The sequence below is a fragment of the Spirosoma utsteinense genome (assembly GCF_014282275.1).
GTDB lineage: Bacteria > Bacteroidota > Bacteroidia > Cytophagales > Spirosomataceae > Spirosoma > Spirosoma utsteinense.
Genome location: NZ_VFIA01000027.1, coordinates 1 through 91974 on the forward strand (window position 1 = coordinate 1; position 91974 = coordinate 91974).

At 51.1% G+C, this 91974-nt stretch carries 83 protein-coding genes; 38 read left to right on the forward strand and 45 right to left on the reverse strand.

Translation table 11 applies throughout. The features are described 5' to 3' along the window. Positions 1 to 417 precede the first annotated feature (417 nt). The 5 genes from FH603_RS19165 to FH603_RS19185 all read right to left on the reverse strand — a co-directional run bounded on the left by FH603_RS19165 (position 418) and on the right by FH603_RS19185 (position 7182). The gene (locus FH603_RS19165; protein ID WP_186739313.1) at positions 418 to 2784 is read right to left on the reverse strand and encodes a TonB-dependent receptor; all 2367 of its coding nucleotides are present in this window, start codon (positions 2782 to 2784) and stop codon (positions 418 to 420) included. 199 nt (positions 2785 to 2983) lie between these two features. After that, positions 2984 to 4879 carry an STN domain-containing protein gene (locus FH603_RS19170; RefSeq protein WP_186739314.1) on the reverse strand — a complete coding sequence of 632 codons (1896 nt, stop codon included), beginning with the start codon at positions 4877 to 4879 and terminating at the stop codon, positions 2984 to 2986. 77 nt (positions 4880 to 4956) lie between these two features. Continuing rightward, on the reverse strand, positions 4957 to 6000 hold the full coding sequence (locus FH603_RS19175; RefSeq protein WP_186739315.1) for a FecR family protein: 1044 nt from the start codon (positions 5998 to 6000) through the stop codon (positions 4957 to 4959). After that, positions 5997 to 6578: an RNA polymerase sigma-70 factor gene (locus tag FH603_RS19180; protein ID WP_186739316.1), complete on the reverse strand. Its 582-nt coding sequence runs from the start codon at positions 6576 to 6578 to the stop codon at positions 5997 to 5999. Before FH603_RS19180 ends, FH603_RS19175 begins: the two co-directional genes overlap by 4 nt. 190 nt (positions 6579 to 6768) lie before the next feature. Beyond that, positions 6769 to 7182 carry a helix-turn-helix domain-containing protein gene (locus tag FH603_RS19185; protein WP_186739317.1) on the reverse strand — a complete coding sequence of 138 codons (414 nt, stop codon included), beginning with the start codon at positions 7180 to 7182 and terminating at the stop codon, positions 6769 to 6771. A gap of 261 nt (positions 7183 to 7443) precedes the next feature. Here FH603_RS19185 and FH603_RS19190 point away from each other — a divergent pair, with 261 nt between their 5' ends. The 8 genes from FH603_RS19190 to argB all read left to right on the forward strand — a co-directional run bounded on the left by FH603_RS19190 (position 7444) and on the right by argB (position 15148). Beyond that, positions 7444 to 8136 (forward strand): ClpP family protease, encoded by a 693-nt coding sequence (locus FH603_RS19190; RefSeq protein ID WP_235985254.1) that lies wholly within the window; start codon positions 7444 to 7446, stop codon positions 8134 to 8136. 314 nt (positions 8137 to 8450) lie between these two features. After that, a complete protein-coding gene (clpX, locus tag FH603_RS19195; RefSeq protein WP_186739318.1) occupies positions 8451 to 9683 on the forward strand; it encodes an ATP-dependent Clp protease ATP-binding subunit ClpX in 1233 nt (410 codons plus the stop codon). 217 nt (positions 9684 to 9900) lie between these two features. Then, positions 9901 to 10482 (forward strand): hypothetical protein, encoded by a 582-nt coding sequence (locus FH603_RS19200; protein WP_186739319.1) that lies wholly within the window; start codon positions 9901 to 9903, stop codon positions 10480 to 10482. Positions 10483 to 10670: 188 nt separating this feature from the next. Further along, a complete protein-coding gene (locus tag FH603_RS19205) occupies positions 10671 to 11306 on the forward strand; it encodes a hypothetical protein (RefSeq protein ID WP_186739320.1) in 636 nt (211 codons plus the stop codon). Positions 11307 to 11322: 16 nt separating this feature from the next. Continuing rightward, positions 11323 to 12051 carry an alpha/beta fold hydrolase gene (locus tag FH603_RS19210; RefSeq protein ID WP_186739321.1) on the forward strand — a complete coding sequence of 243 codons (729 nt, stop codon included), beginning with the start codon at positions 11323 to 11325 and terminating at the stop codon, positions 12049 to 12051. 162 nt (positions 12052 to 12213) lie between these two features. Further along, a complete protein-coding gene (locus FH603_RS19215; RefSeq protein WP_186739322.1) occupies positions 12214 to 13347 on the forward strand; it encodes an aspartate aminotransferase family protein in 1134 nt (377 codons plus the stop codon). 22 nt (positions 13348 to 13369) lie between these two features. Further along, positions 13370 to 14344: an N-acetylornithine carbamoyltransferase gene (locus FH603_RS19220; RefSeq protein ID WP_186739323.1), complete on the forward strand. Its 975-nt coding sequence runs from the start codon at positions 13370 to 13372 to the stop codon at positions 14342 to 14344. 21 nt (positions 14345 to 14365) lie between these two features. Continuing rightward, on the forward strand, positions 14366 to 15148 hold the full coding sequence (gene argB, locus FH603_RS19225; RefSeq protein WP_186739324.1) for an acetylglutamate kinase: 783 nt from the start codon (positions 14366 to 14368) through the stop codon (positions 15146 to 15148). A gap of 34 nt (positions 15149 to 15182) precedes the next feature. Here the strand turns inward: argB and FH603_RS19230 are convergent, their stop codons facing one another. Together FH603_RS19230 and FH603_RS19235 are read right to left on the reverse strand one after the other, a co-directional pair. Next, positions 15183 to 15719: a C40 family peptidase gene (locus tag FH603_RS19230; RefSeq protein ID WP_186739325.1), complete on the reverse strand. Its 537-nt coding sequence runs from the start codon at positions 15717 to 15719 to the stop codon at positions 15183 to 15185. 477 nt (positions 15720 to 16196) lie between these two features. Next, positions 16197 to 16631, reverse strand: coding sequence for a cytochrome B (locus FH603_RS19235; RefSeq protein ID WP_186739326.1), 435 nt, complete (start codon positions 16629 to 16631; stop codon positions 16197 to 16199). 91 nt (positions 16632 to 16722) lie between these two features. Here FH603_RS19235 and FH603_RS19240 point away from each other — a divergent pair, with 91 nt between their 5' ends. The 3 genes from FH603_RS19240 to FH603_RS19250 all read left to right on the forward strand — a co-directional run bounded on the left by FH603_RS19240 (position 16723) and on the right by FH603_RS19250 (position 21375). Next, on the forward strand, positions 16723 to 17025 hold the full coding sequence (locus FH603_RS19240) for a DUF4286 family protein (RefSeq protein WP_186739327.1): 303 nt from the start codon (positions 16723 to 16725) through the stop codon (positions 17023 to 17025). Positions 17026 to 17326: 301 nt separating this feature from the next. Further along, on the forward strand, positions 17327 to 19693 hold the full coding sequence (locus FH603_RS19245; protein ID WP_186739328.1) for a glycosyltransferase family 4 protein: 2367 nt from the start codon (positions 17327 to 17329) through the stop codon (positions 19691 to 19693). A gap of 188 nt (positions 19694 to 19881) precedes the next feature. Beyond that, positions 19882 to 21375: a glycoside hydrolase family 130 protein gene (locus FH603_RS19250; protein ID WP_186739329.1), complete on the forward strand. Its 1494-nt coding sequence runs from the start codon at positions 19882 to 19884 to the stop codon at positions 21373 to 21375. Positions 21376 to 21603: 228 nt separating this feature from the next. On the opposite strand, the gene FH603_RS19255 is transcribed toward FH603_RS19250, so the two are convergent. The 4 genes from FH603_RS19255 to FH603_RS19270 all read right to left on the reverse strand — a co-directional run bounded on the left by FH603_RS19255 (position 21604) and on the right by FH603_RS19270 (position 27347). Then, positions 21604 to 21747 carry a hypothetical protein gene (locus FH603_RS19255; RefSeq protein WP_186739330.1) on the reverse strand — a complete coding sequence of 48 codons (144 nt, stop codon included), beginning with the start codon at positions 21745 to 21747 and terminating at the stop codon, positions 21604 to 21606. 231 nt (positions 21748 to 21978) lie between these two features. Continuing rightward, positions 21979 to 22497: a DUF1735 domain-containing protein gene (locus tag FH603_RS19260; RefSeq protein WP_186739331.1), complete on the reverse strand. Its 519-nt coding sequence runs from the start codon at positions 22495 to 22497 to the stop codon at positions 21979 to 21981. 24 nt (positions 22498 to 22521) lie between these two features. Continuing rightward, complete coding sequence (locus FH603_RS19265) at positions 22522 to 24027, reverse strand: SusD/RagB family nutrient-binding outer membrane lipoprotein (RefSeq protein WP_186739332.1); 1506 nt, start codon at positions 24025 to 24027, stop codon at positions 22522 to 22524. 20 nt (positions 24028 to 24047) lie between these two features. Next, positions 24048 to 27347, reverse strand: coding sequence for a SusC/RagA family TonB-linked outer membrane protein (locus FH603_RS19270; RefSeq protein ID WP_186739333.1), 3300 nt, complete (start codon positions 27345 to 27347; stop codon positions 24048 to 24050). Positions 27348 to 28434: 1087 nt separating this feature from the next. On the opposite strand from FH603_RS19270, the gene FH603_RS19275 reads away from it, so the two are divergent. After that, positions 28435 to 28968, forward strand: a complete 534-nt coding sequence (locus FH603_RS19275; RefSeq protein ID WP_186739334.1) for a hypothetical protein — start codon at positions 28435 to 28437, stop codon at positions 28966 to 28968. 27 nt (positions 28969 to 28995) lie between these two features. Continuing rightward, positions 28996 to 29418, forward strand: a complete 423-nt coding sequence (locus tag FH603_RS19280) for a hypothetical protein (protein ID WP_186739335.1) — start codon at positions 28996 to 28998, stop codon at positions 29416 to 29418. Positions 29419 to 29538: 120 nt separating this feature from the next. Here the strand turns inward: FH603_RS19280 and meaB are convergent, their stop codons facing one another. The 4 genes from meaB to FH603_RS19300 all read right to left on the reverse strand — a co-directional run bounded on the left by meaB (position 29539) and on the right by FH603_RS19300 (position 32900). Further along, the gene (gene meaB, locus FH603_RS19285; RefSeq protein ID WP_186739336.1) at positions 29539 to 30555 is read right to left on the reverse strand and encodes a methylmalonyl Co-A mutase-associated GTPase MeaB; all 1017 of its coding nucleotides are present in this window, start codon (positions 30553 to 30555) and stop codon (positions 29539 to 29541) included. Positions 30556 to 30595: 40 nt separating this feature from the next. Next, the gene (locus FH603_RS19290; RefSeq protein WP_262891235.1) at positions 30596 to 31273 is read right to left on the reverse strand and encodes a 2-C-methyl-D-erythritol 4-phosphate cytidylyltransferase; all 678 of its coding nucleotides are present in this window, start codon (positions 31271 to 31273) and stop codon (positions 30596 to 30598) included. 103 nt (positions 31274 to 31376) lie between these two features. After that, positions 31377 to 32420: a tRNA preQ1(34) S-adenosylmethionine ribosyltransferase-isomerase QueA gene (gene queA / locus FH603_RS19295; RefSeq protein ID WP_186739337.1), complete on the reverse strand. Its 1044-nt coding sequence runs from the start codon at positions 32418 to 32420 to the stop codon at positions 31377 to 31379. Between the two features lie 117 nt (positions 32421 to 32537). Then, positions 32538 to 32900 carry a hypothetical protein gene (locus FH603_RS19300; RefSeq protein ID WP_186739338.1) on the reverse strand — a complete coding sequence of 121 codons (363 nt, stop codon included), beginning with the start codon at positions 32898 to 32900 and terminating at the stop codon, positions 32538 to 32540. 199 nt (positions 32901 to 33099) lie between these two features. Here FH603_RS19300 and FH603_RS19305 point away from each other — a divergent pair, with 199 nt between their 5' ends. Beyond that, positions 33100 to 34083: an SMP-30/gluconolactonase/LRE family protein gene (locus FH603_RS19305; protein ID WP_186739339.1), complete on the forward strand. Its 984-nt coding sequence runs from the start codon at positions 33100 to 33102 to the stop codon at positions 34081 to 34083. Between the two features lie 86 nt (positions 34084 to 34169). Here FH603_RS19305 and FH603_RS19310 read toward each other — a convergent pair whose 3' ends face one another. Further along, on the reverse strand, positions 34170 to 34811 hold the full coding sequence (locus tag FH603_RS19310; RefSeq protein ID WP_186739340.1) for a 3-keto-disaccharide hydrolase: 642 nt from the start codon (positions 34809 to 34811) through the stop codon (positions 34170 to 34172). A gap of 138 nt (positions 34812 to 34949) precedes the next feature. Between FH603_RS19310 and FH603_RS19315 the strand changes: the two genes are divergently transcribed. Further along, positions 34950 to 36242: a DUF2851 family protein gene (locus FH603_RS19315; protein ID WP_186739341.1), complete on the forward strand. Its 1293-nt coding sequence runs from the start codon at positions 34950 to 34952 to the stop codon at positions 36240 to 36242. Positions 36243 to 36394: 152 nt separating this feature from the next. Here the strand turns inward: FH603_RS19315 and FH603_RS19320 are convergent, their stop codons facing one another. From FH603_RS19320 to FH603_RS19350, 7 genes are all read right to left on the reverse strand, one after another. Continuing rightward, positions 36395 to 37720, reverse strand: coding sequence for a Gfo/Idh/MocA family protein (locus FH603_RS19320; protein WP_186739342.1), 1326 nt, complete (start codon positions 37718 to 37720; stop codon positions 36395 to 36397). Between the two features lie 70 nt (positions 37721 to 37790). Continuing rightward, a complete protein-coding gene (locus FH603_RS19325; RefSeq protein WP_186739343.1) occupies positions 37791 to 38537 on the reverse strand; it encodes a 3-keto-disaccharide hydrolase in 747 nt (248 codons plus the stop codon). Between the two features lie 45 nt (positions 38538 to 38582). Beyond that, positions 38583 to 39509 (reverse strand): sugar phosphate isomerase/epimerase family protein, encoded by a 927-nt coding sequence (locus FH603_RS19330; RefSeq protein WP_186739344.1) that lies wholly within the window; start codon positions 39507 to 39509, stop codon positions 38583 to 38585. A 195-nt stretch (positions 39510 to 39704) separates the two neighbouring features. Then, positions 39705 to 41402, reverse strand: coding sequence for a RagB/SusD family nutrient uptake outer membrane protein (locus tag FH603_RS19335; protein ID WP_186739345.1), 1698 nt, complete (start codon positions 41400 to 41402; stop codon positions 39705 to 39707). A 94-nt stretch (positions 41403 to 41496) separates the two neighbouring features. Beyond that, on the reverse strand, positions 41497 to 44634 hold the full coding sequence (locus FH603_RS19340) for a SusC/RagA family TonB-linked outer membrane protein (RefSeq protein ID WP_186739390.1): 3138 nt from the start codon (positions 44632 to 44634) through the stop codon (positions 41497 to 41499). A gap of 91 nt (positions 44635 to 44725) precedes the next feature. Further along, on the reverse strand, positions 44726 to 45514 hold the full coding sequence (locus FH603_RS19345; RefSeq protein WP_186739346.1) for a FecR family protein: 789 nt from the start codon (positions 45512 to 45514) through the stop codon (positions 44726 to 44728). Positions 45515 to 45644: 130 nt separating this feature from the next. Next, positions 45645 to 46316, reverse strand: a complete 672-nt coding sequence (locus FH603_RS19350) for an acetoacetate decarboxylase family protein (protein ID WP_186739347.1) — start codon at positions 46314 to 46316, stop codon at positions 45645 to 45647. Between the two features lie 288 nt (positions 46317 to 46604). Here FH603_RS19350 and FH603_RS19355 point away from each other — a divergent pair, with 288 nt between their 5' ends. The 4 genes from FH603_RS19355 (at position 46605) to FH603_RS19370 (ending at position 51164) form a co-directional block, all read left to right on the forward strand. After that, positions 46605 to 47420 (forward strand): hypothetical protein, encoded by an 816-nt coding sequence (locus FH603_RS19355; protein WP_235985253.1) that lies wholly within the window; start codon positions 46605 to 46607, stop codon positions 47418 to 47420. Positions 47421 to 47620: 200 nt separating this feature from the next. After that, complete coding sequence (locus FH603_RS19360; protein WP_235985252.1) at positions 47621 to 49312, forward strand: AMP-binding protein; 1692 nt, start codon at positions 47621 to 47623, stop codon at positions 49310 to 49312. Between the two features lie 98 nt (positions 49313 to 49410). Beyond that, the gene (locus tag FH603_RS19365) at positions 49411 to 49653 is read left to right on the forward strand and encodes a TraR/DksA family transcriptional regulator (protein ID WP_186739348.1); all 243 of its coding nucleotides are present in this window, start codon (positions 49411 to 49413) and stop codon (positions 49651 to 49653) included. A 170-nt stretch (positions 49654 to 49823) separates the two neighbouring features. Then, positions 49824 to 51164, forward strand: a complete 1341-nt coding sequence (locus tag FH603_RS19370; RefSeq protein ID WP_186739349.1) for an NAD(P)/FAD-dependent oxidoreductase — start codon at positions 49824 to 49826, stop codon at positions 51162 to 51164. Between the two features lie 36 nt (positions 51165 to 51200). On the opposite strand, the gene FH603_RS19375 is transcribed toward FH603_RS19370, so the two are convergent. Both FH603_RS19375 and FH603_RS19380 read right to left on the reverse strand, forming a co-directional pair. Further along, positions 51201 to 51737 carry a 2'-5' RNA ligase family protein gene (locus FH603_RS19375; RefSeq protein WP_186739350.1) on the reverse strand — a complete coding sequence of 179 codons (537 nt, stop codon included), beginning with the start codon at positions 51735 to 51737 and terminating at the stop codon, positions 51201 to 51203. Positions 51738 to 51755: 18 nt separating this feature from the next. Continuing rightward, complete coding sequence (locus FH603_RS19380) at positions 51756 to 52184, reverse strand: OsmC family protein (RefSeq protein ID WP_186739351.1); 429 nt, start codon at positions 52182 to 52184, stop codon at positions 51756 to 51758. 211 nt (positions 52185 to 52395) lie between these two features. On the opposite strand from FH603_RS19380, the gene FH603_RS19385 reads away from it, so the two are divergent. From FH603_RS19385 to metK, 4 genes are all read left to right on the forward strand, one after another. After that, positions 52396 to 53181, forward strand: coding sequence for a hypothetical protein (locus tag FH603_RS19385; protein WP_186739352.1), 786 nt, complete (start codon positions 52396 to 52398; stop codon positions 53179 to 53181). A gap of 143 nt (positions 53182 to 53324) precedes the next feature. Then, on the forward strand, positions 53325 to 54218 hold the full coding sequence (lipA, locus tag FH603_RS19390; RefSeq protein WP_186739353.1) for a lipoyl synthase: 894 nt from the start codon (positions 53325 to 53327) through the stop codon (positions 54216 to 54218). A gap of 85 nt (positions 54219 to 54303) precedes the next feature. Continuing rightward, positions 54304 to 55458: a lycopene cyclase family protein gene (locus FH603_RS19395; protein WP_186739354.1), complete on the forward strand. Its 1155-nt coding sequence runs from the start codon at positions 54304 to 54306 to the stop codon at positions 55456 to 55458. Positions 55459 to 55569: 111 nt separating this feature from the next. Continuing rightward, a complete protein-coding gene (gene metK, locus FH603_RS19400; protein ID WP_186739355.1) occupies positions 55570 to 56847 on the forward strand; it encodes a methionine adenosyltransferase in 1278 nt (425 codons plus the stop codon). 98 nt (positions 56848 to 56945) lie between these two features. Here the strand turns inward: metK and hpf are convergent, their stop codons facing one another. The 4 genes from hpf to FH603_RS19420 form a co-directional block, all read right to left on the reverse strand. Next, positions 56946 to 57320, reverse strand: a complete 375-nt coding sequence (gene hpf / locus FH603_RS19405; protein WP_186739356.1) for a ribosome hibernation-promoting factor, HPF/YfiA family — start codon at positions 57318 to 57320, stop codon at positions 56946 to 56948. Between the two features lie 210 nt (positions 57321 to 57530). Next, the gene (locus tag FH603_RS19410) at positions 57531 to 58901 is read right to left on the reverse strand and encodes a cytochrome P450 (protein WP_186739357.1); all 1371 of its coding nucleotides are present in this window, start codon (positions 58899 to 58901) and stop codon (positions 57531 to 57533) included. Between the two features lie 76 nt (positions 58902 to 58977). Continuing rightward, the gene (locus FH603_RS19415) at positions 58978 to 59844 is read right to left on the reverse strand and encodes an SDR family oxidoreductase (protein ID WP_186739358.1); all 867 of its coding nucleotides are present in this window, start codon (positions 59842 to 59844) and stop codon (positions 58978 to 58980) included. A gap of 90 nt (positions 59845 to 59934) precedes the next feature. Next, complete coding sequence (locus FH603_RS19420; protein WP_186739359.1) at positions 59935 to 60789, reverse strand: SDR family oxidoreductase; 855 nt, start codon at positions 60787 to 60789, stop codon at positions 59935 to 59937. 134 nt (positions 60790 to 60923) lie between these two features. Here FH603_RS19420 and FH603_RS19425 point away from each other — a divergent pair, with 134 nt between their 5' ends. The 3 genes from FH603_RS19425 to FH603_RS19435 are packed head-to-tail and all read left to right on the forward strand — an operon-like array spanning position 60924 to position 63494. Then, complete coding sequence (locus tag FH603_RS19425) at positions 60924 to 62657, forward strand: GMC oxidoreductase (protein WP_186739360.1); 1734 nt, start codon at positions 60924 to 60926, stop codon at positions 62655 to 62657. A 14-nt stretch (positions 62658 to 62671) separates the two neighbouring features. Beyond that, the gene (locus tag FH603_RS19430; protein ID WP_186739361.1) at positions 62672 to 63016 is read left to right on the forward strand and encodes a hypothetical protein; all 345 of its coding nucleotides are present in this window, start codon (positions 62672 to 62674) and stop codon (positions 63014 to 63016) included. Positions 63017 to 63035: 19 nt separating this feature from the next. Further along, on the forward strand, positions 63036 to 63494 hold the full coding sequence (locus tag FH603_RS19435) for a GreA/GreB family elongation factor (protein ID WP_186739362.1): 459 nt from the start codon (positions 63036 to 63038) through the stop codon (positions 63492 to 63494). Positions 63495 to 63702: 208 nt separating this feature from the next. On the opposite strand, the gene rplI is transcribed toward FH603_RS19435, so the two are convergent. From rplI to FH603_RS19455, 4 genes are all read right to left on the reverse strand, one after another. Next, positions 63703 to 64146 (reverse strand): 50S ribosomal protein L9, encoded by a 444-nt coding sequence (rplI, locus tag FH603_RS19440; RefSeq protein ID WP_186739363.1) that lies wholly within the window; start codon positions 64144 to 64146, stop codon positions 63703 to 63705. 97 nt (positions 64147 to 64243) lie between these two features. Beyond that, on the reverse strand, positions 64244 to 64495 hold the full coding sequence (gene rpsR, locus FH603_RS19445; RefSeq protein ID WP_018620831.1) for a 30S ribosomal protein S18: 252 nt from the start codon (positions 64493 to 64495) through the stop codon (positions 64244 to 64246). A 2-nt stretch (positions 64496 to 64497) separates the two neighbouring features. Then, positions 64498 to 64872, reverse strand: a complete 375-nt coding sequence (rpsF, locus tag FH603_RS19450; RefSeq protein ID WP_186739364.1) for a 30S ribosomal protein S6 — start codon at positions 64870 to 64872, stop codon at positions 64498 to 64500. A gap of 231 nt (positions 64873 to 65103) precedes the next feature. Next, positions 65104 to 66045 carry a hypothetical protein gene (locus tag FH603_RS19455; protein ID WP_186739393.1) on the reverse strand — a complete coding sequence of 314 codons (942 nt, stop codon included), beginning with the start codon at positions 66043 to 66045 and terminating at the stop codon, positions 65104 to 65106. Between the two features lie 191 nt (positions 66046 to 66236). Between FH603_RS19455 and FH603_RS19460 the strand changes: the two genes are divergently transcribed. The 3 genes from FH603_RS19460 (at position 66237) to FH603_RS19470 (ending at position 69081) form a co-directional block, all read left to right on the forward strand. Beyond that, positions 66237 to 66893, forward strand: coding sequence for a YggS family pyridoxal phosphate-dependent enzyme (locus FH603_RS19460; protein ID WP_186739365.1), 657 nt, complete (start codon positions 66237 to 66239; stop codon positions 66891 to 66893). 69 nt (positions 66894 to 66962) lie between these two features. Continuing rightward, positions 66963 to 67340: a DUF423 domain-containing protein gene (locus tag FH603_RS19465; RefSeq protein ID WP_186739366.1), complete on the forward strand. Its 378-nt coding sequence runs from the start codon at positions 66963 to 66965 to the stop codon at positions 67338 to 67340. Between the two features lie 139 nt (positions 67341 to 67479). Then, positions 67480 to 69081, forward strand: coding sequence for a peptide chain release factor 3 (locus FH603_RS19470; RefSeq protein WP_186739367.1), 1602 nt, complete (start codon positions 67480 to 67482; stop codon positions 69079 to 69081). A gap of 92 nt (positions 69082 to 69173) precedes the next feature. On the opposite strand, the gene FH603_RS19475 is transcribed toward FH603_RS19470, so the two are convergent. Then, a complete protein-coding gene (locus tag FH603_RS19475; RefSeq protein ID WP_186739368.1) occupies positions 69174 to 70820 on the reverse strand; it encodes a SulP family inorganic anion transporter in 1647 nt (548 codons plus the stop codon). Positions 70821 to 71054: 234 nt separating this feature from the next. Between FH603_RS19475 and FH603_RS19480 the strand changes: the two genes are divergently transcribed. The 5 genes from FH603_RS19480 (at position 71055) to FH603_RS19500 (ending at position 76853) form a co-directional block, all read left to right on the forward strand. Beyond that, the gene (locus FH603_RS19480) at positions 71055 to 73553 is read left to right on the forward strand and encodes a YbcC family protein (RefSeq protein ID WP_186739369.1); all 2499 of its coding nucleotides are present in this window, start codon (positions 71055 to 71057) and stop codon (positions 73551 to 73553) included. 12 nt (positions 73554 to 73565) lie between these two features. Beyond that, complete coding sequence (locus FH603_RS19485) at positions 73566 to 75434, forward strand: proton-conducting transporter transmembrane domain-containing protein (protein ID WP_186739370.1); 1869 nt, start codon at positions 73566 to 73568, stop codon at positions 75432 to 75434. A 131-nt stretch (positions 75435 to 75565) separates the two neighbouring features. After that, positions 75566 to 76018 carry a hypothetical protein gene (locus FH603_RS19490; protein ID WP_186739371.1) on the forward strand — a complete coding sequence of 151 codons (453 nt, stop codon included), beginning with the start codon at positions 75566 to 75568 and terminating at the stop codon, positions 76016 to 76018. A 209-nt stretch (positions 76019 to 76227) separates the two neighbouring features. Next, positions 76228 to 76500: a hypothetical protein gene (locus FH603_RS19495; RefSeq protein ID WP_186739372.1), complete on the forward strand. Its 273-nt coding sequence runs from the start codon at positions 76228 to 76230 to the stop codon at positions 76498 to 76500. A 119-nt stretch (positions 76501 to 76619) separates the two neighbouring features. After that, positions 76620 to 76853 (forward strand): hypothetical protein, encoded by a 234-nt coding sequence (locus tag FH603_RS19500; protein WP_186739373.1) that lies wholly within the window; start codon positions 76620 to 76622, stop codon positions 76851 to 76853. Between the two features lie 124 nt (positions 76854 to 76977). Here FH603_RS19500 and FH603_RS19505 read toward each other — a convergent pair whose 3' ends face one another. Continuing rightward, positions 76978 to 78009: an NADP-dependent oxidoreductase gene (locus FH603_RS19505; protein ID WP_222439560.1), complete on the reverse strand. Its 1032-nt coding sequence runs from the start codon at positions 78007 to 78009 to the stop codon at positions 76978 to 76980. Positions 78010 to 78215: 206 nt separating this feature from the next. On the opposite strand from FH603_RS19505, the gene FH603_RS19510 reads away from it, so the two are divergent. Genes FH603_RS19510 through FH603_RS19525 form a run of 4 tightly spaced genes read left to right on the forward strand, consistent with a single transcriptional unit; the run spans position 78216 to position 80978 of the window. After that, complete coding sequence (locus tag FH603_RS19510; RefSeq protein WP_186739374.1) at positions 78216 to 79088, forward strand: ABC transporter ATP-binding protein; 873 nt, start codon at positions 78216 to 78218, stop codon at positions 79086 to 79088. Then, the gene (locus FH603_RS19515; protein ID WP_186739375.1) at positions 79085 to 79915 is read left to right on the forward strand and encodes a hypothetical protein; all 831 of its coding nucleotides are present in this window, start codon (positions 79085 to 79087) and stop codon (positions 79913 to 79915) included. Before FH603_RS19510 ends, FH603_RS19515 begins: the two co-directional genes overlap by 4 nt. Before the next feature lie 2 nt (positions 79916 to 79917). Then, complete coding sequence (locus FH603_RS19520) at positions 79918 to 80295, forward strand: GntR family transcriptional regulator (protein WP_186739376.1); 378 nt, start codon at positions 79918 to 79920, stop codon at positions 80293 to 80295. Continuing rightward, complete coding sequence (locus FH603_RS19525; RefSeq protein WP_186739377.1) at positions 80292 to 80978, forward strand: hypothetical protein; 687 nt, start codon at positions 80292 to 80294, stop codon at positions 80976 to 80978. The genes FH603_RS19520 and FH603_RS19525 overlap by 4 nt, the downstream gene beginning before the upstream one ends. A 35-nt stretch (positions 80979 to 81013) precedes the next feature. On the opposite strand, the gene FH603_RS19530 is transcribed toward FH603_RS19525, so the two are convergent. From FH603_RS19530 to FH603_RS19575, 10 genes are all read right to left on the reverse strand, one after another. Further along, complete coding sequence (locus FH603_RS19530) at positions 81014 to 82435, reverse strand: sensor histidine kinase (protein WP_186739378.1); 1422 nt, start codon at positions 82433 to 82435, stop codon at positions 81014 to 81016. Beyond that, positions 82432 to 83109 (reverse strand): response regulator, encoded by a 678-nt coding sequence (locus tag FH603_RS19535; protein WP_186739379.1) that lies wholly within the window; start codon positions 83107 to 83109, stop codon positions 82432 to 82434. Before FH603_RS19535 ends, FH603_RS19530 begins: the two co-directional genes overlap by 4 nt. Before the next feature lie 426 nt (positions 83110 to 83535). After that, positions 83536 to 84111, reverse strand: coding sequence for a DUF3109 family protein (locus FH603_RS19540; protein WP_186739380.1), 576 nt, complete (start codon positions 84109 to 84111; stop codon positions 83536 to 83538). Positions 84112 to 84274: 163 nt separating this feature from the next. Next, positions 84275 to 86656 (reverse strand): LysM peptidoglycan-binding domain-containing protein, encoded by a 2382-nt coding sequence (locus FH603_RS19545; RefSeq protein WP_186739381.1) that lies wholly within the window; start codon positions 86654 to 86656, stop codon positions 84275 to 84277. A 10-nt stretch (positions 86657 to 86666) separates the two neighbouring features. Next, on the reverse strand, positions 86667 to 87308 hold the full coding sequence (locus FH603_RS19550; protein ID WP_186739382.1) for an O-methyltransferase: 642 nt from the start codon (positions 87306 to 87308) through the stop codon (positions 86667 to 86669). A 137-nt stretch (positions 87309 to 87445) separates the two neighbouring features. Beyond that, the gene (locus tag FH603_RS19555) at positions 87446 to 87808 is read right to left on the reverse strand and encodes a DUF2237 family protein (RefSeq protein ID WP_186739383.1); all 363 of its coding nucleotides are present in this window, start codon (positions 87806 to 87808) and stop codon (positions 87446 to 87448) included. A 76-nt stretch (positions 87809 to 87884) separates the two neighbouring features. Next, positions 87885 to 88337, reverse strand: a complete 453-nt coding sequence (gene dtd, locus FH603_RS19560) for a D-aminoacyl-tRNA deacylase (protein ID WP_186739384.1) — start codon at positions 88335 to 88337, stop codon at positions 87885 to 87887. 153 nt (positions 88338 to 88490) lie between these two features. After that, positions 88491 to 89843, reverse strand: coding sequence for a magnesium transporter (mgtE, locus tag FH603_RS19565; RefSeq protein WP_186739385.1), 1353 nt, complete (start codon positions 89841 to 89843; stop codon positions 88491 to 88493). A 49-nt stretch (positions 89844 to 89892) separates the two neighbouring features. Next, complete coding sequence (gene rsmA, locus FH603_RS19570; protein ID WP_186739386.1) at positions 89893 to 90687, reverse strand: 16S rRNA (adenine(1518)-N(6)/adenine(1519)-N(6))-dimethyltransferase RsmA; 795 nt, start codon at positions 90685 to 90687, stop codon at positions 89893 to 89895. Positions 90688 to 91092: 405 nt separating this feature from the next. After that, entirely contained in the window at positions 91093 to 91242 is a 150-nt protein-coding gene (locus FH603_RS19575) for a hypothetical protein (protein ID WP_186739387.1), read from the reverse strand. Between the last annotated feature and the right edge of the window lie 732 nt (positions 91243 to 91974).

Below are 91974 nucleotides of genomic sequence, written 5' to 3' on the forward strand. Positions count from 1 at the left end.
TACGAACCCACAAGGTCACATTGTACGAATCAGCGATAGGAATCTGCGCGGGTTTATGGAACTTCTATTTAGTTAACTAGCTCATAGTCACCATCACAACAAGTCTATTGATTAGAAGGTAGTTTTAAGTAGGACTATTTTCTTGGTCGTACGCAATTAGTAGGCCAGTTTTATCTATAGGTCAACATGTATTGTGTTATAATATGATCTCACCCCAGTTTAATCCTATAACAGGCTTACCGTTAACCGTTAAGGTTTCAATATCGTCCAAAATTTAGATTTTACAAGGGCATATTCAGTGTGTCTGGCAGGAGATTTTAGCCTTGCTTTATATAAACTGCAAAAAAAGACCAACGGACACGCCCGTTGTAAACTGGACCTGTCCGTTGGTATATTAAAAAAAGAAATCCGTTCTGTCTAGAAGGCTACGCGGTAACTCAACACAGGCAGCAGGCCCGTCTGATAACTGGTCCGGGTGGTGCCGGTCTGTAGGTCGAAATAGCGGCCGAAGACGTTCTGACGGTTGGTTACATTTTGAACATCGAGCGAGACAGTGCGGGTCGATCGGGGGCGGTTTCCTTTCCAGCTGAACCGAACATCGGTGCGGAAATAATCGGGTAGCTGACCGGTGTAGGCCAGGTTATCGTACTGAACCGTTTCACCTCGCTCCTGCGAAGCTGCCAGATCGATGGGTGTGTCGCGGTAGCCGCCATAATAGGTCAGTTTAACGTTCAGGCCAATGGTGCTGTTCCTGAACAGGCCATGATCCCCTGTTATGATCTCCTTGCCAGCCAGGAAGCTGGTTGCATGGCGTCCGTCGAAACGGCTGCTCCGCCAGACCTGATCCGATCCACGGTATTCCGACCGGTACAGCGACGACGACAGCAGGAAATACACGTTGTTGTGCAGAAACTGCTCCAGGGTTAGTTCCAGCCCATAATTACGCCCGGTGCCGCTGTTCACCAACCGTTTTGTGGTCAACCCATCGAGGTAATTAATGAGCGCAAACGAATCGGCCGTGTCGGCACTAACGGGAATGTTGAACAGCGACTGGTAATAGGTTTCCGCTTTCAGCCGTAGGTTGTCGGCCAGCCGTCGGTCGTAAGCCAGCACGATATGGTGGGCACGGGTGAAACCGAGATTCCGGTTCGACGACTGCATCGCATCGCCAGCCGGTCGACGGGCAAACAGTACTGCCGGGTTCTGCGTCTGGCTGTGGAGGCCATACCCCAGGCTTAGCGACTGCCCCGACTGGAACGTCCAGCGTACCGACCCTCGGGGTTCAAGGGCCTGCGTGCCGTTCAGGAACAGGCGCAGATAGTGCAGGCCAGCGTTGAGCGTTAGTTGCTCCGAGACCCGGTAATTCCATTGGCCAAAGGCTTGCAGCGTCTGGGTACCCTGACCAGGAACCCGCAGGGTCGTGAGCACCTGCCGCTGTTGGGCATCCCATTCGTTGCGCGACAACTCATAACCGATCCCGGCACCGATCAGGCCCGTCCGAAACGTGTGCCGAACGGTTGGTTTATACGTCATCGTGCTGGATAGGGTAATTCTGCGGATCGTGTATTGCTCCCGGTAGCGTAATTCGGGCGCGTAATCTTCCGTGAGGTAATCGCTCTGGTAGTTGTTCTGGTAGCCTGATCCGGATACGATCGTTTTAAGAAATGCCCGTCGTCCGATATTGACTGAATGCGTCAGGCCGATGGCTCCGGTATTCGCCAGAAACCGTTCGTTATAGCGGTCGAACGTATTGACCCAGACTGTTGAGTCGCGTACGGCATCGGTATGTTGGCTACTCAATCCGCCGAACCCGAACAGGGTAAACGTCCCCGTTTTGGCCGTTGGCAAATAGATATTGAACGAAAAGTCCTGAAAGGTTGTGACGCCTGTCCCAATGTTAAGGCCAATCCGGCTCAGTATACCCAGTGTCGAGTAGCGATAGTTGAACAGATACGAGCCTTTGTACCCCTTGCTGAATGGTCCTTCACTCGACACATCGATGCCAAGTACGCCCGCCTGTATGGTATGTTCTGCCTTTTGATTGTTGCCCCGGCGCAGGCGAAGGTCGAACACGCCCGACAGTGCGTTTCCGTATTCGGCCGGGAAAGCACCGGTCATGAAGTCAGAATTGGCCAGGAGCTGGGCACTCAGGATCGAGATGCCGCCGGAGGCCGTACCAACGTTAGCGAAGTGGTTGGGATTGGGTATTTCGACGCCCTCCATGCGCCAGAGGAGACCATTGGGGGTGTTTCCCCGAATGACGATGGTGTTGTTACCGTCACTGGCACCGACAACACCGGCATAAGCCGTGGCCATACGGGCAGGATCGTTGACGGCTGCCGCAAAGCGCTGTGTCTCTTCGACCGAAAACGTTCGTGCCGATACGGTTGACATTTCATTCAGGGGTTTGTCCTTTTCAACGGTTGGCTTGACGGTTACTTCAGCCAGCTGCCCCACAGTTTCTTCAAGCGCAATGGTCAGGACCAGTTCCTTGCCCGCATCGACCACGATGTTGGACAGCAGTGCGTCTTTGTAACCCACAAACGAGATCCTGAGCGTTTGCCGCCCCACCCGAACGCCCGATAGTCGGAACGATCCGTCGGTTTCGGTCATGGTTCCCTGAGCTGGGCTGGTGTTTATGAGCAGGACCGTTGCGCCGGGGATGGGTGTTTGCAGACTTTGGTCGACCACCGTCCCACGAACCGTTTGGGTAAGCGGTTGAGACAGCGCCGTGGTGGCTACAAAAAGAACTGGGAGCAGGGCTGAACAGGAGGAGATTCGCATAGCGTTTGTGAATTGTTTGCGCTATGACCGCTTCGACTCCCATGGCCCCTATGCAGCTTTTGATTTTATTTGCCTGTATTTGAGAATTATAGCGTCAATGTGCGATAAGCCTTAAGGATTCGCCCAATGCCTGAATCCCCGTAGGGATTGTCCCTACGGGGTCAGCTTATTTTAGGGTTAACATCATACTGAACTGCTATTACAACCTCACCCGCAGCCCCGCCTGCCAGCCGAGCCAGCCCGACCATTCGTCGAGGTCATTATCTGGTCCATTCGGTGTTGTGATGAGGGCGGGAAGCGTCACCCTGGCCAGTGGGTTACTGACTGGGTTGTCCGAGTAATAGCCGTTTAGAGCAGGTCCGAACGATAAGCCGAAATGAGAGCCGAACTGCTTTGTAACCAGGGGCGTAAGGCGCAGTAGCAGATTCAGGTTCCGGACACCTTCACCGGTGCGGTTGAGCTGATGGGCACTACCTTCCAGCGCCAATGACCAGCCCCGGCGTTCGGCGGTGGCGGTACCGAGGCCGTAGCCGTAACTCCAGATGTTTGTATTTGGGTTGATACCTGCCGTAAACAGATTATAAAACGAGCGGACACCGGTGCGGAACGTGGCGTTCAGCGTTGTTACTTCATTGGCCGATCCTTCCAGACTTCTATATCCGTTTTTATGGACATAACTCAGGAAGCCAACAGGCGCGCGTTCCGACGATCGGGCAATGTTGATAAACCCAACTTGCCGCCCACGGACTACATCCTGAGCTATGTTTATAAACCCGCTCACCTGCCAGCCTGAAAGCTGTCCGCGCATGATATTCGTAAACCCGGCCAGTTGAAGGCCCCGTACGTCTCCTCCGTTGACATTGGCAAAGCCTGCCGCCTGGATGCCCTGCATCGTTTTCAGATTGGCGTTGAGAAACCCTGCCATCTGAAGGCCTTTCACTTCACCCGCAACCGTATTCAGAAAGCCGGCCATTTGCAGGCCGTGGGTGTTTCCGGCCACCGTGTTCAGGAAACCAGCCAGCTGCACGGGGCCAACATTCCCCCGGTTCATATTAAAAAAGCCGGCCATCTGAAGGCCATTGGTGTTGCCACCAACCAAATTACCGAAGCCTGCCGCCTGGAGTCCCTGAACGTCCTGGCGAACCAGATTTAAAAACCCACCCAGTTCCATCTTTCGAACGCCCAGCGAATAGCCCATCAGGGCGTTTATCGAGTAATCGTTGATGATTCGCCCACCCAACATGCCGTTGGTACCGATGCCCGGTACCAACGAAAACTGCCAGGTCCGGTACAGGGTGTCGCGGTCAAGGTTGATGTCGGTAATCAGTTGTTTGGTCGATAGTGCCCAGCGGCCAATGGTTTGGCGGCTTCGGTCCAGAAACGACGCGGGCATGGCAACGACGCTGGAATCGGCGGAGGCAAACACGACCTGACGGTCGGTTAAGACCGATAGCGTCGTTGAGTCAACGGGGAGGGGGCGGGTGTCCAGTGGGTTAACGGTGGCCGGATAGGCGGAGGGGCGGCTGTTCGCTGCCGTCAGGTAAATATTCTGAGGCTGCGACTGGCGCGACTGGATCGAAAGCGACTGACTCAGGTAGTCCTGCCGCCGGACTTCAAGCCGGATCAGAGAAAGGCCTGCGGGTAGTTTGAGCCGGTAATAGCCGTACTCATTCGAGGTGGCCGACCGTAGCGACGTTCGTTCGAATATACTTACGGCCCTGATTCGGTCGCTTGTCTGCCCATCAATGACATAGCCATCCAGGATGAAATCTTTGGGTTGTTCGGGGTCGTCGGCGCGGAGCAGGATGACGTGGTTGCCCCGCGAACGGAGCCGGACGCTGCCGCCGAATAACTGCCCCAGCACCTCCCGGACCGGTCGGTTTACAGCCCGCAGGGTAACAGGTCGGGCCTGGTTCAGAATCGCCGGGTTATAGGAAAAGCTGAATTTCCCCACCTGGCTGATGGTGGCCAATGCCTGGCTGAGCGATTCGTTACGCAGGGTAAGTGAGATGAGCCGTTCGAGGGGAGGAACCGACTGTGCCTGTAATGTGTCCGACAGAAAGAATAACAGAATGAGTAATCGAATGGAGGTCATAGCGAATAAACGAGTTTGTCCAATGACCACTAAGTTGCATCTTACCCCTACGCCGGACATAAACAGGCCCTTCCCGATCATACTCCGCAGCCTGCGCCTGTCAGCACATAGGCATCCCCTTCGCGTTTAATAGTCAGCGACAGCGTTTCGCTCACAACGGCCAACACAACGTCGATAGATTCAGCGCCAAAATCGGCGGTCAGGCGGCACCGCCCGACCGCAGGATTATCAAGCCGGATAGTCGTGCCATATACCTCGCGCAGGGTTTGAACGACCTCTGCCAGGGATGTATTGGTGAATGATAACCGCCCGGTCTGGTAGGCCAGCCGGTTTGCATCGAGCGGTACCGTCCGGCGGATGGTGTCAACTGGGTCAAGATACGTAGCCTGTTGATTGGGCATCAAAACCACCGCCTGTCGAGGGGTCGATAGCTGCACACGCCCCGTTCGTACCGCTACCTGTATGCTATCGCCCAGCGCCCTCACGTTGAATGACGTTCCCAGTACGCGCACCACCGCCCTGCCCGCCCGCACCCGAAACGGATGCCGCGCGTCGTGCGCAACCTCAAAAAAAGCTTCACCCGTTAGGGCGATATCGCGACTGCTGTCGGCGAAGGTAGCCGGGTAAGTCAGGCGGCTATTGCGGTTAAGCAGCACCTCCGATCCGTCGGGTAGCGTTAGCCGGCGGGTTGTCGTCGTAGTGGCTGCCGATAGGAGCGGGGTCTGTTGCAACGATTCGGTGGAGCGCGTCAGCCGCCAAACCGATACCCCCGCCAGTAGGGCCAGCGTAAGCATGGCCGCCATCCGGCTGTAAACGACCCAACGGCTGCGTTTGGGACCAGCAGAGTCCAGCGGTCGAATAACTGGGTTGGCTGGGGATTCGGCTGCGCCGTTCATTTTCGAACGAACCCGTTGCCAGGCCGCGTCGGTATTGATGCTGGCTGGACGGCCCAATGCTTCTGCCGTTGTCCAGATGCGGGAGAACCGGTCGAACTCGCGTTGATTGGCAGGGTTGGTAAGCCAGCGACGAACCCGGTCGGTCTCTGTTAGCGAGGCTTCACCCGCCAGGAATTTGCCCAGCAGTGCGTCGTCGATTGGAAGTTGCGATTCGGTTGCCATCATGCCCCGACCCCCCAGGCCAGTAAAAGTAAAAGTGGTAAATAATCGCTCAGTTCGGTTCGAAGAATACGAAGTGCCTTGCCAATCTGGTTTTCAACCGTCTTGGCAGCTATACCCAGGCGGTCTGCAATTTCTTTGTACGATAGTTCATCGAATCGGCTCAGCTCGAACACGCGCCGACATTGTTCGGGCAGTTGACCAATGGCCTTGTGCAGGCGGCTATTCAGCTCATCGGCCAGCAGGGATTGAGTCGGACTACCGGCGTCGGCGTAGAGTTCGGTAGCGGCCTGTTCGCGGTGGCCTGCCTGAACGGATTGCTGGTTGAGCCGGTTCAGGCAGCGGTTGTGCGCGGCACGATATAAATAAGCCTTCAGCGAAGTGGTTATAAGCAGTGAGTCGCGCCGTTCCCAGATCGTCAGGAAAACGCTTTGAACAATTTCCTCTGCTTCGTCGGCATCCCCCATAATAGGTGTTGCATAGCGGCATAGCGGAGCATAGTACTGACGAAATACGGATTCGAACACCGCTTCGTTGCCGATGCGGATAGCGCCGATCAGGGATTCGTCCGGATTCGTCTGCACAAAAGGAGCCGTTGTCGTCAGTGGATGTGGGTGTTTTCGGTGACTTTTAACTAAGACCACCGAAACGCAGTGTACCCCTATGCAAAGATGAAAAAAAATAGTCACCCTCACCCACAGACCGTATCGTCATCGATTAACCGGCCGGACAGTAGCCCGGTGCTGCCGATTCGGTCACTACACCTGGCGCTGGTTAAAAACCGATACGCTCCCGGCTTTGGGTCATACCAATAGAGCGGGCTAGTTCCAGCGCGATACGGTCGTCGTACCGGCGTTTGTAGAACTCGGCTTCGAGCCGGAGTTTTTCCAGCTCGACCTGCTGCTTCTCCACCGTTAACCGGAGCGTTTCCAGTTCGTGATTCAGCTGATCAACAGGTTGGCTATCGATAACCTGGGCGGGGATGGCCTCATCGGTTAGCAGCGTGACGGGCGAGACGTCGAGAACCGTAGCGATTTGCGATAGACGGGAGAGCGTAAGGTCGGTTTTGCCACGTTCGATGTCGCCATAAGCCGTTGTCGACAAGCTGAGTAAATCGGCCATATTCTCCTGCGACAGGCCGCGCTGGAGCCGTTGCAGACGGATCCGTTCGGGAAGGGAATGTTTCATATCAAGTGATACCGATAAATTCTAAACACAGACTGACAGGGTTTTTCGGTTGGATAACGCAATTTTGCATCGTTCGGTGCGAGTTTTTGATCGGTGCCCGGCGCTACAATCGGCAGTTATAGTCTTACCGAACGTACAAAATTTTCTGTACAGACTACCTTTCCTTTGTGTTCTCACTGAAATTTCGGTGTTTGTGGCCTGAAAAAAACCGAAACTTACACCGCCTAATCATCGTTTTAAAACCAAAGCGTAAACCAAGATATGAATCTCCAGAACGAATTCCGCAAGTTTGCCGTGCAACATATGGGTCTTAACGGCCTTACCGTCGATGGCTACGTTACCCACACGATCAACAACCAGCATACCGTTGAAAATATGACCCGTTCGGTCATTGAAGAACGTCCAATGAATTTCCGTGAAGTCGACGTGTTTTCGCGTCTGATGGCTGACCGGATCATTTTCATGGGCTTACCTGTCGACGATAACATTGCCAATATCATCGTCGCTCAACTCCTGTTTCTGGAGTCGGCCGATCCCAAGAAAGATATTCTGATGTACCTGAACAGCCCCGGCGGATCCGTATATGCGGGTTTGGGTATTTATGACACCATGCAATACGTACGGCCCGATGTAGCTACTGTCTGCACAAGCCTGGCCGCATCGATGGGTGCTGTATTGCTGGCCGGTGGTGCGGCTGGCAAGCGCTCGGCCCTGCCTCATGCCCGGGTTATGATCCACCAGCCATCGGGTGGTGCCCAGGGCCAGTCGGTCGATATGGAAATCACCGTTCGGGAAATCGTTAAGCTCCGTCAGGAACTGTACGAAATTCTGGCTAATCACACAGGGCAGACGGTTGAACAGATCGAACTCGATTCGAACCGTGACAACTGGATGCGGGCTGAAGAAGCAAAAGCTTATGGCCTGATCGATGAAGTACTGCGCCGGGAAAAATAGTAGCTGGTTTTTACGGAATACCCTGAAACGCGAAGGTGCTTTGAGCGCCTTCGCGTTTTTAGTGCAGAAGCCTCAGGCTACAGGTTCTATGAGGGTTATTTAGTTAATCTGTCTGTTAACTAGGAGTTTGCTGGTCTGCCAACCGAATGATAAATTTGTAATCGACCACTGCCTGAGTCACAGCCGGTTTATAATTTTATAGCCGTCTATTGTTAACAAAGCCCGTAAAATTATCGTTTACTAACTTTGGTTACTACGCTCTGTAAATGAATGTGTTAACCAACTTAAACTACCTATTTACTCTGCAACCATTCATGCCACAAATCAGTTGCTCGTTCTGCGGAAGGCGTAAAAACGAGGTGATGCTACTTTTATCAGGTATTGACGCGCATATCTGTAATTACTGCATCGAACAGGGCCACCAGGTGGTTCTGGAAGAAATGCGCCCGCGAAAAAGTGAGCCTACCGAGATAAAGATAAATCTTATCAAGCCCATCGATATGAAGCGTCACCTCGATCAATACGTGATCGGGCAGGACGACGCCAAAAAATCGATTACGGTGGCGGTTTACAATCACTACAAACGATTGATGCAGACCAAAACCGATGATGATGTAACGATTGAAAAGTCGAATATCATTATGGTAGGCGAAACAGGTACCGGTAAAACGTATCTGGCCCGGTCTATCGCTAAAATTCTCGAAGTACCCTTTTGTATTGCCGATGCGACGGTTATCACCGAAGCTGGGTATGTGGGCGAAGATGTCGAAACAATCCTGACCCGGCTGCTGCAGGCCGCCGACTACAACGTCGAGGCTGCTGAACGCGGGATCGTTTACATCGATGAGATCGATAAGATTGCCCGTAAGTCCGACAACCCGAGTATTACGCGCGACGTTAGCGGGGAGGGCGTTCAGCAGGCGTTGTTGAAACTGCTCGAAGGATCGGTTGTGAACGTGCCCCCCCAGGGTGGTCGGAAGCATCCTGACCAGCGCCTGATTTCGATCAATACCGAGAACATCCTTTTCATTTGCGGGGGTGCTTTCGATGGTATCGAGCGCCACATTACGAAGCGTATCAACACGCGCCCTATCGGGTTCTCGGGTGGTCGTCAGTTGAACGACACGCTCGAAAAGGATCACCTGATGCGCTATATTTCCGCCCTTGACCTGAAATCGTTTGGGTTAATTCCTGAGCTGATTGGCCGCTTGCCTGTGCTAACCCACCTCGAAGCCCTGGATCGCGATGCGCTGATGCGAATACTGACCGAACCCAAGAACGCCATTACCAAACAGTATGACAAACTGTTTCAGATGGAAGGCGTAACACTGATCTGGGATGAGAGTGCGCTGAACTACATTGTCGATCAGGCGCTTCAATACGGGCTGGGTGCGCGCGGACTTCGGTCTATCTGCGAGTCGATCATTACCGATGCCATGTTCGAAGTGCCTTCTCAGAGCAGTCTCAAGGAGCTAACGATCAGCCTGGAGTATGCTCGTGAAAAATTCGGAAAAACGGCTGCGTATGAACTTCGCTCGGCGGCCTAGACAGCCCTTTTGTTCGTTTCTTACGGGTTTGTACCAACCCATTAGTTGACGCCATGACAGGCTGATCAGCCTTTTTTGTAGAACGACCGGCCCCCAAAAGCCGGTCGTTTTGTTTTCCACTGACTCCTATTTTTGAACTGAAACTTAACAAACCTCTTACTACTAAGTTGGTATATTGATAATGAATTTGTTACCTCAAATTAATTCGCTTTTCGTCATGAAGAAAATTACCTGCCAGTTTCTATTTATTGCTCTTGTATCAACGCTTATGGCGGCCTGTAGTCGCCCCGTCGCTTACCTTCAAAAAAGCCCCCGCGAAACAGTTGCCAGGGCTATGTCTCCAACAGCCGTAACACAAGTAGCCGTAACCGAAGCTGTGACGCCGGGTCCTGCTGAGGTGGCTGCTCCCGCTACCTTGTCTGTACCGATGGCTATAGATCAGGTTGATGCACTGGTTCGTAACGATAGTAAACTAGCGGCTGATAAAACAGTACAGAAACGGTTGAACAGGGTTAGAACGCTGTTGGCCACATCGGATCAGGTAGATAAATCAGCGTCAGCCCATACCGCACGTCCGGCAAGCTTTACCGAACGAATGGTGATCAAGAAGCTCGATAAACAGATTACAAAGAAATTTTCTCCCCAGAAGCCAACAATTAATTCAGGGACGCTGGCAACGGGTGCCGTGCTGGTTATCATTGGTTTGCTGTTAATGGTGCTGACCTCAGGCACCGCTGCAACAATTGGCTTAGTTGCCTTAGTTATAGGCGTAATAGCGTTGCTGCTGGGGTTGCTATAGCCACCTATGGTGCCAAAGTTGAACAGCAAAACGGTTCGTCAGATGTTTCTCTGACGAACCGTTTTGTTTGTCCAGCCCTATACGTTCGCTCAGATTTCACTACTATTTTCATTTATCGGATAACAATACAATAGGTAGCCTGTTGTGTGGATGTTAACTCAATGTCTTACTATAAAAAACAATTACCTATGAGCAGTACATTCACCAAACACATTTATGCCGCCCTGATGGGTGTAGCCGTTCTTTCATCCTGCAGCCGCCCGGTCGCTTATTTTCAACGTGGACCTGTTCAACACTACAACACACCTGCAACAGAAGCCGTAGCTGTGGCGGTTACTCCAGCCGAAGTTGCTCAGCCAGCTGAAGCGGTAGCTGTTGCACCCGTGGCCGTTGAAACTGCTGCTGTTGCTGTAGCCGCTCCTGCTCCGAAAGAACAGATTGCGCAGGCGAAAGCGACCATGTCGCAGGTTGAAGCGTACGTTCGCAATGACAGCAAACTGGCAACCGACAAGAAGCTGAATAAGCGGATGGACCGGGTAAAGAACATGCTGGCATCGGCCGAAGCTAAAACCGCTCTGGCGCAGAACACCACAACCACGACCAAGAAAGCGAATCTGCTGGAGCGTATGGCTACCAAAAAGATCGACAAGCAGATCAAACATAAACTGTCGCCCGAACGGACGATGGCCAAGTCGTTGCTGACAATTGGTTTGATCGTTGGTATTGCAGGTCTGCTTCTGATTATTCTGAATGCAGCGGCTCCTTTGGGCGTCATTGCGCTGATCGTGGGTCTTGCCTTGATCCTGGTCGACCTCTTACGCTAATAAAAGCAACTAACTGATGAGTGATTCATTCACCATCGTTTTGATTCACGGACACGGCGTAGATGCTTCCATTTGGGATGGCATCTACGCCGGTCTGGTATCAGACGGTACCGTTCTAAGACCTGATTTTTCGCGTATCGCAAATCTGACGACCATAGAGGAGTACACCAAAAACCTGTACGACCAGCTACAGGCCGCTGGTAGCCGGAAGGTCGTTCTGATTGGCCATTCGATGGGTGGCTATATGGCGCTGTCCTTTGCCGAACGACACCCGGAGATGGTCCACGGCCTTTGCCTGTTCCATTCTACAGCTTATGCCGATGATGAAAAGAAAAAGGTGCAGCGGCAACAAATTATAAATGCACTAAGCCTGAATGGGAGCCGACCGTTTCTGGAAACGGCCATTACCAATATGTTCGCGCCTGACAATCGGGAGGGGATGAAAGCAACCAGGCAGGAACTGATCGACCGGTACAGCACGTTGCCCAGCGACGCTTTACAGTCAGGAATACGGGCCATTATGTCACGTCCCGACCGGACCCATGTGCTTCAAACGGCCCCATTTCCGGTCCTGATCGTGGCGGGTCGGCATGACCAGCTGGTATCCATGGAAAAGAGCCGGCAGCTGGCCGATTCGCTGCCCAAAGCACAACTGACGGTGCTCGAAACATCTGGACATCTGGGTATGATCGAACAGCCCGACGAAGCACTGGCCATACTAAACTCGTTTGTAGCCCGCTTGTAATTCCTTATTGTATGGACAGGAGAGGAGGCTGTGTAGCTTCCTTTTTGTGTTTAGCCCCCGTTTTCGACGGATTATCCGTAAACTTGCAGCCGTTTATACTACCCGATGAGTGACTGAGTTCAATCTATTCGGTCAGCTTATTTCTCTTTTTTCTTTGCATCCATGGCCAATCTTTTTGACGTTTATCCGCTCTACGATATTGAACCTGTTCGGGCGCAGGGTAGCTACCTTTGGGATGTCGATGGCACCCGTTACCTCGATCTGTACGGTGGTCATGCCGTCATATCAGTTGGTCATACGCATCCTCGCTATGTGCAGGCGTTGACCGATCAGCTTCATAAGATTTCGTTTTATTCCAACTCTGTCCGGATTCCGCTCCAGCAGGAACTGGCCGATAAGCTGGGCGCTCTCTCAGGTCACCCGGATTATGCGCTGTTTTTGTGCAATTCTGGCGCTGAAGCGAACGAGAATGCGCTTAAGCTTGCCTCGTTTCATAACGGTCGCACCAAAGTTGTTGCGTTCACAAAATCTTTCCACGGACGTACGGCGGGTGCGGTTGCGGCTACCGATAACCTGTCTATCGTAGCCCCTATCAACTACAATCAGCACGTTCAGTTCCTGCCGTTCAATGATGTCGATGCTGCTTTAACGGGTATCACCAACGAGACCTGCGCCGTCATTATTGAAGGTATTCAGGGTGTAGGCGGTATTCATGTGGCAACCGATTCGTTTTTGCAGGCGCTGCGTCAGCGATGCGACGAAACCGGCGCGGTGCTGATCCTGGATGGGGTTCAGTGCGGCTACGGGCGGTCGGGTAGGTTCTTCTCCCACCAGTTCAGTGGGATCGAAGCCGATATTATTTCTATGGCGAAAGGCATGGGCAACGGTTTCCCCATCGGTGGTATCCTGATTTCGCCCAAATTCAAATCCAGCTACGGCTTGCTTGGTACTACGTTCGGTGGTAATCATCTGGCCTGTACGGCCGCCATTGCAGTGCTCGACATCATGAAGGACGAAGGCCTGATTGAGAACGCTACCCGGATGGGCACCTATTTCATGGATGGTATCCGGCAGATCGGGGGCTATAAAGATCTGCGTGGCCGGGGCCTTATGATCGGAATAGAATATGACTTTCCGGTCGATGCGCTGCGTAAGTCGCTGTTGTTTACGCACAAGCAGTTTACCGGCGTAGCGGGCAAGCATACCATCCGGTTGCTGCCTTCGCTGGCTATTGGTGTCGACGAAGCGGACAAGTTTCTGGAAGCATTGAGTAAAGAGGTCAAACAGGTAGTTTAATAGCAGAACCCGTAACGTATACATGAAAAATTTCCTTTCACTCGCCGACGTCACCGACCTCGACGCCCTGATTCAATCTGGCCGCGACGCTAAAGCCAGTCCCTTTGCCGACCAGCAACTGGGAAAAAATAAAACCATTGGACTGATCTTTTTCAACTCCAGCCTCCGTACCCGCCTGAGTACGCAGAAAGCAGCTCAAAACCTGGGCATGAACGTCATGATGATGAACGTTGGTCAGGATAGCTGGGGCCTGGAAATGGAAGAAGGGGTATTGATGAATGGCGACAAGGCCGAGCACATCCGCGAAGCAGCCGCCGTTATTGGCCGCTATTGCGATATCATCGGCATTCGCGCTTTCGCTGAGCTGAATGACCGCGAGAAAGACTACCGTGAACAGGTGATGAACCAGTTTGCCAAATATGCCCGTGTTCCCATCGTCAACCTCGAATCGGCGACACGCCACCCGCTTCAGTCACTGGCCGATTGTATCACCATCGAAGAAGCAAAAGCCACATCATCACTTATTCCAGCCCGCCCAAAGGTGGTGCTGACGTGGTTACCCCATTTCAAACCACTGCCGCAGGCGGTAGCCAACTCATTTTGCGAGTGGATGAACGCCCGCGCCAGGTCCGGCGATGTGGAGTTCGTTGTGACCCACCCCGAAGGCTACGAACTCGCCCCCGAATTTGTTGGTGATGCGCCGGTCATCTATAACCGGGCCGAGGCATTCGCGGGCGCAGATTTCATTTATGGTAAAAACTGGTCATCCTACGCCCAGTACGGGCAAGTGCTGACGCAGGACCCTTCCTGGGCGGTAACAATGGACGACATGAACCGGACCAATAGTGGTAAGTTCATGCATTGTCTGCCCGTTCGTCGTAACCTCAAGGTATCGGACGCCGTCCTCGACGGTCCCCAGTCACTGGTGATCGAGCAGGCTGCCAATCGTGAATGGTCTGCTCAGGCGGTGTTGAAAGAAATCCTGAAAACCTTATAATTGGAGCGCCTGGCCCAGAACATGAACAAGCTCACCCTTATCAAGATCGGTGGTAACGTCATTGACAACCCCGATGCGTTAAGCCGTTTTCTAACCGCTTTTGCGTCCGTACCCGGATCGAAGCTGCTCGTTCATGGCGGGGGGAAAATTGCTACACAGGTAGCCGAGAAGCTGGGTATAGAAACGACGATGATCGATGGTCGGCGCATTACCGATCAACCCATGCTCGATGTTGTTACGATGGTTTACGGGGGGCTCGTGAATAAACAGCTGGTAGCCCGGCTTCAGGCGCTGGATATCAACGCTATTGGTATGACCGGAGCGGATGCCGGAACGGTACTGGCCCACAAACGCCCTGTCAACGAAATCGACTACGGCCTGGTGGGAGATATCGATGAAGTCGATTCGGGACAGATCCAGTTTTTTCTGCGGCAGGGATTGACACCCGTTTTTGCGCCCATAACGTACGGAAAGGCAGGGGAGTTGTTCAATACCAACGCCGATACGATGGCCTCTGCTATTGCCGTCGATATGGTTCGGCACAATGAGGTGACGCTGGTTTACTGTTTTGAGAAGAGAGGGGTTCTGGCTGATCCGGCCGATGATGACAGTGTCATTGCAACGTTGACACCCGACCGTTATGCTGAACACAAAGCAGCTGGTACCATTAACAAAGGCATGATTCCGAAACTGGATAATGCATTCAACGCCATCCGGAATGGCGTTATGCGGGTCATCATTTGCCATGCCGATGACGTAGCGGCTGCCGTCCTTCACGGAGCAGGCACCACGCTGACGCTGTAGCAGCAAGCTTGTGAAGCTTTTCGGTTCGGGAAGGCTACTTTTCGGCCAGGAGGCTTACCACACGCCGAACCCCCATAAACCGGCGCTGGTAGTAGTCGGCGTGGAGATAGTCATAGCGGACACCCCCGCTCCAGGCCGAATGAATGAACTTGATGCGGTTACCCACAACTTCGGTAATCAGGCCAACGTGGCCAATTCGGGAGCTGCCGGAACTGTGGCCTTTGAACAAAATCAGATCGCCCGGTTGTGCATCATCCTTATCAACCGCTTCACCAACATGTCCCTGAGCGGCACTGGAATGGGGCAATGATATGCCAAACTTATTGAAGCAGAAACGGGTGAAGCCAGAGCAATCGAAACCGTGGGTAGTAGTGCCACCGGAGCGGTAGCGGATGGAGAGGTGTTTTCGGGCGTAATCGATGACGTTGCTAACGAGCGGAATTTGATCGTAAAAGCTTTCCTGAGGAGAAGTTACGGTGGGATTAACGTCTGTTACGGTGGGCTTTGTTTGGGCTTGAACGATGCCAAACGAGACAGCACAAAGCGCTGTCAGGAGCATTTTCTTCGTCATAGAAATGGGTCAAATCCAGGTTAGGTTTTATAAAAGTAAACAGGTGGGGCTCTTTTGCCAAATAAATGGGGAAAGTATTCTACATCGGTTGCGAAACATTTTCTGTGCCAACCCTGACAACCTACTGAGAACAAGCGACGTAAGGATGATATTCTGGCTCACATTAAATTTCCATAATATGGACGGTAACCTGTCCTGCCAGTGGTCCGTAAGGACCCTGGTAGTGGCTGGCTGCTTGCTGGCTTCAAGGTGAGTTGTGGATGAGATTCTGCCCGTGTCTGCCGAGGGGCCACCTCTGGCGGGGTTAGTAGGCTGAGGAGTTCTTGTATAATCATTGCCCGAGCAAGTAGCCACTACCAGGGTCCTTACGGACCACTGGCAGGGCATACAGCAAAAAAAACGGTCTTTGTTACGGAGCCAAACTAACGTTCGACTCCGTAACAAAGACCGTTTCAGGAACTTTCGATTATGACCAGATCAGAACCAGCCTGCTCCGGGAATACGGAATGGCCACGGAATCGACGCCAGAATCAGCAGCAGCCCGATGCCGTAGAAGATGCCCACCAGCCGTTGCTTTGTTACAGGGTCTGTAGCACGTTTTGAACGGGAGTAACCAATCGTGATCAGTATGATGGCGATAAGCATCCCGGTTGTGTGCTCAACCGTATAGAAGCGGTAAATCTTATCGCTCATCAGGGAGAAATTCACTTTTGGACTTATGAAATACAGGACAAGCCCAATAATGAGTTGTGTATGGACAGCAATCAGCGTGAAGAGATACAGTTTACGGTTACCGTCGGTATAACCGCTTCGGCCCTGCCATTTGCCGATGGATACGATGACAGCAACTACCAGCAAGATAAGGGCAATCCAGCGAAGTCCCGAGTGAGCGTGTACTAATCCGGAATACATACAATAGTGAGTTTTAGCGAACAAATTTGTTTATAGGGCAAAGAAACAACCAAATGGACAACTTACACCGACAATTGGTTGTTTGGCCACTATGATTCTCTACAATACCACCTACAGCGTTGCCCTGGAAACCGGTCCGGACTGGCTACGCTGGATGAAAACCTTTCAGCTACCGGCCATTATGGCAACAGGGCTACCCACTGGTCATAAAATCCGTCGGCTGCTGACGGAGCTTGACAACGGGGGCGTAACCTACTCGGTCCAGATCGACTTCGCTACGCTGGACGATTACGAAACGTACCAGCAAAACCACGCCAATGCCCTGCAACAGCGAATTCAACACCGCTTCGGTGGCCAGTTCGTTTTCTTTGACACGTTGCTCGAAGAAGTGTAGGAAGAGCGATGATTATATCTACGCCGATCGGTTAGTAATCTGCTTACAGTCCCCTAATTTATAGGTCGTCACAGTAAAGCCGTGTTGGTTGCCATTCGTGGGATGTCAATACATTGTATTGTTAAAGTAATGTTTTATGTAATAAAATTCGTTTTAAGTTTAACAATACCCTGTCCTGGTATTAAGAAGTATCGTTCAGCCAAACAAAAACAATATAATTTGGTTGATAATGGTATCACTAATAGGCAGATAACGAGTACAGAAAGGCTTGTTAGTGACGCTCATCACACTACTCTGCCTTATGAAAACACATGACAGCCGTAATGGAGTCGCTTCGGCGAACCGGTCAAATCAGCATGGATCGGATGCTACACACTGGACCCACAATCCCAAGAATGTAGCCTTTATTGGCGATTACCTGCCCCGACAGTGCGGGATCGCTACGTTCACGTCTGATCTGTATAAGTCGTATAACTCCTTTATTTCCCAGTCGAACGCTGTGGTCGTATCGGTCAACGATACGACTGACGGTTATGATTACCCAAGCGAAGTTCGATACGATTTTTACCAGCACGATCAGGAGGCTTACCGTAAAGCGGCTGAGTTTTTAAATTCGAAAGACACCGATGTCGTGTGCCTGCAGCATGAGTACGGTATTTACGGTGGCCCGGCAGGAAATTACATCCTGACACTGTTGCGAAACCTGACGATGCCTATCGTTACCACTTTCCATACAATTCTGAAGACACCAAACGAAGACCAGCTACTGGTGCTGAAAAGCATTGCCGATCTGTCGTCGCGGGTGGTCTGTATGTCGGAGAAAGGCCGGGATTTCCTGATCAATATCTACGAAATTCCCGATGACAAGATCGATGTGATTCCTCACGGTATTCCCGATATGCCCTTCGTGGACCCCCACTTCTTCAAAGATAAATTTGGCATGGAAGGCAAGCAGACGTTACTGACGTTTGGTTTGCTATCGCCCAATAAAGGGATCGAAAACGTTATCAGGGCACTGCCGCGTATCGTTGAGCAGTTTCCGAATGTGGTCTATATGGTGTTGGGTGCTACCCATCCGCATTTGCTGAAGCACGAGGGGGAAACATACCGCGATAGTCTGAAAAAACTGGCGGCCGATTGTGGTGTCCGGGACAATGTCCGTTTCTACAATCAGTTTGTCGAACTCGACGACCTGCTGGAGTATCTGGGTTCGGCCGATATCTATATAACGCCTTATATGAACCCGGCTCAAATTACGTCGGGTACGTTATCCTACGCCTTTGGCTGTGGCAAGGCGGTTGTCTCTACGCCCTACTGGCATGCAGAAGAATTGCTGGCCGATGGTAGGGGTGTACTGGTACCATTTGGCGATTCGGAAGCGGTTGCCGATCAGATCATAAACCTGCTTGTTGATGAACCCATGCGCCACGCCATGCGTAAACGAGCGTATCTGGTAGGTCGGGAAATGATTTGGGAACGTGTTATCCAGCAGTATGCCAATTCATTCGCGCAGGCTCGTCAGGAGCGGATGAGTACCATAAACAGCCAGTCGCCCTACGCCATGGGTGGCCACGGCAGCGCTGCATTCAAGTTGCCGACGCTTCGGCTCGACCACCTCTATCGCCTGACCGATTCGACGGGTATTATCCAGCATGCCCGGCACCACCTGCCGTTCTACGAGGAAGGATACTGTGCCGACGACAATGCACGGGCGTTGATCCTGGCCCTGACGCTTCAGGAAACGGGTTTGGGCGACCGGAAACTTGGCCAGGCCGCTGACAACTACTGTGCGTTTATAAACCATGCGTATACCGAAGAGCATCGGCGCTTTCGAAACTTCATGAGTTACGATCGACGGTGGCTCGAAGAATTCGGGTCGGATGACAGCACGGGCCGAACCATCTGGTCACTCGGTACCTGTATTGGTCGTTCTGGCGATCGCAACACCGTGATCTGGGCTATGGGCCTGTTTGAAAAGGTGCTTCCCAGCATTGTACACATGAATTCACCCCGCTCCTGGGCCTTCGCGTTGCTGGGTATCTATGAGTATCAGAAGAAATTCAACGACGACCGGCTGGCCAAGACCATTCAGCGGCAGTTGCTCGATAAACTGATGTACTGCTATACAGAAACCGCTACGGATGACTGGCCCTGGTTTGAAACTATACTGTCATACGACAACGCGGTAATGGCCCATGTGTTGATCCGGTCGGGCGATGAGCGTCTGGTGCAGATTGGGGTTACCTCGTTGCAGTGGCTGATTACCTTACAGACGGCTGAACGAGGTCATTTTCAGCCGATCGGGTCGAACGGATTTTACCGAAAAGGGCAGGCGCGTGCTTATTTCGATCAGCAGCCGCTGGAAGCGCAGAGTACGATATCGGCCTGCCTGGCGGCTCTGGAAGTGACAGGCGATAGTGAGTGGCATCGAATCGCCATCCGCATCTTTAAATGGTTTACCGGGCTTAACGATCTGGGTCTGCCTCTTTACGATCAGCAGACGGGCGGTTGCCGCGATGGTCTGCATATCGACCGGGTCAACCAGAACCAGGGTGCCGAATCGACGCTATCCTACCTGCTGGCGCTGGCCGAGTTATATAACACGCAAAAACAACGTGCCGGCACTAAATCGGTCAATGTAACGATCAACTCGCTGATAGAAGGATAAAATAATAAAGAGTTAAAGGGTCAATGAGTCAGGTAGTAGCTTACGCACCGATGCGTGTCAAGACACTACCTGACTTATTGACCCTTCAATTATTATCGGCTTTCCGATTGAATTGCTGACGTTTTATCTTGTTTTCGGTGTCATCATCGTTCTATTTTGTAGAACCAAAAACGCCGTATTTAAAACTAATGAGTATAAAAGCTACCCGGACCGGTATCGTTCTACGGCCCGATCCAACCCGCGTGCTGTTTCGCCCCTTTGAGTTTGGCAGCACTACACGTACACTCAAGATCATTGCCCGGGTTGGCGCTATGTCTGACGACGAAGCAAATCAAAAGCTCGATGAGGTAATTCGTGAATTTGGCGGTCGTCACCACAAACTCGAACGGTTTCTCCTACAGCGGTTCGAGCAGATAAAGCCAAATCTGCTCACCGACGAACCGTTGTCAACGGAGCGCAAACTGCTTATGGGGGCGTATTTCACTATGGAATATTCGCTCGAATCGGCCGCTTTGTTCAACCCGTCCATGATATGGCATCCCGATCAGACTAACGTACCGCCCGGTTATAAGCGATTCATTCTGAGCCTTCGGGCAACGGGTGAAGGACATATCTCGTCAATTTCGTTTCGGATGGGATATATCGATGAGGAGGGCAAGATCGTTCTTCGCAAACCGTCGCGTTATGTAACCTCGCCGGATATCGTCCAGAACCAGCGCTTCGACCGTGCCCAGTTCGAACGGAAGCTTTACGAATTGCGGCTCGAAAATAGTATCCAGGAAAAGATGATGGCGGGCCTGGGCGACGAGTTTAGCCTGACCGAACTCGACGCTCAGATCAAGCGCGTATCGGCGCAGTTTCGATACAATGCCGAGTACGAAACCATTGCCAGTGGTTTGCTGGCGCTGGCTAAGTCCAATTACGAGATCAACTTCGACGATGACCAGAGTCTGGATGAGCGGTGTATTTTTCCCACTTCGCCCAATGAAACGAATGGTATTGAAGATGCCCGCTTTGTGCAGTTTACCGACGAAAACGGCGAAGTGACCTATTACGCTACTTACACCGCTTACAACGGGAAAGTAACCTTTCCGCAACTCCTCGAAACGAAAGATTTTACCCACTTCCGTGTTAGCACGCTTAACGGAGCTGAAGTATCGAACAAGGGCATGGCGTTGTTTCCCCGTAAGATCAACGGGAAATACGTAATGATCTCACGGCAGGATGGGGAGAATATTTACCTGATGTACTCCGACGATCTGTACTTCTGGCAAACCAAAGAACTGATCCTGAAACCAACTTACCACTGGGAGTATGTTCAGCTGGGTAACTGCGGGTCGCCTATAGAAACCGAAGCGGGCTGGCTGGTGCTGAGTCATGGTGTTGGACCAATGAGAAAGTATGCTATTGGTGCTTTTCTGCTTGACCTGAACGATCCGAGTAAAGTAATTGGCCGTACTACAGAGCCTATTTTGAGTCCTGATGAAAATGAGCGGGAAGGCTATGTGCCAAATGTGGTTTACAGCTGCGGAGGTCTGATTAGTGGTGATGAGTTGATCATTCCCTACGCCATGGCTGATTACGCCAGCAGCTTTGCTACCGTTAATGTGCAGGAACTCCTGAATGAACTGACGGGTAAACAGAAGCAGGAAATTGTGCCGATCGAGCCGGTTGAGCAATAGAGACGGCTCTGTAAGCCGTTCGAACGACTTTCATAAACACAGAATGCCCGACGATCTGCCGGGCATTCTGTGCTTGGAAGTGTATATGGCGGGCCGGGCTATAATTTCTCTTTTACCACTTTAACATCTTTTTTTGCCTGATCCTTTATCAGCTTCACCTTTAATTATGGCTTGGCGATCGGCTTTCAGCGATTCTTCATTGCCCGCCATTTTATCGGCTTTGCGAGCTTATTTGTTCATCTTCATGTCGGCCTTATCAATAGTAACTTCGGTTTTAGCCGCCACGACGTCTGCTTTTTTCTTCATTTTACCATCCTGAACCTGGACATTAGCCATGCTGGCTATCAGAACGACAGCGACAATAGCAACCACTGCGTTTTTCCTATGTGTATGAGCAGTGTTATTTGGTAGTGTACCTGCTCTTGATTAGACGACTTTGTCTAAGCTGTGTTAAGCTGAAGCAATTAAATGAGCGTTACACTTACAATTTCCTTCTGAAAGTGAGGTAATTACGGTTGGGTAAAGCTTAGATCCCCTGCTATCCTCGCAAAAAAATACCCCTTCCGACTTGCTGGAAGGGGTATTTTCACTAAAAACCAGCAATTATTTTGCCAGCGTGACGGTCAGAATCTGCGTCTTGTTATTGGCGCTGATGATTGCATTGTTCGATGCGCTCTGAATAGTCAGTGGCAGTGCATAAGGACCACCCGTTGCCGGAACCTGAGTGCCTACAAACGTGACATTCACCGTCGCAATCCGCTGACCCGCCGTCACCGTCACCATTGGTGTCGTTAACTGATAGGCCGCTGCGGGCAGGATTTTATAAGGCGTTGCCCGACCCACGTTATAAGTCGTGAGGGCTGCCTGATCCACGCCAACGGTTACGTCGATGTTCTGCGTTGGCGGGTTGGGCGAGGCAATATTGATATCGACCGGCGCAACCACCGACGCGGCCGCTGCCGATACCGTTACTGCCTTGGCAATACTCCGGTTGGCTGTGTACGGAATCTCGGCTACGTAGCCCGCTCCGGCAAAGTTGACAAAGTGCTCGTCGTCGTTCAGGCATGAAGTCAACCCTAAGGCTAAACCGGCGGCCACAAAGAAATACGCTATTTTTTTCATGATTGATCGCTTGTTAGTAGGCCGTTACTTTGTCCAGAAAACCTTGCTGGTAAACTGGCTGATCGTGCCTTGTGTGCTGACGTTAGCCGCGTTGTTGCTGTATTCGGTCTGTGGATACAGTAACCGCACCGGAATCTGCCGGATGGTTGTGCTTGGGTCCAGTGAGATTGGAACACCACTTGGCAGGCCTAACCGACGGTAATCTGTCCAGGCTTCGAAAGGAGCCAGGCTATTTTCCGACGCCCACTTCTGTGTAATAATCGCTTCGATCTTATTGGTCGATGCATCGAAGTTCACGTTGTTCAAACCTGCCTGCGAGTAGTAGGTCGTAGCTTCAGCAGCAGTGCGGCCAACGTTAATGAACGACTCGGTGATGGCCGACTGGTAGTAGTCTTTGGCAGCACCTGTAATCCAGCCGCGCTGGGCAGCTTCAGCTTGCATAAACAGACTTTCGTGTGACGACAGAATTGGCGTATCCTGATTGACACCTTTCAAAATGCCGGGGCCGATGTCTGACACCTGACTGTTTACAAGCACATCTGTCGTTCCGAACAGCGTACCATTATAAGAGGTAGTCGTTCCCGGCACTGGCCGATAAAATCCCTGAAGACGCGTATCGTTGGTCGTCTTGTAGAAGTTGACGGCGTAGCCGTTGGCCTTGTACTGGTTGTTGGTCTGAGTAGCCGAACCATTCACCTGGTAAAAAGCACCGTAAATCGGGTTTTGCTTGTTCTGCGAATTCAGGTAACCTGGATTGACATTGGCGCTCTCGCCAGCACCCAGGAAGCCGTAGCCCGACGCCTTGATGGTAGCCAATTGGGTCTGGATGAACGAAGCACGGTCCGCTTTCTCAGATTGACGGAGCAGCATCCGCAGTTTCAGCGTGTTAGCGAACTTACGCCACAGAGCAATTTCTCCTTGGAACATGATGTCGTTCGTACCCGGATTTACTACGGTCAACCCCTGGTCGGCCTGTTTGTCGGCCTGATCGAACAGGTCAAGGGCGGTGTTAATCTGCACGAACAGGTCGTCATAGATAGCCTGCCCATTGTCGTACTTCGGCAGAATACCGTTCAGACCTTTCAGTGCATCCGTATAGGGAACATTGCCATAGGTATCCACCAGTATATGGAAGTGAAGCGCTTTCATGATCTTACCCATCGCCTGGAGCTGGAGCTGGCCCAGGGCTGCACCCTGAGTATCCATGTAATCGTAATTCTTCAGGTTCGTATACGCGTTGTTCCACACCCCGTTGTTAAAACTATTGGTGAACTGGTAGTTCTTATCCGAGGTGCTGATCGAATAGTTACCGCTCCAGTTCCAGTAGCCCATCCACAGGTTCAGGAAATAAAAATTAGTGGTCAGATAGGCACCCGTACTGGCCAGGGCGGCCGGCATCACCAGATCCGGCGTTGTGCCCGTTACCTGGTTAGGGTTGTCATTGATGTCGAGGTATTCCTTGCTACAGCCCGACAGGATAGTCAAACTGATGGTTAAGGCCCCGATGATGGTTAGTTTAATACGATTCATTGTGTGTTGTCGACTAAAGATTAAAAACCAACGCTTACTCGGAAACCATAGAAACGCGTAGGGGGCGTCTGATATTCTGTGGTCGTACCAACGGCGTTACTATTGTCATTGGCATTTGTACCACCCGAGAATTCAGGGTCAGTAAACACGTTTGTTTTTGGCCGCAGCATAACCAGGTTACGACCCGTTACGGCGATGTTCACCGATTTAACAAACTTGGTACCGGCCAGAATTGTGGATGGGATCGTGTAGCCCAGCACCACTTCACGCAGCTTCCAGAAGGCAGCGCTCGTTACGTAGCTGTAGCCCGCGTTATGATAACCCGAGTTTGTCCAGAATACCAGGTTGCCATCTTTCGTGGTTACGTTGGTATTGGCCGCAAACGTGCCATCCGCATTTTTGATGACCGATTCCGGAAATACGAAATTCTGCCGACCTGCATAGGTAGACCGAATACCTGCACCCGTGAACTCCAGCGCGTTACCCAGTGCGTTATAGATTACGTTGCCACCCCGGTATTCGATAACAGCCGACAGGTTGAAGCCTTTGTATTTAAACGTGTTGGTCAGACCAAAGCGATATTTAGGCTGTGTAGTACCTGCATAACGGAGATTTGGGTCCAGAATGGGGTAACCCGTTGCCGGATCGATAACCGGACGACCGGCAAACTGCCCGGTGGCATCGTAATTAGGTGCGCTCGCATCGGTCGTCTGAACACGCTGGATATCGGAAACGTACAGAGCCGGATAGGCAATGCCTTTAGCTGCGAACACATCCGAAGCACCTGGCGACACGGTTGGCCGGTAAGGGTCTGTGCCGTATGGAATGTTGATACGGGCAAGATCCTGATACAGGTCCGTTACTTTACTCTCCAGGTAGGTGAAGTTCGTATTGATATCCCATGTAAAACCGCCCAGGTTGAAAATAGGCCGTGTTGTACGCAGATCCAACTCGATACCCCGGTTAACCATCGAACCCGTATTGATCAGGCCCGAGGTGTAACCCGTAGCCCGCGAAATGTCGATGGGTACCGTTTGGTTCGTGGTGGTCGTGTTGTAATAAACGGCTTCCAGGTTGACCCGGTCAAACAGGCCCATTTCTACGCCAACCTCACGGCTAACGGTGAATTCAGGCTTTAGGTTTGGATCGTTCTGCCGGTTGTTCAACTCGAAACCAGCCTGGCTGCCATACGGGAAACCAGTGCCACCCGTGGTGACATTCGTGCCTGGGTTAAACACGTTCTGTAACTGATAGGGCGCTACGTTCACCTGACCCACGCGTGACAGACCACCGCGTATTTTGAGGAAGGAAAGAACCGAGCTGTTTTTCAGCGATGGAACGGCATCCGTCAACACCAACGAAGCATCTACGCTTGGGTAGAAGAATGAACGGTTAGCCGGAGCCAGCAGCGAGGTCCAGTCATTGCGGCCTGTTGCGTGAACAAACAGAAAGTTCTTGTAGCCCAGTGTGAAATCACCGAAGGCACCCAACAGGCGGCTGCGGGTGTTATACTCGCTAACGGTTGGTTCGCCCAGCCGGTTGGCAATGTTATACAGGCCCGGCACTACCAGCGCACCCGCGTAGGTATAGGTCGACCGTGAATACTCCTGGCGTGTTTGCTGACCCAGAATCAGTTTGGTTGTGAAGTTGCCAAACGTGGGGTTGATTGTTACCAGCAGGTCACCCGTGAACCGGGTACGTGTTGCTGTGGCATCCAGTACGGTTGCATTGGCCCGGCCTACTGAAGAAGCAATGTTACCGGCTTCCCAAGGATCGCCCAGTGCATAGTCCGAAAACTGCACATCGGCAATGTGCGATTTCAACTGGGAGTTGAATACCTGACCACCAATGCGGTACAGTACGTTCAGCCATTTGTTGAACTGATACGAAACGTCGGTAGAACCCTGCAACGTGTAGGTGTTGCTGATCTTGCGCGAGTTATCGCCAGAGATCTGCCAGTAAGGGTTTGGGTAATACGCGTTGTAGTAGCCGTTTACATCCCCCTGAGGTGAGGTAATATCATTCAGCGGATAGCTGTTGATGGGCGCGTGGGCAGGCTGGTTTAGCACGTTCCAGTACACGGGGCGGTTCTGGTTGAAATCCCCGTTTTCTGTATTCGCCTGCTGATAGGCAAACTGTATGCCACCGTTGGCTGCAAACTTGTCGACCGCCCGGCCGCCTTTCAGGCTGATACTTGTCCGTTGGTACTTATCATTCGGCACCACACCCTTCTGATCGACCCGTTGCAGCCCCAGCCCGAAGTAGTTCTGGTTGTCGCCAATCCGGTACGACACGTCGTTCTGGGTAGTAACGCCGGTGTTGAAGAACGCTTTGCGGGGGTCTTTGCCCGGCGAAGCATACGGTACTCTCAGCGTGTCGATACTAACCGACCCATCCGGGTTCCGAATCTGCACACCATAACCTAGCGGCTGTGTCGATCCGTCGTAGATAGGACCGAAGCTCTGGTTCTCATAAGGCACATATAAACGCGAGTAGTTACGGTCGTAGAACGGAGCCGCTTCACCCCCGTTTGAACCAAACTGCGTTTGTAGCCCCGGCATGTAGGAGATACTTTCAAATTGAGTGTTGTTGCTGTAAGATATCTGTGGTTTGTTGTTTTGGGTTCCCCGCTTGGTAGTTACCACCAGTACACCGTTCGACGCGTCGGAGCCATACAAAGCAGCGGCACTTGGTCCCTTCAGAATTGTCGTGTTGTCGATGTCGTTGGGGTTGATGGACGGCAGAAAGCTGATGTCCGAGATAACACCATCCACAACGAGGAGGGCCTGGTTATTACCTAAAAATGACCGGTTGCCGCGAAGTGTAAGACGAGGGCTTGACCCTACGCCATTGTTAGTCAGGTTAACCTGTAATCCGGATACTTTACCAGTCAGACCATTGGCAATATTGACCGGGGCGGCCTGCGTGATCTGGGCATTGTTGATTTTAGCAACCGAGGTGCCAATCTCGCGTTCCGTACGCTGGATACCGAAGCCCGTTACTACGACTTCGTTGAGTGTTGATGCGTCGGCGGCCAGTACTATGTTGATGGCAGTGCGATTGCCAACAGCGACATCCTGCGACTTAAAACCCACAAACGAAAACGTCAGCGTGGTTCCTGAGCCTGCGTTGATCCGATACGCACCATTGACATCCGTCGTGGTGCCACGGGTTGTTCCTTTTACTACGACACTTACTCCCGGCAGCGCAGAACCATCGTCCGATGATGTCACGCGCCCTGTTACAGAGGCATCCTGCGCCAGTAATGGCAGGCAGAACAACAACGATAACAGCCAAGTCCCAATTAGAACTTTTCTCATAAAAGTTGATGGAAAACTGGTTAAACTAAAATTATAGAAATTCTCTGCAAAACAGACTTTTCTGCAAAAATCAGGACAATACATGTTGATAAAGCAGAAATTCTTAGTTAAACAGAATGCAAATTAAACATTATACCGAATAATTATCTGTATAACCAATGGCTAGAAAAATGGTTTGATATTGTAATTTTAGGTTATTATACTCACTTGAAGGTGGGGAACTACTCAGCGCTTGGAGGAAGGATTAATTCTATAATTTGCTTGAAACACACTATGCCACTATATAATATTGATATAGTCGAAAATGCCTTTAGTAAATATCGTAACTACGTATGTTGAAAAAAGTTGAATAAATAGTTTACTGAATTGTTCGGAGGAACAGGTGGTTGTAGGCTTTCCGGGGTAAGAATATAGACGTGCTACAGGGGAAAGCCTAGTTACCGTCAACACGGCAGTCTTACCGTAGTCGTCAATTCAGGTTGTTGCTCAATTAGTCAACGTAGCAAATTTCTTAATTCATATCTGACTGGATCCCATCTGGCGGGCACCCCCGATTAGTTCGTTTGGAAAGTATACTCTCCTAGGTCGCCTGTTGATAACGCTGGTCACGCCATTTTAAACGGGGCCGTTGGCCGGTATTGATTTAAGTCTGAAACCATAAAAAAAGCGGGCCGATAATATCAGCCCGCTTTCGGCATTACGCTTTATCCAACTATTAAAATCGTTTATATGTATTCCGCACCAACCAGGCTGCGGGCGTTTGATCATATGCTTTATACAACGTCAAAGGTGTGTGGAAGGAATTGTGTTAGTCAAAGTAGCTTGTGTAGTCTACCATAACCAGTTACTATGCTGATGTAAAAGACAAAGTACAGTTAAAACAGGGTTCGGGTGAAGGCAGACTCTACTTAAGTATATTATCCGGTAGGTAAATCAATTTTTCGGTAGATTTTTACTCACTCACTGTAGTAGTATATAAACGTATAGCTTAATGATGTATACCTGCGTAGCAAGGACCTATGGCTACGGAGATACAAACTTTTTGAAAGAAAAGAAGTTAATCTATGTAATTAACCGACTCAAAGCCATGAAAGACGAGAAAGATATAGAACGTGACGATGCCCAGATAATCGGCCGTACAGAAGGGCCAATGGGCTCCGATGATACCGACGTAGATCGGGCGGTACAGGATAACAAAAATCGTCCTGAGGTCGAGGAGTCGGCCAATGGTCTCGACAGTGTCCAAATCCGAAGTGGTCAGGATGGTCGTAACATTCGGGGTATCGGCGGTATGGATATGGATAGCAAGAATGGTGTCTTACGTATGGGTGATATGGACGACACGACCATGGACGTAACAGAGGAAGGAATCAGTAACGCCGGTAGTGACAAGACGCTGACAAAAACAGCCATGATTGATGTAAACGGAACGTCAGACACGGTGGAAACGCACGAGTACTCATCGGTGACCAGTGTGGAGGTGCCAAATGCTCAGATGGCACCAGAGGAGGAAGACGACAACGCCGATGAAGAGGAAACAAGCACCGATGAGGAGCAAACGGAGCGCGAAGAAGATGTAGCCGAGACGGGTACAGACCTGAACAATCAGCCTTCGTACTAATAAAACTACCCTTAAACGAACAACGTTATGAGCTTAAGCAGCAAATCCCGCAAAGAAAGCACAGAGTCCAACGCGGCTCAGCAAATGCATAGCACGATGGGAATTCACCCCGATTTGGCCCAATTGAACGACAAAAACCTGGATAATGACTTGCCTTCGCGTGTAGCCGATAGCCGCGACGTAGACGTGCCGGGTACTGTTGCCGATAACGAACGGCTGGTGGCTGAAACAGGTGACGATACGTCTTCGGCGCAACAGTCCACTTTACCGATCGATGCAGAAGATGCCTCAACTGATGAGGATAATCCTATGATCGCTTATCAGCAACCCGATAATTCCACCGCAGAAGGCACTAAAGTAGCCGATGCCGATTGGAACCGGAGCACGAGTGAGGGAGAAATACCAGTAACCCGTGTCAATGAGCCAGACAGGACGTTAGGCAATTCATAAACTGGAATACGGTAACAGAAGGGGCGGATCTAGGCAGATTCGTCCCTTTTTTATGGATACAGGTCAGGCAGATAAATACTTACCCTGATGAAAGGCGTCGATAGTCTTCTGAATGCTAATTTATCTGCTGCCTGACGACGACGGCTGGAATAGCATTTTCACGGCCTGACCGGGCAGTAAAGTGCCCGCTTGCACCTGGGCTTCCATAAGGGCAAGCTGGTCCTGCATACCGGGTCGATCATAAAACTGACTGTCCAGCTGTTGGCGAAGCAGGGCGCGAAACCAGGTCAGCTGCTGTGCCTGACGCCGTTGGTTGCGCTGGCCGTTTTGGGTCGTCAATTGCTGGTGCTCCTGAATTGTTTGCCAAATCGTGGCTATACCTGCGCCGGTCAAAGCCGACCCAGTAAGTACGGGAGGGAACCAGCCAGTGCCAGTAGGTGGAAACAGGTGAAGCGCATTCTGGTATTCCATACGGGCACGATTGGCCGGGGCTATATTGTCGCCGTCAGCCTTGGTGATCACCAGCGCATCGGCCAGTTCCATGATTCCCCGCTTCATCCCTTGTAATTCGTCACCGGCGCCGGCCAGCATCAGTAGCAGAAAAAAATCGACCATGCCGTGTACCACTGTCTCGGACTGACCAACACCTACCGTTTCGACCAGGATCACGTCGAAGCTGGCGGCTTCGCAAAGGAGCATCGTTTCGCGGGTACGGTGGCCAACGCCCCCCAGTGAGTCACCAGCCGGTGAGGGACGAATGTAGGCATTGGGGTTCATAGATAGTGTTTCCATCCGGGTCTTGTCGCCCAGCAGGCTACCACCCGACCGTTGGCTGGTCGGGTCTACGGCAAGTACGGCCAGGTGGTGGCCCAACTGGGTCAGGTAGGTGCCAAAGGCTTCGATGAACGTGCTTTTTCCCACGCCTGGTACTCCTGTGATCCCGATACGAACAGAAGAGGCAGCCGGCCTCGGGCCAGCCTCACCTGACCGGGATAGTACCCCTTCCATCACCAGCTGTGCCAGCGCCTGATCGTCGGGTCGGCGGCTTTCAACGAGCGTAATGGCGCGGCTAAGCAGCAGCCGGTCACCGGCCAGAATGCCGTTGATGTAGTGGTCGGGGGGGAGTCGGTGACGCATAGAGTCGTTGGGCTACTGAATGACAACTGCCTGGCGTAAATTACCAGCCCCGCAAATCTTCGGGTGTCGTGATCTTAATATTCTCGTAAGAACCGTCGATAAGAGTTACCGGAAAGCCAGCGAACTCCAGAACACTGGCGCAATCGGTGAAGGACAACTGCTCTTCGACCTGAAAGGCCTGCCTGAATCGACTTAATTCAAAAGTCTGGGGTGTTTGAACGAGACGTAGCGAACGACGGTCCAGCGCGCTACTACTGCCATCTGCACTGACCTGACGGACCGAATCTTTTACTGGTACACACGTTACCGCCGAGCCGGTCCGCGCTGCTGTAGCATAACTTTCCTGGATAATGCCCGGCGAAACAAAAGGCCGGACTCCATCATGTACGGCTACTAGTCCCGTGGGGCTATGGATGGCGTGCAATCCGTTTCGTACCGACTGGAAGCGGGTGACCCCACCATTGATTAGCTGGATCGATGCACCGCTGCGCTCCGGATAGAAATTGTGCTGCTGGCAAAGAGTGGCCCAGGTCTGCTGATCGCGGGCGGGCAGGACCAGAATAATATGCGGGGTAGGGGAGACGCTTAGAAACCGCTCCAGCGTGTGCTGGAGAATTGGTTTACCGTTGAGCAGTAAAAATTGCTTTGGCACGTCCGACTGCATCCGGCTGCCGCTTCCGCCAGCAACGATAATCGCAAAGAGTTGGTCAGTTGACAAATTGGTGGTCGGTAAGGTAAGCCGTCGGTCATAAAAAAAGGGGCCGGATGGCCCCTCAAAAATACTGATTAACTCACTGACCGGCCAACTTAAAAATAAGGACTTAGATAATCAGCATGGCATCGCCATAGCTGAAGAACCGGTATTTTTCCTTGATGGCTACCTGATAAGCTTCCTTGATGAGTTCGTGACCACCGAAGGCACTGGTCATCATGATCAGAATCGACTCAGGCAAGTGAAGACTCGTCAGCAGGGTGTTGGCGATTTTAAAGTCGTATGGTGGAAAAATAAACCGATCTGTCCAGCCTTCAACGGGCTTCAACCGGCTATTGGCCGACACCGATGATTCAATAGCTTTCAGCGATGTTGTGCCAATAGCACAAACGCGTTTGCCCTCGTTGAGCGCTGTGTTTACGATCTTGGCCGATTCTTCGGGAATACGGTAGTTCTCCGAATCTGTTTTGTGCTTGGTCAGGTCTTCAACATCAACCTGCCGGAAGGTACCCAAACCAACATGCAGCGTAACAGGCGCAAAATGAATACCTTTTATCTCCATCCGTTTCATCATGGCGCGGGTAAAGTGCAGGCCGGCTGTAGGGGCCGCTACAGCACCCACATGCTGGGCAAACACGGTTTGGTAGTCGTCCCGGTCAGCCAGTTCAGCCTCGCGCTGTATTTCGCGGGGAATAGGCGTTTCGCCCAGTTCGTCTACCGCTTTCATAAACTCTTCGTGATTACCATCGAACAGAAACCGGATGGTGCGGCCCCGCGAGGTGGTATTGTCGATTACTTCGGCTACCAGATCACTATCGCCAAAGTACAGCTTATTACCTACACGAATTTTACGAGCCGGGTCTACCAGAACATCCCACAGTTTCATTTCGCGGTTCAACTCGCGCAGCAGGAATACTTCGATTTTAGCGCCGGTCTTTTCCTTATTGCCGTATAGCCGTGCCGGGAAAACTTTCGTGTTGTTGATCACCATCACGTCGCCATCACCGAAGTAACCCAGCATATCCGAAAACTGCTTATGTTCAATGGTTTTGGCCTTCCGATCAACGACCATTAACCGCGATTCACCCCGCTCTACTGGGTATTTGGCGATGAGACTTTCGGGTAAATCAAATTTGAATTCGGATAACTTCATGATGTATCAGTACGAAAAAGAACGACTCGTTTCAGTGTAAAGGCCGCAAATATAGTGAAAAACCCGGAAAATTTGACACGTTCCGGGCTTTTTTCTTGCATATGTCGGTAAAATGGCCTATTGACTGGCCGGTAATGAGTTAATGGGTTGAACAGCTCCCTCCGTATTTACATTGGGGTGGGAGACGTTAAGCTTCGCCATCAGCTCGGGCGAGACTTCGTTAGAGTAGGTGCCCTGCGCCGACACGAACACGCCTTTCATGCCGTTGGTAGCGCTAATGGCATATAACGTCATTTCATCGCCGGGATCCGATGTGCCCTCAAATCGGTGGAACTCATCCACTTCGAACTCGTCGCTTTTGAGTTTGATGTTATCGTCGGTCGTTGCTTTTAAAAAATCTTTAGCGGGGGCGAAGTCGACTGTGTAGCCGCGTCCGCGCAGGTTTTCCATTGCTTCTGTCAGCGTCGTGAAATGTTCCATAGCGTTGCTTGGTAATATAAGAGCTTAGTGTATCTGCGAATCTATAGTAAAGAAACTCTGCCTGTCAGAAATAGTTTGCCGGAAATGATAGCCCGGACAGTAAAATGTTTGAACAAATGGGCATAAGTAACCCTTGCTTACCTTACTCGCGGGCGACGTCTATCGTCGTATACCGAAAGAGAAAACTCAACGACTACCTATGAAAAAACGCTGGATATCGGGTCCGCTGCTGGCAGCAGCAGCCTGCTGGCTTACGGCCTGCGAAGACCATCGCAACAGCCCGAATGCTCCATTCCCGGAACGCATTGAATTTGTAGCCGAACGCCAGTACCCGGAAGGTATCGCTTACTCCTCGCAGCTGGGTAAGTTCGTAATCACCTCCATCACCCAAGGTAAAATTGGTACTGTTGATACCGATGGACGTTATGAAGACCTGCTTACGGCACCCGAGCTTATTAGTGGTATCGGCGTGAAAGTAGTGGATGGACGCATCTTCGTTTGTGTGGGCGATCAGGGGGTTTCGGTGAAAAGTACCCCACAATCGGCCTTTAAAACGGCTGAATTACTTGTATTCAATAGCGCTACCCGCCAGCTGGAACGCCGTGTCGATCTGGATAACCTACTGCCCGATGCGCGTCACTTCGCCAACGATCTGGCTATTTTGCCTGATGGAACCATCTATGTGACAGACTCTTTTTCGCCGGTCATTTACAAAATCACCCCCGACGGGCAAGCCAGTATCCTGGTCAACGATCCTCGTTTTGCCAGTGCTACCTTCGGCTTAAATGGCATCGTATTCCATCCCGATGGTTACCTGATCGTAGCCCAGACGGGGGCGGGTAAACTTTACAAAGTAGACTTGCAGAATGGCAATACTATTTCGGAAGTCGGTAATCTGGCAAGCTTGCCTGGTGATGGGCTGACGCTGGTGAACAAGACCGATTTGTATGTAGTGACAGGAAGCGGGAGCCGGGTGGCCCAGGTGCGTAGTAGCGATGACTGGCAGACAGCCTCTGTTGTGAAGACCGATGAGAATGGCTACTTCCAGGCAACGACCAGTGTATACGTCAACCAGCAGATTTACACGCTCAATGCGCGTATCGGTGAGATTGGCGCAGCGGTGGCGGCCATGAACCCCAACCAGCTACAATCCCGCGATTATAGTATTCAGCGGTTTCGGTAAAAAAGCAGCCGGGAGGATGGAGAAAATAAAAGCGAAATCAGGCTTTATTTTCTCCATCCTCCCGGCTGCTTTCCTGCCTTCCCATATCAATCCGGCAGCACCTTGATCATGATATCTTTAAAAAAGACTTTGCTCTTGGGGTCATGACCCTGTAAGGCAACTGTACCGCTACTCAGGCGACGCTGTGTAGGCTTACTGGCGTTACTGACGCTGTCGGGTTCGGTGTATTCGTTAATGATCTTGTCATTAATTTTTACCGTTACCTTCTTGCCCTGCACAATGATGTGTTCGGTATACCACTCTTCATCTTTCACGAACGTTTCCTTAACATCCTGCATCGAGTAAACGCTGCCCGTCTTGCGCCAGTCTGTGTGGGTTTGGTTCACCTGAATCTCATACCCCTTCGAAGGCCAGTCGGTTGGCTGGTACGTGGTGTGGATGAACATACCCGAGTTAGCACCGGGCATCGTTTTGACCTGCGCTTTCCACTCGAAGTTTTTAAAATTGTGGTTGTTTACCGGACCCTCATAAAACAGGTGTGCGCGGGGTCCAAATACGACAATAGCGCCATCCTGCACACTGAACGTGCTGGCGTTGTCGCCAACTTTCCATCCGTTGAGGGTCTTGCCATCAAACAGACTAACCCAGCCGTCGGCCAGCGGACGCGTGGTAAGATTCAGAAAAAGGGTGCTGAGCGCGATGCCAGCCCATAAAATGTACGTTTTCATAAGTTCGATGTAATGCGTTTATAGATAAAGTAAAAAGCAGACGAAACCTAACGGTTTTAGTTAGCCCTTCTAGTAACTGATTGACATTGTTAGGTTTATTTCGGATACTTGGTTCCTTATACCTGCCTACCGCCAATCATGTCTGAGACCTTTATTTACTTCATATGGCAGTTTCAATATTTCACGAAACTAAATCTCACCACTACCGATGGTGAACCTGTTCAGGTATTGCATCCTGGTTTTCGAAACTACAATGCCGGCCCGGATTTTTTCAACGCCCGTCTGCTCATCAATAGCGTAGAGTGGGGCGGTACGGTGGAGATGCACACCAAAACATCCGACTGGCTGGCCCATCGCCATCAGGACGATCGGGCTTACGACAATGTAATCCTGCATGTGGTTTGGGAAGATGATCGAATAGCAACTGGCCGACAGGTCGACCGTGCCAATGGTACGCCCCTGCCTACTCTCGAATTAAGGCCTCTGACCGACAATACGCTTATTGATCGGTATGCCCTGCTAATGAACTCGCGGGATTCGATCCCATGTGCCGGGCAGTTTCGATCGGTACAACCGCTCCGCCTGACATCCATGCTTGACAAAGCGTTGCTGCAACGGCTGGAGCGCAAAGCCGCACATGTGCAGGCTTTGTTCGACGCAACAGGTGGCGATTGGGAGGAGACTGCCTACCGGCTGCTGGCGCTGAATATGGGATTCAAGACCAACGCAGACCCGATGGCTCAACTTAGTCGTGCCGTGCCGCTCAAAGCCATTCTTAAGCATCGTGATGTGCTTTTGCAGGTGGAAGCCATGTTGTTTGGCACGGCAGGACTGCTCGACGCTATCGACGCACCGGATGACTATACGATTGCCTTGCAGCGCGAGTATCGATTTTTATCAGTCAAGTACCAATTGGCGAACCGGCAGGTGACTGCTCATGCCTGGAAATGGGGGCGACTCCGACCTGCTAACTTTCCCACGTTACGACTGGCGCAGTTTGCCCGCCTGGTAACAAAACAGGCTAGTTTATTTTCGTTGTTCATCGGGAATGATAACGCCGATCGGCTGCTAAAGTCGTTGCAGGAGCTGCCGTCCAGTTACTGGCAGTCTCATTATCGGTTCGGGAAAGCCGCCGATAAGGTAGTTCCTGCGCTGGGACAAACCTCGGCAGAGAATATTCTCATCAATACCGTCGTGCCTTTACTGGCGGCCTACGCCCACCATCGGGGGCAACCCGCCTATATTGACCGGGCCGTTTCGCTGCTGGAACAACTCCCGGCTGAGAAAAACCGGCTGACCGATGCCTGGGATGAGTTAGGGCTGGGTATTCGTACCGCCTTCGATTCGCAGGCGGCCATCGAACTCTACAACGAATTCTGTACTCCGAAAAAATGCCTGAACTGCCAGATCGGGGCGGGGTTGATAAAATAGTCGTGATAGTCGTAAAAGTCGTAAGTGGCTGACGCGAAAGCAACACGCTCGCGTCAGCCACTTACGACTTTTACGACTTACGACTTTTACGACTTACGACTTTTACGACTTACGACTTTTACGACTTACGACTTTTACGACTTCTACAACTTCTACGTTATAATCATATCCTGTTTTACGGCATCCCAGGTTACCCGCTTGCCGGTGTGGAGAGCCGTTGTTGCCATGATGTTGGCAACGGAGTGGTTAAAGCCAACCCGGGCAGGGGCGTTGGGCTCTTTACGGCTCCGGACGCAGTCCATCCAGTTACGCATGTGCAACGACGTCATAGGGTCGCCACCGGTATTGGCTGACGTTTCCATCTTAGCCGCTTCGCCGAGCGACATCGTAGGCAACAGGTTCGCCTGCATGTTCATATCCTTGGCGTACTTCGCTTCCAGACCGCCGTCGGGCGTAATTTTATTCGTGTCGAGGTTGATCATACCCCCGTTCGAGTAGTAATACTCTTTGGTACCACCCGCTTCGTTGTTCATGCGTGACGAGTACAGCACCTGGAAGCCCTTCGTTTTGTCGTTATCCGGACCGTAATCGAATACTGCGGTAAAGGTATCGGCGTTAGTACGACCATCTTTCCAGGAATACACACCGCCGTTGGCGACTACGCTCCGTGGGTGATCAAGTCCGCTGAACCAGTGCACCGTGTCGATCTGGTGCGACATCCACTGGCCGGGAATACCCGATGAATAGGGATAGAACAAGCGGAACTCCAGGTATTTGCGCGGGTCCCACTCGGTCTTTGGACGGTTTAACTGATAACGAGCCCAGTCGGTATCTTCCTTGCGGATCTCCGATACCAGCTTAGCCCGACGCCAGCGACCGGGCTGGTTCACGTTCCAGGTCATCTCGACCATGGTAATATCACCAAACTTGCCGGACTTAATAAATTTATCGGCTTCGTGATAATTGGGTGCCGAACGGCGCTGTGAGCCAACCTGCACAACTTTTTTTGATTTTTCGACAGCTTTAACCGCCTTGCGGGCGTCGTCGAGCGATTCGGCGAATGGCTTTTCGACATACACGTCGCGGCCCGACTCAACGGCATCGACGCAGTGAAGAGCATGCTGGAAATCGGCGGTGCTGATGATAACAGCATCGACGTCTTTCCGATCGAGCAGTTCTTCATTGTTACGGGCTTTAAAGAACGAGTCATCGTTCCAGCCTTTGCCTTTTAAATAGGTCTCGGCTTCGTCCCGACGGCGGCTCCAGATGTCGGACACACCCACAAAGGCGAAGTTGGTGTTTTTAGAATGCTCCATGAACGCCGGTGCCAGCGACTGCCGGAAGCGGTCAGAGAAGCCAATGATACCGACCCGAACCCGATCGTTCGACCCCAGAATGCGGGCATAACTGCCCGCCGAGAAGCTCATGCCCAGACCGGCAAGGGCTGATTTTTTTATAAACTCGCGACGGTTTTCCATGCCATAAAAACGTTAAAAGGAGAGATGTTAGACAACAAGAGCAGACACGGGAGGAAAGGCACTGACAGCCTCAGTCCAATGACTTGATTTTAATATTTCGGTACGATACCAGATCACCGTGGTCCTGTAATAGAATATGGCCTTTGGAGGCCTCGCCAAAACGGCCACTGGCGTTGTAATCAGGAGCACTATATTTGCTCTTCGCTACGGCTTCGCGGAAGGCGTTGCTACCCCGTTCATATTCGACAACTTTTTTACCATTCAGCCAATGCTCAACGTGCTGGCCTTTCGATACGACCCGCCCCGAATTCCACTCACCAATAGCATTCGCTTTTTTTCCGCTTGCCGGAATCAGGTCATAGAGTGAACCAACCGTCCGGTTTCCATCACGACCGAGTTTGGCATCCGGATGCTTGTCGTCGTCCAGCACCTGGAACTCCAGACCAAAGGCTGATCCTTTCGGCTTGGGCTGGTGCTCAACAACAAAGTATTTAAGGCCGCTATTAGCCCCTTCGGTTAATTTAAAGTCGAACGTCAGATCGAAATCGCTGTATTCGGCATCGGTTACGATATCACCGAAACTCTGGGACTCGGAGCCGTCCGATTTTTGAATGCTCAGCAGCCCGTTCGCTACGTTCCAGCCTTTCTCCGGGAACTTGTCTTTGTAGGCACCGCGCCAGCCCGTGGTCGTTTTTCCATCGAAGAGAAGCTTCCAGCCGTCTTTCTTTTCTTTAGCCGTAAGCGTGTTGGGCGACTGTGGTTTTTCGGCAGCCATCAAACCCAGCGACAGCACGCCAATCAGAAGTAAGTTCTTCATACGTTAACGGGTCATGCATTCGTTCGTCCACGAATCGATGACCATTTATAGAGGCAGCTTAAGTGTTTTTGTTATGTAGTCTTTGTTGATTTGGGCGCACTGGGTTGCCGTCTTGCCTTCTTCAGGAACGCCATCTAGCTCAATAATTCCCCAACCTTTGAAATCGATATCGTTCAATGCGCTCAGGACGGCGGGCACGTCGACATTTCCCCGGCCAAGCTCAACGAACTTATAGGCTTTGGGGTCTTCTGGTTTATCCGGTCTGGGCGACATGGTGTCTTTCAGGTGTAGCGCATACAGGGCGTCTTTGTACTGCTTCACGGCTTGTTCCGGCTTGCCACCGCCCTGTTTGTAATGAGCAATGTCGAGCAGTAGTTTGCAGTACTTTGGGTTCATCGCCTGTACGATGACGTCGACTTCCTCGGGTGTTTCACCGAGTTGGTGCATGTGGTTGTGGTAAGCTGCCTGAACGCCCATGTCGGCGGTTTGCTTTCCAATCTCGTTCATTACCGTTGCCAGCCGTTTCAGCTCATCGGTAGTAGGAAGGCGGTCCTTGGGGCGTACGCTGTTGGTTAACTGAATGGCCGAACCACCCAGGGCTTTCACAAAACTGGCGTGGGCTACGTGCTGGTCGATGGTACTCTGCTCCTTAGCCGGATCGATCTCGACGTTGCCGCTCGAAAACATGGCCAGGCTCAGCTTGTGCTGATCGAGCAGCGCTTTTAACTCCGACGGTTTGGCGCGGTAAGGACCGAAGGTGTTTGCCCGGAGCTGAATGCCATGGTAACCCAGGTCGGCCAGATCAGTAATGGCCTTGGCGTCGTTGCCGCCCCACGTAATAGCCGAATAGGCGATTTTCAGGCCTGACTTCTTGCCAGATCCTGCGAATAGCCCACTGGCTCCGGCCGTAAGTGCCAGAGCCGACAGGCCGGCTGTTGTGAGAAACTGTCGTCTGTTTACAGCCTCGTGCATAAGGTTGGGGTAGAAATAATCAGTATAAAGCTGATGTAGCCGTTACCGATGATGAAAGAATGTTTTTCGCTTTATGGATAGATAGCAATAAGAATCAATGGGGCTTATTCTACTGCTAAAGAGGGAAAGAGTGAGAGGGCGCAAGAATAGCAGACGCGATCTGCTGCATTCCTGCACCCTTTCACTATTGCCCGGTTAGTACCCTGGGTTTTGTTGGAATCCTGCTGTACCGTCAGCGGCTTTCTCCGTCCGGTCGATCTGCGTTTGCGGAATCGGACGCAGGTTGTGAATTTCTTTGACGTTCACGGCCGCTTGAGGATTGTACAGTTTGACGCGCTCTACAAGTTTGCCCCAGCGTTTCAAATCCATCCAGCGGGTTTGCTCACCCATTAATTCACGTCCACGTTCTTCCATCAGAAAGTCCATGGTCGCCTGGGCGGGCGTTATTTCCATAGCCGCTTCTTTTCCCGGAAAAGCTGCCCGGCGACGTACCATATTGAGAGCCGCGCTTGCTTCTGTCGGTTTCCCTAACTTAATCTGAGCTTCGGCTAACATTAAGTAGGCGTCGGCCAGACGGAAAGCCAGGTAATCCCGGCTACCAGGTTCATATGTGCGGTCAGGGCGCAGGGGGTCGAAGAATTTTGTCAGCGTAGGGAACAGCGCTTCCGAATAAGCACTGGGCACCAGCACCTGATATGGTTTTTTGGCCCGTTCAGCAAGCGGCATTTCATAGCCGGGCATGTAAATAGCGGTGTCACCTGCTTTAAAGGTAACCTTTGCTTTCGAGTTGTCGAAAGCCGTGTTGTAGGTGCCGGGTGAATTGGAAAGCCATGTGTCGCGGAATGATTTTTTATAGCGGGAATCATTCACTCGGTCTTTAAACACCGTCTCGATGGCGTAAGTGGTCGGGCGTAACCGCTTGAACGGGCGTCCGTAGAAAACATCCCGCACCATACCTGCCTGAACGTCATACTGCATCCCGAAGAACAGGTGCAGGTTGTTGCCACCCGTGTTGGCAACCGGAGGAGGTGACGCGTTGGTCAGCGGATCGGCTGTATACTGAACGGCGAAAACAACTTCATCACTCATCTCGCCGGCACCCTGCGCAAACACACTGGCAAAGTCGGGGACGAGTTTGAAACCATAATTCGCAATGACGCTTTGCGACAGCGTAGCCGCTTTGGCATAATCGTCGGCTCCCTTAAATGTCGAGGACGCTCTGGTCAGGTATACTTTTGCCAGCAAATGTTCGGCAGCGGCTTTGGTAGCCCGGCCGTAGTCTATCGACCGGATCTTAGGGTCCAGGTCTGGAATGGCCGCTTCGAGGTCAGCAATGATCGCCTTATACACGTCGGCTTCTGAAGCCCGGCTGGTTTTTTTGGTAGGTGCCAGGGTCTCTGTCAGGCGTAAGTCTACGCCACCCCATTGCTGGGTGAGAATAAAGTAATAATGGGCCCGAAGAAATTTCATTTCGGCAACCCGCAGTTTTTTGACGGCGTCCGGCACATTAGCCGCCGGTGCGCGTTCGATAACTGCGTTGCAGGTGTTGATACCCCGATACAGCTCTTCCCAAACAAATTGCAGGAAATCTACAAAGCTGTTCAGCTGGGTGTCGTAGAAATGAAAGCCTTTGTAGCCGCCATCAGCACCGGTGGCATATAAGTCGGTGCCATACTCGGTCATGGTCAGGCCTGGCTGCGTAGCGTAGAAACTACGAAGGGACGTATAAGCCGCCTTAGCCGCATCTTCAAAGCCTTTTGGCGTATTGACGTAATCGTTTCCAATACTGGAGATCACTTTTTCTTCCAGTACGTCTTTACAGGACTGCCCGCTCAGTAGAAGCGCAGCAAGTCCGAACACGCGGAGTGGTTTTGCCTGAAATATAGATTTCATGTTTTTTTAGAATCTAAAGTTTATACAAACGCAGGGAGCAATGGGTCGCTCAGATCGGCTATGTATAAGCACAATAGGCGATGGCCCGCTGGGTTTAGAATTTGACGTTTAAACCAAAGGTCGTTATCCGGGTAGCAGGGGTGACATCGTTGTTAATCGTGCCATCTGCCGTTTCAGGGTCAACACCATTGTATTTCGACCGGTATTTCGAGAAAATAAACGGCTGCTGAATACTGGTGAATATACGGAGCGACTGCATCCTCAACCGCTGGGTCAGCTTGGTTGAAAAGGTATAGCCGAAGTTTATGTTACGGACTTTCACGAACGTACCGTCGAAGTAAAATAAAGACGAGTTGTAAACGGGAAACTCCTGGTTCGACTTAGGCTGCGGGAACTCGTTCGTTGGATTGTTAGGCGTCCAATAATCGACTTTGATCTGCTGGTAACGGCCGGCCAACTGGTTGTTGTCGCGGTGGAATCCGCTCAGGATGGTCTGACCAAAACGGCCATAGACAAAGAACGACAGGTCGAAGCCTTTGTAGTTGAAACGGTTCGTAATACCCGCGCTGAACGATGGGATGTCTGAGCCCAGGAACACCCGGTCGTCAGATGTCGTTTTGCCGTCGCCGTTCGTGTCCTGTACTTTAATCTGGCCAACCGAACTCTGGAATGACTTAGCCAGATCGGCTTCGTTCGTTTGCCAGATGCCAGCTTTCTTGTAATCGAAGAAAGCGGTCAGCGGCTTACCAATGAACCATTTGTTCCCCAGGTCATCGACGGCTCCATTATAAAGCGAGACGATCGCTTCGTTATTCTTGGTAAAGGCAAAGTCTGAGGTCCATTTGAAGCCTCCTTTCGAATTGACGTTTACAGTTGATAAACTCAATTCGACCCCCCGGTTGCGGGTCTCGCCAACGTTACGGGTAACGGCGTTGAAACCGATAGACGTGGGCAGCTGGTCAGAAAGCAGCAGGTCGGTGGTGTTGGTCTGGTAGAATTCGATCGAACCAGCTACCCGGCCGCGCCAGAAGCTAAAGTCAACCCCGACATTCGATGACGTTGATGTTTCCCAGCGCAGGTCGGGATTCCCAATCGTGCTGGGCCGGTAACCGAACGCACCAACGCTACCGAACGCGTAAACGGTACGCCCAAGTAACCCCTGTGTTTGGTAAGGAACCACACCCTGGTTACCAACCGAGCCATGACTGACCCGGATCTTCAACTGATCGAGCCATGAAACGCTTTTCAGGAAGTCTTCATTATTGATATTCCACGCCAGTGCAATACCCGGGAAGTTACCGTATTTAGTGTTTTCGCCAAACCGGCTCGATCCATCCCGGCGGAGGGTGGCTGTAATGAGGTATTTATCCTTGTAGTCGTAGTTGATACGACCCATGAACGAGTTGATCGTCCACTGAATCAAGTTACTGCCTACGCCAAGTACCAGACTTGCATTGCCTACATTGTTAAACTGCTGTGTTTCGGCCGGAACGCCCTGCACCGATAGGTTGCTGTATTCGAAGTTATCCCGCTGAATGGATTGAAGCGCGGTTACGCCCAGGTTATGATTGCCAAACGTTTTGTTATAGGTCAGGATGTTTTCCAGCGTGTAGTTAAAGCCTACCTGACTGTTGTTTGCCGCCGTTGGGTCGCCCCCTTTCCGGTCGTTCGTTTGAGCCCCAACAAAGCGTCCTGCTCGGGAAACGGAGAAGTCGGGACCGAAGTTGACGCGGTATTTCAAGCCGTCGATAATATTGGCTTCCGCGTAAATACTATTGAAGATGCGGTATTTCTTCACCAGATCCACCTGAGCGCCCGGCACGATTTCGGCCAGCGGATTGGTGAGCAGGGCATCATTCGTAGGCGCAAAAATGAGGTTGCCATTGTCGTCATACGGTCTGCCAAGCGGGTTTTGCTGTAATGTAAAACGGTACGGGTTGAGGCTGGATCCGTTCCGGGCACTGTACATCATATAAGCCGAAAGGCCAACCTTGATCACTTTGTTGATCTGGTGATCGACATTAGCCCGCAGCGAATAACGGGTATAGTCCAGGCCAGGGGCAATGCCTTTATCCTGGAAATAACCAGCTGAAATATAGAACTGCGTTTTGTCGGTTCCGCCCTGAATACCAATTGAATGGTTTTGCTGAACGCCCTGCCGCAGAATCAACGACTGATAATCGGTGTTACGGTTAGCGGCAATACCAGCAGCTACGGCGGGGTCTCCCCCCAGTACCGCTACCTTCGAGTCGGCGAAAGCATCTGCCACTCCGGTCGGAACCGGATTTCCGCTGGCATCTTTATACAAACCTGTTGCCCGATACGCTTCCCGCACATACTCGGTAAATTCAGGACCCGTGAAGAGATGGACTTTATCGAGTGGGTCGGTAACGCCCGCGTAGGCGTCATAGCTGATGGTCGTTTTTCCGTTGTTGTTACCCCGCTTGGTGGTCACCAGTACAACCCCGTTGGCACCCCTGGCTCCGTAAATAGCCGTTGCGGTGGCATCTTTCAGGATCTCCAGCGACGCAACATCATTCGGGTTAAGGTCTTCGTAACCCCCCGAGGCAAAATCGAACGGACGACTTCCCAGCAGCTCATTTCGATCGCCCGTAAGAGGAATACCATCAACAACGTACAAGGGATTGTTGCCCGCGTTGAACGAGCGACGGCCCCGGATTCGGATAGTAGGTGTAGAGCCGGGCTTACTACCCGACTGCGCCACGTCGACCCCTGCTACCCGTCCCTGCATGGCCTGACCAATGTTAGTGATGGGCATTTCGGTGATCTGCTTCGCCGATACCGACGAAATAGCCCCCGTCAGCTGGCTCTTCTTCTGCGTACCGTAACCAACCACGATAACTTCATTCAGTGACCGATCGTCGGCGAGTAATGTCAGGTCTACAGACGAGCGGTTACCAACGGTTACTTCCTGCGAAATGAACCCTACCGATGAAAAAACCAGTACGGCATTGTTGCTTGGAATCGCCAGCCGGTAGGCACCATCAGCATCCGTCGTGGTACCCCGCGTGGTGCCTTTAACGGCTACGTTGACGCCTGGTAACCCGGCTTTGTCATCGCTTGAGAGCACACGACCGCTCATTGTTCGTTCCTGCACCGGATTTACGGTCGTTGGTCGGGACGCGGAGGGGACGGTAGCGCTCAGGGCAGGTTGCGCCAGTAGGGTCAGGGCGGCAAGGCCCAGTAACGGAAGCCACGGCCCCCGCGCCATGGACTCGCTCCGGCAGGATTGCCGGGGCGATGAATAGGAAATAAAAGTAGGCATAATAGATAGGTACAGGTTTAATAATAGGTATAGGTAATCAGGGTAATGGTTGTACGAAGCCGGCCGCAATCTCGACTGAGTCGCCCGGTTTGAGCTGAATGGGTTTTTGTTGATTTAGCAGTAGCTTTATCTCACCTGAGGTCAGGGCAACGTGCGTACATTGCGGGTGTTGGCGTACCCGGAAATTAGTGCCAACGGCTTCGACGGTTATTTCAGGCGTATGCACCCGAAATAGCCTGGATGATGATGTATCGACACGGTGAACAACGGAGAAGTCGGCTTCACCCTCGAGCCAAACTGCCCTTGGCGATTCATCGGACCACCGGCGGGCATAGCGTATAGAACTGTTGGCATACAATTTAACGGTTGAATTGTCGGGTAAACGTATCGTTCGAGTCTGGCCAGTATCTGTTCTGACGGTCCGTATGGTTTGGTCCGGTCCGTATTGCATCCATAGGGCCCACCCAATGAGCAGAATTACGCCAAAGGTGGCGGCTACGGTTCTGAGGAAATACCACCAGCCAACCACTGCCCGCACATCGGGTTGTAACGGGCGAACGTCTTCCATTGTCTGGAGCGATTCACGGATGCGCCCCCATAGGGTCGATACCTCATCACCTGACAAAGACGGACCTATGGGCAGCGATGCGGTGCGGATCAATTCGCGGGCTGTTTCAACGGTATCGGTACAATGTGGATTATGTAGAAGCCATACGTGCCAATACGCTACAACCTCCTCATCATCGGGGTGTTGCACCCAACGCAGGAATAGGTCGTCGAGAGCAAGCTCTTCGGCAGTGTAGGCTGAGTACGGTTTTTTTATCAAGGTTAAGTGATGAAATGTCGAGGTTGAGTCATATGCCTATGTCGCACAAAGCATTCAGCCAAGGGTCTTCTACTGCTATAGCACGGGGTCAAGTTGGCACCGGTTGTTTCAGCAGAAGACCGGGGTGGAGCTAGAGGGTTTCTGGCGGGGGAAAAGTCATTTGAAAGTTCTCAACTACCAACGTCACCAGGGGACGTATCCTGTTCAGGTCAGGAAACAGGGATGTTTTTACGTGCATGTCAGACAGGAATGCCAGACGGGCTGACCCCCGGGCTGAAGGGCGTGTTAGTAGTAATTGCCCAACCGATCTTGGGCTGGACTCGTCGGTAATCAGTTGCTTTTGGACTATACGAAAACCGGGGACCAGTTTGGTCGTAATCGGGAATCGAATGCCCCAGGGTTTTGCCCGTAGCTGTATGATTGTCTCTCCCTGGTTATCCACCCTAATTGTCTGACTACCATCTGGGTTGAGACTAAAAGAAAAAGTAGCTTGCTCCTTGGGAATTCCCCAGTTTCGACGTCCGTTCCAGATGCTTTCCTGACTGGAAACGTAGATTTTTGAAATCGAAAAACTGGTTCTTTTCCCCAGCTGGAACAAGCCCGGAATAAAGAGCAGTTCCTGATAAGGGCCAACCGGCGACGTTTGGTAATCAACGAGCATAACGGTGCCGATCCAGCCCCGGTAGCCACGATGCTGATAGGGAGCCAGAAACCCCTGCGACCGGACAAATGCTTCAGGGAAATGAGCAATGAGAATAACACCATTGCCGGTCAGCGTCCAGGGGGGAGGGGCAACAAGCATGGTGTGTAAATCAGTTACTAACGTTAATACGAGCTGCCATCGGATTGCAAAAAGCCCGGCGGTTTATGCTTTCAAGCGGTCTGGTGAGCATTTATACTCATGCCGTTACCGCTTCGTGGATTTTCTCTGGATACCAGCAGCCAGACCTGGTCCCGGTGGTCAGAGAAAACCGGGCGTTGTTAACCATTAGGTAACTTCCCGGTTATATAGCCACAGGATTTACGCAAACAGGATAACATGATGCTGTATCATACTATCCGTTCGTGAAGATCCAGCGTCACCAACGTTATGAAAAATATGAGCCGATTCTGGCGTTTGTTGCTACTCAGTCTGTTCTGGGGAGGTAATCTGGGGAATGCATTGGCCCAGACCAATATATCCGTTAAGAAACCAACCCAATTATCGGCCGATAAAAAGCCCTTGTCCGATTCGGTGCAGGCCCGCGTCGATAGCCCAAAATCATTGACATTTTCGGCTTCTACCGATCAACGCTTTTTCTTTTTTAACGACACCCGTAACAGCAACGGTCGTCGGATGCCGGTTAGCGTATACGGCTTACGGGCGGGCTTCCTGTTTCCAGTCCGGCACCCACGCCCGGCAGAGGTCGATGGCAGACGGGCTGCCTTTAAAGCAGGGCTTGGCTTTTATTTTGTCAATCAGTCGCTGAATCAGCCGGGTTTGTTACCCGCTACTTCAGAAGCGGTTACGCGGCACCTGCGCATTGCAACTGCTTTTTTTGAGCCCTACCTGTACCGTAAACGATCAGTCGAAATTAGCCTGCCAATTGAGATAGGGTATGGGCATTCACGGTATGAACACAGCAATAGCCAGTCCAACGAGAGCGAAGTGGCGCGTGGTGTTTTTCTGCCTGCCGGCGTTGGCGTGCTGGGTTCCTATCAGTTCCCGAACATACGCTGGTTTCGTCCTTTTCACTGGTTTGGCTTCAATGCCCTGGCGGGCTATCGGTTCATTTTGAAGAAGGATGTGCCCTCCAGCCAGATTAATTACACCGGCTTTTATATATCGGTGGGACCCTCGTTCTTCCTGGAAAACCTGACTGCCGATATCAAATACTGGCGTAATAAACGCAGGAAAAAGAAATAGTAGTTTACCCCCTTTTTTACACTTCCTATCTTTTTGGGATAGTCAGGTTCTGCATAAGCAGTAACTTGCTAGCTGTCAGGAATAAAAAATAAAAACTTCAGTAGAGTTATTGGTCTTGTGGTGCAATAGTATCTATATTTCGGTTCTCATAGTATTATTTTTTCTTTGTATAATACACTATTGATAATCGATCATACCCTATGGATACGCTTGTTCGAATGGATCATGAACCGGATACGCTCATTGAGTATTTTTACAAATGGGAGCAACTGAAGCCGGATAACGTATTTCTGAAGCAGCCCGTTGGTGATAACTTTATCGATTACACGTGGGCCGAAGCCGGTCGTCAGGCGCGTATTATGGCTACGTACCTAAACTCGCTCGGGTTGCCGCCGAAGAGTAATATTGGACTGGTTTCCAAAAACTGCGCTCACTGGATTATTGCCGACCTGGCCATTCTAATAAGCGGACATGTATCGGTACCCTTTTACCCAACGCTCACCGGACCCCAACTCAGGCAAGTGCTGGAGCACAGTGAATGCCGCGTTCTTTTTATAGGCAAGCTGGACGGCTGGGACGCCGTGAAAATGAGCGTGCCGGCGGGTATCCAAAAAATTGCGTTCCCTGCCTACATACCTACAGCCCCCCCGGTTGATACCGATGCTGTTCAATGGGGTGACATACTGAACACGAATAAGCCTCTGTCGGGAAATCCATTACCGGAAAAAGAAGATCTGTTCACGATAATTTACACATCAGGAACTACCGGCAACCCGAAGGGGGTGATGATTACCTACGATGCTGTAACCGCCGTGATGGGTAAGACACAGGAGCAAATGCGCTATGATGTAATTGAGGCACGCTTCTTCTCGTATTTACCGCTCTGCCATATTGCCGAACGAAACGTGGTGGAAGCAACAGGAATTGGTATGGGGGGTACTATCTACTTTGCTGAATCGCTGGACACGTTTGCCAGGAATCTGGCGGTAGCCCGTCCAACACACTTTTTGGCGGTACCTCGTATCTGGACAAAATTTCAGCTGGGTATTCTCGCCAAAATACCGCAATCGAAACTCGATACCCTGATGAAAATACCCGTTGTGTCATCTTTGATAAAACGCAAAATCCGGCAGGGGCTGGGTCTCAATGACGCCAGGCTAATTATTACGGGGGCCGCTCCAATGCCTATTTCGCTCATTCAGTGGTTTCGACGGTTAGGCATTATTATTCAGGAAGCCTATGGCATGACCGAGAACCTGGGTGCGGTATCGATGATGCCTGCCGATAAGCTAAAAGACGGTACCGTTGGACGAGTCAATGAAGGCATGGAAATTCGCACAGATCCGCAAACGGGAGAAGTACAGACGAAATCCCGCTGGAATATGTTGGGCTATTACCGAGAACCGGAACTGACAGCCGCAACCATCAGGGAGGGCTGGCTCTATACGGGGGATGTGGGTGAGGTCGATCGGGAGGGATTCCTGCGCATTACAGGGCGGGTAAAAGAGATGTATAAAAGCCCCAAAGGAGAATATATTGCACCCTCTCAGATCGAGTTTGGCTTTGCCGACAACAACCACATTGAACAGGTGTGCGTTACAGGCCAGCAACTGCCGCAGCCCATTGCGCTGATCGTATTGTCGGAAACAGCCCGCCAGACCGATCGGCAAACCGTAGCGCAGGGGCTTCAGCAAACACTCGATGCCCTCAATGAGCGTGTTCACAACTACGAGCGCGTCAGAAAACTGATCGTAATGAAAGAACCCTGGACGGTAGAAAATGACCTGATGACGCCAACAATGAAAATGAAACGTAACGTGATCGATGCCCGGTACGGCACCCGGTATGAACCCTGGTTTGGTCGCGAAGAAGTAATCGTATGGGAGGATTAGTTGCTGATTAGTAGCCTATTAAGGGCGATATTTGTAGGGGTGGATAAGCACTTTTTAGCAGGCTCTGGTGTTTTTATAGTAAGCAACAAAGCAACGGTATGTACTGTGTAAAGTGTGGTAATCCAATTCCTGAAGCTCGTCTAAAAGCGCTGCCAACAGCCAAAACCTGTGTCCGGTGTTCATCGGCTCAGCGGGTAGCAGGCTTCCCCCTCATCACCGGAAAGACTGAATATTCGGCTCTCCAGATCGTGTCTCAACAGGATGCAGCCCGTCTGCAAAAGATGCAGGCCCGGCGGGGTACCGGGGCGTCGATGTCGATGACCCGTGAGAAACGAAATTAATCGCCTACGTACAGAATAGATTGAGGCCGTTCTACAGCAGGACGGCCTTTTTTTGTTTTTGTCGGTCAGACAACAATTGACTTGCCCGCAAATACCGTACTTTGGCAATCTGACAGACCGGTTCGAAAGTATGTAAACCATCGGCCCGGTAGTTACTTCTTCACCAACCTATGCGCCATATCGTCATTCTAGGCAATGGTATTGCTGGTATAACGGCTGCCCGCGAACTCCGTAAACAGGGAGATGACCGTATCACGGTTATCTCGGCCGAAACCGACCACTTCTTCTCCCGTACGGCGCTTATGTATGTGTACATGGGGCAACTGGAGTTTAACCATACCAAACCCTACGAAGACTGGTTCTGGACCAAAAACCGCATCGAGCTGTTACGGACTCAGGTGACCGATATCGATTTTGACCGGCACCTGATCAATTGCGAGGGTAATGCCCCAGTCTCCTATGATGTGCTCATCCTGGCGGTTGGGTCCAAACCTAACTTCTTCGGCTGGCCGGGTCAGGAATTGCGGGGTGTTCAGGGACTCTACAGCAAACCCGACCTTGACCGGATGGAAGCCAACACGAAGGATATCCGGCAGGCGGTAGTCGTTGGGGGCGGTTTGATTGGAATCGAGCTGTGCGAAATGCTGCTCACCCGGGGTATTCAGGTAACGTTTCTGGTGCGCGAAAACAGTTTCTGGAGCAGCGTCTTGCCTACTGAGGAGTCATTGCTGGTAACCCGTCATATTCGGGAACATCATGTGGACCTGCGGACGGGTACCGAACTGGCCAGCATAATAGATGATGGCAGCGGCCGCGTCGGATCAGTAGTGCTTACATCGGGAGAGACCCTGCCTGCTCAGTTCGTGGGCGTTGCCGTTGGTGTCAGCCCCAACATTGACTTTCTCAAGGATTCACCCCTCGAAACTGACCGGGGCATCCTGGTCAACGAACGGCTGGAAACCAACTTGCCCAATGTCTACGCTATTGGCGACTGTGTGCAGCACCGAACGCCCCCCGCTTGTCGGAAACCGCTCGAGCAAATCTGGTATACAGGACAGATCATGGGCGAAACGGTTGCCAGCGTCATCAACCAACAGCGCGTAACCTACCAGCCCGGCGTCTTTTTCAACTCAGCCAAGTTTTTCGATATCGAGTACCAGACCTACGGTACCGTTGCCAACTTTCTGCCAAAAGATGACACGGAGCAGACGTTTTACTGGGAGCATCCGGCGGGCAAACTAGCCCTGCGCATCAATTACCGCCAGCAGGACCAGGCCGTAACGGGCATGAATACGCTGGGTATCCGGCAACGGCAGGCGGTTTGGCAGCAGTGGATTGAGGAGGGGAAATCTATCCGGTATGTGCTGGAGCATTTGCCACTGGCCAACTTCGACCCGGAGTTTTTCCGGCAGTACGAAGCAGAAATTGTCGGCAAATTCAACGCCGAAAATCCAGGTCAGCCCGTGACGTTAAAAGCGAAAAAGGGTTTATTCAACCGTATCTTTTCGTAAGGGGTACCGCCAGGATGGAGTGGTAATTGGGTCGAATTACCTGTTGGGTGTGGCTGATGAAAAGGCAAATGTTTTAGCTACCTGCCACCGTTGGCCGGTATGAACCAGCAGCGTAATCCCCTGTGCGGTAAATATCCGTTCATACGACTGTGCCGAGAAGTAGGCCCAGGCTTCGGGGAAGACCGACTGCCGCAGGTCTTTGAACGCCACTGTCATGTGCGGGTGGAAGGGCCTCGAATCAGGCGCTATTTTGAACTGCTCGGCACAGAAATCGGCCAGTACCTTCTGGTAGGTTAGCAGCGTTGGCTCGGGCACCACATCAACAAAAATAACCCGGCTCCCGAATCGGTCGAAGTTCCGTAACTGAACGGTAAACGGGTTCTGTTTATCCGCCACCGTATGCAGAATGGAAAAATCAGTCTCGTCGCTACGAAACGGTGGAATAAGGGTAATATGGGCAGGCGACTTGAGCGCCTGGCTGGTACCAAAGCGCTCCTGAGCCGTCTGCTTAAATCCCGTTACCTCTTCCTGAATACCCTGATCGGGCAGTAGCGCCATGAAATATAACCTCATTTCTGGCCTGGGTTTAGGCTAAACCGTTTCTACTTCGGCCCACCGTAATTGAACCGCCTGTACCACATCGGGATGGAGGCTGATGGCAACAGGACAGGTATGGGCTATTTTTTCCAGTTTAGCGCGCGTTTCCGCATCAGGTAGTGGTGTTGCGCGCAGCGTCAGGTCTATCTCGATCCGGGCAATACGCCGGGGTGGCTGGCTTGTCATGATTTTTGTCACATCGAGTTCGCTGCCTGTCAGGTCAATGCCATCGCGCTGAGCTACAATAGCCATGGTCGTGATGATGCAGGTGCCGAGGGCGTTGGCAACCAGATCGGTTGGGGAAAATGCTTCTCCCCGGCCCTGGTTGTCGGTGGGGGCATCGGTGTTGATGTGTGTGCCGGATTGTAGGTGGGCGCAGTCTGTACGTAATCCTCCCAGATAGTCAATGTGAATTGTGGCCATATAATCAGTTAGTGAGTCGGTGAGTTGGTCAGTTAGTGAGTTAGTGAGTCGGTTAGTTAGTGAGTCAGCCACTGACTAACCAACTGACCGACTCACTAACTGACCAACTGAGTAGTCAAACATATAAATTAAGGATTGGTTACCCTAATACGGAAGCTTGATTTTGTGAAGACTGGCAAAATGATTAGCTTTAATTCAGGAATTTACGAAAATGAAGACACTATACATACTGATCGCGATGATGGTAGGTAGTCTGATGCCGCTGGCTCAGTCTTCTTACGCACAATCTGTTGATTCTGAGGACGAAGAGTACACAACCATCACTACATTTGGTGTTACCTCAAACACCAACTCAAGTCTGATTGGTGGCTTCTCATTCCGGCAATCAAAACTACTTTCGGGGACATTTCGGGGTATGCCTCAATACCGGTATATAAGTGTTGAACTGGTCAACGTGAAACACCCCAAAGAGATACAGCAATCTATAAGCTCATTTGGCGCTCGTTTTATCGACGGTAAGGAAAATTACTTATTCGTTTTGCGCCCTCAGTACGGGCGGGAAGTAAAACTGTTTCAGCGAAGTGGCGACGAAGGCATTTCGGTGAGTGGTATCGTCGCGGGTGGCCCATCGTTGGGTATTATCAAACCCTATTACCTGGAAGTGTCTTTTAGCAACTCTACCCGGCAGGTACCGGCTTCGCAGGTGAATGGATTCTCAACCCCCGCCGGAGAAACGGTTACGGGGAAGGGTAACTTTTTTCAGGGAATCGGGGAGTCTAAACTCACCGTAGGGTTGAACGTCAAAGCCGCACTTAGTTTCGAATTGAGTGCGTTTCGGACAAATACAACGGGTATCGAAGTGGGTTTTCTGGCCGAAGCCTTCCCCAATAAAATCGTCATTATACCAAACTCGATCCCCGGCGGTAACCGGACAGATGGCAATCGTAACTTTTTCACGTCAGGATACATCACCTTGTTTTTTGGTAGCAAGAAATAAAAAGCGACGTAGAACAGTAAGTGAGGAAGTAGAAAGGGATCACACCATCTCCTCTTTCTACTTTTTTCGTTTCTGCCCTGCTTCCTTTTTTTGCTGAACTTTACGGCCGGAAAACGAATTTTGATGAAAAGGAATGAGGTGCCATGATCGAACTACCCGTAATACCCTCCGAACAACAACGTAACCGGGCGGGCGTCCCAAAACGTCCCGACTGGCTGCGGGTGAAATTGCCTATCGGCCCCGAATATGCCAAAGTGCGTAAATTGGTTGATGAGCATAAGCTCCATACCATTTGCGAAAGTGGTAACTGTCCTAACATGGGCGAATGTTGGGGGGCCGGTACCGCTACGTTTATGATTCTGGGTAACATCTGTACGCGCAGCTGTACCTTCTGTGCTGTTGCTACGGGCCGTCCGAACGAATATGATACCGACGAGCCCCGGCGTGTAGCCGAAGCCATTGTGTTGATGAAGGTAAAGCATGCTGTCCTCACATCGGTCAACCGCGACGAATTGAAAGATAAGGGCGCTGAAATCTGGTATCAGACCGTGCGGCTTATTAAAGAAGCGTCGCCCCAAACAACCATCGAAACCCTTATCCCCGATACGAAAGGTAACTGGGATGCCCTGGAGCGCATGATCTCGGCCGGTCAGGAGGTTGTATCCCACAATATGGAAACGGTAGAACGGCTTTACCGGCGCGTACGTCCGCAGGCTCGTTATGAACGTAGCCTGGAGCAGATCCGGCGGACAAAAGAGTACGGGCAGCGGACCAAGTCAGGCATCATGCTCGGGCTTGGCGAAACCCAGGATGAGGTTTTCAAAGCAATGGACGATCTGGCGGTTAATGGGCTAGACATCCTGACGTTAGGCCAGTATCTACAGCCGACCAAAATGCACCATGCGGTGATTGACTGGATTCATCCGGAAACCTTTGCCATGTATAAAGAAGAAGGAGTTCGGCGCGGTCTGAAGTACGTAGAGTCAGGTCCGCTGGTCCGGTCGAGTTACCACGCTGAAAAACATGTACATGTCTAATTGACATCCATTTATAAACAATCTGGGTTCTCAATTATTTATAGAGTTAAGTCCGGGCCTACGGTTCGGACTTTTGTTTTACCGCATGAAGAAATACGACTTTATTATCGCTGGGGGCGGCATGGCGGGATTGAGTCTGGCGTACTATATGACCCGCTCATCACTACGTGACCGGTCGATCCTGATCCTGGACCGTGAACAGAAAAATCGCAATGACCGTACCTGGTGCTTCTGGGAGAACGGGGCAGGTCCGTTCGAATCGATTATGTTCCGCAAATGGAACACAGTGAACTTTCATGGTACTACCCATTCGGGTCCGCTCGACCTCGGGACGTATGAGTATAAAATGTTGCGGGGCATCGATTTCTATGCGTTCGTGCAGAAAGAACTGGATAAGTGGCCTAATATTGAACGTCGACAGGCAACCATCAACCGCATCAAAGACACCCCTCAGGGAGGTTTCGTCATAGCTGATGACGAACCGTACATAGCTGATTATGTATTCGACAGTACGTTGACGCTGCGCACCGATCAGCCCGAGAACCATAATCTGCTACAGCATTTCAAGGGGTGGGTGATAAAAACAGAAAGGCCCTGCTTTGATCCAAAACAGCCCGAAATTATGGATTTTCGGGTAGAGCAGCATGGCGACTGCCGGTTTGTTTATGTAATGCCGTTCGACGCGCAGACCGCTCTTGTCGAGTTTACGCTCTTCAACGACAAGTTGATGACCGATGCTGAATATGATGCGGATATTACCCGTTATCTGGAACAGTATCTGGATACAGGCACGTATCAAATTGACGAAACGGAGTATGGTATTATCCCAATGAGTGATACCCATACTGAAGAAAACCCTTCGGAGCACATTGTCCGGATTGGTACATCGGGTGGACATACAAAGGCTTCTACAGGGTATACTTTCCAGCGTACTCAGCGCTACCTGCGGGCTATTGTCGAGAACATGGCCGCTACGGGAGTCCCCAATCGCAATCCCCCCTGGTTTAATAAGCGATTCAAGTTATATGACAGTATTTTCCTCAATGTCCTGCAAAAACGCCGTCATTCCGCTGCCGACGTTTTTACGCGGTTCTATGCGGAGAACCATCCGGTCAAAGCGTTCCGGTTTCTGGACGAAGACACCCGGTTTTTCGACGAAATCCGGTTGTTCACGACCATGCCCTGGTGGCCGTTCACAGCAGCCTTTTTCGATGTGATACGCCGGAAACTGATTGGTTGAGCCGCGAACTATGTAATCGGCCTTCTGTTATTACTTGTCACCTTCCGGGAAACCCTTAGCTTTGCAGCGACTAACGCTTTGTTCGTACTAACCAAGTCATCTGGAGAATCAATGCCTTATCTTTTCACTTCCGAGTCCGTTTCCGAGGGACACCCTGATAAAGTCGCTGACCAAATTTCTGACGCTTTAATTGACAACTTTTTAGCGTTCGATCCGTCCAGCAAGGTAGCCTGCGAAACACTCGTAACAACTGGACAGGTTGTACTGGCCGGTGAAATCAAAACGGACACGTATCTCGACGTTCAAAAAATCACTCGCGACGTCATTCGCAAGATCGGTTATACCAAGAGTGAATACATGTTCGAGGCTAACTCCTGCGGTATATTCTCGGCCCTCCACGATCAATCGGCCGATATCAATCAGGGTGTTGACCGTGTAGTCGATAGCCAGGACTTCGAGAGCCTGGCCAACGCCCAGGGCGCGGGCGATCAGGGCATGATGTTTGGTTATGCAACCAACGAAACCGATAACTATATGCCGCTGCCGCTGGATCTGGCGCATGCCATCCTGCGTGAAATGTCGGTTATTCGCAACAATGAAATCGAGTTGATGCCTTATCTGCGTCCCGATGCCAAATCGCAGGTAACGATCGAGTACTCCGACGACGATCAGCCAATCCGCATCGATACCATTGTTGTTTCTACCCAGCACGACGATTTTGCTGACGATGCAACGATGCTGGCTAAAATTCGTGAAGACATTATCAACGTTGTTATTCCGCGGGTAAAATCGGCACAGAAAGCGGAATTACAGGGACTTTTCGATGGCGACATCACTTATTATATCAACCCAACCGGTAAGTTCGTCATTGGCGGACCACACGGAGATACCGGTCTGACGGGTCGTAAAATCATTGTTGACACGTATGGTGGTAAGGGAGCGCACGGCGGTGGGGCTTTCTCGGGTAAAGATCCTTCTAAAGTAGACCGGTCTGCTGCCTACGCCACGCGGCATATTGCCAAAAACCTGGTAGCTGCCGGGCTTTGCGATCAGGTACTTGTGCAGGTTTCCTATGCCATCGGAGTTGCTAAACCCTGTGGCCTGTATGTTAACACGTACGGAACCGCTAAAATAGACATGCACGATGGGGTGATTGCCGAGAAGATTGCCCAACTGTTTGATATGCGTCCTTACGCCATCGAACAGCGGCTGAAGCTCCGGAATCCAATCTACTCCGAAACGGCTGCTTATGGTCATATGGGGCGAAAAAATGAGATAGTAACCAAAACCTTTGGGTCTAACGGCCAGACAAAACAAGTGGAGGTAGAACTCTTTACCTGGGAAAAACTTGATTTCGTTGACAAGGTGAAAGCCGCGTTTGGCTTGTAATAAACGAACGGGTGTACGGACTAAGATCCCAATGCCTGATGTAAAATGACGAAAGCCACCCTTTTCAGGATGGCTTTCGTCATTTACTGATAATCAGTCTATAACTCATCAGGTTCGAAGACCTCGTCTTCCTGAACCCTGGATTTTGCTTCTGTAATAGCTGGGCTGGAAAAATCACTTCGTTTCTCTTTGCAGCGAACAAGCTTATCTTTCAATACATCGAGCACACGATCGGTGGCGCTTTCGAAACTTTTGTCGTGTTCCTTCACGAAGAGCTCCTTGCCGGGGATTGTAAGGCGGACTTCAACGACTTTCTCCTTCACTTTGTTGGAGTCAGCCCCTTCTAATCGTAGAAACACCTCTGCGCCAATAATACGGTCATGGAACGTGTCTAATTTATTGAGTTTCGCCTGAATGAAATCGAGCAGGCTTTGATCTGCCGTGAACTTAACGGCGTGCATTTGTAGTCTCATTGTGTCGCTTTTAAAGGTGAATTGAAACAGAACATCAATGGATTGTCTAAGTTTGACTATTACGGCCACAAAGTCAAGTGCTGCTACGAAAGATGCAATTCCGTTTCACGCACGAGGCTGGCGTGAGATCGTTAGTGGGTCATACTATTCAATTTGAGTGGCTCTGTGGAACGTTTGACAAGTTAAGTTCTTCGTAAAGTATAATTTCGTTTATTTTAAGTAAACACAAATAGGGTTTTTCGGCCGTAATGTAATCAACGGATGTGGGTTTATTCGCTGGTTGGGCACCGGGAAAATCGAAAAGGTCCGTACCAGCATCGCCAACAGGATCTGCATTTCCATTAGAGCAAATTGATTGCCAATACATAAACGGGGACCTCCCCCAAATGGTAAATACGCATACGAATGCCGGGATGGGAGGGTGCCGCTGGTATTTGGGGCAAACCGCTCCGGGTCGAACCGTTCGGGGTCAGGCCAGCTCGCGGGATCGCGGTGTAGCAGGTAAGGGCTTACTAATGCCGTTGAGCCGGCCGGAATGGTATGAGGGCCTATCGGGTCATCGGCTATGGCTAATCGGCTCATGATCCAGGCGGGCGGGTAAAGCCGTAACGATTCCTGAACGACCTGCATCGCATACGGTAAGGCCCTGAAAGCATCGGGTGGGGGTGTCCGCTTATCGCCAAGAACGGTTTTCGCTTCGGCCTGTAGCCGGGCCAGAACGGCCGGGTGCTCTGTCAGGAGATGCAGCGTCCAGGCCATGGAAACGGCGGTCGTTTCGTGGCCGGCTGCGAAGATAGTTACGCATTCGTCACGTAGCTGCTGATCCGACATGCGTTCGCCGGTATCTTCATCTTCTGTACCCTGAAGCATAGCCAGCAGATCATCCCGCTGGTCTGTATGGTCATTCCGACGTTGGTTGATGACTCCGTAAATGAACGAGTCAACGAGTTCGCCCGCGCGCCTGAAGCGTTGGTGAGCGGGCGTTGGCCACCGCATGGGAAACCGGATCGGTGATAACATCCGCTGGTTAGCCTGAAATTGCAAGGTGTCGAGGGCCATTGATAAACCATCGAGTTTGCCAATCACATCAGAGCCGAACAGGGTTTTGCAGACAATGCGCATCGTTACATCCATAAGTGCCTGCGATGCGTTGAGGGGCTGGCTGTGGTTGAGCTGCCTGAGATCATCGATCCAATCGGCGGTCTCGTCAACCATCGTCTGGGCCAGTGCTGCCAGGCGCTGCCGGTGAAAAGCAGGCTGTGCCAACCGCCGTTGCCGTCGCCAGAAGTCACCATCGCTGGTGAGCAGCCCGTTGCCCAGGAAGATCTTCAGCACGTTGAACGCCGGAGAACGAACATAATTTCGGTGATTCTCCTGGATAACGTGTCTGGCATCGTCAGGTTGAAGAACGAGATACTGGTGTCGGCCGCCAATACGCAGATGAACGATACGGTCATAGCGCTTTTGGAGGGTGTTCAGTATAGCCAGCGGATCGCGAAGAAAGGAAAGCGTATTTCCCAACATCGGCAGGCCGGGGTGTAAGGGAGCAGGGCGGGTAGGGGAGGAGTTGAGAGTTTCCATCAAAAAACGCTGGATAGTAGCCGTCGGCAATATGCAGACTAATCTACTATCCAGCGCTCAATAGTTGGTATCCTGTCTAGGAATTAATCACTTCACCTCCGTTGACATGGATGACCTGACCCGTAAAATACGAAGCATCTTCCGAAGCCAGAAAGACATAGGCCGGTGCTAGCTCTGCGGGTTGGCCGGGGCGTTCCATAGGCGTGTCCTTCCCAAATTTTTCTACTTCTTCCGGCGATTTGGTTGCTACGATCAACGGTGTCCAGATCGGTCCGGGTGCTACGGCATTGACGCGTATACCCCGGTCGACCAGGTTCTGCGAGAGCGAACGGGTAAAGGCGGTAACGGCTCCTTTAGTAGCGGCATAATCGATCAGCGCTTTGCTGCCGCGGTAAGACACCACGGATGTCGTATTGATGATGCAGTCATAAGCACCCATATGGGGCAGCAAGTTCTTTGTCAGGCGGAACATAGCCAGGATGTTCAGCTCGAACGTCTGGCGCATCTGCTCATCCGTTATATCGGTAAACTCGTGCTGTTCGACGTGATTGGCTGCGTTGTTCACCAACACGTTGACATGATGGTAGGTGCTGATGATCTTACCAACCGATTCCCGAATAAAAGAGAGGCTCTTCAGGTCGCCTGCCAGCAACAGACAGCGACGTCCTTCGGCTTCGATCAGTTCTTTGGTTTTCTGGGCATCCTGTTCCTCTCGTGGATGATAGATGAGCGCCAGATCGGCGCCTTCAAGAGCAAAATGCACCGCAACGGCCCGCCCAATGCCCGAGTCACCCCCGGTGATGACGGCAATTTTATCCTTCAGTTTTTCGGCCCCCTGGTAATTGTCCCGAATGTAAATCGGTTGCGGGTCCATTTCGTACTCCAGACCAGGCTGCGCATCCTGATGCTGCGGTTTGACGTCTATTTCAAAATCAGTTGTCATAACGATGTTAATTAGTCTGTAAAAGCTGTGTTGGATTATAGGGCCCTGTTGAGCTGACGCTCTGGAAACCAATAACACAGCAACGGTTTACTACGTATTTATGATCGTACCGCCATTAGGATGAAGTACCTGCCCGGTTATGTAAGAAGCATCTTCCGAAGCTAGAAAAACATAGGCAGGCCCTACCTCGCTGGGCTGGCCGGGTCGTTTCATGGGTACATCCTTGCCAAACGAAGGTATTTGCTTAGCCTCTACCGATGCGGGGTTGAGCGGTGTCCAGATCGGTCCGGGTGCCACGCCATTGACCCGAATACCTTTGGAAACCAGGTTACTCGACAAGGCCCGGGTAAACGTCATGATAGCGCCTTTTGTAGACGAATATTCGAGCAGATCGGCTCGGCCCTGATAGGCCGTGACGGAGGTCGTGTTAATAATCGAGTCCCCTTTCTGCATATGCGGAACCGCAGCTTTCGTGACCCGAAAGAAGGAGTAGATATTTGTCTCGTAAGTATCCAGCAAGTCCTCGTCAAGCGCTTCTTCGAGCGTTTTATGCGCCAGTTGAAGCCCCGCGTTATTCACCAGAATGTTTAGCTTGCCTAACTGCCGAACGGTCTCCTCCACAATATATTTGCAGTACGCTTCCTGTCGGATATCGCCCGGCAGCAACACGCAGCGCCTGCCTTCGGCTTCGACGAGTTCTTTGGTTTTCTGCGCGTCAACGTCTTCCCGATCCATGTAGGAAATGGCAACATCGGCACCTTCGCGGGCAAAGTGGACGGCTACTGACCGGCCAATGCCCGAGTCGCCACCGGTTATAAGCGCAACTTTATCCTTGAGTTTGTTGGCACCTTTGTAGAGGTGTCGGATTACCTTCGGCTGTGGATTGAGGTCTGCCTCGATTCCGGGTTGAGTATCCTGATGCTGAGGGGGAATTTTAGCTTCCATAACGTGGCTTTATTGTTTTATCTGTTTTGATAAGCCCAAAGCCGCGCCGGTTGTTTGTATAAATCTATTGAAATAGTAGATTTTTTGCCGCCTATAAATTAATACGTAATATCGTAATCCTAAAAACAAATAGCATGCATATCAATGGCGACGCCCGCAAGCAAAACACCTACGATGCTATTGTAATCGGTTCGGGAATTAGCGGAGGATGGGCGGCTAAAGATCTCTGTGAGAAGGGGTTGAAAACGCTCGTACTCGAACGTGGACGCGATGTCAAACACATTGTCGACTACCCAACGGCTACGCTCAATCCCTGGGAGTTCCCGCACCGCAACCGCATGCCGGAAGACTTTGACAAGGCAAATCCCATTGCAACGAAGTGTTATGCACTGGACGAAGCAACGGAGCAGTTTTTTGTCAAGGATGCCGAGCACCCCTACGTACAGGAGAAGCCCTTCGACTGGATCAAGGGCTACCAGGTAGGCGGGAAGTCGTTGATCTGGGCGCGGCAAACCCAGCGCTGGAGTAAATTCGATTTTGAAGCCAACGCCCGCGACGGGGCCGCCGTAGACTGGCCCATCCGTTACGAAGATGTAGCGCCCTGGTACAGCCACGTTGAAAAATTCGTGGGCATCAGTGGCAATAAAGACGGGCTGGAAACGCTGCCCGATGGCGAGTTCCTGAAGCCCTGGGAGCTAAACTGCGTAGAGAAACACATTCAGAAGCGCGTAGCCGACAGCTATAAAGACCGCCATGTAATCATTGGCCGGTGCGCCCACCTGACCGATCCGCAACAAATTCACTACGACCAGGGGAGGGCACAGTGTCAGGCACGGCATTTGTGCTACCGGGGTTGCCTGTACGGGGCATATTTCAGCAGTAATTCTTCGACCTTGCCGTGGGCTGCTAAAACGGGTAATCTCACCCTCCGGCCTGATTCGATCGTTCACTCCATTATTTACGACGAAGCCTCGGCCGGTACGTTAGGAAAGGGTGGCCGGGCTACGGGCGTTCGGGTGATTGATACGCATACCCGGCAACTAACGGAGTATTACGCGCGCATTATCTTTGTAAATGCGGCCTGCCTCAATACAAACCTGCTATTACTTCACTCGACTTCGCGCCGGTTTCCGAATGGATTGGGGAACGACAGCGGAACGCTCGGCCGGTACGTAGCCTTTCATAACTACCGTGGCAATATCACCGCTGACTATGAAGGATTCGAAGACGGGTACTATTACGGGCGTCGGCCTACTACTGCGTTCATGCCTAACTTTCGTAATGTCGATAAGCAGGAGGTGAATTTTCAGCGTGGTTATATGGTTGCGTTCAGTGCAGCCCGGTCGGGTTGGCAACGGGGAAATGCAGAGGATGGATTTGGGGCCGATTTTAAAAACAAGGTGACCGACCCCGGTGCATGGCATGTGTTTATGATGATGCAGGGTGAAACCGTACCCCGCTATGAAAATCATGTCCGGCTCAGTGCCGATCAAAAAGACCCATGGGGAATCCCTCAACTTATCACGTCTATTGGGTACACTAAGAATGATCTGGACATGATGAAGGACTTTCTGGAGCAGGGAGCCGACATGCTGGATAAGGCTGGATGTACGAACATCAACCCCTACGATGACCACCGCAATCCCGGTCTCGATATCCACGAGATGGGTGGCGTCCGGATGGGACGTGACCCAAAAACGTCCATGCTGAATGCCTATAACCAGATGCACAGCGTTAAGAACGTGTTCGTGACCGATGGTGCAGCCATGACATCGACGGGTACTCAGAATCCGTCCATTACCTTTATGGCTTTGACGGCCCGAGCGGTTAATTATGCCGTTGCGGAAATGAAAAAAAAGAATTTATAAGTTCATCAGATCGCATGACCAAATCTAAACTAACGCCCGAGGCTATGCTGGCCCGGTTGGCATTTTATCGTTCCCATGAGAAATTTCCTGATCCCGATTGGGTGAACCGGGAATTACCCGTGCCTAACGAAACAGGTCGGCAGAAAATGAACCAGGCTGTCAACGAATTCATCGATTTCCTGGTCGTACTCATTGAGCGTGGGGATACTGAACCCGAAGAGTTTAAAGAAAATATTCAGGGATACGTTGATGCCTGGGATGTGCTACACTACAGCACTGACGAGATCGACTTCATCATCGACGTGGAGTGCTCAATTATGCGCGTGGTGGGCGTCGACTGTAGCGAACTAGCCTTGTAGCCCATCATCCCAGAATAATATGACCAGTGATACCACCAAACAGGATCTATACAATCAGTGTGTGGACTATGTTCAGCAGCGGATTAATACGGCAAAGTTAGCTATGGAAGCCGCCCAGGAGTCGGCTAATTCAGAATCCAAGAGCAGTGCCGGCGATAAATACGAAACTGGTCGGGCTATGGCTCAACTGGAGCGGGATCGGCATGCTCAACTGCTGGCGCAGGCCCGTAAAATGGAACATGAATTAACCCGGCTCAACGTAGGAAAAGCGTATGAGACGGTTCAGCCGGGAAGTCTGGTAACGACCAACCGCGGTGTCTTTTTTATCAGCATTAGTGCCGGTAAGCTAGCCATTGCAGGTACTGATTACTTCGCCGTTTCTCCCGCTTCTCCTGTGGCCACGGCGCTATCAGGTCATAAGGTGGGCGACGCAGTGACGTTCAATACCGTTGTTTACCAGATCGTGTCAGTTTTTTAGCCTAGCCCTGCCAGTGGTCGCAGACCCTGGTAATGGCTTTTTCCGGCTTAAGGTCTCTTGTTGAAAAGCCACTATCCGGAAAAGCCACTATTAGAAAAAGCCACGACCAGGGTCTGCGACCACTGGCAGGGCTAAAACTAAAACAGTTCGGGTTCCTCTGAGTGATCAGAGGAACCCGAACTGTTTATTACAAAGGAGTAGGGCGCGATTAGTCGGCAGCTACAACTTCAAATTTCACTTTGTGCTTCACATCCTTGTGCAGGTCGAGCGATGCTTCGTAGTTACCAAGGGTCTTCACATCATCAACCGTAATTTTCTTCCGGTCGATATCGAAGCCTTTCTCACGCAGGGCGTCAGCTACCTGCGTGTTGGTTACGCGGCCGAAGATTTTGCCGCTGTCGCCCGCTTTCGCAGGAATCGTCAGCGTCATTTCGCCGATACCAGCAGCAATTGTTTGCGCTTCGGTTTTGATTTTTTCAGCTTTGTGAGCTGCCTGGCGAATGTTCTCTGCAACAATTTTCTTGTTAGAGTCGGTTGCCATTACAGCAAATCCCTGAGGAATCAGGTAGTTGCGACCGTAACCGGGCTTCACCGCGACGGTGTCGTTCTTATAGCCCAGGCCGGCAATATCGGTTTTTAAAATGATATCCATTTGTTAGAGTCGGAAAGGCAGTAAGTCGTAGAGTCAATAAGTGGCTGACGCGTAGGCAGCAAACACGCAATAACCCGCTGACGAACTGACTGATTAATTATTTCAGTGAATCGCCGACGTACGGCAGGATGGCTAAATGACGGGCGCGTTTGACGGCCTGGGCTACTTTGCGCTGGTTTTTCAAGGTGGTACCGGTTAACCGGCGGGGCAGAATTTTGCCCTGCTCGTTAAGCAGTTTCAGCAGGAAATTGCCGTCTTTGTAGTCAATGTATTTGATACCGGCTTTCTTGAAGCGGTCGTATTTCTTGCGGTTCTCGGTCTTCGAGACAGATTCGTTTTGCAGACTCATGATTACTTGGCCTCCCCGGCGTTTTCGGTTTGTTTTTTCTTGCCCACTAAGCCATTGCGCTTCCGGTCGTTGTACGACACGGCATGCTTGTCGAGCGAAATCGTCAGGTGACGGATGATACGCTCGTCACGGAGATACTCAGTGTTGAGTTTCTCAATGGTCGTGCCGGGGGCCTTAAACTCGAAGAGTTGGTAGTAACCCGTGTTTTTATGCTGAATTGGATAGGCTAGCTTGCGCAGGCCCATGTTTTCTTCGTGAACGAGTTCCGCACCGTTATCGGTCAGCACTTTGCGGAACTTGTCAACGGCGTCCTTCATCTGAATATCAGATAAAACGGGAGTTAAAATGAACACCGTTTCGTAGTTATTGGGAAACATGTACGTAATTGGTTTGAAATGAGGGCGCAAAGATAGTGAAAAAAGCGGCAAATGAAAAACGTTTAGGAGAAAAGGGAAGAAGGAGGAAAGGGAGGAGGGAGGAAGGGGAGGAGGAAAGAAGGAGGAAAGGGAGGAGGGAGGAGGGGGAGGAAGGGGTAGCCCCGTACAATTCCTTTGTTCCTTACTCCTTTCCTCCCTTTCCTCCTTACTCCTTTCCTCCCTCCTCCCTTTCTATTTCACTGTAAATTCTCCTTCACCAATTCGGAACCCTTCGCAGTATACCTCAATCGTATGCCGGCCTTGATTGAAACGTTTGCCGCCCCGCCCGTAAATGAAGTCGACCTGCTGGCGGCTATTATCGAATGGGAAACGTTGCATAGCCGTATAAATCATTCCCTGATTATTATACGAAAATTCGCCGGAGCCTGTTGCCATATCGGATATGACCGCACCACTGGGGTCCAGAATACGCAGGAACAGTTCTTTTTCGTCTTGTTTGGCTAACCCATTTGGCGATAATCGAACCGATATTTTAACTTTTTCAAGCTGCTTTGCCTTGTAGCTGCCGCCATCACGCTCCTTACCCCGGCCATTGATAGCATTGACCGTAACGCTTTCGGCCCGGAGTGCAGCGGCAATAGTTACCTTCTCGCTCAGTTCTTTATTTTTGGTAGAGACCGCCACTACCGAATCACTGAGCGTTTGCCGTTCGGCTTTCAGCCCTGTGTTTTCCTGCGCTAATACGTCGTTCTTTTTAACCAGAATTCCATTCTCTTCCTGAAGCTTGGCAATCTCCTCGTCCTTCTCGGTGAGCAGCGCCCGGTAGAAACGTACCTTCTGGTCATATCGTCGACGATCGAATGCGTTCACATTGCGCAGTTGCTGCTTATCGATATCCAGCTGCTTTTTAATTTTTAGCAGTGAGTCCACATTACCGCCGAGTTTTTGGATTTCGATGATCTTGCTATCCAGTTGGGTCGAGATCGAGTCGAGTTTTGTTTTGGTCGTCAGCACTTCTTCTGTCTTGGCGGCCAGAGTTGCATCTTTGGTTTTATTGTCCTGGCGTTCCTGGTACCAGAAATAGAGCAACATCACGTTCAGCGCAGCCAGAATAAGCAAAGCTGCCAGCAAATAGCTGCGGCTGTTGTTCTTTGTTTGAGGGCGTGGTTCCATGGGTGTCATTATGTGAGGCAGGGATTAAGGGGTAGAATTCGTCACCAAAACTAAAGCATTTGACGGTTTATTGCGTCAATAAGCCACATTTGATCGTTCAAGGCCAAAAACTACGGGTTTATGCAGAGTTATCAAGCCTATCTTTGCGCATTATTTATGAATGGTAGTTCGTAGAGTGCTGTTAAGAAGGTATGATTGCAGATATAATTCGCGGGATCGAGACTGAGTTAGGCGGCCGGGCGAAGCTGGTTGCCGTGACTAAAACCAAACCTGTTGCGCTCTTGCAAGAGGCTTATGACGCTGGTTGCCGGTTGTTTGGAGAGAACAAAGTGCAGGAAATGGCCGATAAACAGCCGCAACTGCCTGCCGATGTCCAGTGGCACCTGATTGGTCATTTACAAACGAACAAGGTCAAATATATTGCCTCTTTCGTGGCGCTTATCCACTCCGTCGATAGTCTTAAACTGTTGCAGGAAATCAACAAACAGGCGGCTAAGCACAACCGGGTCATAGACTGCCTGCTCCAGATATATATTGCCGATGAAGAAACCAAGTTTGGCCTCTCTGCCGATGAAGCCAAAGCCTTGCTCGATTCGCCCGAGCTTGAGTCACTAACGCACGTACGCCTTGTTGGGTTGATGGGTCTGGCCACTAACACGGACGATGAACAAAAGGTAAGACAGGAGTTTCGGGGGCTCAAACAATTGTATGATTCGCTGGCTGCCATTCAGCGACCAACGGTCCAATTTCGTGAACTTTCGATGGGAATGAGTGGCGACTACCGTATGGCCGTTGAGGAGGGCAGCACGCTGGTACGCGTGGGCAGCGCCATTTTCGGGAGTCGGTAATACCGGACGTCCACGTCTGGTTGTATGTATAGATAGACCGCCGGATGTGGACGTTCGGCCTGACAGACTATGAAATTTTTCATTCAGGCGGGAGCCATTCTCGGCCTTATCGGTGTAGCACTTGGTGCTTTTGGTGCCCACGCGCTGAAAAATATGCTGGACGAAACCGGTCGGACGGCTACGTTCGAGACGGCTGTTAAGTACCAGTTCTATCATGCGCTGGCCCTGGTGCTGGTGGGTATACTCCTCCAGTTGTTTGGCAGCAATCCAACAATAGCTAAGTTACTTGGCTGGTCGGGAAACTCGATGCTGATCGGTACGCTGATCTTTTCCGGATCGCTCTACGTTCTGTGCTTTACGGGAATTACCTGGCTGGGGGCTATTACGCCCATAGGTGGCGTAGCGATGATTGCGGGCTGGGCCCTGCTGTTCTGGGCTTTTTTATGAAGAGAGTAAGGGCAGGAAAGGGACGAGAGGGAGGAATGAGATTGAGCACAACGGCTCCTTAATCCCATTCCTCCCTCTCGTCCCTTTCCTCCCCTAATTCCCCCTTTTTTCGTATCTTTGTCGATTGATTCTGAGAATAATGCAAACGAACACACAAGCTGAAACCGCCCGTCGGCGGACTTTCGCTATCATCAGTCACCCGGATGCCGGTAAAACGACGCTGACAGAAAAGCTGCTGCTTTTTGGCGGAGCTATTCAAACTGCCGGGGCCGTTAAATCGAACAAAATCAAGAAGTCGGCTACCTCCGACTTTATGGAAATTGAAAAGCAGCGGGGTATCTCCGTCGCTACATCGGTGATGACGTTTGAGTACGATCATCTGAAGATAAACATTCTCGACACGCCTGGTCACAAAGATTTCGCTGAAGATACCTACCGAACACTAACCGCCGTCGACAGTGTTATTCTGGTAATCGATTGCGTAAAAGGGGTGGAGGAGCAGACCGAGCGCCTGATGGAAGTGTGTCGGATGCGCGATACGCCGGTGATCATCTTCATCAACAAAATGGACCGGGAAGGCCGCAACCCGTTCGACCTGCTGGATGAGCTTGAAGAGAAGCTAACCATCCGGGTCAGGCCAATGACGTGGCCCGTCAATATGGGGTCAGACTTTAAGGGGGTATATAGCCTTATCGAGAAAAAATTATATTTCTTTAAAGCCAATAAAACCAAAGTCGAAGCCGATGTGCTGCCGATCGATCTGGCCGACGATTTGCTCGACGAGAAGGTTGGTACACGGGATGCGGCCCAACTGCGGGAGGATGTAGAACTGATCGATGGTGTTTATGATGGCTTCGATCGGCAGGCTTATCTGGACGGTAAGCTGGCTCCCGTGTTTTTCGGTTCTGCGGTCAACAACTTTGGCGTTAAGGAGCTACTCGAAGGATTCTGCGGCATCTCGCCCGAGCCCATTGCCCGCCCAACCGATAAGCGCGAGGTATTACCGAGTGAGAAAAATTTCAGCGGGTTTATCTTTAAGATCCACGCCAACCTCGACCCTCGCCACCGCGACCGGATCGCCTTTCTGCGCATCTGCTCGGGGGTATTCGAACGGGGTAAGTTTTACCACCATACACGGCTGGACAAAAACGTGCGGTTCGCATCGCCATTCAGTTTTATGGCCGATAGCAAGAGCGTCGTAGAAGAAGGCTTCCCCGGTGATGTTGTGGGATTATATGACACCGGGACCTTTAAGATCGGAGATACGCTGACCGAAGGGGAGGAGCTTCAGTTTCAGGGCATCCCCAGTTTTTCGCCCGAAATTTTCAAGGAACTTGTCAATCTTGATCCGATGAAATCGAAGCAGCTGGACAAAGGTATTCAGCAGCTGACCGACGAAGGGGTGGCACAATTGTTTACGCTCGAACTGGGTAACCGTAAGTTTGTAGGAACGGTCGGTGAGCTACAGTTTGAAGTAATCCAGTACCGCCTGGAGAACGAGTACGGCGCCAAGTGCCGCTGGGTACCGCTGAACTATACGAAAGCATGCTGGATTACGGCGGAAAACCCGGCTAAACTCGCTGAATTCATTCGGCTCAAGGGCAACCAGATTGCGTATGACAAGGACAATAACGCGGTCTTTCTGGCCGAATCAGACTGGATGTTACGCATGAATGAGCAAAACAATCCCGATATACAGTTTCACCTGACGTCAGAATTTAAGGTCGAAACAGTTCGCTAGAAAGGTATAGGCTGTTCTAGAGAATCCCCCGTTATAGAAAAGGGCAAACGACTTGGTCGTTTGCCCTTTTCTATAACGGTTTAAAATTGTTCTTAAACCGGCTGACTAACCGATGATTTTACGACCGGTTTACGCCGTGCGGCCAGTGGGTGAGCCGAGAGTGGTTTATGTTCATCGAGGTTGATCACGTCGAACCTGCCCCCGGCCAACTGAAAATCATGTTCGTAATTATGCAGATTTTCCATGACAGTATGGTCAACGTAACGAGCATGATGAAGATCGACGGTTACGTGCTGGCCTGCTTGCTGGGGAATTGTATCCAGCTGTTTTTTGATGCTCAGGTAGTTGGTAAATACTGCTGCGCCCTTAATAGTCAGCGTATGTGTATCGCCAACAGAAACTAATTCCTGTTGTGGATTGAACAGGTATTTGACCGGTAGCCCCAGTACAAGCTGAATGGCGAATTCGGTTAATATACCAACCCCGATACCAACCAGCAGGTCGGTGGCCAGCGTAGCGATGATCGTTACCACAAAAACGATCAACTGCTCAGGTCCTATCTCATACATGTGTCGGAATTCTTTTGGATTCGCCAAGCGAAAACCAACAGCGATCAGGATGGCGGCCAAAGCGGCTACAGGAACCAGCTTGATCAGGGGAACAAGGGCTACCACGAAAATCAGCAGGAAGGCACCATGGAAAAAGTTGGCCCAGCGTGTTTTGCCGCTGTTGGAAAGGTTGGCCGACGAGCGGGCCACTTCCGAGATCATCGGTAAACCGCCCAGGATACCCGACATCGTATTGCCGATCCCGACAGCTGTCAGGTCTTTACTCAGGTTCGATTTCCGTTTGTAGGGATCGAGCAGGTCGATGGCTTTGCCGGTTAGCAGCGACTCCAGGCTGCCAATAAGCGCGAACATGGCAACGTACTTCAGGGCAGTGGGTAATTGATCGCCCCACCAGGCATCAAAATTCACATTGAGACCCAGTGTAAATTCGCCGGGGGTTACCAGTGGCTTAATGTTTCCATACTGGTGAACGTCGGAAAGGTGAAAAATCAGTCCAAGTACAACGGCAACGACTAAAGCGATTAAAGCAGGTGGTATTTTCTTAACTATTTTGTTCTTGATCATTGGCATACCGAACAGAATAATCAGACTAACTACTCCAATCAGAGCGATGTGCCATTCCATGTGCATCAGGCTATGAGGCACCATTTCAATAAGTTCGACTGGTTCTTTTCCTTTCAATTCGCTGGGTGCAGTACCAACAGCCAGGTGAAGCTGCTTCGACATGATGATTATGCCAATGGCCGCCAGCATACCATGAACGGCCGCTAACGGGAAAAAGTCGGCCAGCTTGGCTACTTTCAGCAGGCCCAGAACGATCTGTATGACACCGGCAACAACAATGACGCCCAAGGCCAGATGCCAGCCCAGCGTCATATCACCCCGCCCTAATTCATCAACACAACCAGCAACGATAACGATAAGTCCAGCAGCAGGTCCTTTTATGGTGGGTTCAGATCCGGCAAAGAAGGCGACGACAAGACCGCCAATAATGGCCGTCAGAACACCCATGATGGGAGGGAAATTACTGGCTCCCGCAATGCCCAGGCTCAAAGGCAACGCAATGAGTGACACTAAAAAGCCCGATAACAAGTCGGATTGCCAGTTTTGCTTCAAGCCCGCTAGCCCTGTTGCTGGCTGACGGGTAGCTGATGTATGTTGAACCTGCATGTGGTGGTGGTGTCAAGGTTAGAGCAGGGTACAAATAACCTTTCAGGGCAGGTTGAGACAATTAGGAGATCATTAAATGGAAATTAAAAGTTGATTAACGAGGCCGTAAAGCCACTTTTGGTGGTATTGAACGGTGTCCTGCTACCTTTTTTAATCCGCTGTTAAAGTCAGTTTAACGGCGTTTTAATAGCGCATAGTGACTTTTGCCTGTTAATCCGAAATCCACCAAACTTCATGAATATAGCAAAAGGTTACTTCGATGAACATGCCGTACTTCATGCACTGGAACATTACCTGCCCGCTCAGGCCCCGCTCAAAGACTTCATTCACCACAATACCCTTCATGCCTTCCAGGATCTGCCTTTCTACGAAGGGCTGAACAAAGCGCATACCTTACTTGGCTACAATACGTCTCTCTCCCTGGGCGAGTACCGCCGTCTCTACACATCGGGGCTGATCAGTCCGGCTGTCTTACAAAAGGTTATCATTCAGCGTCAAGGTGAAAAGGCCCTGGCTGAGTGGACCGAAAAGTTACTGGCCACGACCTACGACCGGACCGATGTACCCCGGGTAGGTACGCTACGAGCCAACTGGAAACGACATTATCAGGTCGATCTGGACTCTATGGTGCATCCCACGCTGTTCCGCATTCTCTGTAGCTACCTCGACCAGGGAATCTCGATCTGGAATTTTCCTATTCGGGGCAAACAGTTTATCGACGCGCTTCGGGAAATGGAGAGCCGGTCCTACACGAGCTTTTTCAGAGGTAAACGGGCCAAACAGCTTCTGGTGAAGGGTTCCTGTACGCTGACCGATCTACTGGCGATTTTAGTTGGCGACGAGACCCTGTATGAGCATTATCTGTATGACCAGCAGTTTGCCCACCAGGGATGGTCGGGCATGGTGGCAGTTATCGAAAACCAGCCGCAAACGCTGCTCGATCCGAAGCAGATAGCGCTGCACGATGTGATCCTCTTCGAGTTGCTGCTCGAAATCGATGCGCTCGACTTTCAATTTGGTCCCAACTGGAAGCCCCTCAGCAGCCGACTGACCACTCGCCCTGTCGATCTGTCGGCTCCGATAGCGAAAACAGAACTGTCGGACGTGCTGTCGCTCTGGCAGGATATTTACGAATGGAACTACTACGACCAGGTATTGACTGGTGTGCAACGGCTTGGCCAAACTGCGCTGCCTCAACGAACGACGCCAAGTTTTCAGGCCTTTTTCTGCATCGATGACCGGGAATGCTCATTCCGGCGTCATATCGAACATGAAGATCCAGACTGCGAAACCTTCGGTACCCCCGGCTTCTTTGGCGTTGAGTTCTTCTACCAGCCCGAGGAAGGTAAGTTCTACGAAAAAGCATGCCCGGCTCCGGTTACACCCAAATACCTTATCAAAGAGGTCGATGCCCGTAACAAAAGGAAGAAGGACGTTTATTTTACCAAACACGCTCATTCGTTCTATAGCGGCTGGCTGATAGCTCAAACGCTTGGACTGTGGTCGGTTCTTCGCCTGTTCCTGGCGGTATTCAATCCGTCGATGAGTGCCGCTACCGCTTCGTCGCTCAAGCACATGCATAAACGGTCACGGCTCACCATCGAAAACCAAAATCCAGCCGATACCGAAAATGGGTTGCAGATCGGTTTTGGTATCGATGAAATGGCCGATCGGGTCGAGCGATTGCTCAACAGTATCGGCCTGGTTCGGAATTTTGCGCCGGTCATCTACGTCGTCGGCCATGGGTCGAGCACGGCCAATAACCCCCACTATGCGGCCTATGATTGTGGTGCCTGCTCGGGGCGTGCTGGCTCGGTTAACTCACGGGTACTGGCCTATATGGGCAATAAGCCTGCCGTTCGGGCGATCCTGCGTACGCGGGGTATTTCCATCCCCGACTCGACGCAGTTCATGGGAGCGCTGCACGATACAACCCGTGACGAAATCGTCTTTTTCGATGAAGAAACGCTGACGCCGGTAAACCTGGAAGCGCATAACAAGCGGGCGTCGATGTTTGAAAAAGCGCTGGACATGAACGCTAAAGAACGCTCGCGCCGGTTTGCCTCGGTCGACTCTACCCAGGCTCCGGATTATATCCACGAGCAATTGAAAAAACGGTCGGTATCTCTGTTCGAGCCCCGTCCGGAGCTAAACCATGCAACTAATGCTCTTTGCCTGATCGGTCGCCGGTCGCTGTCTAAAGGGCTGTTTTTGGATCGCCGGTCGTTTTTGAATTCGTATGATTATCAAATAGACCCGGAAGGGATCTATCTGTCAGGGATCCTGAACGCTGCCGCGCCGGTTTGTGGCGGTATCAATCTGGAATACTTTTTCTCCAGGGTCGATAACCAGAAGTTGGGAGCCGGCACGAAGCTGCCGCATAATGTAATGGGCCTGATTGGTGTTTCCAATGGAATCGACGGTGACCTGCGGTCTGGCTTACCGAGTCAGATGATTGAGGTTCATGACCCTGTTCGGTTGATGATGCTGGTCGAACATTATCCTGATGTAGTTATAAAGGCCATCAAACGGTCGGACGCTACGTATGAATGGTTCATCAATGAATGGATTCGATTAGTGGCGGTCCATCCCGAAACGCGGGAGCTGTTTGTTTTCCGGGATGGCAATTTTGTGCCGTATGTACCATTGAGCCTTCCTGTCGAAACAGTAGCCAACGCGTTACCCCTTATTGAATCGGACGCACATAACCTTCCCGTCCATCTGCTTGCCTAACCGGCCTTAGTTATGTCGTCACTTTTACATTTTTTTATTTTACTCCCACTGGCTGGCTTTCTGCTTAGCTTGTTAATACCAGCCAAAAAGGAAACGTTTATCTTTTGGGTGACACATGTTGCCGTGATGCTGCATCTGGCTGGTGCCTTTTCCTTTCTGGCTTACTGGATTGCCAATGGCTATCCAACGCTCGACATGAAAGAGATCGTTCTGGTGAAAGCCAGCGGGTATGAATTTTTTATCGACTTCGATTTTGATAAGGTTACAGCGGTTTACCTGATTGTTGGGTCGTTTTTGACGTTCATCGTAACAGCTTACAGTCGGCGCTACATGCACCGGGAAGCGGGTTATAAACGATTTTTCAATACCATACTGTTCTTCTTTCTGGGTTATAACGTCACCATCTTTTCCGGTAATCTGGAGACGCTGTTCGTGGGCTGGGAATTGCTGGGCGTCTCATCCTTCCTGCTGATCGCTTTCTACCGTGAGCGGTATCTGCCGGTAAAAAATGCCGTAAAAGTGTTTTCCATTTACCGGCTCGGCGATGTTGGTTTGATTCTGGCTATGTGGATGAGCCACCATTTGTGGCATCAGAATATTACATTCTCACAAATCAATAACTATGAACTTGTCCATGAGCATCTTCAGGGGCATAGTTTGGTTGGTATTTTTATCTCGCTCATGCTGTTGCTGTCGGCCCTGGCGAAATCGGCACAGTTGCCGTTTTCGTCATGGCTACCCCGGGCTATGGAAGGCCCAACCCCATCCAGCGCCATTTTCTACGGGTCCCTGTCGGTCCACCTGGGTGTTTTTCTGCTGATCCGCACATTTCCGTTTTGGGAATATCAACTGTCAGTTCGGATTCTGATTGGCTTGCTGGGACTTATTACCGCCGTTATTTCAACGGGTATCGCCCGGGTACAGTCATCGGTGAAAAGTCAGATCGCGTATGCATCGATTGCCCAGATCGGGTTGATGTTTATCGAGGTTGCCGCTGGTTTTGAGAACCTAGCCCTGTTTCACTTCGCCGGTAACGCTTTCCTGAGAACTTACCAGCTGCTGGTATCGCCATCGGTTGTCACCTACCTGATTCGTGAACAGTTTTATACGCCTGTCCCTCACAAGCGGTCGATCGAAGACTCCTTTCCTCAAAAGCTACAGTACACAGTTTACATGCTGTGCATCCGGGAATGGAATCTGGACTCGATGATGTACCAGTACTTATGGAATCCGCTGAAATGGGCAGGCCGAAAGCTGAACTTCCTGTCCATTACCCGCGTCGTGGCCTTCTCGCTGCCTGTTTTTCTGGCTGGAATAATCGGGTTTTACATGAATTGGCCAATGCCCGCTCAGTTACGGGCTTATCTGCCTGTCGTATTTGCCTCCATCGGCCTGTTGATGGTGCTAAAAGCCTTTACCGAGCGGATGAAGACGCGCATGAGCTGGGTTCTCATTATGTTCAACCACTTCTGGATTGCGCTGGCCATCTCGTTCAACGAGCAGTTCAAAATTGAACAGGTTTACTTATACCTGAGCGGAATAGTTGTTGCCGGTATCCTGGGGTTAGGGTGTATCAGCTGGCTGAAAAAGGTCGAGCAGGATACAGGCCTGAACCAGTTTCATGGTCATGCATACAAGCATCCGAAACTGGCATTGCTGTTTCTGATTGCCTGTCTGGGGTTGTCAGGCTTCCCCATTACACCCACGTTTATTGGAGAAGACCTGATCTTTACCCATATCCATGAGGATCAGGCCCTACTGGCCTTGATTGTGGCGCTCAGCTTTATTATCGATGGCCTGGCGATTATACGGATGTATGCCCGGCTTTTCATGGGTCCACATGCCAAATCAATGTATGAAATGGCCTATCGCTCCTCATAGTCTCCTTTACCTTTCTTAGTAGTTATCAGGATTGAAAATGGTAGAACGGCTCGTTCTACCATTTTTTGTTATCATTTATAAACCCCTGTTGATTTGTTGAGTTATCAGAGAAACTAGACAACTCAATGACTATGAAAAATGCATTAGCCACGTTTGCCGCTGTCCTGCTCATTGCAGGAACAGCCGCAGCACAGCAATCGAATACGAATTCTACAAATAACCAGTCGACAACCCCCACAACGACCGGTACGACCGGAACCGGAACAACGCTGGAGCAGAACAGCGCAGGTAGCGTTACGTCAGGTACAACCAATAATGGATCGTCGTCTGCCAACACGGTACCCCGGACGAATACCGCCGACCAGAATCCTACCAATGTCAACACCAATGGAACGGCCAACACCAACGCTACAGTAGGAACGGGTAATACGTTGGAGCAGAACAGTGCGGGTAGCGTTACAGCTGGTTCGAACAATAATGGCGGCATGACCACCACTACCGATGCCACTAGCAGTACAATGACGGGAGGTAGTCCGGTGAAAGCTAAAAAGCTGAAAAAGAAGAAAGAGAACTCACGTAATTAAGAATCTGGTTAGGATTACTGGCAGGAAATGGTCGGTAGTAGCCTGGACGGCCACGTCCGGGTAGTGCGTTCCATTTCACTCCCGGACGTAGCCGTCCAGGCTACTACCGACCGCCTGGCTGAAACACAGTCCAACGTGAAATCCTGAACAGGTTCTAATTGTGATTTCTAACGGAAAGGAATCCTAATCCGCCCTAAAATTAAATAGCTATGAAAACGCTTTTTTCCATTGCGCTTTTTGCATTACTACCCGCTATGGCTATTGCCCAGCGTGAAAGCATTAAAAGCAGCAACAAGTACAACAGTGCCGCGATGCGCGTGTCTGATAAAGAGAAGCAAAAGGCCCTGACCGAAAAGGTGAACGGGCAGCGACCTGACCAGCCGGCGAAGCCAAAGCCCAAAAGTGGTAAGCAGGTATTACAGGGACCAACCGAAAATGGGAACCGGTTCAAGAGTACAAAACCAGCCAATAAACCTCAGTAGTAGATCAAACGCCCGTCACATTCGCGACGGGCGTTTGATTTAATAGACGTTTAATAAACGATTACAAGTTTTCCTTGTTTATATACCAAATTCCAACCGATCACTAAATACCATCAAGTATGAAAAAGATGATTTTCGCTGCCGCTGCCATCGTCATGATGTCGGGTGCTGCTTTCGCTCAGGACAACGTGAAGAAAGAAGCCAAAATGGCGCATAAGGAAATGAAGCATGAAGCCAAAGGAATGAAGAAGGACGCTAAAAAAGCGGGCGACGACACGAAGGCTGAAGCCGCAAAAGATATGAAAAGCATGCACAAAAGCATGAAGAAAGAAGTTAAGAAAGTAGACAACTAGTGGTTTGCAGTAGTGCAAAAAAGGCTCGACCAACACGGTTGAGCCTTTTTTGTTTGTGTTCAGTTCAACCAGCTACCTGATTTTACTTTTGTTGTAGTTCATGAGTACATGAAGGTAGGTTGGCTCAGTCGACCTTTAACAGCAGTTTGCCGAAATTCTGGCCGGTGAAGAGCATCATCAGGGTAGACAAAAAATTGTCGATGCCGTGTTCAACCTGAACCCGGGCACCCAGCTTCCCTTCGTGGATCCAATCAGCCATTTCCCGGGCAGCCGTTCCATAATTAGCGGCATTGTCGAAGACGACGATGCCTTCCATCCGGGCGCGGTTGGTTAGCAGCGACAGGTAGTTCGACGGTCCTTTAACAGGTGTTGTATTGTTGTATTGCGAAATAGCCCCGCAAATGACGATGCGGGCCTTGCGCCGGATCTGGGTCAAAACTGTATCCAGAATATCGCCCCCCACGTTGTCGAAATAGACATCTATTCCTTCAGGGCATGCCGCTTTAAGGGCTTTGCGGAGGTCGCCGGTTTTGTAGTTAACGCAGGCATCGAATCCTAGTTCGTTGACACAGTAATCACACTTTTCCTGGTCGCCGGCTATACCCACCACCCGACACCCTTTGATTTTGGCAATTTGGCCAACGACGCTACCCACGGCTCCGGCTGCTCCCGATACCACGACGGTTTCGCCGGGTTGCGGCTGCCCCGTATCGAGTAAACCAAAATAGGCCGTCATACCAGGCATACCGAGCGTAGCCATGTACGTTTCCAGCGGGGCAATGGTGGTGTCAACCTTACGAATATCGTCGCCTTTGGCCTGATCGGAAACACCGGTTAGCAGGCCAAATTGCTGAACGCCCCAACTACCTGTCACGTAGTCGCCAACGGCGTAGTCCGGATGGTTCGATGTGATGACCTGTCCGGCGGTGCCCGCCCGAAAAACATCGCCAAGCTGGATGGGAGGGATGTATGATTTGCCTTCGTTCATCCAGCCGCGCATGGCGGGATCGAGCGAGACATAGATGGTTTTGACAAGCACCTGACCCGCTTCGGGATTGGGTTGCTCAACAGTTTCAATCGTGAGGTTTTCAGGGGTTGGGTTGCCCACCGGGCGCGAGGCTAGCAGGATTCGGGTATTGCTTATTAATGACGACATAGAAAGATGGTAGCGGCTTTGTTGTTCGACAAGGTAGGCTAATTTATGTCAAACCCCCGGTAGTGCGGTCCGGTGTCCCGGTTAAAGACACTGCCAGAGTTCGTCCTTTGCAATAATATTTTTCATTGACTGGTTGATTAGTTGAAAAAACGTATTACTATTGCAGTGTACTATTTATCTAATACACCATTAAGTCTTTATTATTTATGATAGAGCTACGAAACCTGTCCTTTGGCTATCGGCGAAACAAGCTATTGTACGAGGGACTATCACTGACGTTGGTGCCCGGGTCGATTTACGGCCTGCTTGGGCCGAATGGCGCGGGTAAATCCACGCTGCTCCATTTGCTATCGGGATTACTGTACCCGAAATCGGGTACTATCCGTGCTGGCCTATACAACCCGTCTGACCGTAAACCTGCTTTTCTTGAAGATCTGTTTTTGGTGCCTGAAGAGTTTTATGTGCCGCCCGTTCGCATTCGGGAGTTCATAACCAGTAATGCTTCCTTCTACCCGCGTTTCGATCGTGCCCAGATGGCCAGTTACATGGATGAGTTTGGGTTGGCCGACGATCAGAAATTGAATGAACTGTCGTATGGTCAGAAGAAAAAGGTGCTTATCGGGTTTGGGCTATCCACGAATACCGCTGTTCTGCTAATGGATGAGCCCACCAACGGACTCGATATTCCATCGAAAAGCCAGTTCAGGCGGCTGGTAGCCGGGGCTGTGGATGAGCGTCGAACGGTTGTTATCTCGACCCATCAGGTCCGCGATCTCGAAGCCCTTATCGACCCTGTTATCATTCTGGCGGCTAATCCCAACGGAACTATGGGTATTGGTCTCAACGCTGGTATGGAGACGATAACGGAGCGGCTCTGGTTTGGATTGACGCCGGAGTTGGAAGCAGGTAGTCAACTTTTATATTCAGAGAGGGCCGTAGGTGGTTATGCCGTTGTTGCCGAAAATCGGACGGCCGAGCCAAACCGCCTGGATCTGGAACGACTCTTCAACGCTGTACAAGCCAATCCGGCCAGGATTAGCCAATTGCTTTCGGCAAACACAAACCTATCCCGTATATGAACCAGACCTTTTCACCTGCTCGTTTCGGGCGGCTTTTACACCACTACTTTGTAGCGAACCGAGGGCAACTGCTCGCTGGTCTGGTACTCTTGCTGGGCGTTATGATTGTTGCGTTTATCCTGATCTATTCAGAAACTCCGCCTGAAGTAGAAAGCCTACGTCTACCACTCCTGTTTATTCCTGGTTGGATAGCCTGGTATGTATTTATCTGGCAGCAAACCGACACGCTGAATAACAAAGAGCGCTCCATGGCCTACTTTATGCAACCCGCTTCACAGGTTGAGAAGATACTCCTGATCTGGTTCGTAACAGGTATCTGTTTCCTGCTGGTTTACCTGACGTGTTTTACGCTAATGGATTTGATAGGGGTTTCTTACGTAAACAATCGGGACTGGAATGCTGGTCAGGTGGAGCAGATAAGAATGAGGGGCGGACTGGCACAATTGACACCTTTCTACGCGTCAACAGATAAAAACATACCTAATGTAATTGTATGGATTACGGTTTTATTTCACCCGTTTGCGCTGGCATTCCTATTGGTATTTCGGTGGTATAATCTGGCTACTGTGGCCGTAATGGCGTTTTTGCTTCTTGTCTTTTTATACCTGAGCAATAGATTTATTGCGTACAATATGACCAATATAAATGACGCGGTTAGTATACGACCTTTCGATGATGCTATCGTCCGGTCACCAGACCAGCGTAGCTACCGGACGATAGCGCTCCCCCAGCCGCTGGGCAATCAACTCCGTTATACGCTGGTCATTACCATAGGTGTCCTTCTGTACATCACTGCCTACTTCAGGCTTAAAGAGCGGGAGGTATAACCATGGATTTTCGTGATAAACAAGCCATATACCTGCAAATCGCTGAGTACGTTAGTGAGCAGATTTTGTTGGGCCGCTGGACAGCGGGCGACCGGATTCCGTCTGTTCGTGAACTGGCCGCCGAGCTGGAGGTGAACCCCAACACCGTAATGCGTACCTACGAGTTTCTGAGCCAGCAAGGCGTTATCGCTAACAAGCGAGGCATTGGCTATTTCCCCGCCGACGAGGCCCTCGATAAAATTCGCGCTTTTCGGCGTGAGCAGTTTTTGCAGAACGATTTACCCCAGTTCTTCAAAAACCTGACCCTACTCGGAATTGATCTGAACGAGATTCAGACCCGCTACGACGATTATGTTAACGCTAACACCCACATACGATGAAAACAAGCCATATATTATTGGGCATCATAACGATTGTAACCCTGACGGGTATGGTGGCAACAGACGTATTGCTCAAGCAGCAGTTCGATAAACTGGACTGGTCCAATCCTAATCAGGACTTCGAACGCCGTCCGTTACCGACAGCGTCGCATCTGGTAATCGACGCATCCCCCGCGGCCGAAATTGTCGTTGAGGGTAATGTCAAAACGGCCACTGCACTGGTGAACCCAGCTTACGGATTGCTGTATCACACTCGCCAGCAAGGCGACACGTTGTTTATTACGTTTACGCCCGATTACGAAGGCGAACACCAGCCCAGGAACGATGCTTTCCATGAATTAGGCGTAGGGTTGTTGTTACAGTTGCCAACGGTACGTAGCCTGCGGATAACCAATGGGCGATTGACCCTGAAACATGTTTCTACCCCCGATCTGGCCCTATCGCTTCGAAACACCCGATTACGTACCAACCATATGACAGTCTCCGGCCCACTATCTCTGTCGATAAGCCAGCATAGTTTTGCCGTTTTGGGTACCGATCGCTACCAGTCGCTGCGGCTGGTCGTTCAGGATTCGAGCGGGGTGCAACTCAACAATACAGATTACGAAACATTTCTGCCCACTATTTCGCCGAATGCCGAAGTGGCGTTGTCGGGTCAGGCGTTGCGATGGTTAGCCAAATAGCGTTTACATTCACTGCATAGGGCCGACGGTTGCTATTACACGTTGTATGAGTCCGGTAATTTTGTTGACTCAGCATCTGAGGAACTGCCGGATGACGCAGGCTGTCTATAAACAACGGGCAGGGTAACCCGAAACGTTGTTCCTTTGCCAACGACCGATTCAACTGATATATGACCCCGGTGGAGTTGAATAATGCGGTGGGTCAAAGCCAGACCAATACCGTGGCCATTAATGGTCATGGTATTGTTGGATCGGTAAAAGGGCTCGAAAATGTGCGGTAAATCGGCCGTTGAAATGCCAGAGCCGGTATCACTGACGGTTACCTGAAGCTGGCTGGCACCGGGAGCAATACGGACCGACACGCGCCCATTGGCCGAATATTTACATCCGTTTTCCATCAGGTTCAGGAAAGCCGTTTGTAATAAGGATTCTTCGGCCATAATTAGCAGGTCTTCTTCCTGATCCGGTAAGTTCACAAAATCGATGTCGATCTGACAGGCCGGCTTGTTGCTGACAAGCTGGCTCTGTGCCTGCCAGAGTAGTTCGTCGAGCCGGGTGGGCAGGTAATGAAGTGTAGTGGCATCGGAGCTGGCGCGGGCCAGCTCGAGCAGGCTGTTGACAAGCCGGATCATACTCTTAACCTCGTCGAGGAGGGCGTCGAACGCCTGTTCATACTCACCCGTGGAGCGTGCATGCAGGCGTGTAACTTCAATTTGCCCCATCATCACGGTCAGGGGGGTACGCAACTCGTGAGAAGCGTGCGAAACAAAGCTTCGCTGCGAGACAAATGCTTCTTCAAGCCGACTGAGCAGATCGTTGAACGTACGGGCCAGGTACGCTAATTCGTCGCGCTGTCGACCCACGTGCAGCCGCATGTGAATATTGGTGGCCGAGATGGCGTTTACCTGCTTGATCAGTTCGGCAACGGGCCGCAGGGCATCGGTAGCAAATAAATAACCGGCAATACCAACAATGGCTAGACTCAATAGCCAACCCGAAAAAAGAATTTCCCGCAGTCGATCGAGCTTACTGAATCCGTAACGGTCGTTGCCGGATGCTACAACGATCAGTGCTTCTTTCCGTGCATTGACATAGCGAACGCCAACCGCTTCCCGGTCGCCTGTACGCAGGTATTTAGGGTGGTTTAGACTGATGGTACGCAGGAAAAAGGGGGTTATCGAAAAACGAGGGCGTTTGCTTTCCTGATTGTACAAAACCGCCCCACGTTCATTGTAAATGGTTACCTGCTCATCGGCCATAACCGGCAAATCCGCTCTGGGTACTTCACCAACATCTTCCCGCAATCGCACTGTTAGAAAGGCTTTTTCCTCAAGGCGCTGTTGAAATTCCTGCTGCCGGAACTGGTCATACAAGTAATAGACCGATACCGTAAACAGCAGCAGGATCGAAGCAACGAGCAGCACAAACAGCAGCGTCAGGCGAGTCCGGATGTTCATTCCTCTTTCAGCATATAGCCCATACCGATCACGGTATGAATAAGTTTTTGAGGAAAGTCTTTGTCGATTTTCTTACGCAGGAAGTTTACGTACACGTCGATAACATTCGTACCGGTGTCGAAATGGATATCCCACACTTTCTCGGCAATATCGACCCGTGAGACCACCCGGCCCCGATTGCGCATCAGGTAATCGAGCAGGCCAAATTCTTTGGCTGTCAACTCAATACGTCTATCGCCCCGGCGGGCTACTTTTTCGTTCAGGTCCAGTTCCAGATCAGCTACTTTCAGCACGTTGCTCTGTAATCCTGAGTCGGAACTTCGCTTGGTGAGCGCCCGAAGACGGGCCATCAGCTCCCGAAACTCGAAGGGTTTAACCAGGTAATCGTCGGCACCGGCTTCAAATCCCATGAGTTTGTCATCCATCGATCCCATAGCAGTCAGCATCAGTACCGGTGTCCTGATTCGTTCCTGGCGCAGTGATTGTACGATATCGAAACCATTCATTTTGGGTAGGTTGACATCCAATACAATGACATCATAGGCGTTGTTGAGCGCCATTGTGCGGCCCATCTGTCCATCGAAAGCAACGTCAACTTCACATGACTGCTCTTCCAGTCCTTTCTTAACAAATGACGCCAGTTTTGGCTCATCTTCTACCACTAGGATTTTCATATCGGCAACATACACAGGGCTTGGTTCATTTAAAAACGTCGATTCGGTTTATTAGTTACCGAACTTGTTAAAAAGAAGCTAACTGCCTCTTCTAGTGTATGTTTGTTAGGCAGTTAGGGAAGAGCAGCCTACAAAAAAGCCGCTCCGAAGATCGGGGCGGCTTTCCGCTTCTATCCACACCATTTCAAGACTGGCGACCGGGTGGCCACCAAATCTTGATGTTCAACCTTCCCTTTGTAAAAGGACCTTTATGCTAAACTAAGCAATTTCTTTAGCGGTAAACGTGAGTCTGTTCACCGCACTGCTATCACTCTACTAAGTTGGTGATACTTTGTATAATAAACGTTAACATTGGGTTGAAAATTATTTAACGTATCAAATTATATAGTATCCAGCGGCTAAGAGAGCTATTTTTTAAAGTACGGCTTATTCTGTGGGGGTTTTCTCCTCGATCGCCCGGGTTAGCCTGCCATACCATTCTTCACCGTACGCGCGGATAAGTGCCTCACGCACAAACTTGTAGATAGGTACATTCAACTGTTCGCCGAAGCCACAGGCCGGACTACAAATTGGCCAACGATCGTAGTTAAGTGCATGAAATGATTCGTATTTTGTAATGCGAATAGGATAAAGGTGACATGAGATTGGCTTTTTCCAGTCAACTTTACCATCGTTATACGCTTCTTCAATGCCGCACTTCAAAATGCCACGGTCGTTCCAGGTGGCATATACACATTCGCGGCCACCAACGGTGCTGGTTACGTAACCCCCGTCACCATCGGATTCGTACCCGCCCTGTTGTTCGATAACCCGGATTCCTTCGGGAGAGAGATACGGTTTCACATCCTCGTAAATACGATCCAGCATAGCCGGTTCATCGCCCTCGAGGGGAGCGCCCATGTCACCTTCCACGCAGCAGGCTCCTTTGCATTTGTCCAGGTTACAGACGAAAAACTTTTCAGCTACGTCGTCACTGATGCAGGTATTGTCTAATAAAATCATGGTTGTAAAGCGATTGAAAATCGACCTGTCTGCCTAACCGGGTCTGGCTAACAGGTACGCTCTGTAAAGATACGAAGCAACCCGCAATGGTGGTCATCAGTAAAAAGCCGTTGATCCCTACTGTGGAACCAACGGCTTTCTGTGGACAACAATGGGCTAAACGTTACTTTACGATTTTAATTTTTTGACCTTCTTTCACCCCAACGTCGGTCAAGTTGTTCCATTCCTGGATCTGCTCGATGGTGACATCATATATTTTTGATATCCTGAACATGGTTTCACCTTTCGCTACGGTATGGTAGGAGACGCCCGTTGAGGTTGTCTCTGCCGATTGGGCGGGCTTCGTTGCCGCTGTAGCTTTCACCGTAAGTTTCTGGCCTGTAGCCAGCACATCGTTGGTTGTGCGGTTGTTCAGCGTCAATAACTCGTCGACGGTCAGGCCATACTGCCGGGAAATGCTGTAGTAGGTTTGTCCGGGTTCGACCGTATGGGAAGTAGCCGAGCGGTCAACCGGTGTCGATACCGTAGCGGTAGAGCGACTACCCGCCGGGGTACTTCCTTTGGGCTCGGTCACGGCCACCTCTGCCGGTCTCTCGCGCGATTCGCTTTTGATAACGGCTGGCGCGGCTGGACGGGGAGGAGCTTTAGCCGGTACCGTCAGCGATCCATCAGCCTGTTGTTCCCGTGGACCATCGTAGCGACCCCGTTCTATCGTTGGCTGGTTCACGTCAGAGGATGCTTTGGCGGGCTGGCTGCGGGTGGGTTCATCCATAACCAGAGTGGGTTCCGAAGCCGTGCTCTCCCGGCCCGATGATTGGGCTGCTGCCGGGGGATACAAAGGCCGGGTAGTTGCCGTTTTGGGTCGGCTGACTGGTTCTGCCGGGCTGGCTGAGGGGTCGGTTTCTGTCGAACGTACAATCACCACCCGCTGTGACCCATCGGCGTCGGTCGATGCCGAACCACCCGCAGAGGGGCGCGTAACCGGAGCCGACTGGCGGGCCGGACGCGCTGGCTCCGTCCGTTGAACGGTTGCCGGTTCCGATGTGCCATCATTTGGTGTCACTCCGCCACCTACCAGTTTGGGCTGGTATAGTTTACGCTCAGATGGCTTGCGTGGAATATCGTCGCTGCCTGTGACAGAACGGGATGCGCTGCGTTCGGGTGATGTAGCCGCTACCACATCGGCAACCGACGGGCTGGGCGTCTGGTCATATACCGGAGCAGTAGGGGAGTTGATGATTTCAACGGGTTTATTGCTGGGCCGACGCTCGCGGAGCCACATGACCCGGCCAACCGCTAACTTTTGTATCCGGTCCAATCGGTTGAAACGCATCAGCTTCTTGAGTCGCAGCGCATAACGCTGGGAGATACTGCGGGAGGTTTCGCCCTCCCGAACCGTATGAAAAGGGACCAGTGCTTTCTTTCGCTTTTTGGCCAGATAATAAACATCGTTGGTGATGACAGGATCGCTGTCGCTCATGTCGTTGTACCGCAGGAAACTCGACAGGCTGATTTTTGCCTTCCGGGCCAGCGATGCGGCATTATCACCAGCCTGAGCCTGAATACCGGGTAGTCCATTGATCTCGTACAGAACAGGGCTGTTCTTGCCGGCTGAACCGCCCGAAACCCGGCGTAGTACAGGAAACCCTACATCGTTCTGTACGAAGTTGGGCGTTTTCCGGCCGCTCACACTGACAATTTTCTGGCGTATGTCGTTGATCTGGTCGTTCAGTACCGGAATCGCCATTACGTAGGCTTTATCGGTAGGCACCGTTTCGCCCAGCACCCAGCGGTTGTATTTGCGGAGTTCGAACTCATCGACATTCAGCTCTTCGGCAATGGCAGGTATCGTCTTCCCGCCACCGCTGGGGTATTCGATCAGCGCAAAGCGATTGCTGGCCTGGTGGAATTTGAGCGCGCTTTCAATGGCAATTTTATGCGCGAAAAAGCGCAGTATGTAGCGGTCGGTCCGGCCGTCGAGGGTAAGCTCACGGGCGTAGGACCAATCGGGCGGAACCAGTTTGGTAATGCCCGTTGCCCCCAGGTAATAGGAGTATAGCGAAGCAACCCAGTTGTTGAACTGACCATTGCTCTTTTTAAGGTATCTGGCTGCCCCGCGCGTCGACCCTGTAATGCTTTTGCGCTCATCGATTTCATCATCGACCCGCAGTCCGTTACCGATGGCGGTTTCGCGCTTGAATTGCCAGTAGCCTACTGCCGACGAGGACGAAACCGCATCGGGCGTAAGTGAGCTCTCCTGAACCGCGAGGTACTTGAAATCGGCCGGTACATCTTCGTCGATCAGAATGGATTCGATCATGGGGAAGTACAGCGCCACCCGGTCAAGTTTAGCGGTCCAGTATTGCCGGTTGGCCAGCAGGGCGTTAACGTCCTGCTGAATGATGCGCTGGGCGTCGGCGTCGAAGCGTACCGATATATCGGCAAAGGTTACCTGAGTTGGAACAGCTGGTGTTGAGCCCTGGGCCAACACATTGAAACCAATCAGGAGTAAGAGTAGGGTTAGGGAGTACGATCTTTTCTGCATGTGTCAATAACTAAGATTTACGAATCATCATAATGCCGTCACGAATGGGCAAGAGCACATTGTCAACGCGTGGATCATCCTGAATTTTTTTGTTGAAAGCCAGCACAGCGGCTGTATCCTGATCGGTTGATTTGACTGTGTCAATAACCTTGCCACTCCATAGGACGTTGTCAACCAGCAGCAGTCCACCCGGCCGCAGGCTATCGATAACCAAGTCGAAGTATAAGGCGTTGTTCCGTTTGTCGGCGTCGATGAAGATCAGGTCGAAGGTTTCATCAAGTGTCGGAATAACGTCCGCAGCATAGCCGATCCGCAACTCTATTCTATCGTTCAGGGGCGATTGCTGCCAGTAAGAGCGAGCGAACGATTCGAGTTCCTCGTTGTGGTCGATGGTAATAAGCCGACCGTCGCTGGTCAGTCCTTCGGCGAGGCACAAGGCTGAATAACCGGTATAGGTGCCGATCTCTAAAATACGCCGGGGCCGAATCAGATGGGCAATCATGGATAGAAACCGGCCCTGAAGGTGACCTGACAGCATACGGGGTGCCATCACGTGGGCGCGGGTATTCCGGCTGAGTCGGCTGAGTAACTCCGTTTCGGGTGAGGTGTGCGCTTCGGCGTAAGCGGTAAGGTCAGCGGGCAAAAAATCCATTCGGGCTTCCTACCCATATAGCTACCGGTAGCTACATAGGCGATGGGCTGGTTTAAGTAAAAGTAGTTGTTTTCAGGGAATCAACGCCTAAAATGAGATCGTAGTACGAAAAAAATGAACTTAAGCTGTTCAACGGTCTACTCCTCGAAGGCCGATGCCCGAAGCATATCCAGCGTGACGTATTGCAAGGCTCGCTCGTGCGTACAGGCCAGTAGTACGGGTGGGGCCATTCCTGCCTCATATGCTTCACGCCAGCGCAGGGCACACAGGCACCAGCGGTCGCCGGGCTTTAAACCGGGAAACTGATACGCTGGCTGGGGTGTGGTCAGATCATTGCCCCGGCTCAGGGTGAAACTCAGAAAGGATTCGGTAACAATAGCGCAGATAACATGGCGACCCTGATCCTGGTCGTCTGTACGGCAAAAGCCGTCGCGGTAAAAACCGGTCACTGGGTTGGAACAACAGCCGCCCAGATCGGAACCCAGTACGTTTTTCTGCATAATGACAACGGTTTACGGGTTGGATGGCGTAGCGGGATGATGCTGGTAGAGACACCAGCCCGCTACGCCATAATAGTCACTGCCGGTTTTTTGAGTCGATCAGGATCGTTACCGGTCCATCGTTGAGCAGATTGACTTTCATGTCAGCTCCGAACACACCCGTTTGAATCGGCTTACCCAGGTCGTGAGTCAACTGGGCAATCATCTGTTCGTAAAGTGGCGTTGCCAGTTCGGGTCGGGCGGCCTCGGTAAAGCCGGGTCGGTTGCCTTTTTTCGTGCTGGAGTGGAGGGTAAACTGGCTGATCAACAGAATATCTCCTCCCACGGAAGTAAGGTCAAGGTTCATTTTATCGTCGGCATCGTTGAAAATGCGCATACCCACAATTTTTTTGCTGAGCCAGTCGACGTCTTCTTGGGTGTCGGTATGGGTGACGCCCAGCAACACCAGAAATCCGATCCCAATTTGCCCGTTTACCTGGTTGTTTATGGTCACGGAAGCCTGCGAAACGCGCTGAATAACGGCAATCATTTGAACAGCAGTTTATGAACGAATACCCGGTCAGCCAAAGGCAAAACGGGCTCAAAAATAAGGATCAGGGAGCAGATGCCGAAACACCTACGTCTCCAGTCTATTGACTGGCCCTCTTTCTGGGATTGACAGCGCCCTCGGGGTGGTACTGCATCACACTTCTGCCAGTAGCCACTGGGCAATCATAAAGTACACGCCAATACCGATCAGGTCGTTGGCTGTTGTGATGAAAGGCCCCGACGCTACGGCCGGGTTTATACCAATCCGGTTGAGCAACAGGGGCGTTACTGTTCCCATAAACGACGCCAGTAGTACCACCGCCAACAGCGACGAAGCGATGACGAAAAATAAACGCGGTTCGCCGATAATGAAGGTGTAGGCACCCGCGATCAAGCCGACGACCAGGCCGTTGATAATAGCGACCAGCAATGTTCGAATCAGCCGCCGACCAAGGGTTGTGCTTAACCCCGACGTATCGGTCAGGCTCTGGAGAATCAGCGATGAGGTCTGGATACCAACATTGCCGCCGGTTGAGCCAATGATAGGAATGAATGCGGCCAGGGCGGCTATTTTACCCAGCTCACTCTGGAAGCCATTGATGACGGTGGCAGCCAGTAGACTACCCACCGCGCCGGCCACCAGCCACGGTAACTGGACTTTAGATCGCTGCCAGATGGTATCGTCCTCTTCAACCTCGCCAGACAAACCCGAAATAACCTGGATATCTTCTTCTGCCTGTTCCGTTATGACGTCGACCACGTCATCGATCGTGATCCGGCCCAGCAATCGTTGCTGTACGTTCACGACTGGAATAGCGTCCAGGTCATACTTCTGCATCACCTCGGCAACCTCCGCTACGGGGCGATATGTTTCTACATAAACGACATCGTCGTCGTAGATGTCAGCGATTTTAGCTGTTTTACGGGCCAGTACGATCTTTTTGAGCGATACCAGGCCAAGGAGTTTTCCGTTATCGTCGATAACATATACGGCATAGACGTTTTCGACGTTTTCTGCCTGCTGGCGGATTTCTTCGATGCAGGCGTTAACGGTCAGATTGACATTGATCTTGATCAATTCTTTCTGCATCAGGCTACCCGCCACCCCATCTTCGTAGTGGAGCAGATCGAGAATAAAGCGTGCCTGCTCGCGGTCTTCGAGTAAGCCAATGACCTCTTCGCGTACCTGAATGGCCTGCTCGTTGAGTAAATCAACGGCATCGTCAGAGTCCATCAGGTTGATGAAGGGAGCCAGTTCTTCGGACGAAAAGGCTTTGAGCAGCCTTGGCCGGTCGTTGGGATCGAGGTTGGCCAGGATTTCGGCACCGATGGCCCTGTCGAGCAGGCCCAGCAGGTAGCGAGCCGGTTCGGGGTCCAGCTCGTAGAGAATCCCGGAAATGTCGGCAGGAAACAGTTCCTCCATCTCCGATCGCAGCAACGTGTCATCGCCCGCGTCGATAGCCGACTGCAGGTGATCGAGGTAATCTTTGGTAAGTTCGAAAGTCACGTTTCTGGTGATGTGCGATGAGCGGTGATTGATGAGAAAAGGCTATGTATCACTCAGCGCTCATCATTATTTTCGTTAACTCCACGAACTCAGCAACGCTCAACTGTTCGGCCCGCTTATCCATAAAAGGGCTGGCCAGGGCATCTTCAGGCGGATTTAGCGGCTTGAGGGCATTACGCAGGGTCTTACGACGCTGGCCAAACCCGTGCTTGACAACCTGCATAAACTTTCGCTCATCGCAGCCCAGCTCAGTCTTATCGTTACGTCGGCAGGACAACACACCGGAATGGACTTTAGGAGGAGGGTTAAACACCTCTGGGTCGACCGTAAACTCGTACTTGACGTCGTACCAGGCCTGCATGAACACACTCAGGATACCGTATTCTTTGTTGCCGGGTCCCGATGCAATGCGCTGTGCTACCTCGCGCTGGAACATACCGACTACTTCGGGCACACGGTCCCGCATTTCCAGAACTTTAAAAAGGATCTGGCTGGAAATGTTATACGGAAAATTACCGATAACAGCGAAGGAGCCGGTATTGCCGGGCACCTTGTTAGGCAGCAGATCGGGCCGGATATTCAGAAAGTCGGCACCCAGGATGCGCCCGTCCAGCGCGGGGAAATGCACCTTCAGGTAATCGACCGATTCGCGGTCAATCTCAATTACGTACGTTTCGTAAGACGGGTTTGTCAGCAGGAACTGCGTGAGAACACCTGTGCCAGGTCCAATCTCGAGAACCTGCGTATAAGCCCCATGTCCATTGAGGAGTTCGGCGATGCGTTGTGCAATACCAAGGTCTTTCAGAAAATGCTGGCCAAGTTCTTTTTTGGGTTTGACGTACACAGTGCCGGTCGGTTTGGCCGCCGAAGCGGTTCGTTTTATACCGCTAAAGCGGTCGGGTGCAAAGGTACGGGGCTACAGGCGAATTATTGGTGACCCAGTTTGACCGTTCGCCGTTTTATTCCACCAAAGCAACTGGATACATCTTACCAACTCTGCTGATCAGGATAACCTGACTGACGAAGGTGCCTGTGATGGGAGATAGGTCGAACGGAAGCACACGCCGGCTGACGTTGACAGGCACCGGTATAAAGGCAACTGTCACACCCGTCAGCTAAATGTCGGCAGCGTAAGGAAGCTTGCCACAAGTGGTAGAAAAAGAGGAAGGTCAATTGATGTTGATGCGGCACAAGCCGTTGGCGCGCCGAAAAAGAACCGGTCATCACAAAATCACGCACGTAAAACGGATCACCCTTTCAATGTAGTACCCTGTAGTTCCCCGTAATACCGTTCAAGGGGAGCTTTACAATTTGCCAGGACATCCTGTATCTCCAGGAAGGACCGGCTGTTCAGGTACTTGATTCGGAGCCAGTCTTCGGTCCTGAGCAATTTGAACATGTCACTCAGGGTTTTATCTCCTGGTTTTTTTGCGCCGGGGGCTACCATTTTTTCGTTGATCATCCGGTACAGTAAATCACGGGTCTGAACCGTGAGGGGTAAATTTTTTAAGAGATAGGTGGGAAGACGATCTATGAATTCATTTCGTCTGGAAATTTCTTTTTGAACCGTTTCAAACGTGTTTAATAAGTCACAAAAGGGCAATAGATGTATTCGCTGAGCGAAATTCATAATATAAATGGGTTGTAAAGATGGTGGCTTTAAGCTTCAGTAGAAAAGTATAAAGGTCTGAAGATCAATGTAAATATAAGGGTGCCTATGTAAGATCCAAATTTGTAAGTTACTAAATAGTCTTTATATTAAATAAAAAAAACTTTGTGTTTTTGTTGTGCTAATTATAGGTCAATTTATGATTTAGTTATGTAGTAGGAAGCGCTGATTAGCGAGATAGCAATACAAAAATATAAGGGGCGTCTTTTAATTATAGGAACGCGTCGCAGTAGTTTATATCAACCCAAACGACGGATCAATCAGGCCGGGCACGAAGGCTCATTAAACAAATACTATAATTTTTTGGACGATTTATAAACAAAAAATAGCGGATCGTTTTTTACAGACCTTAGAGTATGTTTGGGACTATTATTTGGCCAGCCTATTGAGCAGGATTGAAATAAAGCCAATTCGTAGCATAGCCTCCGAACTTTCTATGGTTTTGTCTACGTCTCGGAATAA

Coding starts and splice junctions, on each gene's coding strand:
- FH603_RS19430 (WP_186739361.1), top strand. CDS start 62,672: ATGACCAAATCTAAACTAACGCCCGAGGCTATGCTGGCCCGGTTGGCA.
- FH603_RS19460 (WP_186739365.1), top strand. CDS start 66,237: ATGATTGCAGATATAATTCGCGGGATCGAGACTGAGTTAGGCGGCCGG.
- FH603_RS19165 (WP_186739313.1), bottom strand. CDS start 2,784: ATGCGAATCTCCTCCTGTTCAGCCCTGCTCCCAGTTCTTTTTGTAGCC.
- queA (WP_186739337.1), bottom strand. CDS start 32,420: ATGAAGTTATCCGAATTCAAATTTGATTTACCCGAAAGTCTCATCGCC.
- FH603_RS19385 (WP_186739352.1), top strand. CDS start 52,396: ATGAAGACACTATACATACTGATCGCGATGATGGTAGGTAGTCTGATG.
- FH603_RS19355 (WP_235985253.1), top strand. CDS start 46,605: ATGAAAAATATGAGCCGATTCTGGCGTTTGTTGCTACTCAGTCTGTTC.
- FH603_RS19240 (WP_186739327.1), top strand. CDS start 16,723: ATGATTCTCTACAATACCACCTACAGCGTTGCCCTGGAAACCGGTCCG.
- FH603_RS19480 (WP_186739369.1), top strand. CDS start 71,055: ATGAATATAGCAAAAGGTTACTTCGATGAACATGCCGTACTTCATGCA.
- FH603_RS19220 (WP_186739323.1), top strand. CDS start 13,370: ATGAAAAATTTCCTTTCACTCGCCGACGTCACCGACCTCGACGCCCTG.
- FH603_RS19365 (WP_186739348.1), top strand. CDS start 49,411: ATGTACTGTGTAAAGTGTGGTAATCCAATTCCTGAAGCTCGTCTAAAA.
- FH603_RS19475 (WP_186739368.1), bottom strand. CDS start 70,820: ATGCAGGTTCAACATACATCAGCTACCCGTCAGCCAGCAACAGGGCTA.
- FH603_RS19185 (WP_186739317.1), bottom strand. CDS start 7,182: ATGAAACATTCCCTTCCCGAACGGATCCGTCTGCAACGGCTCCAGCGC.
- FH603_RS19455 (WP_186739393.1), bottom strand. CDS start 66,045: ATGGAACCACGCCCTCAAACAAAGAACAACAGCCGCAGCTATTTGCTG.
- FH603_RS19500 (WP_186739373.1), top strand. CDS start 76,620: ATGAAAAAGATGATTTTCGCTGCCGCTGCCATCGTCATGATGTCGGGT.
- FH603_RS19415 (WP_186739358.1), bottom strand. CDS start 59,844: ATGACAACTGATTTTGAAATAGACGTCAAACCGCAGCATCAGGATGCG.
- FH603_RS19505 (WP_222439560.1), bottom strand. CDS start 78,009: ATGTCGTCATTAATAAGCAATACCCGAATCCTGCTAGCCTCGCGCCCG.
- FH603_RS19515 (WP_186739375.1), top strand. CDS start 79,085: ATGAACCAGACCTTTTCACCTGCTCGTTTCGGGCGGCTTTTACACCAC.
- FH603_RS19525 (WP_186739377.1), top strand. CDS start 80,292: ATGAAAACAAGCCATATATTATTGGGCATCATAACGATTGTAACCCTG.
- FH603_RS19495 (WP_186739372.1), top strand. CDS start 76,228: ATGAAAACGCTTTTTTCCATTGCGCTTTTTGCATTACTACCCGCTATG.
- FH603_RS19350 (WP_186739347.1), bottom strand. CDS start 46,316: ATGCTTGTTGCCCCTCCCCCCTGGACGCTGACCGGCAATGGTGTTATT.
- clpX (WP_186739318.1), top strand. CDS start 8,451: ATGCCACAAATCAGTTGCTCGTTCTGCGGAAGGCGTAAAAACGAGGTG.
- FH603_RS19420 (WP_186739359.1), bottom strand. CDS start 60,789: ATGGAAGCTAAAATTCCCCCTCAGCATCAGGATACTCAACCCGGAATC.
- FH603_RS19305 (WP_186739339.1), top strand. CDS start 33,100: ATGAAAAAACGCTGGATATCGGGTCCGCTGCTGGCAGCAGCAGCCTGC.
- FH603_RS19200 (WP_186739319.1), top strand. CDS start 9,901: ATGAAGAAAATTACCTGCCAGTTTCTATTTATTGCTCTTGTATCAACG.
- FH603_RS19315 (WP_186739341.1), top strand. CDS start 34,950: ATGTCTGAGACCTTTATTTACTTCATATGGCAGTTTCAATATTTCACG.
- hpf (WP_186739356.1), bottom strand. CDS start 57,320: ATGAGACTACAAATGCACGCCGTTAAGTTCACGGCAGATCAAAGCCTG.
- FH603_RS19530 (WP_186739378.1), bottom strand. CDS start 82,435: ATGAACATCCGGACTCGCCTGACGCTGCTGTTTGTGCTGCTCGTTGCT.
- FH603_RS19575 (WP_186739387.1), bottom strand. CDS start 91,242: ATGTTCAAATTGCTCAGGACCGAAGACTGGCTCCGAATCAAGTACCTG.
- FH603_RS19330 (WP_186739344.1), bottom strand. CDS start 39,509: ATGCACGAGGCTGTAAACAGACGACAGTTTCTCACAACAGCCGGCCTG.
- FH603_RS19520 (WP_186739376.1), top strand. CDS start 79,918: ATGGATTTTCGTGATAAACAAGCCATATACCTGCAAATCGCTGAGTAC.
- FH603_RS19510 (WP_186739374.1), top strand. CDS start 78,216: ATGATAGAGCTACGAAACCTGTCCTTTGGCTATCGGCGAAACAAGCTA.
- FH603_RS19230 (WP_186739325.1), bottom strand. CDS start 15,719: ATGACGAAGAAAATGCTCCTGACAGCGCTTTGTGCTGTCTCGTTTGGC.
- FH603_RS19540 (WP_186739380.1), bottom strand. CDS start 84,111: ATGATTTTATTAGACAATACCTGCATCAGTGACGACGTAGCTGAAAAG.
- FH603_RS19265 (WP_186739332.1), bottom strand. CDS start 24,027: ATGAATCGTATTAAACTAACCATCATCGGGGCCTTAACCATCAGTTTG.
- FH603_RS19175 (WP_186739315.1), bottom strand. CDS start 6,000: ATGATGGCAACCGAATCGCAACTTCCAATCGACGACGCACTGCTGGGC.
- FH603_RS19470 (WP_186739367.1), top strand. CDS start 67,480: ATGCAAACGAACACACAAGCTGAAACCGCCCGTCGGCGGACTTTCGCT.
- FH603_RS19435 (WP_186739362.1), top strand. CDS start 63,036: ATGACCAGTGATACCACCAAACAGGATCTATACAATCAGTGTGTGGAC.
- lipA (WP_186739353.1), top strand. CDS start 53,325: ATGATCGAACTACCCGTAATACCCTCCGAACAACAACGTAACCGGGCG.
- rpsR (WP_018620831.1), bottom strand. CDS start 64,495: ATGAGTCTGCAAAACGAATCTGTCTCGAAGACCGAGAACCGCAAGAAA.
- FH603_RS19210 (WP_186739321.1), top strand. CDS start 11,323: ATGAGTGATTCATTCACCATCGTTTTGATTCACGGACACGGCGTAGAT.
- meaB (WP_186739336.1), bottom strand. CDS start 30,555: ATGCGTCACCGACTCCCCCCCGACCACTACATCAACGGCATTCTGGCC.
- FH603_RS19275 (WP_186739334.1), top strand. CDS start 28,435: ATGAAAGACGAGAAAGATATAGAACGTGACGATGCCCAGATAATCGGC.
- rpsF (WP_186739364.1), bottom strand. CDS start 64,872: ATGTTTCCCAATAACTACGAAACGGTGTTCATTTTAACTCCCGTTTTA.
- FH603_RS19380 (WP_186739351.1), bottom strand. CDS start 52,184: ATGGCCACAATTCACATTGACTATCTGGGAGGATTACGTACAGACTGC.
- metK (WP_186739355.1), top strand. CDS start 55,570: ATGCCTTATCTTTTCACTTCCGAGTCCGTTTCCGAGGGACACCCTGAT.
- FH603_RS19170 (WP_186739314.1), bottom strand. CDS start 4,879: ATGACCTCCATTCGATTACTCATTCTGTTATTCTTTCTGTCGGACACA.
- FH603_RS19205 (WP_186739320.1), top strand. CDS start 10,671: ATGAGCAGTACATTCACCAAACACATTTATGCCGCCCTGATGGGTGTA.
- FH603_RS19465 (WP_186739366.1), top strand. CDS start 66,963: ATGAAATTTTTCATTCAGGCGGGAGCCATTCTCGGCCTTATCGGTGTA.
- FH603_RS19335 (WP_186739345.1), bottom strand. CDS start 41,402: ATGAAATCTATATTTCAGGCAAAACCACTCCGCGTGTTCGGACTTGCT.
- FH603_RS19395 (WP_186739354.1), top strand. CDS start 54,304: ATGAAGAAATACGACTTTATTATCGCTGGGGGCGGCATGGCGGGATTG.
- FH603_RS19280 (WP_186739335.1), top strand. CDS start 28,996: ATGAGCTTAAGCAGCAAATCCCGCAAAGAAAGCACAGAGTCCAACGCG.
- argB (WP_186739324.1), top strand. CDS start 14,366: ATGAACAAGCTCACCCTTATCAAGATCGGTGGTAACGTCATTGACAAC.
- FH603_RS19270 (WP_186739333.1), bottom strand. CDS start 27,347: ATGAGAAAAGTTCTAATTGGGACTTGGCTGTTATCGTTGTTGTTCTGC.
- FH603_RS19425 (WP_186739360.1), top strand. CDS start 60,924: ATGCATATCAATGGCGACGCCCGCAAGCAAAACACCTACGATGCTATT.
- FH603_RS19325 (WP_186739343.1), bottom strand. CDS start 38,537: ATGAAGAACTTACTTCTGATTGGCGTGCTGTCGCTGGGTTTGATGGCT.
- FH603_RS19300 (WP_186739338.1), bottom strand. CDS start 32,900: ATGGAACATTTCACGACGCTGACAGAAGCAATGGAAAACCTGCGCGGA.
- FH603_RS19535 (WP_186739379.1), bottom strand. CDS start 83,109: ATGAAAATCCTAGTGGTAGAAGATGAGCCAAAACTGGCGTCATTTGTT.
- dtd (WP_186739384.1), bottom strand. CDS start 88,337: ATGATTGCCGTTATTCAGCGCGTTTCGCAGGCTTCCGTGACCATAAAC.
- FH603_RS19555 (WP_186739383.1), bottom strand. CDS start 87,808: ATGCAGAAAAACGTACTGGGTTCCGATCTGGGCGGCTGTTGTTCCAAC.
- FH603_RS19260 (WP_186739331.1), bottom strand. CDS start 22,497: ATGAAAAAAATAGCGTATTTCTTTGTGGCCGCCGGTTTAGCCTTAGGG.
- FH603_RS19485 (WP_186739370.1), top strand. CDS start 73,566: ATGTCGTCACTTTTACATTTTTTTATTTTACTCCCACTGGCTGGCTTT.
- FH603_RS19375 (WP_186739350.1), bottom strand. CDS start 51,737: ATGAGGTTATATTTCATGGCGCTACTGCCCGATCAGGGTATTCAGGAA.
- FH603_RS19370 (WP_186739349.1), top strand. CDS start 49,824: ATGCGCCATATCGTCATTCTAGGCAATGGTATTGCTGGTATAACGGCT.
- rplI (WP_186739363.1), bottom strand. CDS start 64,146: ATGGATATCATTTTAAAAACCGATATTGCCGGCCTGGGCTATAAGAAC.
- FH603_RS19310 (WP_186739340.1), bottom strand. CDS start 34,811: ATGAAAACGTACATTTTATGGGCTGGCATCGCGCTCAGCACCCTTTTT.
- FH603_RS19215 (WP_186739322.1), top strand. CDS start 12,214: ATGGCCAATCTTTTTGACGTTTATCCGCTCTACGATATTGAACCTGTT.
- FH603_RS19550 (WP_186739382.1), bottom strand. CDS start 87,308: ATGGATTTTTTGCCCGCTGACCTTACCGCTTACGCCGAAGCGCACACC.
- FH603_RS19545 (WP_186739381.1), bottom strand. CDS start 86,656: ATGCAGAAAAGATCGTACTCCCTAACCCTACTCTTACTCCTGATTGGT.
- FH603_RS19235 (WP_186739326.1), bottom strand. CDS start 16,631: ATGTATTCCGGATTAGTACACGCTCACTCGGGACTTCGCTGGATTGCC.
- FH603_RS19340 (WP_186739390.1), bottom strand. CDS start 44,634: ATGGCGCGGGGGCCGTGGCTTCCGTTACTGGGCCTTGCCGCCCTGACC.
- FH603_RS19410 (WP_186739357.1), bottom strand. CDS start 58,901: ATGGAAACTCTCAACTCCTCCCCTACCCGCCCTGCTCCCTTACACCCC.
- FH603_RS19245 (WP_186739328.1), top strand. CDS start 17,327: ATGAAAACACATGACAGCCGTAATGGAGTCGCTTCGGCGAACCGGTCA.
- FH603_RS19360 (WP_235985252.1), top strand. CDS start 47,621: ATGGATACGCTTGTTCGAATGGATCATGAACCGGATACGCTCATTGAG.
- FH603_RS19250 (WP_186739329.1), top strand. CDS start 19,882: ATGAGTATAAAAGCTACCCGGACCGGTATCGTTCTACGGCCCGATCCA.
- FH603_RS19190 (WP_235985254.1), top strand. CDS start 7,444: ATGAATCTCCAGAACGAATTCCGCAAGTTTGCCGTGCAACATATGGGT.
- FH603_RS19320 (WP_186739342.1), bottom strand. CDS start 37,720: ATGGAAAACCGTCGCGAGTTTATAAAAAAATCAGCCCTTGCCGGTCTG.
- FH603_RS19490 (WP_186739371.1), top strand. CDS start 75,566: ATGAAAAATGCATTAGCCACGTTTGCCGCTGTCCTGCTCATTGCAGGA.